At 72.0% G+C, this 113388-nt stretch carries 101 protein-coding genes (1 of these 101 only partly in view); 47 read left to right on the top strand and 54 right to left on the bottom strand.

All coding sequences use genetic code 11. The annotated features are described in order from the left end of the window. Nucleotides 1-3508 carry the 3' portion of a bifunctional RecB family nuclease/DEAD/DEAH box helicase gene (locus tag ASE68_RS15520; protein ID WP_055861726.1) on the top strand. The gene continues 107 nt to the left of window position 1, outside the view, so only the last 3508 of its 3615 coding nucleotides appear in the window; the start codon falls outside the window, past its left edge; it ends in the stop codon at nucleotides 3506-3508. 34 nt (nucleotides 3509-3542) lie between these two features. Here the strand turns inward: ASE68_RS15520 and ASE68_RS15515 are convergent, their stop codons facing one another. Beyond that, nucleotides 3543-3971, bottom strand: a complete 429-nt coding sequence (locus tag ASE68_RS15515; protein WP_055861723.1) for a YdeI/OmpD-associated family protein — start codon at nucleotides 3969-3971, stop codon at nucleotides 3543-3545. Nucleotides 3972-4088: 117 nt separating this feature from the next. On the opposite strand from ASE68_RS15515, the gene ASE68_RS15510 reads away from it, so the two are divergent. Then, the gene (locus tag ASE68_RS15510) at nucleotides 4089-4364 is read left to right on the top strand and encodes a glutaredoxin domain-containing protein (protein WP_055861719.1); all 276 of its coding nucleotides are present in this window, start codon (nucleotides 4089-4091) and stop codon (nucleotides 4362-4364) included. A 36-nt stretch (nucleotides 4365-4400) separates the two neighbouring features. Here the strand turns inward: ASE68_RS15510 and ASE68_RS15505 are convergent, their stop codons facing one another. After that, entirely contained in the window at nucleotides 4401-5309 is a 909-nt protein-coding gene (locus tag ASE68_RS15505; RefSeq protein ID WP_055861716.1) for a hypothetical protein, read from the bottom strand. A 212-nt stretch (nucleotides 5310-5521) separates the two neighbouring features. Further along, nucleotides 5522-6523 carry an LLM class F420-dependent oxidoreductase gene (locus tag ASE68_RS15500; protein WP_055861713.1) on the bottom strand — a complete coding sequence of 334 codons (1002 nt, stop codon included), beginning with the start codon at nucleotides 6521-6523 and terminating at the stop codon, nucleotides 5522-5524. Nucleotides 6524-6676: 153 nt separating this feature from the next. Between ASE68_RS15500 and ASE68_RS15495 the strand changes: the two genes are divergently transcribed. Further along, nucleotides 6677-7069 (top strand): hypothetical protein, encoded by a 393-nt coding sequence (locus ASE68_RS15495; protein ID WP_055861710.1) that lies wholly within the window; start codon nucleotides 6677-6679, stop codon nucleotides 7067-7069. Between the two features lie 63 nt (nucleotides 7070-7132). On the opposite strand, the gene ASE68_RS15490 is transcribed toward ASE68_RS15495, so the two are convergent. The 3 genes from ASE68_RS15490 to ASE68_RS15480 form a co-directional block, all read right to left on the bottom strand. Then, complete coding sequence (locus ASE68_RS15490; RefSeq protein WP_055861707.1) at nucleotides 7133-8311, bottom strand: hypothetical protein; 1179 nt, start codon at nucleotides 8309-8311, stop codon at nucleotides 7133-7135. A gap of 185 nt (nucleotides 8312-8496) precedes the next feature. Further along, on the bottom strand, nucleotides 8497-9849 hold the full coding sequence (locus ASE68_RS15485) for a DUF4407 domain-containing protein (protein WP_055861704.1): 1353 nt from the start codon (nucleotides 9847-9849) through the stop codon (nucleotides 8497-8499). 227 nt (nucleotides 9850-10076) lie between these two features. Continuing rightward, a complete protein-coding gene (locus ASE68_RS15480; protein WP_055861701.1) occupies nucleotides 10077-11645 on the bottom strand; it encodes an FAD-binding oxidoreductase in 1569 nt (522 codons plus the stop codon). Nucleotides 11646-11869: 224 nt separating this feature from the next. Between ASE68_RS15480 and ASE68_RS15475 the strand changes: the two genes are divergently transcribed. Continuing rightward, nucleotides 11870-12928, top strand: a complete 1059-nt coding sequence (locus ASE68_RS15475; protein WP_055861698.1) for an LLM class flavin-dependent oxidoreductase — start codon at nucleotides 11870-11872, stop codon at nucleotides 12926-12928. Nucleotides 12929-13045: 117 nt separating this feature from the next. On the opposite strand, the gene ASE68_RS15470 is transcribed toward ASE68_RS15475, so the two are convergent. Further along, on the bottom strand, nucleotides 13046-13462 hold the full coding sequence (locus ASE68_RS15470; RefSeq protein WP_055861696.1) for a hypothetical protein: 417 nt from the start codon (nucleotides 13460-13462) through the stop codon (nucleotides 13046-13048). A 195-nt stretch (nucleotides 13463-13657) separates the two neighbouring features. Here ASE68_RS15470 and ASE68_RS15465 point away from each other — a divergent pair, with 195 nt between their 5' ends. The 5 genes from ASE68_RS15465 (at nucleotide 13658) to ASE68_RS15445 (ending at nucleotide 19646) form a co-directional block, all read left to right on the top strand. Next, complete coding sequence (locus ASE68_RS15465; RefSeq protein WP_157421717.1) at nucleotides 13658-15055, top strand: glycosyltransferase; 1398 nt, start codon at nucleotides 13658-13660, stop codon at nucleotides 15053-15055. 221 nt (nucleotides 15056-15276) lie between these two features. Beyond that, nucleotides 15277-17100 carry an ABC transporter ATP-binding protein gene (locus ASE68_RS15460; RefSeq protein WP_157421716.1) on the top strand — a complete coding sequence of 608 codons (1824 nt, stop codon included), beginning with the start codon at nucleotides 15277-15279 and terminating at the stop codon, nucleotides 17098-17100. Continuing rightward, entirely contained in the window at nucleotides 17097-18089 is a 993-nt protein-coding gene (locus ASE68_RS15455) for an energy-coupling factor transporter transmembrane protein EcfT (RefSeq protein ID WP_082462407.1), read from the top strand. The genes ASE68_RS15460 and ASE68_RS15455 overlap by 4 nt, the downstream gene beginning before the upstream one ends. 69 nt (nucleotides 18090-18158) lie before the next feature. Further along, complete coding sequence (locus ASE68_RS15450) at nucleotides 18159-19028, top strand: siderophore-interacting protein (RefSeq protein ID WP_055861688.1); 870 nt, start codon at nucleotides 18159-18161, stop codon at nucleotides 19026-19028. A gap of 9 nt (nucleotides 19029-19037) precedes the next feature. Then, nucleotides 19038-19646 carry an ECF transporter S component gene (locus ASE68_RS15445; protein WP_055861685.1) on the top strand — a complete coding sequence of 203 codons (609 nt, stop codon included), beginning with the start codon at nucleotides 19038-19040 and terminating at the stop codon, nucleotides 19644-19646. Between the two features lie 214 nt (nucleotides 19647-19860). Here ASE68_RS15445 and ASE68_RS15440 read toward each other — a convergent pair whose 3' ends face one another. Then, nucleotides 19861-20811, bottom strand: a complete 951-nt coding sequence (locus ASE68_RS15440; RefSeq protein WP_055861682.1) for an FKBP-type peptidyl-prolyl cis-trans isomerase — start codon at nucleotides 20809-20811, stop codon at nucleotides 19861-19863. Nucleotides 20812-20924: 113 nt separating this feature from the next. On the opposite strand from ASE68_RS15440, the gene ASE68_RS15435 reads away from it, so the two are divergent. After that, nucleotides 20925-21761: a class I SAM-dependent methyltransferase gene (locus ASE68_RS15435; RefSeq protein WP_082462406.1), complete on the top strand. Its 837-nt coding sequence runs from the start codon at nucleotides 20925-20927 to the stop codon at nucleotides 21759-21761. Between the two features lie 153 nt (nucleotides 21762-21914). Here the strand turns inward: ASE68_RS15435 and ASE68_RS15430 are convergent, their stop codons facing one another. After that, nucleotides 21915-22784, bottom strand: coding sequence for a sulfurtransferase (locus ASE68_RS15430; RefSeq protein ID WP_055861676.1), 870 nt, complete (start codon nucleotides 22782-22784; stop codon nucleotides 21915-21917). Nucleotides 22785-22922: 138 nt separating this feature from the next. Here ASE68_RS15430 and ASE68_RS15425 point away from each other — a divergent pair, with 138 nt between their 5' ends. From ASE68_RS15425 to mnhG, 6 genes are read left to right on the top strand one after another with little or no spacing between them, the layout of a single operon-like run. Continuing rightward, nucleotides 22923-25898, top strand: a complete 2976-nt coding sequence (locus ASE68_RS15425) for a Na+/H+ antiporter subunit A (RefSeq protein WP_055861674.1) — start codon at nucleotides 22923-22925, stop codon at nucleotides 25896-25898. Then, nucleotides 25895-26437 (top strand): sodium:proton antiporter, encoded by a 543-nt coding sequence (locus ASE68_RS15420; protein WP_055861672.1) that lies wholly within the window; start codon nucleotides 25895-25897, stop codon nucleotides 26435-26437. Before ASE68_RS15425 ends, ASE68_RS15420 begins: the two co-directional genes overlap by 4 nt. Then, a complete protein-coding gene (locus ASE68_RS15415) occupies nucleotides 26434-28014 on the top strand; it encodes a Na+/H+ antiporter subunit D (protein ID WP_055861670.1) in 1581 nt (526 codons plus the stop codon). Before ASE68_RS15420 ends, ASE68_RS15415 begins: the two co-directional genes overlap by 4 nt. Beyond that, nucleotides 28011-28646 (top strand): Na+/H+ antiporter subunit E, encoded by a 636-nt coding sequence (locus ASE68_RS15410; protein ID WP_055861665.1) that lies wholly within the window; start codon nucleotides 28011-28013, stop codon nucleotides 28644-28646. Before ASE68_RS15415 ends, ASE68_RS15410 begins: the two co-directional genes overlap by 4 nt. Then, nucleotides 28643-28915: a monovalent cation/H+ antiporter complex subunit F gene (locus tag ASE68_RS15405; RefSeq protein ID WP_055861662.1), complete on the top strand. Its 273-nt coding sequence runs from the start codon at nucleotides 28643-28645 to the stop codon at nucleotides 28913-28915. The genes ASE68_RS15410 and ASE68_RS15405 overlap by 4 nt, the downstream gene beginning before the upstream one ends. Continuing rightward, nucleotides 28912-29268 (top strand): monovalent cation/H(+) antiporter subunit G, encoded by a 357-nt coding sequence (gene mnhG / locus ASE68_RS15400; RefSeq protein WP_055861659.1) that lies wholly within the window; start codon nucleotides 28912-28914, stop codon nucleotides 29266-29268. The genes ASE68_RS15405 and mnhG overlap by 4 nt, the downstream gene beginning before the upstream one ends. 26 nt (nucleotides 29269-29294) lie before the next feature. Here mnhG and ASE68_RS15395 read toward each other — a convergent pair whose 3' ends face one another. The 5 genes from ASE68_RS15395 to ASE68_RS15375 all read right to left on the bottom strand — a co-directional run bounded on the left by ASE68_RS15395 (nucleotide 29295) and on the right by ASE68_RS15375 (nucleotide 32779). Beyond that, the gene (locus ASE68_RS15395; protein WP_055861656.1) at nucleotides 29295-30032 is read right to left on the bottom strand and encodes a YdeI family protein; all 738 of its coding nucleotides are present in this window, start codon (nucleotides 30030-30032) and stop codon (nucleotides 29295-29297) included. Nucleotides 30033-30044: 12 nt separating this feature from the next. Continuing rightward, nucleotides 30045-30794 carry a hypothetical protein gene (locus ASE68_RS15390; RefSeq protein WP_055861653.1) on the bottom strand — a complete coding sequence of 250 codons (750 nt, stop codon included), beginning with the start codon at nucleotides 30792-30794 and terminating at the stop codon, nucleotides 30045-30047. A gap of 2 nt (nucleotides 30795-30796) precedes the next feature. Beyond that, nucleotides 30797-31177 (bottom strand): hypothetical protein, encoded by a 381-nt coding sequence (locus ASE68_RS20305; RefSeq protein WP_157421715.1) that lies wholly within the window; start codon nucleotides 31175-31177, stop codon nucleotides 30797-30799. A gap of 104 nt (nucleotides 31178-31281) precedes the next feature. Further along, entirely contained in the window at nucleotides 31282-31515 is a 234-nt protein-coding gene (locus ASE68_RS15380; RefSeq protein WP_055861650.1) for a hypothetical protein, read from the bottom strand. Nucleotides 31516-31660: 145 nt separating this feature from the next. Further along, complete coding sequence (locus ASE68_RS15375) at nucleotides 31661-32779, bottom strand: acyltransferase (protein WP_082462405.1); 1119 nt, start codon at nucleotides 32777-32779, stop codon at nucleotides 31661-31663. Nucleotides 32780-32923: 144 nt separating this feature from the next. Here ASE68_RS15375 and ASE68_RS15370 point away from each other — a divergent pair, with 144 nt between their 5' ends. After that, nucleotides 32924-33718: an SGNH/GDSL hydrolase family protein gene (locus tag ASE68_RS15370; protein WP_055861644.1), complete on the top strand. Its 795-nt coding sequence runs from the start codon at nucleotides 32924-32926 to the stop codon at nucleotides 33716-33718. 108 nt (nucleotides 33719-33826) lie between these two features. On the opposite strand, the gene ASE68_RS15365 is transcribed toward ASE68_RS15370, so the two are convergent. The 7 genes from ASE68_RS15365 to paaA all read right to left on the bottom strand — a co-directional run bounded on the left by ASE68_RS15365 (nucleotide 33827) and on the right by paaA (nucleotide 39670). Continuing rightward, complete coding sequence (locus ASE68_RS15365) at nucleotides 33827-34669, bottom strand: GDSL-type esterase/lipase family protein (RefSeq protein ID WP_055861641.1); 843 nt, start codon at nucleotides 34667-34669, stop codon at nucleotides 33827-33829. Between the two features lie 165 nt (nucleotides 34670-34834). After that, on the bottom strand, nucleotides 34835-35620 hold the full coding sequence (locus ASE68_RS15360) for an enoyl-CoA hydratase/isomerase family protein (RefSeq protein ID WP_055861638.1): 786 nt from the start codon (nucleotides 35618-35620) through the stop codon (nucleotides 34835-34837). Between the two features lie 79 nt (nucleotides 35621-35699). After that, nucleotides 35700-36899 (bottom strand): 1,2-phenylacetyl-CoA epoxidase subunit PaaE, encoded by a 1200-nt coding sequence (gene paaE, locus ASE68_RS15355; protein ID WP_082462403.1) that lies wholly within the window; start codon nucleotides 36897-36899, stop codon nucleotides 35700-35702. Continuing rightward, a complete protein-coding gene (gene paaD, locus ASE68_RS15350; protein WP_055861633.1) occupies nucleotides 36899-37402 on the bottom strand; it encodes a 1,2-phenylacetyl-CoA epoxidase subunit PaaD in 504 nt (167 codons plus the stop codon). Before paaD ends, paaE begins: the two co-directional genes overlap by 1 nt. Before the next feature lie 80 nt (nucleotides 37403-37482). Then, entirely contained in the window at nucleotides 37483-38379 is an 897-nt protein-coding gene (gene paaC, locus ASE68_RS15345) for a 1,2-phenylacetyl-CoA epoxidase subunit PaaC (RefSeq protein WP_082462401.1), read from the bottom strand. Next, a complete protein-coding gene (gene paaB, locus ASE68_RS15340) occupies nucleotides 38376-38681 on the bottom strand; it encodes a 1,2-phenylacetyl-CoA epoxidase subunit PaaB (RefSeq protein WP_055861630.1) in 306 nt (101 codons plus the stop codon). The genes paaC and paaB overlap by 4 nt, the downstream gene beginning before the upstream one ends. Then, nucleotides 38681-39670 (bottom strand): 1,2-phenylacetyl-CoA epoxidase subunit PaaA, encoded by a 990-nt coding sequence (paaA, locus tag ASE68_RS15335; RefSeq protein WP_055862549.1) that lies wholly within the window; start codon nucleotides 39668-39670, stop codon nucleotides 38681-38683. The genes paaB and paaA overlap by 1 nt, the downstream gene beginning before the upstream one ends. Nucleotides 39671-39811: 141 nt before the next feature. Here paaA and paaI point away from each other — a divergent pair, with 141 nt between their 5' ends. From paaI to ASE68_RS15315, 4 genes are all read left to right on the top strand, one after another. Further along, nucleotides 39812-40228: a hydroxyphenylacetyl-CoA thioesterase PaaI gene (gene paaI / locus ASE68_RS15330; protein ID WP_055861627.1), complete on the top strand. Its 417-nt coding sequence runs from the start codon at nucleotides 39812-39814 to the stop codon at nucleotides 40226-40228. A gap of 130 nt (nucleotides 40229-40358) precedes the next feature. Continuing rightward, nucleotides 40359-41618: a phenylacetate--CoA ligase PaaK gene (gene paaK / locus ASE68_RS15325; RefSeq protein WP_082462453.1), complete on the top strand. Its 1260-nt coding sequence runs from the start codon at nucleotides 40359-40361 to the stop codon at nucleotides 41616-41618. A 61-nt stretch (nucleotides 41619-41679) separates the two neighbouring features. Further along, on the top strand, nucleotides 41680-42309 hold the full coding sequence (locus ASE68_RS15320; RefSeq protein ID WP_055861625.1) for a TetR/AcrR family transcriptional regulator: 630 nt from the start codon (nucleotides 41680-41682) through the stop codon (nucleotides 42307-42309). A gap of 70 nt (nucleotides 42310-42379) precedes the next feature. Continuing rightward, nucleotides 42380-44506 (top strand): RecQ family ATP-dependent DNA helicase, encoded by a 2127-nt coding sequence (locus ASE68_RS15315; RefSeq protein ID WP_055861622.1) that lies wholly within the window; start codon nucleotides 42380-42382, stop codon nucleotides 44504-44506. A 443-nt stretch (nucleotides 44507-44949) separates the two neighbouring features. Here ASE68_RS15315 and paaZ read toward each other — a convergent pair whose 3' ends face one another. The 4 genes from paaZ to ASE68_RS15295 all read right to left on the bottom strand — a co-directional run bounded on the left by paaZ (nucleotide 44950) and on the right by ASE68_RS15295 (nucleotide 50006). Then, entirely contained in the window at nucleotides 44950-47049 is a 2100-nt protein-coding gene (gene paaZ / locus ASE68_RS15310; protein WP_055861619.1) for a phenylacetic acid degradation bifunctional protein PaaZ, read from the bottom strand. 106 nt (nucleotides 47050-47155) lie between these two features. Further along, nucleotides 47156-48031 (bottom strand): 3-hydroxyacyl-CoA dehydrogenase family protein, encoded by an 876-nt coding sequence (locus ASE68_RS15305; protein WP_255353519.1) that lies wholly within the window; start codon nucleotides 48029-48031, stop codon nucleotides 47156-47158. Further along, on the bottom strand, nucleotides 48028-48810 hold the full coding sequence (locus ASE68_RS15300; RefSeq protein WP_055861616.1) for an enoyl-CoA hydratase/isomerase family protein: 783 nt from the start codon (nucleotides 48808-48810) through the stop codon (nucleotides 48028-48030). The genes ASE68_RS15305 and ASE68_RS15300 overlap by 4 nt, the downstream gene beginning before the upstream one ends. After that, complete coding sequence (locus ASE68_RS15295; RefSeq protein WP_055861613.1) at nucleotides 48807-50006, bottom strand: acetyl-CoA C-acyltransferase; 1200 nt, start codon at nucleotides 50004-50006, stop codon at nucleotides 48807-48809. Before ASE68_RS15295 ends, ASE68_RS15300 begins: the two co-directional genes overlap by 4 nt. Before the next feature lie 176 nt (nucleotides 50007-50182). Between ASE68_RS15295 and ASE68_RS15290 the strand changes: the two genes are divergently transcribed. Beyond that, nucleotides 50183-50596: a nitroreductase/quinone reductase family protein gene (locus ASE68_RS15290; protein ID WP_055861610.1), complete on the top strand. Its 414-nt coding sequence runs from the start codon at nucleotides 50183-50185 to the stop codon at nucleotides 50594-50596. 36 nt (nucleotides 50597-50632) lie between these two features. Here ASE68_RS15290 and arfB read toward each other — a convergent pair whose 3' ends face one another. The 8 genes from arfB to ASE68_RS15250 all read right to left on the bottom strand — a co-directional run bounded on the left by arfB (nucleotide 50633) and on the right by ASE68_RS15250 (nucleotide 63310). Continuing rightward, nucleotides 50633-51070, bottom strand: coding sequence for an alternative ribosome rescue aminoacyl-tRNA hydrolase ArfB (gene arfB / locus ASE68_RS15285; RefSeq protein WP_055861607.1), 438 nt, complete (start codon nucleotides 51068-51070; stop codon nucleotides 50633-50635). A gap of 83 nt (nucleotides 51071-51153) precedes the next feature. Beyond that, nucleotides 51154-51573: a DUF5684 domain-containing protein gene (locus ASE68_RS15280; RefSeq protein WP_055861604.1), complete on the bottom strand. Its 420-nt coding sequence runs from the start codon at nucleotides 51571-51573 to the stop codon at nucleotides 51154-51156. Nucleotides 51574-51722: 149 nt separating this feature from the next. Continuing rightward, entirely contained in the window at nucleotides 51723-53042 is a 1320-nt protein-coding gene (locus tag ASE68_RS15275) for an MFS transporter (RefSeq protein WP_055861601.1), read from the bottom strand. Nucleotides 53043-53202: 160 nt separating this feature from the next. Continuing rightward, nucleotides 53203-54252 (bottom strand): WxL protein peptidoglycan domain-containing protein, encoded by a 1050-nt coding sequence (locus ASE68_RS15270; RefSeq protein ID WP_200921764.1) that lies wholly within the window; start codon nucleotides 54250-54252, stop codon nucleotides 53203-53205. 35 nt (nucleotides 54253-54287) lie between these two features. Beyond that, nucleotides 54288-54914 carry a hypothetical protein gene (locus ASE68_RS15265; protein WP_055861595.1) on the bottom strand — a complete coding sequence of 209 codons (627 nt, stop codon included), beginning with the start codon at nucleotides 54912-54914 and terminating at the stop codon, nucleotides 54288-54290. A gap of 423 nt (nucleotides 54915-55337) precedes the next feature. Next, nucleotides 55338-59615 (bottom strand): family 43 glycosylhydrolase, encoded by a 4278-nt coding sequence (locus tag ASE68_RS15260; RefSeq protein WP_157421714.1) that lies wholly within the window; start codon nucleotides 59613-59615, stop codon nucleotides 55338-55340. Between the two features lie 251 nt (nucleotides 59616-59866). After that, entirely contained in the window at nucleotides 59867-60673 is an 807-nt protein-coding gene (locus ASE68_RS20580; RefSeq protein ID WP_055861589.1) for a collagen-like protein, read from the bottom strand. Nucleotides 60674-60823: 150 nt separating this feature from the next. Beyond that, nucleotides 60824-63310 (bottom strand): DEAD/DEAH box helicase, encoded by a 2487-nt coding sequence (locus tag ASE68_RS15250; protein WP_082462398.1) that lies wholly within the window; start codon nucleotides 63308-63310, stop codon nucleotides 60824-60826. A 341-nt stretch (nucleotides 63311-63651) separates the two neighbouring features. Here ASE68_RS15250 and ASE68_RS15245 point away from each other — a divergent pair, with 341 nt between their 5' ends. Both ASE68_RS15245 and ASE68_RS15240 read left to right on the top strand, forming a co-directional pair. After that, nucleotides 63652-64686, top strand: coding sequence for an alpha/beta hydrolase (locus ASE68_RS15245; protein WP_055861586.1), 1035 nt, complete (start codon nucleotides 63652-63654; stop codon nucleotides 64684-64686). Nucleotides 64687-64789: 103 nt separating this feature from the next. After that, nucleotides 64790-65797, top strand: coding sequence for a YihY/virulence factor BrkB family protein (locus ASE68_RS15240; RefSeq protein ID WP_055861584.1), 1008 nt, complete (start codon nucleotides 64790-64792; stop codon nucleotides 65795-65797). A gap of 88 nt (nucleotides 65798-65885) precedes the next feature. Here the strand turns inward: ASE68_RS15240 and ASE68_RS20295 are convergent, their stop codons facing one another. The 3 genes from ASE68_RS20295 to ASE68_RS15225 form a co-directional block, all read right to left on the bottom strand. Then, nucleotides 65886-66449, bottom strand: coding sequence for a hypothetical protein (locus ASE68_RS20295; RefSeq protein WP_055861581.1), 564 nt, complete (start codon nucleotides 66447-66449; stop codon nucleotides 65886-65888). Between the two features lie 10 nt (nucleotides 66450-66459). After that, a complete protein-coding gene (locus tag ASE68_RS15230) occupies nucleotides 66460-66879 on the bottom strand; it encodes a DUF4383 domain-containing protein (RefSeq protein ID WP_055861577.1) in 420 nt (139 codons plus the stop codon). A 97-nt stretch (nucleotides 66880-66976) separates the two neighbouring features. Next, a complete protein-coding gene (locus tag ASE68_RS15225) occupies nucleotides 66977-67639 on the bottom strand; it encodes a fasciclin domain-containing protein (RefSeq protein ID WP_082462393.1) in 663 nt (220 codons plus the stop codon). A gap of 322 nt (nucleotides 67640-67961) precedes the next feature. Here ASE68_RS15225 and sigK point away from each other — a divergent pair, with 322 nt between their 5' ends. Both sigK and ASE68_RS15215 read left to right on the top strand, forming a co-directional pair. Next, entirely contained in the window at nucleotides 67962-68552 is a 591-nt protein-coding gene (gene sigK, locus ASE68_RS15220) for an ECF RNA polymerase sigma factor SigK (RefSeq protein WP_055861573.1), read from the top strand. Beyond that, the gene (locus tag ASE68_RS15215) at nucleotides 68549-69415 is read left to right on the top strand and encodes an anti-sigma factor domain-containing protein (protein WP_055861570.1); all 867 of its coding nucleotides are present in this window, start codon (nucleotides 68549-68551) and stop codon (nucleotides 69413-69415) included. The genes sigK and ASE68_RS15215 overlap by 4 nt, the downstream gene beginning before the upstream one ends. 7 nt (nucleotides 69416-69422) lie before the next feature. Here ASE68_RS15215 and ASE68_RS15210 read toward each other — a convergent pair whose 3' ends face one another. Continuing rightward, entirely contained in the window at nucleotides 69423-69851 is a 429-nt protein-coding gene (locus tag ASE68_RS15210) for a cupin domain-containing protein (RefSeq protein WP_055861566.1), read from the bottom strand. Between the two features lie 151 nt (nucleotides 69852-70002). Here ASE68_RS15210 and ASE68_RS15205 point away from each other — a divergent pair, with 151 nt between their 5' ends. Continuing rightward, a complete protein-coding gene (locus tag ASE68_RS15205) occupies nucleotides 70003-70602 on the top strand; it encodes an antibiotic biosynthesis monooxygenase (protein WP_055861564.1) in 600 nt (199 codons plus the stop codon). Nucleotides 70603-70678: 76 nt separating this feature from the next. Here ASE68_RS15205 and ASE68_RS15200 read toward each other — a convergent pair whose 3' ends face one another. Together ASE68_RS15200 and ASE68_RS15195 are read right to left on the bottom strand one after the other, a co-directional pair. Next, entirely contained in the window at nucleotides 70679-71902 is a 1224-nt protein-coding gene (locus ASE68_RS15200; RefSeq protein WP_055861561.1) for a hypothetical protein, read from the bottom strand. 139 nt (nucleotides 71903-72041) lie between these two features. After that, on the bottom strand, nucleotides 72042-72749 hold the full coding sequence (locus ASE68_RS15195) for a DedA family protein (RefSeq protein ID WP_082462392.1): 708 nt from the start codon (nucleotides 72747-72749) through the stop codon (nucleotides 72042-72044). A gap of 125 nt (nucleotides 72750-72874) precedes the next feature. Between ASE68_RS15195 and ASE68_RS15190 the strand changes: the two genes are divergently transcribed. Then, complete coding sequence (locus ASE68_RS15190; protein WP_055861558.1) at nucleotides 72875-73102, top strand: RNA-binding S4 domain-containing protein; 228 nt, start codon at nucleotides 72875-72877, stop codon at nucleotides 73100-73102. A gap of 61 nt (nucleotides 73103-73163) precedes the next feature. Here the strand turns inward: ASE68_RS15190 and ASE68_RS15185 are convergent, their stop codons facing one another. The 3 genes from ASE68_RS15185 to ASE68_RS15175 all read right to left on the bottom strand — a co-directional run bounded on the left by ASE68_RS15185 (nucleotide 73164) and on the right by ASE68_RS15175 (nucleotide 75366). After that, nucleotides 73164-73820, bottom strand: coding sequence for a DUF305 domain-containing protein (locus ASE68_RS15185; RefSeq protein WP_055861555.1), 657 nt, complete (start codon nucleotides 73818-73820; stop codon nucleotides 73164-73166). After that, nucleotides 73817-74500 (bottom strand): DUF3105 domain-containing protein, encoded by a 684-nt coding sequence (locus ASE68_RS15180; protein ID WP_082462391.1) that lies wholly within the window; start codon nucleotides 74498-74500, stop codon nucleotides 73817-73819. The genes ASE68_RS15185 and ASE68_RS15180 overlap by 4 nt, the downstream gene beginning before the upstream one ends. An 83-nt stretch (nucleotides 74501-74583) precedes the next feature. After that, nucleotides 74584-75366 (bottom strand): IclR family transcriptional regulator, encoded by a 783-nt coding sequence (locus ASE68_RS15175; protein WP_055861553.1) that lies wholly within the window; start codon nucleotides 75364-75366, stop codon nucleotides 74584-74586. A gap of 82 nt (nucleotides 75367-75448) precedes the next feature. On the opposite strand from ASE68_RS15175, the gene hutH reads away from it, so the two are divergent. From hutH to hutI, 4 genes are all read left to right on the top strand, one after another. Next, nucleotides 75449-77047: a histidine ammonia-lyase gene (hutH, locus tag ASE68_RS15170; RefSeq protein ID WP_055861550.1), complete on the top strand. Its 1599-nt coding sequence runs from the start codon at nucleotides 75449-75451 to the stop codon at nucleotides 77045-77047. A 302-nt stretch (nucleotides 77048-77349) separates the two neighbouring features. Further along, on the top strand, nucleotides 77350-78753 hold the full coding sequence (locus ASE68_RS15160; RefSeq protein WP_082462390.1) for a M23 family metallopeptidase: 1404 nt from the start codon (nucleotides 77350-77352) through the stop codon (nucleotides 78751-78753). Nucleotides 78754-78938: 185 nt separating this feature from the next. Further along, nucleotides 78939-80636 (top strand): urocanate hydratase, encoded by a 1698-nt coding sequence (gene hutU / locus ASE68_RS15155; RefSeq protein ID WP_055861544.1) that lies wholly within the window; start codon nucleotides 78939-78941, stop codon nucleotides 80634-80636. 4 nt (nucleotides 80637-80640) lie between these two features. Continuing rightward, nucleotides 80641-81927 (top strand): imidazolonepropionase, encoded by a 1287-nt coding sequence (gene hutI / locus ASE68_RS15150; RefSeq protein WP_055861541.1) that lies wholly within the window; start codon nucleotides 80641-80643, stop codon nucleotides 81925-81927. A 62-nt stretch (nucleotides 81928-81989) separates the two neighbouring features. On the opposite strand, the gene ASE68_RS15145 is transcribed toward hutI, so the two are convergent. Genes ASE68_RS15145 through ASE68_RS15135 form a run of 3 tightly spaced genes read right to left on the bottom strand, consistent with a single transcriptional unit; the run spans nucleotide 81990 to nucleotide 83655 of the window. After that, nucleotides 81990-82247 carry a DUF6510 family protein gene (locus ASE68_RS15145; protein WP_055861538.1) on the bottom strand — a complete coding sequence of 86 codons (258 nt, stop codon included), beginning with the start codon at nucleotides 82245-82247 and terminating at the stop codon, nucleotides 81990-81992. Further along, complete coding sequence (locus ASE68_RS15140) at nucleotides 82247-83068, bottom strand: FAD-binding oxidoreductase (protein WP_235481027.1); 822 nt, start codon at nucleotides 83066-83068, stop codon at nucleotides 82247-82249. The genes ASE68_RS15145 and ASE68_RS15140 overlap by 1 nt, the downstream gene beginning before the upstream one ends. Continuing rightward, the gene (locus ASE68_RS15135; RefSeq protein WP_055861535.1) at nucleotides 83065-83655 is read right to left on the bottom strand and encodes a molybdopterin-dependent oxidoreductase; all 591 of its coding nucleotides are present in this window, start codon (nucleotides 83653-83655) and stop codon (nucleotides 83065-83067) included. The genes ASE68_RS15140 and ASE68_RS15135 overlap by 4 nt, the downstream gene beginning before the upstream one ends. A gap of 121 nt (nucleotides 83656-83776) precedes the next feature. On the opposite strand from ASE68_RS15135, the gene glp (ASE68_RS15130) reads away from it, so the two are divergent. Genes glp (ASE68_RS15130) through ASE68_RS15120 form a run of 3 tightly spaced genes read left to right on the top strand, consistent with a single transcriptional unit; the run spans nucleotide 83777 to nucleotide 86087 of the window. Then, complete coding sequence (gene glp, locus ASE68_RS15130; RefSeq protein WP_082462389.1) at nucleotides 83777-85084, top strand: gephyrin-like molybdotransferase Glp; 1308 nt, start codon at nucleotides 83777-83779, stop codon at nucleotides 85082-85084. Further along, nucleotides 85081-85812 carry a molybdenum cofactor guanylyltransferase gene (locus ASE68_RS15125; protein WP_055861532.1) on the top strand — a complete coding sequence of 244 codons (732 nt, stop codon included), beginning with the start codon at nucleotides 85081-85083 and terminating at the stop codon, nucleotides 85810-85812. Before glp (ASE68_RS15130) ends, ASE68_RS15125 begins: the two co-directional genes overlap by 4 nt. Further along, nucleotides 85809-86087: a DUF6457 domain-containing protein gene (locus tag ASE68_RS15120; RefSeq protein ID WP_055861530.1), complete on the top strand. Its 279-nt coding sequence runs from the start codon at nucleotides 85809-85811 to the stop codon at nucleotides 86085-86087. The genes ASE68_RS15125 and ASE68_RS15120 overlap by 4 nt, the downstream gene beginning before the upstream one ends. A gap of 59 nt (nucleotides 86088-86146) precedes the next feature. Here ASE68_RS15120 and ASE68_RS15115 read toward each other — a convergent pair whose 3' ends face one another. After that, nucleotides 86147-87388 (bottom strand): NarK/NasA family nitrate transporter, encoded by a 1242-nt coding sequence (locus ASE68_RS15115; RefSeq protein ID WP_082462388.1) that lies wholly within the window; start codon nucleotides 87386-87388, stop codon nucleotides 86147-86149. A 267-nt stretch (nucleotides 87389-87655) separates the two neighbouring features. Here ASE68_RS15115 and ASE68_RS15110 point away from each other — a divergent pair, with 267 nt between their 5' ends. The 5 genes from ASE68_RS15110 (at nucleotide 87656) to ASE68_RS15090 (ending at nucleotide 95225) form a co-directional block, all read left to right on the top strand. Further along, nucleotides 87656-91402 carry a nitrate reductase subunit alpha gene (locus ASE68_RS15110; RefSeq protein WP_055861527.1) on the top strand — a complete coding sequence of 1249 codons (3747 nt, stop codon included), beginning with the start codon at nucleotides 87656-87658 and terminating at the stop codon, nucleotides 91400-91402. Continuing rightward, nucleotides 91402-93042: a nitrate reductase subunit beta gene (narH, locus tag ASE68_RS15105; protein ID WP_055861524.1), complete on the top strand. Its 1641-nt coding sequence runs from the start codon at nucleotides 91402-91404 to the stop codon at nucleotides 93040-93042. The genes ASE68_RS15110 and narH overlap by 1 nt, the downstream gene beginning before the upstream one ends. Continuing rightward, nucleotides 93039-93749: a nitrate reductase molybdenum cofactor assembly chaperone gene (gene narJ, locus ASE68_RS15100; RefSeq protein ID WP_055861522.1), complete on the top strand. Its 711-nt coding sequence runs from the start codon at nucleotides 93039-93041 to the stop codon at nucleotides 93747-93749. The genes narH and narJ overlap by 4 nt, the downstream gene beginning before the upstream one ends. Next, nucleotides 93749-94516, top strand: a complete 768-nt coding sequence (narI, locus tag ASE68_RS15095; protein WP_055861517.1) for a respiratory nitrate reductase subunit gamma — start codon at nucleotides 93749-93751, stop codon at nucleotides 94514-94516. The genes narJ and narI overlap by 1 nt, the downstream gene beginning before the upstream one ends. A 268-nt stretch (nucleotides 94517-94784) precedes the next feature. After that, nucleotides 94785-95225 carry a hypothetical protein gene (locus ASE68_RS15090; RefSeq protein WP_157421713.1) on the top strand — a complete coding sequence of 147 codons (441 nt, stop codon included), beginning with the start codon at nucleotides 94785-94787 and terminating at the stop codon, nucleotides 95223-95225. Nucleotides 95226-95419: 194 nt separating this feature from the next. On the opposite strand, the gene ASE68_RS15085 is transcribed toward ASE68_RS15090, so the two are convergent. The 4 genes from ASE68_RS15085 to ASE68_RS15070 all read right to left on the bottom strand — a co-directional run bounded on the left by ASE68_RS15085 (nucleotide 95420) and on the right by ASE68_RS15070 (nucleotide 102008). Further along, entirely contained in the window at nucleotides 95420-95908 is a 489-nt protein-coding gene (locus tag ASE68_RS15085; RefSeq protein ID WP_082462387.1) for a molybdenum cofactor biosynthesis protein MoaE, read from the bottom strand. Then, a complete protein-coding gene (moaCB, locus tag ASE68_RS15080; protein WP_082462386.1) occupies nucleotides 95901-97031 on the bottom strand; it encodes a bifunctional molybdenum cofactor biosynthesis protein MoaC/MoaB in 1131 nt (376 codons plus the stop codon). The genes ASE68_RS15085 and moaCB overlap by 8 nt, the downstream gene beginning before the upstream one ends. Nucleotides 97032-97143: 112 nt before the next feature. Further along, on the bottom strand, nucleotides 97144-99096 hold the full coding sequence (locus tag ASE68_RS15075) for a YhgE/Pip family protein (protein WP_055861513.1): 1953 nt from the start codon (nucleotides 99094-99096) through the stop codon (nucleotides 97144-97146). After that, a complete protein-coding gene (locus ASE68_RS15070) occupies nucleotides 99093-102008 on the bottom strand; it encodes an MMPL family transporter (RefSeq protein WP_055861510.1) in 2916 nt (971 codons plus the stop codon). The genes ASE68_RS15075 and ASE68_RS15070 overlap by 4 nt, the downstream gene beginning before the upstream one ends. Nucleotides 102009-102138: 130 nt before the next feature. Here ASE68_RS15070 and ASE68_RS15065 point away from each other — a divergent pair, with 130 nt between their 5' ends. Then, nucleotides 102139-102810, top strand: coding sequence for a TetR/AcrR family transcriptional regulator (locus ASE68_RS15065; protein WP_235481020.1), 672 nt, complete (start codon nucleotides 102139-102141; stop codon nucleotides 102808-102810). A gap of 69 nt (nucleotides 102811-102879) precedes the next feature. On the opposite strand, the gene glp (ASE68_RS15060) is transcribed toward ASE68_RS15065, so the two are convergent. Further along, nucleotides 102880-104100, bottom strand: a complete 1221-nt coding sequence (glp, locus tag ASE68_RS15060; protein WP_055861504.1) for a gephyrin-like molybdotransferase Glp — start codon at nucleotides 104098-104100, stop codon at nucleotides 102880-102882. Between the two features lie 148 nt (nucleotides 104101-104248). Between glp (ASE68_RS15060) and ASE68_RS15055 the strand changes: the two genes are divergently transcribed. The 4 genes from ASE68_RS15055 to ASE68_RS15040 are packed head-to-tail and all read left to right on the top strand — an operon-like array spanning nucleotide 104249 to nucleotide 107143. Continuing rightward, complete coding sequence (locus tag ASE68_RS15055; RefSeq protein ID WP_055861501.1) at nucleotides 104249-104665, top strand: molybdopterin-binding protein; 417 nt, start codon at nucleotides 104249-104251, stop codon at nucleotides 104663-104665. Beyond that, complete coding sequence (modA, locus tag ASE68_RS15050; protein ID WP_055861498.1) at nucleotides 104662-105528, top strand: molybdate ABC transporter substrate-binding protein; 867 nt, start codon at nucleotides 104662-104664, stop codon at nucleotides 105526-105528. Before ASE68_RS15055 ends, modA begins: the two co-directional genes overlap by 4 nt. Beyond that, on the top strand, nucleotides 105528-106346 hold the full coding sequence (modB, locus tag ASE68_RS15045; protein WP_055861496.1) for a molybdate ABC transporter permease subunit: 819 nt from the start codon (nucleotides 105528-105530) through the stop codon (nucleotides 106344-106346). Before modA ends, modB begins: the two co-directional genes overlap by 1 nt. After that, entirely contained in the window at nucleotides 106343-107143 is an 801-nt protein-coding gene (locus ASE68_RS15040; RefSeq protein WP_055861492.1) for an ABC transporter ATP-binding protein, read from the top strand. Before modB ends, ASE68_RS15040 begins: the two co-directional genes overlap by 4 nt. An 11-nt stretch (nucleotides 107144-107154) precedes the next feature. Here ASE68_RS15040 and ASE68_RS15035 read toward each other — a convergent pair whose 3' ends face one another. The 3 genes from ASE68_RS15035 to ASE68_RS15025 all read right to left on the bottom strand — a co-directional run bounded on the left by ASE68_RS15035 (nucleotide 107155) and on the right by ASE68_RS15025 (nucleotide 109859). After that, entirely contained in the window at nucleotides 107155-107637 is a 483-nt protein-coding gene (locus tag ASE68_RS15035) for a histidine phosphatase family protein (protein WP_055861489.1), read from the bottom strand. 88 nt (nucleotides 107638-107725) lie between these two features. Further along, the gene (locus tag ASE68_RS15030) at nucleotides 107726-108700 is read right to left on the bottom strand and encodes an arginase family protein (protein WP_055861486.1); all 975 of its coding nucleotides are present in this window, start codon (nucleotides 108698-108700) and stop codon (nucleotides 107726-107728) included. A gap of 163 nt (nucleotides 108701-108863) precedes the next feature. Then, on the bottom strand, nucleotides 108864-109859 hold the full coding sequence (locus tag ASE68_RS15025; protein ID WP_055861484.1) for an NAD-dependent epimerase/dehydratase family protein: 996 nt from the start codon (nucleotides 109857-109859) through the stop codon (nucleotides 108864-108866). 146 nt (nucleotides 109860-110005) lie between these two features. Here ASE68_RS15025 and fdhD point away from each other — a divergent pair, with 146 nt between their 5' ends. Together fdhD and ASE68_RS15015 are read left to right on the top strand one after the other, a co-directional pair. Beyond that, nucleotides 110006-110896, top strand: coding sequence for a formate dehydrogenase accessory sulfurtransferase FdhD (gene fdhD / locus ASE68_RS15020; protein WP_055861481.1), 891 nt, complete (start codon nucleotides 110006-110008; stop codon nucleotides 110894-110896). Nucleotide 110897: 1 nt separating this feature from the next. Beyond that, nucleotides 110898-113201, top strand: coding sequence for an FdhF/YdeP family oxidoreductase (locus ASE68_RS15015; protein WP_055861478.1), 2304 nt, complete (start codon nucleotides 110898-110900; stop codon nucleotides 113199-113201). Nucleotides 113202-113388 lie beyond the last annotated feature (187 nt).

Below are 113388 nucleotides of genomic sequence, written 5' to 3'. Positions count from 1 at the left end.
CGAGGCCGTGCCCGATCCCGAAGACGCCATGCTCGAGCGATCGGGGCGCATGGGCGACGCGCACGAACTGCGCGTGCTCGAGCGCTACCGCGAACAGTTCGGCACCGGCGTCGTCGAGATCGAGCGGTCGTCGGTGCGCGACGCCGCCGCCGTCGCCGCGGCGGTCGAGGCGACGAACGCCGCGTTCGCCGCGGGCGCACGGGTCGTGTTCCAGGCGACGTTCGCCGACGACGGCTTCATCGGGTTCGCCGACTTCATCGTCCGGCAGCCCGACGGCCGCTACCTCGTGCAGGACAGCAAGCTCGCCCGCCGCGCGAAGGTCACGGCGCTGCTGCAGCTCGCCGCCTACGCCGAGCAGCTCGACCGCATCGGCGTGCCACGGGCCGACACCGTCGAGCTGCTGCTCGGCGACGGCACCACGAGCACGCACCGCCTCGACGACATCGCGCCCGTCTACCGGCTGCGCCGCGACCGGCTCGAGCGCGTCATCGCCGAGCGCCTCGCCGACACCGCCCCGGTGGCGTGGGGCGATCCCCGCTACGGCCTCGACGGCCGCTGCGCCACCTGCGACCTCGAGGTGCAGGCGCACCGCGACGTGCTGCTGGTCGCCGGGCTCCGCGTGACGCAGCGCGGCGCCCTCGCCGAGGCCGGCATCACGACGATCGACGCGCTCGCGGCATCCGACGCCCCCGTTGCCGGCGTGCTCGACGCGACCCTCGCGAACCTGCGGGTGCAGGCGCGGCTGCAGCTCGAGGCCGAGGCGGCGCTCAGCGCAGCAGACGCCGCGGGCACCCGCTCCCCCGACGACCCGCCGCTGCCGCCCCCGGTCGACGTGCGCGACCCGTCGGCGCTCGCGGCGATCCCCGAGCCCGACGCGGGCGACCTCTTCTTCGACTTCGAGGGCGACCCGCTCTACACCGAGGGTCCGGCGCGCGACTGGGGCATCGACTACCTGTTCGGCATGGTCGACGTCGACGAGGCGTTCACCCCGCTCTGGGCGCACAGCTTCGCAGAGGAGAAGGTCGCGCTCGAGCGGTTCCTCGACCTCGTGGCCGCCCGCCGCGCCGCGCATCCGAACCTGCACATCTACCACTACGCCAACTACGAGAAAGCGCACCTGCTCTCGATCGCCGCACGCCACGGCGTGCGCGAGGTCGAGGTCGACCGGCTGCTGCGCGACGGGGTGTTCGTCGACCTCTACCCCATCGTGAAGCGGGCGGTGCGCGTCGGCAGCCGCTCGTACTCGATCAAGAAGCTCGAGCCGCTCTACATGGGCGACGAGCTGCGCGAGGCCGAGGTGAAGTCCGGCGGCGACTCGATCCTCGAGTACGTGCGGGCTCGCGACCTGCTCGCGAACGGCGGCCTCGACCCGGTCACCGGGCTGTCGGGCGAGGAGGCCGCGCAGCACGTGCTCGACGACCTCGCCGACTACAACCGCTACGACTGCGTGTCCACGCTGCGGCTCCGCGACTGGCTGCTCGCGCTCGCCCGCGAGGCCGGCGTGCCGTCGGTGCCCGAGTCCGAGCTGATCGAGGCGTTGAAGGCCGAGGGCAAGGTCGCCGAGCCGTCGCCGATCGCCCTGCACCTGCAGCAGCTCGCCGGTCCGCGCGACGACCCCTCGCGCGACGCCGACCACACGGCGCTCGCGCTCGCGGCCGCCGCGATCGACTACCACGACCGCGAGGCCAAGAGCTTCTGGTGGGCGCACTACTTCCGTCTCGAGCAGCCGCTCGAGGCATGGGAGGAGCACCGCGACGTACTCGTCGTCGACCCCGCGGCATCCGCCGTGGTCGAGCCCTGGTTCGTCGAAGAGGGCAAGCGGGCCGAGCGACGCCATGTGCGGCTGCTCGGGCGCATCGCCCCCGGTTCGCGGTTCTCGGTGGGCGGCGAGGTCAACGTGCTCTACGCCTCGCCCGCGCCGTTCAGCGGAGGGCGGCCCCAGCGGCCCGGCGCCCGCACGGCACGTGGGGTGAGGGTCGTCGAGGTGCTCGACGACGGCGTGGTCGTCGAGGAGTTCGCCGTCGACGGCGAGACCTGGTCGGGGCTGCCGATGGCCGTCGTGCCCGGGCCGCCGCCCGCCGCCGGCCGCCAGAAGGGCGCCATCGCCGGCTGGGCCGAGCAGCTCCTCCGCACCTGGCCGCGCTGGCCGAAGAGCCCCGCCGTCGATCTCCTTCGGCGAACAGCTCCCCGCACGCGCGACGGCCTCGGCCTCGCCGCGAGCGCGAGCCTCGCGGCCCACCACGACTACGTCGCCGCCGTCACCGCGGGCCTGCAGCAGCTCGACGACTCCTACCTCGCCGTGCAGGGCCCTCCCGGCACGGGCAAGACCTACGTCGCCTCGCACGTCATCGCCGCGCTCGTCGCCCGGCACGGGTGGAAGGTCGGCGTCGTCGCCCAGTCGCACGCCGTAGTCGAGAACGTGCTCGACGCCACGATCCGCGCCGGGCTCGCGCCCGACCTCGTGGGCAAGGCCCCGAAAGACGGCGACACCGCCGATCACGCCTACACACGGCTCGACAAGAAGCGCAACGGGCTCGCCCAGTTCGCCGAGGCGCACGCCCGCACCGGGTTCGTGATCGGCGGCACCGCCTGGGACTTCGCCAACGACGAGCGCGTGCCCCGCGCGTCGCTCGACCTGCTCGTCATCGACGAGGCAGGCCAGTTCTCGCTCGCCTCGACGATCGCCGCGGCGGTCTCCGCCCGGAACCTGCTGCTGCTCGGCGACCCCCAGCAGCTGCCGCAGGTGAGCCAGGGCATCCACCTCGAGCCGGTCGACACCTCGGCCCTCGGCTGGATCGCCGACGGCCACGACGTGCTGCCGGCCGAGTTCGGCTTCTTCCTCGCCGAGAGCCGTCGCATGCACCCCGCGGTCGCCGCCCCCGTATCGCGCCTCTCGTACGAGGGCGAGCTGCACTCGCACGAGGTCGCGTCGACCCGCTCGCTCGACGGCGTGCACCCCGGGCTCACCCCCGTGCCGGTCGCGCACGAGGGCAACACCGTCGCCTCCGCCGAAGAGGCCGACGCCGTCGTCGCGCACGTCGAAGCGCTGCTCGGGCGCACCTGGGTCGATCCGACCGATCCCGATGCCGCGCGCGGCCGCCCGCTCGAACAGCGCGACCTCATCGTGGTCACCCCCTACAACGCCCAGCTCACCCTCGTGCGGCAGGCCATCGACGACGCCGGGTTCCCCGACGTTCCCGTCGGCACGGTCGACAAGTTCCAGGGTCAGGAGGCCGCGGTCGCGATCGTCTCGCTCGCCGCGTCGAGCGCGACCTCCGCGCCGCGCGGCGTGGAGTTCCTGCTGCTGAAGAACCGGCTCAACGTGGCCATCTCACGCGCGAAGTGGGCGGCGTACCTGCTCTACTCCCCCGGCCTGCTCGACGCGCTGCCGTACACGCCCGCGGGCGTCGCGCAGCTCAGCGCGTTCGTGCGGCTCGTAGGCGCCGACCGGACGGGCGTCGAACGTCGCACCGCAGCGACCGGCGGCGAGCTGAGGCCGGTGGCCTGAGTGGCGGGCCGGCCCGTCAGCCGCGCGAACCGCGTCAGCCGAGCTTGGCGATGACGGCATCGACGCGGCGCTGCCGGGTCTCGGGGGCCTTGGCCGATTCGACGCTCGTCACGTGCGCCTTGCGCGCGCTCGGCGACAGCGCATCGAACGCGTCGCGAAGACCGGCCGTCGCGAGCGCCGCGCCCAGGTCCGACGGCACCTCGACCGTGCGCGGAGCCGTGTCGACCTCGAGGTCGACCACGATCGCGTCGCCGCCCTCGATGCCGGTCGCCGCACGCTTGTCGGCGCTGAACGCGATCAGGTAGCGCCCGCCCATCACGGCGACCGTGCTGCGGTACTCGTAGCCGTTGACCGTGACGACGACGGGGGGCTTGCGTCCGGCGCCGAGCTCCTCGATCACGTGCTCGGGCACCTCGATGCCGGTGTTGTTTCCGGTCTGGAACATCGTCGACTCGAATCGCATGCGGCGAGTCTGTCACCGCCCGCGTGTCCGCCGCACCCCCGTTGCGGCATCCGTCGTTCCATGCTGGGGCCATTCATGCTGGGAATACCACTCAGCCGCGGAACGTAGGTTCTCTGTATGACCTCCCCCTCTTCTGACCTGAACCCTGCCCGCATCACGATGTACGGCGCCGAGTGGTGCATCGACTGCCGTCGCTCGAAGGCGCTGCTCGACGGCCGCGGCGTCGACTACGACTACGTCGACCTCGAGGTCGAGCTCGACGGCGCCGACCGCGCGAAGGCGATCTCGGGCCGCACGCGGATCCCCGTGGTCGTGTTCCCCGACGGCACGCACTTCACCGAGCCGACCGACGCCGAGCTGGCCGAGAAGCTCGACGAGGCCATCGCCGCGTAGCCCGCACGTGGCTCGCGCGGCGGCGCGGGCGCAGGCCTACCCGCCGCGCGGGCCGTTCAGCGCGTCGCCCGTCGAGCTGAGGTCGGCGCCCTCGGGGATCTCCTCGACCTCGAGCCCAGGCGTGTCGAGCAGCTGGGCCACGAGCTCGGCGTTGCCCGCGACGATCGTCGAGTCGTAGTCGACCTCGCCGACGAGCACCCACGCGCGGTCGTCGGGCCAGACGAGGCTCGGCGTGACCGACCACGGCCCCGCATCACGCGTCCATGGCGCGCGCTCCGGCCACGAGTCGTCGGTCAGCTCGCCGACTCCGGCGTCGAACAGCACATGCGACCGCGCCGGAAGCTCCAGGCGCGGCCCGGCGTCGACCTCGGGCCCGAGGGGCGGCGCCGCGGAGGGCTCGGCGTCGGAGTCGCGCTCGGACTCCACCTCGTCGTCGGCGAACCACCTGAGCACCGAGACGCCGTCGTTCGAGAAGAGGCCTCCGTGCCCCTCCCAGACGGCCGCCTGTCCGGCATCCGGGGTCGCGGTATGGCGTTCGAGCACGCGTGCGATCGTCGCGAACGCCGGCGTTCCGGGCGACCCCGTCATCGGATCGCCGTAGCGCCAGCCGTCGAGCCCGGGAACGCCGTTCCATCTGCCGTCCTCGCCGCTCGCGCGCACGATCGACTCCCACTGCACGAGCGGATGCCACGTCACGCCGAGTTCGCGGGCGAGCGACCGCCAGGTCGTCGACCGCTGCTCCCACCCGCGCGGCCAGTGCTCGGGGTCGCGGCGCAGCTCCTGCCACGTCATCCCGATGGGCCGCTGCCCCTCGAGCGGATGGAAGATGCGCGCGTAGGCGGCGAACCCTCGCGGCACGACGGAGTGCATCGACGCCGTGAGGGCGCCGGCGTCGAGCCGCTCCGCGATCCACGCGCCGCGCGCGACATCCGGCTGCCATCGCATCGGAAGCTCCCTCCCCAGAGCTCCAGTGCATCATGCAGGGGAGGCGGGGCGCCAGCCTCGGCCGCTGCCGACGGCCGGCGCACAACTCCGCACTCGACCCCGCACTCGACCCCGCACTCGACCCGCGGGAGGAGAACGCACGCTGCGGAGGACGCCGAACGCCGTACCTTCCGCCCGTGCGCGCGAGCTCCTCCCGCCCCGCGGGCCGAACCCTAGTCGGCCAGCGCCGGGATGACCTCGGCCTCGAACAGCTCGAGCCCGCTGCGGTCGTACGCGAGCTCGGGCATGTAGTGGATCGCGTAGCCCAGACCCAGGTCGCGGCGCTGCTCGAGCTTGGCGACGACCTCGCTCACGGTGCCGACGAGCGACTCGTCGGAGTGCATGCCCTGCAGGTACCGTTCGGTGCCGGCCTGGCCGAGGTACGGCGCGACGCGAGCCTCGATGACGGCGAGGCGGCGCTCGACGTCCGCGGCATCGGTGCCGACGACCGTGTTGAAGTTCGAGCTGCGCACGATCGAGTCGAAATCGCGGCCGAGCGTCTCGGCGTGGCCGCGCAGGATCTCGCTCTTCTGGCTGAAGACCTCGGCGCCGCCGTTGAAGTTCGTGTAGCTCGCGTACTTCGCCGCGATCTTCAGCGTGACCTTCTCGCCGCCGCCGGCGATCCACATCGGGATGCCGCCCTGCTGCAGGGGCTTGGGCTGCACGATGGCGTCGTCGATCTGCCAGAACTCGCCGTCGAGGGTCGCCCGGCCGGTGGTCCAGGCCTGGTGCATGACCTCGACGCCCTCGCGGAGCGCTCGCAGCCGGGCGGGTGCGTCGGGGAACCCGTAGCCGTACGCGAGCCACTCGTGCTCGTACCAGCCGGCGCCGATGCCCATCTCGGTTCGTCCGCCCGAGATGAGGTCGACGGTCGCGGCGATCTTCGCGAGGTAGGCGGGGTTGCGGTACGCGACGCAGGTGCACATCTGCCCGAGGCGCACGCGCGAGGTCGACGCGGCGAACGCCGCCATGAGGGTCCACGCCTCGTGGGTCGCCTCGGTCTCGCTCGGCACCGGCACCGTGTGGAAGTGGTCGTAGACCCAGATCGACTCCCAGCCGGAGTCGGGCGCATCGGCGTGCGCGGCGAGGTCGTGCATGGTCTGCCAGTGCTCGGCCGGGTCGATGTCGACGAGGTCGTGGCGCCAGCCCTGGGGGATGAACATTCCGAAACGCATGCGAGCCAGCCTATGCCGCCGCGATGGCCGAGCGGATGCCGGTGGCGGCGCTCGGGCGTCGGATGTCGCGTGCGGCGTTCGGGCGTCCGACGCCCGCCCGTCTCAGCGCTGTCCCTGATGTCGCGCGCCCGCGTCGTGCGTAGCGTTCAGCGGATGAGCGATCTTCACTGCGACTTCTCCCCACACGACTTCAGCGCCACCGCCTTCACGAGTTCGAGCGGACGCGTCGTCCGCGTCTCGGGCTTCGGCCTCTGCCCGTCGGCGGGCTGGGAGCTCGCCCTCGTCTCGACGAACCAGGGCGTCGTCCCGCACCCCGAGAGCCTGTGGCTCGAGCTTCGCGAGCAGGCGCCGCACGGCAGCGCCCGCGTGCTCGTCGACACGAGCGTCGAGGCGATCATCGAGGACGAGCGCGCGACCGAGGTCGTCGTGCGCTTCTCGTGGCGCGAGCCGTTCTCGATCCCGGTGGTCGAGTTCGACGGGCTGAACGCACGGAACGGGGCGGGTGCCGCACGGCGGTCCGCCGCGGCATCCGTCACCGCGTCGTAGGCCGGCCCCGTACAGAACCGGCCGCCGGCCGGGCGGGCCGCCCGAGGCAGCCCGCCGTCGCGCTCAGGCGAGCGCGAACCGCAGCTCGGCCACGACCGGGCCGGTCCACCCCTCGCCGAGGTCCTCACCGCGCACGGTGACGACGCGGCCGCCCTTGGCGATCACCAGCAGCGCCAGTTGCGGCAGCAGGTCGCCGGCCGGGGTGCCGTCGACGAGTGCGTCGCCGTCGCCGTTCGCGACCGCGAACTCCACGGCGCCCGTCTCGCGGTCGAGCGTGCCGTTGACCGAGGTGGTGAAGTCGAACCAGAGGATCTCGACCGCGCCGTCGGCCGCGAGCCTCGCGATCGCGGCGAGGTCGCGTTCGACACGCCCCGCGGCGCCCTCGGCGAGGGTTCCGAGTGCCTGCGAGGCCTCGTCGATGTTGAGCCGGGCCAGCTGCTCGCGCAGGGCCGCGTCGATCTCGGCGGCGGTGATGCGGTCGGGCGAGCCGGGGACGCCGACGATGCGGCGGCCGTTGCGCGACCGGTCGAGGAACGCACTCAGCAGCGGCTCCGCGGCGAAGACGAAGAGCGGGACACGCCCATCGGGGTCGAGGGCGGCCAGCTCGTGCTTGGTGGCGTCGGCGATGCGCTTGGCGTAGATGTCGAGCAGCTTCTTGCCGCGCTCGTCGCCGACCTCGCCGCGGTCACCGTGCTGTCCGCCGCGCGGGCTGTTCTCTCCGGGTTCGCGGTTGGTCGCCGCGTCGAGGTTGGCCGGATGCGACGGGTCGGTCTCGAGGTGCGTCGCACGTGCCGTGGGCGTCGCATGCCAGAGGGCCCACTCGTTCGACGAGAGGGTGAGCGCGTACGCCTCCTGGTCCTGGCTGGGTGCGCGCAGCAACTGGCCGAGCGTGAAGTGCGACCCGACATGCCAGGCGTCGTCGAGGCGGTTCGGCAGCACGAAGACCTCGGTGAAGCCCGGTGCGACGAAGATGGCGAGCGAGCGCGACAGGGCACCCCAGAGGCCGAAGTCGCCCAGCACGCCGTCGCGCTCGCGGCGGAGGGCGTCGAGGTCGGCCGTCGAGGCCCCGCCCTGCTTGACCTGGTCGATCGCGTGATCGAACGCGCTCTTGACCGAGACTTCGGCGCGTTCGCGCTCGTTCACCACCGGTGAGGTCGCAGCGTAGATCGTGATGGCCGGATGATGCGGACCTGCCAGCGTCGCGAAATCGGCGCCGGTGGGCAGCTCGTGATGAACCGTCATTCGTTTCCTCCCCCGTGGAATCGTGCGACGACGACGTCGCAGACCCCCAGCCTATGAAGCGGGGCTGCCATGCGACACCCCCAAGCGAGGAACGCTCCGCACCTTTTCAGGACCACAGCGGTCATGGCTGCATATTGCACGTCTGACCGCTGTGGTCCTGAAAAGGTGCACGGGAGGCGGGGAGTTCAGCCCCGGTTCGGTGCCGTGACGGCGGGAGCGCCGTCGGCATCCTGCTCCCACTCGCGCACTGCGCGCGCCGCGATGAACGGCGCCCGCTGCTCGGCCCACTCGTCGACGGCGGCGAGTTCGGCCTCCTCCTGCTTTGCGACGAAGGCATCGGCGACCCGACGGCCCGATTCGCGGCGGAGTCCGGCACGGTACTCGGCGACGTCGAGTCTCGGCGCCGACTCGTCGCGCGCGCTGCGGAGCCGCTCGGCGGCCCGTTCGCGCTCGGCTGCCACGATCGTCTCGTCGGTGATCTGCGCGACCTCGTCGTAGGCCGTGGGCGCCATGAGGTTCTGCAGCGTCTTCGTGAGCACGGGCATGAGCTCGATGCAGACGAACAGCAGGGCGATCATGAGGTGGGCGAACCCGAGCATACCGTTGCGCTCGCCGATGCGCCACAGCGCGTCGAGCCTGGCGAGCATGCCGGTGCTCTGGTCGGCCGCCGCGTCGTAGCGGGCGGCCTCGAGGTCGCGGGCCGCCGTGAGCCGCTCGAGTTCGGCGCTGTCGGCGGCGAGCGTCTGCTCGGCCTGGGCGACGGCCTCGACCGAGCCCGCCTCGATGCGCGCCTCGGCCTGGGCCTTCGCCTCGGCCTCCGCGGCCTTCGCGGCGTCGAGGGCCGCGAGCTTGCCGTCGCGGTCGAGCTTCTTCGACTGCGTGATGGGGCCGTCGCCGACGATGCCCGTGCCCTCGGTGCCGTCGAGCTCGGAGAGCCAGACGCGATTCGCCTCGTCGTAGGCCGCCTGCGCGGCGGCGGTCGCGGCCTGAGCGGCGACGTAGTCGGCGTCGGCCGCGAGCTCGGCCCGCCCGCCGTCGGCGATGAGCGCCCGCTGCGCGGCGACGCTCTCGGTGAGGGCCGGGATCTCGTCGTAACGGGGGTCCGCGGCCAGCTCCTCCTCGAACGCCTGCTTGGCCTCGAGCACCATGACCTCAGTCTCGGCGGCGATCTCGCGCTCGAACACCTGCAGCGTGAGCGGGGTGGCGACGACGACGCCGATCACGAGGGCGAGCGCCACGCGGGGGATCGCGAGCAGCAGGTTCGCCGGTGCACGGGGCTGCCTCGGCATGCCGACGACGAGCATCCGGTCGATGGCGAGGATCACGAGTCCCCAGCAGATGCCGACGACGACGGCGACCCACGTCGGCGTCTTCAGCGCCATCGCGAGCGCGAACGAGGCCGCGGCGGCCGAGACCGCCGCGGTGGCGATGAGCACGAGCCCCATCGCGAGGTACCTCTGGCGTTGCCCGGGCGCGAGCTCGAGCGCGTCGGGCCTCGCCCCGCCGAAGGTCGCAAGTCTGTCGCCGAGCCGGCTCATCGGTCCCCCCGATCCGTTCGGGATCGGTCCACCCCGGCCCGCATCCGGCTCGACACGTTACTCCGAGGTGCGATCGACGTCACTGGGGGAATCCCCCGAATCGACCCTGAGCGCGGTGCCCCCGGAACCAATTCAGGACCACACCGGTCATGGCTGCATATCGCAGGGATGGCCGACGTGGTCCTGAAAAGGTGAAGGAGGGTGACGAGCCGGAGGCGTCGCCGGGGTCAGCGCCGAACCGGGTGGTTCGAGCGGATGACCCCCTCGGCGTCGACGGCGAGCTTGACCGCGCGCAGGCGGTGCACCCGCTCGCCGAAGAGCTGCTCGGCCGATCGGGCGTGCTCGGCGAAGTTCAGGTACTCGACCGGGGCGCGCCACGGCTCGATGCGCGAGAACAGGCGCCCGAGCGAGGCCACGAGCGCGTCGCCGATGCCGGGCATCGGGATGCCGCCGGCGAACACGAGGTACTGCGCCTCGAAGCCCGCGATGGCGCCGGGGGCCGGCACGCCGCGATCGTCCGCGAGTGCCAGGGCCGCGTCGGGGTCGAGCGCGCCGCCGAGGTGACGGAGCTCGGCCACGAGCAGGGCGGTGTCGGCACCGGGGCCGACGGCCTCGAGGAACGCGCGCACGGTCGCGGGCGAGAGCTCCGAGAGCATCATGCCGTCGCCGAATCCGGGCGAGGGCTCCGGCGGGTCCATGTGCAGCTGCAGCAGTTCCGCGACGGGCTGCGGGTGCACGGTGTCCATCTCGGGCGAGAGGGCGCGCAGCGGGGCGAGCAGCTCGTCGGCGCGCTCGGGCGTCTCCTGGCAGACGGCCTCGACGAGGAGCAGCGACCGACCCGACAGGAACGGCGGCAGCTCCGGAAGGGCGGGCAGGCGCATGACGCGAGCCGTCGAGGTGACGCTGTCGGGCAGCCCGCCGGTCCATGCGGCCCAGGCCTGCAGCGCGTCGGGTGCGGCATCCAGTGGCCAGAGCATCATGCCCGCCACGACCTCGGCGATCGGGAAGAGGCGGAACTCGAGCGCGGTGACGACGCCGAAGTCGCCGCCGCCGCCGCGGATCGCCCAGAACAGGTCGGCGTCGTGCTCGGGGTCGATGCGGCGCAGGCGGCCGTCGGCGGTCACGATCTCGGCCGCGAGCACCTGGTTGGCCGCGAGGCCGTGCGAGCGGGCGAGCCAGCTGACGCCGCCGCCGAGCGTGTAGCCCATGACGCCGACGTCGTGCGACGATCCGGCGAGCGCGGCGAGGCCGTGCGGCGCAGCGGCAGCGACCACGTCGCCCCACTGGGCGCCGGGCTCGATGCGGGCGACGAGCGCCTCGGCGTCGATCTCGACCCCGCGCAGTTCGTGCATGCGCAGCAGCACGACCCGGTCGAAGTCGGCCTGCGCGGCGAGCGGGCTCGCGTTGTGGCCGGTGGACTGGGCGGCGACCCCGAGGCCGGCGGCCGCGGCGGCGCGAACGGTCTCGACCGCATCCGCGGTGCTGGCGGCCACGACGACCGCGGCGGGGCGCTGGTCGACCGCGAGGTTCCAGGCGGCGCGGTCGGCGTCCCAACCAGGGTCGCCCGGGACGCTCAGGCGCCCGTCGAGGCGCGAGGCGAGCACGCCGAGCTCGTGGCGGACGCGTGCCGACGCGAGGTCGACGACCGGTGCGACCGGTGCGACCGGCGCGACCGGCGCGACCGGCGCGGCAGGTGCAGCAGGTGCGGTTGACGCGATCGGGGAGTCGACAATGGACGATACGGACTCCGCGGGGACGGCGGCGCTCGAGGCGGCGCCGGACAGAGGGGTGTTCACTGGTGGTTCCTTTCGATGGGATGCGCCGCGGGCCCTGGCCCCACTCGGTGAGGCGGACGGCCGCGGGACTTCCCATCGGCACGCACGAACGCAGGAACCAGTGAACGATCTGCCGCGGCGCCGCGCGCCAGTGGCACCCCTGCGAGCTCCTCAGGGTTATCCCGCGAAGATCGGATGCCGCGGCATCCGGAATACCCGACGCGTCCCGGCGGTTGGCCTTGTCGATGTCCGAAACACTGCGCCTGTCCGTGCTCGATCTCGTTCCCGTCCGCAGCGGCCAGACCAGCGCGGGGGCCGTCGCGGCATCCGTCGGCCTGGCGAAGCTCGCCGACCGGCTCGGGTACACCCGCTACTGGTTCGCCGAGCACCACAACATGCGCTCGGTCGCCTCGACCACGCCGCCGGTGCTCATCGCGGCGACGGTCGCGCAGACCGAGCGCATCCGCGTCGGCTCGGGCGGCGTCATGCTGCCGAACCACGCGCCGTTCGTCGTGGCCGAGCAGTTCGCGGCCCTCGAGGCCATCGCGCCGGGCCGCATCGACCTCGGGCTCGGCCGCGCGCCGGGCAGCGACCCCGTCATCACGCAGCTGCTGCGCATCTCGGGGCCGACGGCCGACGTCGACCGGTTCCCCGACCACGTCACCGACATCCTGGGCCTCGTCTCGCCCGACGGAGCGACGCTGCGCCTCACGAGCGGGCGCGAGTACGCGATCACGGCGACGCCGGCGGCGGCGGGCGTGCCGCTCGTGTGGCTGCTCGGCTCGAGCGACTACTCGGCCAAGCTGGCCGCCGAGCTCGGCCTGCCCTACGTGTTCGCGAACCACTTCTCGGGCGAGGGCCTCGAGCGCGCGCTCGAGCTGTACCGCACCGAGTACCAGCCGAGCGAGGCGCATCCGACCCCGCAGACGTTCCTCACGGCGAACGCGTCGGTCGCCCCCACGTACGACGAGGCCCGCGCCCGCGCCCTGCCGCAGCTGCGCGCCATGGCCCGTCTGCGCACGAACCGTCCGATGCGCGAGCTCGAGACGGTCGAGGAGGCGCAGTCGGCTCCCGTCGACAGCATGGTCGAGGAGCTCATCGCCGGCATGGAACGACGCTGGATCATCGGCGACGCGGCGGCCGCGGCATCCGAGCTGCGCACCCTCGCGACCCGCCACGGCATCGACGAGATCATGGTCTCGCCCATCGCCGGCTCGTACGCGACCGAGGCGACGGATGCCGCACCCGGCCGTGAGCAGACCCTCTCGCTGCTGGCCGGCGAACTGCTGCCGCCGGTCGAGTAAGCACGCTCAGGCGGCGCGACTGCGCCGCCGGCACGCGAAAGGACGGGTTCCGGCGGTCATGGGCGCGTGCCCACCACTGGAACCCGTCCTCCGGTTCGTTCTGGCCCTGGCCTAGGCCTAGGCCGCGAGGCCGAGGCGCCGCAGGTCGTCGCCCGAGGCGGTGTACTCGGCGCCGGCATCGACCACGTACTCGCGCGGAACGCGGGCGGCGTTCTGCACGCGCGCCTCCTTGCCGACCTGGGCGAAGGGGCCGACGACGGCACTGCGGCCGACGACGGCGCGCTGGCCGATGCGGGCGTTCACGCCCACGACCGCGCGCTCGGCGACGATCGCCCCTGCTTCGACCCACCCACCGTGCTCGATGCGCGCTCCGCGCTGCACCTCGGCTCCGGGGTCGACGTACGCCGTCGGGTCGACGAAGGCGCTCTGGTCGACCTTCGCCGTCGTCGAGACGAGGCCCCGGCCGTTCACGTGCTTGCGGTAGCGACGCAGGACCCCGGCTTCGTCTTCGAACTCGACGTAACTGATTCCCACGTTGTCCTCCCTCCGGCGCGGGGTCTTCCGCACCCGGACATTGATACAACACCGCCGGTGAACCCGGCATTCCCGGGGATCGACGCCCGGGAAGCCGGTTCTCTCGGTGCCCGCCCTGATTCGGCGCGGTGCCAGCACCGAGATCGGCCCGAATCGCTGGTGGGGGCGGTCGTCGCCTCGCTAGCGTCGCCCCTCGTGCCGGGTGTTCACCGGCATGCGCCGGGCGCATCCGCTCGGCTCGCCGCATCCGTCGAAGAGAACCACATGTCGAACTACCTGCTCTGCTCCAATCCCATCCAGGGCCATGTCGCCCCGATCATCGCCATCGCCCGCGACCTCGTGGAGCGCGGCCACACCGTGACCGTGCTGACCGGCTCGCGGTTCCGCGACGCCGTCGAGGCCACCGGCGCCGCCCACCGCTCGCTCGGCGGCATCGCCGACTACGACGATCGCGAGATGCAGGACCACCTGCCGGACCGCGACCGGTACCGCGGCATCGCCAAGCTGCAGTACGACGTGCAGACCATCTTCATCAGGACCGTGCCCGACCAGTTCGCGGCCGTCGAGTCGGCGATCGAGGAGTGCGCCCCCGACGCGATCCTCGTGGAGGCCGCGTTCGCGGGAGTGCTGCCGCTGCTGCTCGACGGGCGTCGGGGCGTCGTGACGCATCCGCCGGTGCTCGCCGTCGGCGTGCTCCCCTTCAGCCAGTCCAGCGCGGATGTCGCGCCGTACGGCCTCGGGCTCCTGCCCAGGCCGGGCGTGCTCGGCCGCGTGCGCAACCGCCTGCTGAACGTGCTCGTGCAGCGCATCGCGTTCCGGGCGACGCAACGCCTCGCGAACGAGCTGATGCACTCGCTCGGACGCCCGAGCCTGCCGTCGTTCGTGCTCGACCTGTCGCGGGTGCACGAGCGGTTCCTGCAGCTCGGCCCGTCGGGCTTCGAGCCGCCGCGGCGCGACCTGACGCCGACCGTGCGCTTCGTGGGCACGGTGCTGCCGCCCGCCCCAGCCACCGGACCGCTGCCGGAGTGGTGGGCGGAGCTCGACGGCTCCCGCGCGGTAGTGCACGTCACCCAGGGCACGATCGACAACAAGGACCTCGACCGCCTGATCGGGCCGACCCTCGCAGGGCTCGCCGACCGCGACGTGCTCGTGGTCGTCTCGACGGGCGGACGCCCCGTCGCCGAGCTCGGCGAGCTGCCCGCCAACGCGCGGGCCGCGGAGTTCCTGCCCTACGACCTGCTCATGACGAAGACCGACGTCTTCATCACGAATGCCGGCTACGGCGGAACCCAGTTCGCCCTGAGCCACGGCGTGCCGATCGTCGCCGCGGGCGACACCGAGGACAAGCCGGAGGTCTCGATGCGCGTCGAGTGGTCGGGCGTCGGCGTGAACCTGCGCACCGGCACCCCGACCGCCGAGGCGGTGCGCGACGGGGTCGATCGAGTGCTCGCCGACGCCTCGTTCACCGATCGTGCTCAGGAGCTCGCCGACGCGATCGCGGGGTACGACACCTTCGGCCTCATCGAGGGCGAGCTCGAGGCGGCCGTGCTCGCACACGAGTCGCGGATGCCGGCGGCTGCGCCGGCCGAGTAGTCTCGCGGGTCGAGCAGCCTCCGCCGGTCGAGTAGGCGCCTGCGCCGTATCGAGACCAGCGCCCACGTCCGAACGCGCTGGTCTCGAGACGCTGCGCTCCTCGACCGGCGGTTGTCGCGGCATCCGCCACCAAAGGTTAGGCTGTCCTAAGCCGATCGCTCGGCGAGCCCACCCACCGCCGCACCGGACCCCCGCCGCTCCGGCCGATCCCCGGGACCCACGTGACCGCCGCTCCCCTCATCAGCCTCGACGCCGTGAGCATCCGCCACGACGGGTCCGAGCGGGCGACGCCCGGCGAGGTCTCGTTCGAGGTGCGTGCCGGCGAGGTCGTGCTGCTGCTCGGACCGTCGGGGTGCGGCAAGTCGACGCTCGCCCTCGCACTCGACGGGCTCATCCCGCACGCCGTGCCGGCCACGCTCGCGGGCACGGTGCGCGTCGCCGGGCTCGACAGCGCCGAGCACACCGTGGCCGAGCTCAGCGAGCACGTCGCGATGGTGTTCCAGGACCCCGACGCGCAGGTGGTCACCGGCACCCTGCTCGACGAGGTCTGCTTCGGCCCCGAGAACCAGCTCGTGCCGGCCGCCGAGGTGCTCGAACGCGCCGAGCGTGCGCTGAAGCTCGTCGGCCTCTGGGAGCGCCGAGCCGACAATCCCGACGTGCTCTCCGGCGGCGGGCGCCAGCGCCTCGCGGTCGCGTGCGCCCTCGCGCTCGCCGCACCGGTGCTCGTGCTCGACGAGCCGACCGCGAACCTCGACCCCGCCGGCATCGACGAGGTCTACGCCGTGCTCCGCGACCTCGCGAGCGAGCGCGACCACGCCATCGTGCTCGTCGAGCACAACCTCGACGCCGCCGTCGACATCGTCGACCGGGTGATCGTGCTCGACGCCGCCGGCCGGCTCGTGATCGACGGGCCCGCGCGCGAGGTGCTGCAGAACCGGGCCGAGCAACTGCTCGAGCTCGGCGTCTGGCTGCCGGTGTCGACGCTCGCGGCGATGCGCCTGCGCGACGCGGGCGTCGTGCTCGATCCGCTGCCGTTGAGCCCGTCCGAGCTCGCCGCGGCGCTCGACGCCGTCGACGTGCTGCCCACCCCGCTCCTCGCGAGCGCCGACGTGCACGCGAAACCCCGCGCAGCGGCGGTTCCCTCCGTCGCGGGGACGCCCGTGGCGACCTCCGTCGACGCGAGGCAGCACCACGCGTCCCCGCGAGCGGAGCCAGTGGCGGCGAGGCGGCCTGCCATCCGCGTGCGCGACTGCTCGGTGCGGCGCGGCGGCCGCCGCGGGCCCGTCGTCGTCGACGGGGTCGACCTCGACGTGGCATCCGGCGACTTCCTCGCGATCGTCGGCACGAACGGCGCGGGCAAGACCACGCTGCTGCAGGCGATCGCGGGCGTGATCCCCTCGCCGAAGGGCAGCGTCGACGTGCTCGGCCTCGACCCCTCGCGGGCCGACGCCCGCGCCCGCGCTCGGCAGATCGGCTTCGTGTTCCAGAACCCGGAGCACCAGTTCGTCGCGCACACGGTCGCCGAGGAACTCGAGCTCGGACTGCGGCTGCAGGGCGTCGACGACGAGGCCCGGCGCGTCGAGGTCGACCGCATGCTCACCCGCTTCGACCTGACCGAGCACCGCGACCGGCATCCGTTCCTCCTCTCGGGTGGGCAGAAGCGCCGCCTCTCGGTCGGCACGGCACTCGTCGCCGGCGCCCCTGTGCTCGCACTCGACGAGCCGACGTTCGGGCAGGACCGCGCCCGCGCCTCCGAGCTGCTCGACATCCTCAGCGGCCTGAACGCCGAGGGCACCACCGTGCTCGTCGTCACCCACGACCTGCAGCTCGTCGCCGACCACGCCACCCACGTCGCCGTCATGCGCGACGGACGCCTGCTCGGCGTCGGCACGACGGCCGAGGTGCTCGCCGGCCCGCTGATCGAGGCGGCCGGACTGCGGCATCCGCCCCTCGCCCGCGCGACCCGCGGCCTCGCGTCGCACCCCGAATGGCATGCGGTGACTCGGATGTCGCAGCTGCCCGTCGCCAGGCAGGCCGCCGCATGAGCGCCGTCACGCCCGACCTGACGCCCGACGCCGCGCCGTCCGCGCCGTCCGTGGCGCCCACCGCCTCCGCGACCGCTGGGGCCACCCGACCCGCAGCCGACGCCGCGGCGACGGCCGCCCACGCGAGCACGCGCCCGCACGACCCCTACGCGGAGCAGGCGCCCGCGCCCGGCATCCGCTTCCTGCACCACCTCAACCCGCTCGCGAAGTTCGCCGCGCCGCTGCCCGTGATGCTCGCGCTGATCTTCACGCGCGGCCTCGCCATTCCGACCGCGTTCATCGTGCTCGCGCTCGCGCTGCTCGTGGTCGGCGCACGGCTCTCGGGCCGCGCGCTGGCGGTGCTGCTGCTCGGCGTCCCCGTCGCGATCGCGGTGCTCGGGCTCAGCTTCGGGCTCTGGGTCGACCCCGAGCGCATCTCGGGCGGCGGCGCGGCGGCATCCGTCGTCATCTTCGAGATCGGCGACTGGCAGTTCACGCTCGCCGCCTACCTCACGGGGCTCGCCACCGCCCTGCGCATCGCCGCGCTGCTCATGCTCTCGCTCATCGCGGGCCTCACGACGAGCGGCCCCGAGCTCGTGCGCGCGCTCGTGCAGAACCTGCGCGTGCCCTACCGCATCGGCTACACCGCCCTCGCCGCGCTGCGGTTCGTGCCGCGCTTCGGGCACGAGCTCGAGGTGATCCGGGCCGCGCATCGCGTGCGCGGAACGGATGCCGGTCGCGGGCCGATCGCGGCCGTCCGCCGCACGATCGGCACGGCCATCCCGCTGCTCGCGAGCGCGATCCGCCATGCCGAGCGCGTCGCCCTCGCGATGGACGCGCGGGCCTTCGGCGCCCACCCGACCCGCACCGAGCGCACGATCAGCCGGTGGCGCGTGCGCGACACCGTGTTCGTCATCGCGTTCTGGGCGGTCTCGGTCGCCATCTACTGGTGGGCACTGCAGGCCGGGCTCGGCGGCGTCACCTCCGACCGCACCGAGGTCGGGCTGTGACCGGCACCGAGTGGCGGGCCGCCCGCGCGACCCCAGGCACCCAGACTCCCCCATCCGGAAGGATCCCCGATGTCCAAGACGCATAGCCGCCAGGTGAAGACCGAGCGCACCGCCCCGATCGAGCTCGAGGTGCTCGCCACCAGGCGCGTGAGCCCGTCGTTCACGCGCATCACCGTCGGCGGGGCCGAGATCGACCGCTTCACGCCGCGCGGCTACGACCAGTGGTTCCGCCTGTTCCTTCCGCCAGAGGGCGCCGACGAGGTGCGCCTGCCCGACCGCGACGGCTACCTCGGCTACGCGCAGCTGCTGCGCACGCCGAAGGCCGTGCGGCCGACCATGCGCAACTACACCGTGCGCGAGTACCGCCCCGCCACCGCCGACCGCGGCGCCGAACTCGACATCGACTTCGTGCTGCACGAGAACCCCGAGACGGGCGGGCTCGAGGGCGTCGCGGCCTCGTGGGCGAGCACCTGCCGGGTCGGCGACCGGGTGGGCATCCTCGACGAGGGCTACGGCTTCGACGCACCCGACACGGCCGCCTGGTTCCTCCTCGTCGCCGACGAGACGGGCGTCCCGGCGATCGCGGGCATCTGCGCCTCGCTCCCGGCCGACGCACGCGGCGTCGCGATCGTCGAGGTGCCGCACGCCGAAGACGCGCAGAAGTTCCCGACCCCGGCCGACGTCGCCGTGCACTGGATCGTGCGCGACCACGACGAGCGGCCCGGCGCAGCGGCGTACTCGGCCGTCGCCGGCCTCGAACTGCCCGGCGACGTCGTCACCCATGCCTACGCGGTCGGCGAATCGGGGCTGGCCACCGGCATCCGTCGTCTGCTCGTGAACGAGCGCGGCTGGGCCAAGGGCGACGTGAGCTTCTGCGGATACTGGCGGCTGCCGAAGGGCGCACCCGCGGTCGAGACCTCCCAGCTGATCGGAGCCTGAGCCGTGCGTATGAAGACCCCCACCCGCCTGCTGCTCACCTGCGCCGCGATCGGCGCCGCCGCGGGCCTCGTGCTCATCCCCGCGTTCGTGCTCTCGACGACGCTCGCACCCGCCGTGCCGCTGCTCTACGCCGCGTTCGCCGGCGTCTGGAGCATCCCGTTCGTGATCGCCCTCGCGCTGCTGCGCCAGCCCGGCGTCGGCCTGCTCACCTCGCTCATCGCGGGCCTCATCAACGCGGTGCTCACGCCGCAGGGTCCGTCGGCGATCCTCACCTGCCTCATGATCGGCGCGATGGTCGAGATCCCCCTCGCGATCGGGCTCTACCGCTCGTTCCGCCCGTGGATCTTCTACGTCGGCGCCGCCGCGTTCGCGCTCCCGTACGCGCTCTACTCGATGCCGTTCCTCGGCGTCGACCGGTTCCCGCTGTGGGCGCAGATCGCGTACCCCGTGCTCTCGGTGCTCTCGAACCTCGCGGGCGTCTGGCTCGGCCTGCTCATCGCCGGCCGCCTCGAGCGCACGGGCGTCGCGCGCGGCCTGCAGCGCCCGGTGCGGCGCATCAGGGCGACGGATGCCGGTGCGCCGGCGGATGCCGCGACGACGCCGGCCTCTGCGGCCTGACGCCCGAGACATCCGCCCGCCGGTCCCGCTCGCGGCCTCGGCCGGCGCCGCGGGGCATCGCACGCGGATCAGGACGTCGCGCGCAGATCAGGACAGGTGCACGGATTCCAGCCTGACCAGCGCGCGTTCGCCTGCGTCCGCATGGAGCCGGCCGGAGACGCGGAACGGGCCGCAGCGATCACTCGCTGCGGCCCGTTCGTCGTTCGTGCGTCGGCTATGCGGCCGGCGTCGTGTCGAGGATCTCGACGAGGAACACGAGGGTCTGGCCGCCGAGCTCCGCGGCCTCCTTGTCGGTGCCGTAGGCGTACTCCGGCGGGATCGAGACGATGAGCTTGGTGCCGACCTTCTGGCCGACGAGCGCGGCGCCGAAGCCCTGGATCACCTGGTCGGTCGAGAACTGGGCGGGGTCGCCGCCGTAGCTCTGGTCGAAGACCTCGCCGGTGTCCCAGCTGGTGCCCTGGTAGTTGAGCGTGACGGTGTCGCCGGTCGCGACCTCGGCCCCGTCGCCCTCTTCGAGCACCTTGATCTGGTAGTCGGCGGGCGGTGCGGTGTCGGGGAGCGTGACGGTGGGGGCCTCGCCCTCGGCGCCGAACTTCACCTCTGGCACGTCTTCGGTCCACTCCTTCGCCTTCAGCGGCTCCTTGACGTCGACCACGATGACGACGCTCTCGCCCTTGGCGAGGCCGACCTGCTCGTTGCCCTCGCCGTCGTAGAGCGCGGAGGCGGGGGCGACGGTGACCGTGCGGGTGCCGGTGGGCACGCAGTCGATGCCCGCGAGGAAGGCCTCGTAGACGCCTTCGCCGCCCGCGGTGATCGTGGCGGGCTGGGAGAAGAGCTGGGTGCCGGAGGACCCGGCGAACGCGCTGACGACGGCGTTGACGCTGTCACCGGTCGCGGTGACCTCGCCGTCGCCCTCGGTGACGATGGTGCGCTGGAGCTCCTCGGCTTCGAGGGGCGTGTCGAAGGTGACCTTCGGCACGCCGCCGAAGTCGCCCTCGACCTTGACGCCGTCGCTCAGCTCGCCTGCGGAGAGGTCCATGCAGTCGGCGGCGGCGGGCGTCTTCGTGGCTTCGGATTCACCGCCGCCCGCGCAGCCGGCGAGGAGCAGGGCGGCAGCCGCAGTGGCGAGCGCGACGGGCGCGATGCGGCGCAGGGCACGATTCATGAGGGGGTCTTCTCGATTCGATCGAAACGTCAGGAAGGTTCCAGTCTGCACGTTCGGGCTTTCGATTGCCTGAATTCCGGATATCCGGGCGCGATCCCCGCCAGAATGGGGCCATGGGGGAACAGTCTGACGTTCGGGGTACCGTCCGGCATTTCGTCGAGCATGCCTCGGCGTTCGCGGATCTGGATTCGGTGGTGTGGGATCCGGTCTCGATGGCGACCGTGCTGCGCTCGGCGCCGCAGTTCGGCGAGCTCGTGCTCGACGCCTGCTGCGGAGACGGCGCATCGGCCCTGCCGACCGCCGAGCTCGTCGGGCCGTCGGGCGTGGTCGATGCGGTCGACCTGTCGGAGACGATGATCGAACTCGCCCGCGAACGCGCGGAGCGCGAGTCCGCCCCGCTGCCGCAGCTGCGGCTGCACGCGGCCGACGTGCTCGAGTGGGAGCCGACGGGGTACGACCTCGTGCAGTGCGTGCTCGGCGTGTTCTTCCTCGGCGACGTCGACGCCGGTGCCGAGCGCCTGATCGAGCGCGCGAAGCCCGGCGGTCGGTTCGCCGTGACGTTGTGGGCGCCGCCCGCGTTCCGCGAGTTCACGAAGGCGCTCTGCGATGCGGTCGAGGCCGAGGGCGGCGAGGCCGGGGCCGAGGCGGTCGCCGCGTACCGTGACCGGTCACGGCCCGATCTGCCCGAGACGCCGGGCGCACTGGCCCAGTGGCTGGGGCGCCTGGGACTCGAGCACACGCGCGCCGAGCTCGTGCCGCGGCACCTCGATCTCGACCACGACCTCTCGTGGCGGCTCGTGGTCGGCATGTCGCGGGCCAGGTTGATCGCCGACCTCGACGACGAGACGCGCGAGGCCGTGGCGACGAGGTTCCACGAGCTGCTCGCCGAGCGCGACATCACGCGCGTCGACGTCTCGACCCTGATCGGCGTCGGGCACCGCCCGGCCTGATCGCGCAGCGGGCCGGCCGGGCACCAGCCCCGGCTCGTCCCCCCGGCTCGTCCCCCCGGCTCGTCCACTCTGGCCCGTCCACTCTGGCCCGTCCACTCTGGCCCGGCTCGCCGAGCCCGGCTCGCCGAGCCCGGCTCGCCGAGCCCGGCTCGCCTAGCCCGGCTCGCCGCCGGTCGCGGCGGGCCGGGAGGCGTCGTTCGACCACTGGCTCCACGATCCGGGGAACAGCGACGCGTCGATGCCCGCGATCGCGAGCGCGGCGACGGCGTGCGCACCCGTGACGCCCGATCCGCAGTACGTCGCCACCTCGACGCCGGGCTCGACGCCGAGGTCGGCGAAGCGCGCACGCAGAACCTCGGCCGGGAGGAACCGCCCGTCGGCGTCGAGCGTGGTCGCGGTGGGGGCCGAACGCGCGCCCGGGATGTGGCCGGCGCGCGGGTCGACGGGCTCGATCTCGCCGCGATAGCGCTCGGCTGCGCGCACGTCGATCAGCACCCCGTGCCCGGGCAGCGCCGCGGCGGCGTCGATGTCGAGCACGGGCATGCCGCCGTATCGCGCGGTCGCGTCACCGGGCTCAGGCACGACGTCGCCGGTCTCGAGCGGATGCCCCGCGGCCCGCCACGCGGCGAGCGCGCCGTCGAGCAGGCGCACGTCACCGAACCCGGCGTACCGCAGCAACCACCAGGCCCTGGCGGCGGACTGGTTGCCGAGGTCGTCGACGACGACCACCGTGTCGCCGTCGCGCAGGCCCCATCGCCGCATCGCCGCGGTGAGCGCCGCCTCGGAGGGCAGCGGATGCCGGCCGGCGCCGACGACGTCGTGGTCGGCGAGTTCGGCGTCGAGGTCGACGTACACGGCACCGGGGATATGCCCGGCCAGGTATGCCTCCGTGCCGTCGGGCGTCGCGAGCGTCCACCGCACGTCGAGCACCACCGTTCGGCCGTCGGCGGCGGCGGACGGGGCGACGGCACGACCGACGGCCAGGCGTGAGGCGAGTTCGTCGGCGGTGATGAGGATCGGCATCCGTCCATCCTGCGCCATCCGGCCGCCCGCGGCATCCCTCGCGGGCCATGTCTTTCGACGCGGCGGACCGGCGGCGCCGGAGCCCCCGGTAAACTGTCCGAACGGACTGTGACTGAAACTGAAGCGTGAGGAGGGTGGATGATCACCAGCCTCGCGATCTTCGCCGCCGTCTCGGTGCTCACGCCGTGGCTCACGAGACGCCTCGGTCGCCGGGTCTTCGCCGTCATCGCCCTGGTGCCCGCCGCGACCTTCGTCGTGCTGCTGACGTGGCTGCCCGGCGTGATCGCCGGCACGCCCGTCGTCGAGTCGGTCCCGTGGATCCCCGAGCTCGACATCGCCCTGAGCTTCCGCATGGACGCGCTCGCGCTGATCCTCTCGCTCGTCGTCACCGGCATCGGCGCGCTGGTGCTGCTCTACTGCACGTGGTACTTCGCCGACGACGAGCCGGCGCTCGGCCGCTTCGCCTCGCTGCTGCTCGCGTTCGCCGGCGTGATGCTCGGCCTCGTCACCTCAGACGACGTGTTCGTGCTCTTCACGTTCTGGGAGGCCACGAGCGTGCTCTCGTACCTCCTCATCGGCCACTACACGGGCCGCAAGGAGAGCCGCGGTGCCGCACTGCAGGCGCTCACGGTCACGACGTTCGGCGGGCTCGCGATGCTCGTCGGCCTCGTGCTGCTCGCCGTCGCCGGAGGCACGACCTCGCTCTCCGAGCTCATCGCGAACCCCGTCACGGGCGCCGCGGCCGAGTGGGGCATCGCCCTCGTGCTCGTCGGCGCGATCTCCAAGAGCGCACTCGTGCCGTTCCACTTCTGGCTCCCGGCCGCGATGGCCGCCCCGACCCCGGTGAGCGCGTACCTGCACGCGGCGGCGATGGTCAAGGCCGGCGTCTACCTGGTCGCGCGCCTCGCCCCCGGGTACGCCGACCTCTCGGTGTGGCATCCGATCGTCATCGCACTCGGCGTCTTCACCATGCTCGTCGGCGGATGGCGCGCCCTCCGCCAGTACGACCTGAAGCTGCTGCTCGCCTACGGCACCGTGAGCCAGCTCGGGTTCCTCGTGCTCGTCACCGGGTTCGGCACGCGCGACGCGGCGCTCGCGGGCATCGCGCTGCTCCTCGCGCACGCCATGTTCAAGGCGACCCTGTTCCTCACGGTCGGCATCGTCGACCATGCCGCCGGCACCCGCGACTGGCGCAAGCTCTCGGGGCTCGGGCGACGCATGCCCGTGATCACCGTGATCGCGGGCCTCGCAGCCGCGTCGATGGCGGGCATCCCGCCCCTGCTCGGGTTCGTGGCGAAGGAGGGCGTGCTGACGGCGTTCCTCGACGCCACCGCCGAGGGCGGGGCGATCGCGATCTGGGCGTGGATCGCCCTGATCGGCTCGGTCGCCGGATCGGTGCTCACGTTCGCGTACACCTCGCGCTTCCTCTGGGGGGCCTTCTCGACGAAGCCCGACGTCGCGCCGACGCCGTTGCACGCACCGGGTGCGGCGATCGCGATCGCCCCGGCGACGCTGGCCGTCGCGAGCCTCGTCGCGGCGTTCGCGATCTCGTTCATCGAACCGCTGCTCGCGGCCTACGCCGATGAGCTGCCGGGTCCCCACGACATGCATCTCGCGCTCTGGCACGGGTTCGAGCCCGCCCTGTTCATCTCACTCGGCATCTTCGCCGTCGGCGCGCTGCTGGTGTGGGCCAGGCGCGAGGTCGCGCGCCTGCAGGCGGCCGTCGTGCCGATGGTCGACTCGAGCCGCGGGTACCTCGGCATCGTGTCGGCCGTCGACCGCACGGCGGCAGCCGTCACGACCGCCATCCAGGCCCGCGGCCTGCCCGGCTACCTCACGATCATCGTCGCGGTGTTCATCGGCGGGCTCGGCACGGCGACGATCCTCAACTCGGCGTGGCCCGCCGACATCCGCCTCTGGGACTTCACGTCGCAGCCGTTCATCGCGTTCGTGATGTGCGTGGCGGCGATCGCGGCCGTCATCGTGCGACAGCGCATGGCCGCGGTGCTGCTCGTGAGCGTCACCGGCTACGGACTCGTACTCCTGTTCGGCATGTCGGGCGCACCCGACCTCGCCCTCACGCAGGCGCTCGTCGAGACCATCGTGATCGTCGTCTTCGTGCTCGTGCTGCGGCGGCTGCCCAAGCAGATCGCCCAGCGCAATCCTCCGGTGCACAAGCTCGCCCGCGGCATCATCGGCGGCCTGGCGGGTCTCGTCATGGGCGTGATCGGGCTCGTCGCCCTCGGCGCCCGCATCGAGCCGACCATCGCCGGCGGCCTTCCGGCGCTCGCCCTCGAGGCGCACGGCAAGAACATCGTGAACGTGATGCTCGTCGACATCCGCGCCTGGGACACGCTCGGCGAGATCTCGGTGCTCGTCGCCGTCGCCACGGGCGTCGCGAGCCTCATCTTCGTCTCGGGCCGCACGGGCGGCGCGCCCCGCCTCGACGACGTCGACCTCGGCCTCGACCGCCGCGACCGCATGCGTCCGCTGCCCGAGCCGGCGTCGAGCATCCGGGCGCCCCGCACGAGCCTGGCGAACACCTCGGGCGAGACGGATGCCGCGGGCGAGGCCGCGTCGACGCGCCAGACGTGGCTGCTCGCGGGCCGCACGATCTCGCCGCGCAACCGCTCGATCCTCATCGAGGTGCTCGTGCGCCTGCTCTTCCACCCGGCGATCGTCGTCTCGGTGTTCCTGCTCTTCGTCGGGCACAACGCCCCGGGCGGCGGGTTCGCGGGCGGATTGCTCGCCGGGCTCGCGCTCGTGGCGCGCTACCTCGCCGGCGGCCGCTACGAGCTCGGCGAGGCCGCGCCCGTCGACGCCGGGCGCCTGCTCGGCACGGGCCTGCTGCTCGCCGCCGGAACGGCCACGGCGTCGCTGTTCTTCAGCGGCATCCCGCTCGAGTCGGCCTGGTTCGAGACCGAGGTGCCGGTGCTCGGCACGATCTCGATCGGCACGTCGACGCTGTTCGACATCGGCGTGTACCTCGTGGTCGTCGGCCTCGTGCTCGACATCCTCCGCTCGCTCGGCGGCGAGGTCGACCGGCAGCAGGAGCACGCCGACGACGACGTCGACGACCCCGAGCCCGCTCCGACCGAGGGGGCGCGCGCATGACCGGCTCCCTGACCCTCGTGGTGCTCATGGCCGTCATGTTCGGCGCGGGCATCTCGATCATGCTCGAGCGCAGCCTGACGCGGGTGCTCATCGGGTTCCTGCTCGTCGGCAACGCCGTCAACGTGCTCATCTACCTGATGAGCGGGGCGCCCGGGCTCGCGCCGATCCTCGGCGAGGGCGTCGATGCCGGCGAGATCTCCGACCCGCTGCCGCAGGCGTTCGTGCTCACCGCGATCGTCATCAACCTCGGCATCACGGCGTTCATGCTCGCCCTCATCTACCGCTCCTGGTGGCTCGCTCAGCTCGGCGCCAAGGGCGATCTCATCGACGACGAGGAGGAAGACCTGCACGACGCCGAAGAGGCGGCCGACCTCATCCGCATCTCCGCCGCAGACGACGCCGCGATCCAGGAGCTCATCGAGGCGAGCGACGAGGAGCCAGACGAGGACCTCGAGTTCGAGGCCGCCGCCCGCGACCGGGCCGAGCAGGCCCCCGCAGACCGTGACCGCGACCGCACCGAAGGGGAGGGCGACCGATGACCGCCGCGCTCGTGCCCCTCGTGGTGCTGCTGCCCCTCCTCGGCGCGGCATCCGCCCTGATCCTCGGACGCCACCGGCGTGCGCAGATGCTCGTCAGCACCGCGGTGCTCGCGGGCGTCGTCGTGATCGCGTCGGTGCTGCTCGCGGTCGTCGATGCCGGCGAGCCGATCGCCGTGACCGTCGGAGGCTGGCCGGCGCCGTTCGGCATCGTGCTCGTCGTCGACCGGCTCTCGGCGATCATGCTGCTCGTGTCGGCCATCGTGCTGCTCGTGGTGCTCGTGTACGCCGTCGGGCAGGGCGTCGCCGACCGGCACCGGGAGACGCCGGTGTCGATCTTCCACCCGAGCTACCTGATCCTGTCGGCCGGCGTGTTCAACGCGTTCATCGCCGGCGACCTGTTCAACCTCTACGTCGGGTTCGAGATCCTGCTGTCGGCGAGCTACGTGCTGCTGACGCTCGGCGGCACGGGCGAGCGCATCCGCGCCGGCGTCACGTACATCATCGTGAGCCTCGTCTCGTCGCTCTTCTTCCTCAGCGCGATCGCGCTCATCTACGGTGCGACCGGCACCGCGAACATCGCGCAGCTGTCGGTGCGCATCGGCGCGCTGCCAGACCAGGTGCAGCTGATCCTGCACCTGCTGCTGCTCATCGCGTTCGGCATCAAGGCCGCCGTATTCCCGCTCTCGTTCTGGCTGCCCGACTCGTACCCGACGGCGCCTGCGCCGGTCACGGCCGTGTTCGCCGGCCTGCTCACGAAGGTCGGCGTCTACGCGATCATCCGCACCGAGACCGTGATCTTCTCCGAGCAGGACCTCTCGTTGCTGCTCATGGTCGTGGGCGGGCTGACGATGGTCATCGGCATCCTCGGTGCGCTCACCCAGGCCGACATCAAACGACTGCTCTCGTTCACGCTCGTCAGCCACATCGGCTACATGATCTTCGGCATCGCGCTCGGCACCCAGCTCGGCATGGCCGCGACGATCTACTACGTCGTGCACCACATCACGGTGCAGACGACGCTGTTCCTGACGACCGGGCTCATCGAGCGGTTCGGCGGGGCGACCTCGATCAACCGGCTCGCCGGGCTGCTGAAGGCCTCGCCGTTCCTCGCGATCCTGTTCTTCATCCCCGCGCTGAACCTCGGCGGCATCCCGCCGTTCTCGGGCTTCCTCGGCAAGACCGGGCTCTTCCTCGCCGGCGGCGAGCAGGCCGCGGCCGACCCGGCGACGGCCTGGCTCGTCTGGACCGTCGTCGCGGCGGGCGCGATCACCTCGCTCATCACGCTCTACGCCCTCACGAGGTTCTGGAACATGGCGTTCTGGCGCCGGCGCGAGGAGCTCGACGGCTACGAGTCGGTGCTGCTCGGATCCGTGCAGGAGGCTCCCGAGGGCGCCACGGTCACCGAGACGAAGACCACGCCCAAGCTCATGGTCGCGGCGACGACCGTGCTCGTGGTCGTCACGGTGCTGCTCACCGTGTTCGCCGGCCCGCTGTTCGGATTCGCCGACCGTGCGGCAGAGAACCTCATCGACCCGTCGGTCTACGTCTCGCTCGTCTTCCCCGGGGGTGTGCGATGACGACCGGCCCGTCGACCGACTCGGTGCCCACCGTCAACCGGTGGTGGAGCGTCTGGCGGCAGCTGCCGCTGCTCGTCGCGCTCGTGGCCCTCTGGTGCTTTCTCTGGGATCACATCGACCTGCTCACGGTCGTCTCGGGCATCCTGCTCGCCGTCCTGGTGACGCGCACCCTCTACCTGCCGCCCGTGCTGCTCAGCGGCCGCTTCAACCCGTGGCGGGGCCTGCTGCTCGGCCTCCGCATGATGTTCGACGTCGTCGTCGCCTCGCTGCAGGTCGCGTGGTTCTCGATCAACCCGTGGTGGAAGCCGATGAACTCGATCATCGCCGTGCAACTGCTCACGCGGTCCGACCTCGTGACGACCCTCACGGCCGAGGCGATCTCGGTCGTGCCCGGCACGGTCGTGGTCGACATCGACCGTGAGCGCGGGCTGCTCTACCTGCACGCCCTCGGCACGCGCACCGAAGCCGACCTCGAACGCACCCACCGCGACGTGCTCGGCACCGAGGAGCGCATCGTGCTCGCCATCGGCACGCACGCCCAGGCCGCGTCGGTGCGAGAGGCCAGGCGCGAACGGCGCCGGCAGCGCCGCGAGGGGCTGCCCCGCGACATCCGTTCGAAGGAGGAGAGATGAGCTTCCTCACGCTCGCGAGCATCGCCGCGGGCATCATGTTCGGCATCGGCGCGATCGCCGCCGTCATCCGCATCATCCGCGGCCCGTCGATCCTCGATCGAGCGCTCGCGACCGACGTGCTGCTCGCGATCGCGATCTGCGCGCTCGGCGCCGAGATGGCCGTGAACCGGCACACCGACACGCTCGTCGTCCTGCTCGTGCTGGCGATGTTCGCAGTGGTCGGGTCGATCTCGATCGCGCGCTACATGGGAAAGCAGGATGCCTCGTGAGCGCCGCCGAGATCGCCGTCGGCCTGCTCATCGTGGTGAGCGGGTTCCTGTCGATGGCCGCCGGCATCGGCATCGTGCGGTTCCCCGACGTGCTCACCCGCCTGCACGCGGCGACCAAGCCGCAGGTGCTCGGGCTCGCCGCGGTGCTCGTCGCGATCGTCGTGCAGGTGCCCACCTGGGGCGTGCTGACGACCGTCGTGCTCATCATGACGTTCCAGCTGCTGACGCAGCCGATGACGGCGCACATGCTCGGGCGCGCGGCCTACCGCAGCGACCACGTGCGCCGCGACCTGCTCATCGAGGACGAGCTCGACCGCGACATCGCCGCGCACGACCAGGAGGGTTCGCGCTGAGGCTCAGCGCTCGTCTGCGCTGAGGGTCAGCGCTCGTCGCCGCTGTCGGAACCGCCGCCGCTGTCGGAACCATCGCCCGCTGCACCGCCGCCCGCCGCACCATCGGCGGCTCTGCGCGCCGCCTCGGCCGCACGCTCGACCCACTTCGGCGTGGTGCCGAAGCGCTGCGGGGGCACGAGACGCCCGGCGGCGCAGTCGTCGATGAGCTGCACGAGACGGCGCTCGCGCGTGGCCTCCTGCTTCGCGGTGAGCACCCAGTGAATCGCCATACGCCGATACGAGCCGGTCGCCAGGGCCCAGAAGGCGGATGCCGCGGCGTCGGCCTCGAGCCTGGCCTCGGCTTCGGGCGGCAACTGCACGTCGCCCGCCTCGTGCGAGTAGACGGCCGTTCGCTCTGCCCGCCGCCGCTCGTAGGCGGCCTGCCCGGCCGGGCGCATGCGGCCCTCGGCGGTGAGCCGCTCGACGTGGGCGAGGTTCACCGCCGACCAGATGCTCGTGGGCTTGCGCGGACTCCAGCGCTGGCGCCGGGCGTCGTCGTCGATGCGCTGCGAAACCGAGTCGATCCACCCGAAGCAGAGCGCCTCCGGCACGGCCTCGGCCCAGGTGAGCCCGGCTTCGTCGACGTGCTTCTTGTAGAGGCCCATCCACAGCTCGGGCGCGGTCTCGTGGTTCGCCTCGAGCCATGCGCGGAACTCGGCGGCATCGGCGAAGAAGATCGCCGGGCGCTCGGGCGTGCCGCCGGGGGTGCCGATCGGGGAGGCCATACGCCCAGTCTGTCAGCGACCGCCGACACCCGGCCGGCGCGGGCCGGAGCCCCGGTTCGGAGCGGCGCTGCCACGTGCGGCGCCACCAGCAGCACCACCGGTACGGCCATCATCCCCACCGCTCCCGCCGCCGGCAGCGGCGACCTCGGGGTGCTCCGGCGGGAGTCCGTGCCGCTTGCCGTCGCGCAGCAGCGCGAGGTTGCGGGCCTCCCAGTCGCGCATCTCCTGGCGCACGCCCTCGAGCACTCGGCTCTCGGGGCATGTCGGCAGCGGCTTGCCGCAGGTGCAGGCGCCTGGCTTGCGCGGGTCGGGGTGGTGGTACGCCTGCAGGCGCCACAGCGCGAGCATGCCGCGGTCGAGCCGCCGATTCGTCAGCTCGGTCGCACGTTCGGCGCGGCGCACGAGCTCGCCCTCGAGGTCGCGGCGCAGCGCGGCTCCGGTCTCGCCGGTTGCGTCGATCGCGCCCGCACGCAGCTGGTCGCGTTCGGCGGTCAGCCCGGCGATCGTTCGCGCGGCTTCACCCGCCGCGGTCTCGGCGGTCGTGGCCGCGTCGGCGGCCGCGACATCCCGAGCCGCGACGATGCCCCGCCACAGTGCGACATGCTCGCGGTCGCGCCGCTCGGCCTTCTCGTCGCCGAGGTGCCGACGGCAGTGCTCGCAGACGACGTGGTCGGTGGGCGAGGCGAACACGAAGTGCTGCATGCTCTCGCAGCAGAGGCAGCGGGCTTCGACGTCGGTGTGCAGCGCGTACTGGTGCGGCATGGTCAGTCGCGGTCGCGCGTGCGGTCGCTCCGCGCGAGGAAGGTGGCGGCGACGATCGTGGCGAGGCAGAGCACGACGGGCCCGATGGTCTTGCCGACGTCACCCTGCAGGGCCCCGATGAAGGCGTCGATGCCCTGCACGATGGTCATGGCCACGGCGACCGCGAGCAGCGCGGCATCCGACCGGAACAGCGGTGCGACCAGGGCGAGCACGACGAGGGCGATGCTGCGGGATGCCGCGTAGAGGGCGTCGGTCGCATCGAGCCCGGCGTCGACCACGGCGATGATCGCGAACGTGACGCTCGTGAGGGCGCTGATCAGCGTGATCGCGTAACAGATCCAGAAGGCCGCCCCGCGCACGGAGCCACGCGTCGTTTCGCTCATGCCCTCAGCGTGTCCGACCGGCGGGCGCCGGTCAAGCGCAGCGGCGGCGCGGCCGGAAGGCCACCGGCCGGCGCCACCCTGCCGCCCGCCGGTCGAACCTTCCGTCAGGCGGCGTGGGCGTGGCCGTGCGCGGCGGCGCCGTCGTGCCGAGCGCGCGGGTGCAGGAGGCCGGCCCACCAGGAGTGGCCGGCCGAACGCCCGCCGTCGCGCACGGGCTCCGCCGCCGCTGCGTCCTCGAGCGAGCGTTCGAACTGCTCACGTCGACGCTCGAGCTCCCGCGTGATCCGCTCTTCCTCGGCGCGCAGGAGGTGGAGGTGGCTGTGTTCCGAGATCATCATGTCGACTCCTTGTTCGTCTGGAGTCGACATTCGTCGCTGAGGTGCCCACGGGGTATCGGGCATCCGCCCTATTCGTGCGAGGCGGCCTAAGGCACGTGCGAGGCGGCCTAAGGCACCCTCGCGATCGGGCGTGTACCGGCGCCGGTCAGGCCGCGAGCACGACCTCGCGAGCGGCGTGATCGCGCACGCGCTTCGCCAGGATGTGCGCCGGACGTTCGACCACCCGATAGAACACCACGGCGACGACGAGCGACACCGGAACCGCGATGAGCACCGTCAGGAACGGGCGCGGAACGAGGTGGCCGATCGCGATCACGAGCGGCTCGTGCACGAGGTACAGGCTGAACGAGATCGTGCCGAGGAACAGCAGCGGTCGCGACGACAGGATGCGGTTCGGGAGCCCCGCGTGCACCGCGGCGACGATCAGGATCGCGACGCCCGCGAGGATGAGCGGCATGGTCACCGCACGCGCGATGCCGGCGCTCGTGAACGGCAGGAGCATCCAGTAGGAGTTCGTGAGCAGGAGCGCGCCCGTCACCGTGACGGTCCACACCGGGATCGCGACCCGACGTGGCATGCGACCCAGGATCTCGGCGATGCGCTCCCACCCGGAGGCGAGGGCGACACCCAGCGCGAACATCGGGAGGTACATGAGCGCCGGGAGGCTCACGAGCGCACCCAGCGTGGAGAGCGCGATCGCCGCGACGGCCTGCAGCCACGCGGGCATGCGCCGACCGGCGTAGAGGTAGACGGGGAGCAGGAGCGAGAACAGCACCTCCCACTCCAGCGACCACAGCGGGCTGACGATGCCGCTCGGGCCGCCGATGAGCAGCATGTCGGCGAACATCGAGCGAAGCGGGTACGCGTCGCCTCGCCCGGCGAGCCAGATGCTCTCGGTCGGCCCGCTGCGGGGGAGCAACGCGATCACGACGGCCGCCAGGACGACCGCGGCGACGACCGGCACGTAGAGGCGCACGATGCGCGACGGGAAGTACGAGCCCCACGAGAACGACGACGACCGCGCGGCCAGCGACAGCACGAGGCCCGACAGGATGAAGAAGAGGTACACGGCCTCGGTGCCGCCCCACAGCAGGTGCAGCGGGGTGTGCACGAGGAGCCAGGTCACGCCGGGCTCGGCGGGCTGGCCGAAGTACGGGGCGGCGAGGCCGGGGACGACCAGCAGCGAGTGGTGCACGAGCACGATCAGCGCTGCGAGTCCGCGCAAGCCGTCGAGCGACCGCAGACGGCTCCGGGCAGCAGGCATGAGTCACCTTCTCGGGGGTACCAGGTGGATGGTGGGCGCCCGTGGGGGTCAGCGAACGCAACCTGCATGCTATCCGAAGGAATGCGCGGTTATGCTCACTGCATGGTCCGAGGGGGGTCAGCGCGGTTACGAGCGCGAACGACCGTGCTCGTCCTCATCGGCGCGGCCGGTTGCGCGGCGATCGTCGCGGCACCCATCGCGCTCGGCGCGACGCTGCCCCTGTCGGGCGCACCGGGCGGAACGCACTCGGCGTCGCCGTCGAGCGGGTCGCCCTCCCCCATGCCCTCCCCCACGCCGACCCCGATCCCGACGCCTGCCGTGACCGCCCCCTCCGTGGCCGACCTGCCGGCGAACGCCCGTGCGCTCATCGTCGGCGACTCGTTCACGGAGGGCTACGGAGCCACCTCCGCATCGGCGAACTGGGCGACCATCGCCGCGAGCTCCCTCGGGTGGCGCGCCACGATCGACGGTGTCGGAGGCACCGGCTTCACGAAGACGACGGCGACCGACGGATCCACGGACGTCGGATTCCGGCAACGGCTGCTGGCCGAGGCGCGCACCGGGTCGGACTACGACCTGATCGTGCTGCAGGGCGGGCTCAACGACCTGGAGGCCACTGCCGAAGCGGAGTACACGGCGGTGCAGCAGGCCGTGCGGGCGGCCCGCACGCAATGGCCCGACGCCGTCGTCGTCGTGTTCGGACCGGCCGAGCCGATCGCCCAGGGCACGGCCCGTCTCGTGCACCTCGCCACCATCCGCACGGCGAGCGAGTCGGCCGGTGCCGTGTTCATCGATCCCTCGAGCCCGCGGGCCTGGATCACGGAGCGCAACAGCGACCTGCTCGACCTCGGCGACGGCCTGCACCTGAACGACTCCGGGTACGCGTACCTCGCAGCGCGGTTCGTCGCGGCGTTCCTCGCGGTATCCGACCTCGACTGACGGAGCGCGACCGACGCGCTCGACCCAGCGCACGATCGGGTGGTCGGCCCGGGCGTTCGCGAGACACCCGGGCCCTTCGCCGGTGAGGGGCACCGGCGGCTCAGGCGATCAGGGGGCGCCGTACGGGGTGAGCGGCCACGTGATCTCGGCGAGCTTGGCCTGGCCCGCGATGCTCGGATGGAAGTAGTCGAGCGTCGATACCTGGCTCGCCGTGAACACGTAGTTCGCGACCGCATTGCCGTCGAACGAGCAGTTCCTCGCGGGCGTGCAGACCCGGGCGAGGGCGGCATTGAACTCGTTCGCCCTCGCCTGCACCTGGTCGCGGCGCGCCACGTCGGCCGCGGCCGTGCTCGTCGGCTTGACGAGCATCGACTGGCAGATGCGACCGGCGGCCCAGATCAGCCGCGCGCCCGCCTTGCCCTTGCTGAGCTCCCACATGCGCTTCAGGTTCGGGATGCTCGCGACGAACACCTTGGTGTTCGGCGAGCCCTGGTTGATCGTCGTCAGCGCGGCGAGCACCGACGCCTCGAACGCGGCGACCGGGGTCATGGTCGCGACCGTCGGGGTGCAGGCGTCGTTCGCGCCGATCTGCACCGTGACGTACTGCGCCTGCTTGGTCACCGCGAGCTGCGCCTGCGCCTGCAGGCCCGCCGCCTTCACCGCGACGACCGAGTTGTTGCTGACGACGAGCGCGGGCACGCCGGCGGCGCGGATGCGCGACGCGTGCGAGTTGACCGAGGCGACGCTGCCCGTGGACCAGCTGTAGGTCGGGCACGCACGGTATCCGCACGCGTCGTACGCCTGCGAGATCGAGTCGCCCAGTGCCGCGATCGACGGTGGCGGCGGCGCCGCGGCCTGCGCTCCGGCGGCCCCGAAGAACGTCGTGGCGACGAGTGCGAACGCCGCGGCGGTCGCACCCAGTGCGTATCGGATCCTACGACGAGCGGGCACGAGACGTCCTTCCGCTGAACCGCACGGTGTCGGGTCGCGCCGTACGGAGCCGAGTACTCATCGCAGGGAATGCGCGCGTAATCTACGCGCACCCGGCCCGACCGGCAACCCTTCGGGCACAAGTCGCGGATGCCGCGGGCCGCCGAGCGGCCGACGCAGGCCAGGTCAGACGCGACCGGTGAAGACCGGCCGACGCTTCTGCTGGAACGCGGCGAAGCCCTCGCGGTAGTCGTCGGTGTCGCAGAGCGCCGCCTGGGCGCGGTTCTCGTCGGCCATCGACGCCCAGAGTCCGAGCCGGTCGTCGCGGAGCGACGCGACGAGCGCCTTCGAGGCGATGAACGCCTGCGTGGCCCCGGAGGCCGCGGCGCGGGCCGCGGAGCGGGTGGCATCCGTCACCTCGTCGGCGGGGAACGCCTGCGAGAACAGCCCGGCCGCGACCGCCTCGGCGCCCGTCATGAGGCGGCCGGTGACGATGAGGTCCATGGTGCGGTGCGCGCCGAGCCGCTCGACGAAGAGCGCGTGCCCGCCGGAGTCGAGGGTCGCGCCGAGGTTCGCGAACGGCGAGCCGATCTTCGCGGTGTCGGCGACGTAGACGATGTCGCTCGCCACGAGCAGTCCGAGCCCGACGCCGAGGCACGCGCCGTGCGCGATCGCGAAGGTGGGCGCCGGGAACGCGGCCATGCGCTCGAGCAGCGGCTGCACTCGGCCGCCGAGGTAGCCGAGCACGTCGTCGTCGCGCGGGTCGACGCCCGAGATGTCGCGGCCGGCGCAGAACGCCCGGCCCTCGCCGCGCAGCACGAGGGCGCGCACGTCGCCGGCCTCGGCGAGGCGCTCGGCCTCGGCGTAGGCGGCGGTGAGCTCGTCGAGCCCCCGCTCGTCGAGTGCGTTGAGCTTCTCGGGGGCGTTCAGCACGATCTCGGCGACGCCGTCGGCCACGGTGATCTCGATCATGCTCGTTCCGTTCCTGTAGAAGATGGTCCGTTCGATGGTCGGCTCACGGCCGATCGGATGGGTCGGTCGATTCCGGTGCTCACACGTCGTAGTCGACCGTGACGCGGTCGGAGGTCGGATGCGACTGGCACGTGAGCACGTACCCTCGTTCGAGCTCGTCGGGCTCGAGCGCGTAGTTCTCGGTCATCGTCACGTCGCCGTCGACGAGCCGGGCGCGGCAGGTGCCGCACACGCCGCCGGCGCAGGCGAACGGCACGTCGGGCCGAACCCGGAGCGCCGCGTTCAGGATCGACTCGTGCGCCGAGACCGGGCTCTCGACGGTCGAGGACTGCCCGTCGAGCGTGAACTCGATCGCGAACGTGCGCTCGCCCTGCAGCACCTCGACGGGCCGGCCGCGCTGCGGCTCGACGCGGTCGGCGTCGGTCGTGAACAGTTCGTACCGCACATGCTCGGTGGGCACGCCGCGCTCGGCGAGGGTGTCGCGGGCGAGCTGCACGAGCTCGAACGGCCCGCAGAGGAACCACTCGTCGACCGTCTCGGGGCGGATGAGCACGTCGAGCATCGTGCCGAGCTTCTCGGCGTCGATGCGGCCCGAGAGCAGCGGCGCGGTGCGCTGCTCCCGCGAGAGCACGTGGTGCAGCGCGATCCTCGAGGGGTAGCGGTCCTTCAGTTCGGCGAGCTCCTCGAGGAACATCACGTCGAGCGTCGACCGGTTCGTGTAGATGAGCTCGAACTCGGATGTCGCGGAGCGGGCCAGCACCGTGTGCGCGAGCGCCATCAGCGGCGTGATGCCCGATCCTGCGGCGATCGCGACGACGTGCTTGCCGTCGAGTGCGTCGAGGGTCGACGTGAAGGTGCCCTGGGGACTCATCACGTCGAGGGCGTCACCGGCCTTCAGCTCGGCGTTCGCCCACGTCGAGAAGATGCCGCCGAGGTCGCGCTTGATGCCGACCGAGATCGTGGCGCTCCCGTCGGCGGACCGCTCGGGCGGGCGGCAGATGGAGTAGCTGCGGCGGCGCTCGTGGCCCTCGAGGTCGGTGCGGAGGGCCACGTACTGCCCCGGCAGGTAGGCGTACTCGTCGGCGAGCTCGGGCGGCACCGCGAACGTGACCTCGACGGCGTCGGCCGTGAGTGGACGCACCTCGGCGACCTCGAGCCGGTGGAACCTCGCACGGCGGCGGGTCGGCAGGTGGCCGCCGCCCACGGTGGAGGCGAGGAACGCCTCGGCCGCGGCATCCGTCGGTCGGGTCGTCGTCGACCCGAGGTTGCGCGCGGCCATCAGAGCACCTTGAAGTAGTCGAAGGGCTCGAGGCAGTCGCGGCACTCGTAGAGCGCCTTGCACGAGGTCGAGCCGAAGCGGGCGAGTTCGCGGGTGTTCAGGGAGTCGCAGCGCGGGCACTTGACCGCGAGCTGCACGCGCACCGGTCCGGCGTCGCGCGCGGCGGCCCGGCCGGTGGGCGCTTGGATGCCGTAGCGGCGCAGCTTCGCCTTGCCCGTCTCGCTCATCCAGTCGGTGGTCCAGGCGGGCGCGAGCACGAGGTCGACGTGCACGTCGTCGTAGCCGGCGTGGGTGAGCGCCAGCACGACGTCGTCGCGCATGGCGTCGAGGGCGGGGCATCCGCTGTACGTGGGCGTGAGCTGCACGCGCACGACGCCGTCGTCGTCGACGACCGCCGAGCGCAGCACCCCGAGGTCCTCGATCGTCAGCACCGGGATCTCGGGGTCGGTCACGGTCGCCGCGACGTCCCATACGCGTGCGTCGGCCGGGCGCGTCGGGCGCACGGCGACGGTCTCCGCCGGTCGAGTAGGGCGCACAGCGCCCGTATCGAGACCAGCGGATGCCGCGGGCCGGGCGAGCGCGGTCACCACGATGCACCCGGGTGCCGGCGTGCGAGCACCTGCATCTCGGCCAGGAGCGGCCCGAGGTGCTCGGTGTGCCGGCCCTCGCGTCCGCCGCCGGAGGCGATGAACGCCGTGCGGCCGGTCGGGCGTTCGAGCTCCGCCTCGGCGAACACGGCGTCGACGGCCGCCTCGAACGCGGGGCGCAGGGTCGACGGCAGCACGGCGACGCCGTCGGCGGCGAGCCGCTCGACGAGCGCGTCGTCGGCGAAGAGCTCGTCGACGTACGGCCAGGTATCGGTCACGGCCATGATCATGCGGCGGCGCGACTCGTCGGTGCCGCCCGCGAGGCGCAGCACCCATTGCACGGCGTGGTCGCGGTGGTAGTCGACCTCCTTGACCGACTTCGCCGCGATGGCCGCGATCGTCTCGTCGGTCGAGCCCTCGAGCGCGCCGTAGAGCTCGTAGAGGTACAGCGACGCGACGAGCTGGCGCGCGATCGTGTGCGCGAAGTCGCCGTTCGGCTGCTCGAAGAGCCACGCGTTGCGGAACTCGGGCTCGCCGCGCCAGTACGCGAGATCGTCCTCGCTGCGGCCGGTCGCCGTGCCCGCGTAGTGCAGCAGCGAGCGGGCGTGGCCGATGAGGTCGAGGCCGATGTTGCCGAGGGCGACATCCTCCTCGAGTTCGGGGGCGCGCGTGATCCACATGCCGAGCTGCTGGGCGAGCACAAGGGCGTCGTCGCCGAGGCGCATGGCGTACTCCGCGGCATCCGCCGATGCCACGCGACCGGCGCCGAGGATGCCGGCGCCGGCGAGCTCCTCGGCGAGCGCGAGCTCGTCGACGGTGACGGAGCCGTGGGCGTCGTGGCCGGCATCGTGGCCCGTGTCGTGCCCGGCATCGTGCAGGGAGGGCGTGCTCACAGGTGCTTCACCCCTTCGCTCTTCGTGTAGTAGACGGCGTGCCGGTAGTTCTTGCCGGCGGGGCTCTCGAAGAAGGCGCCCTTCGCGTCGGGGTCGCTCGTGGTGATCGCATCGGCGGGCACCACCCAGATCGACACGCCCTCGTTGCGGCGCGTGTAGAGGTCGCGCGCGTTGCGCACGGCCATGTCGGAGTCGGGCGCGTGCAGCGAGCCGACGTGCACGTGGCTCAGGCCGCGGTTGGCGCGCACGAAGACCTCCCACAGGGGCCAGGGCTCGGTTCCCATCTCGCCGGGGGTGCTCATCACGCCACCGCCCCGGATGCCGCGAGCTGCCGCTCGGACTGCTTGCGGGCGTACTCGGCAGCGGCCTCGCGCACCCAGGCGCCCTCGTCGTGGGCCTCGCGGCGTCGGCGGATGCGCTCGGCGTTGGCCGGTCCGCGGCCGGCGAGCACCTCCTCGAACTCGGTCCAGTCGATCTCGCTCATGTCGTACTCGCCGGTCTCCTCGTTGAAGCGCAGGTTCGGGTCGGGCAGCGTGACGCCCATGACCTCGGCCTGCGGCACGAGCATGCCGACGAAGCGCTGGCGCAGGTCGTCGTTCGAGAAGCGCTTGATGTTCCACGCCATCGACTGCGCCGAGTTCGGCGACTGGTCGTCGGGCGGGCCGAACATCTGCAGCGCGGGCCAGTACCAGCGGTCCACGGCGTCCTGCGCCATCTGCTTCTGGGCGTCGGTGCCCTGCATGAGCTCGAGCAGGATCTCGAAGCCCTGGCGCTGGTGGAACGACTCCTCCTTGCAGATGCGCACCATCGCCCGACCGTAGGGGCCGTACGACGCGCGGCACAGCGGAACCTGGTTGCAGATCGCGGCGCCGTCGACGAGCCATCCGATCGCGCCCATGTCGGCCCACGTCGGGGTGGGGTAGTTGAAGATCGACGAGTAGCGCGCGCGGCCCTCGATGAGCTGGTTCATCATCTCGTCGCGCGTGATGCCGAGCGTCTGCGCGGCGGAGTAGAGGTAGAGCCCGTGACCGGCTTCGTCCTGCACCTTGGCCATGAGGATCGCCTTGCGCTTCAGGCTCGGCGCGCGCGTGATCCAGTTGGACTCGGGCTGCATGCCGATGATCTCGGAGTGCGCGTGCTGGCTGATCTGGCGGATGAGCGTCTTGCGGTACGCGTCGGGCATCCAGTCGCGGGGCTCGATGCGCGAGTCCGCGGCGATGAGGTCGTCGAACTGCGCCTGCTCGGGCGAGCGCTCGGGTTCGACCACGCTGAGGTCAGCGGGTGAGGTCATCGTCGACTCCTGTGTGTTCGCGGTTGCGGGTGCCGGCGGCATCCGTTCGTCTCCGAACATAATACTAACCGATCGTTCAGTTAGTATATAGTCGGAGATGCGCCGCAGCAATGGCGCCCGGAACTCGACGAGGAGCTTCACATGACGGATGCCGCGACCGCCGCCCCGATCAACCGCGAGATGATGCAGCGCGACCGTGCTGCGGCATCCCTCGGCCTCGTCGTCGAACGCGACGACCCCGGCCACGCCGTCGTATCCATGCTCGTGCGCGAGGACATGACGAACGGGTTCGCCATCACCCACGGCGGCTTCGTGTTCGCCCTCGCCGACACCGCGTTCGCGATCGCCTGCAACGAGGACGAGACCGTCACGGTCGCCGCCGGAGCCGACATCACGTTCCTGAAGTCCACCGCCGCCGGCCAGACCCTGACCGCCACGGCGGTGCGTCGCACCCGGTCGGGCCGCACGGGCATCTACGACGTCACGGTCGTCGACGAGCACGGTGAGCCCGTCGCCGAGTTCCGGGGCCGCTCCGTCTCCACCAACCGAACCTTCTGACCTGTCCGCGAACCAGGAGCACCACGTGTCGACGACGACCCTCTCCCCCAGCACGACCACCACGACCGCGCGTGCGAGCGTCTCCGGACTCGTGCCCGCGGCATCCGACGCCCTCGATGCCGAAGAGCGGATGACGCGCACCGAGCTCGAGGCGCTGCAGCTCGAGCGGCTGCAGCAGACCGTGCGCCACGCCCACGCGAACGTGCCGCTCTACACGCGCAAGTTCGACGAGGCGGGCGTGCACCCCGACGACATCAGGACGCTGGCGGATGTCGCGAAGCTGCCGTTCACGACCAAGGCCGACCTGCGCGACACCTACCCGTTCGGCATGTTCGCCGTGCCGATGGAGCAGGTCGCGCGCATCCATGCGTCGAGCGGCACCACCGGGCGGCCGACGGTCGTGGGCTACACGAAGGGCGACCTCGAGCGCTGGGCGCAGCTCATCGCCCGCTCGCTGCGCGCGAGCGGCATCCGCCCGGGCATGAAGGTGCACAACGCCTACGGCTACGGCCTCTTCACCGGCGGGCTCGGCGCGCATGCCGGCATCGAGGCGCTCGGCGCCACCGTCATCCCGATGTCGGGCGGGCAGACCGCGCGCCAGGTGCAGCTCATCACCGACTTCGAGCCCGACGCGATCCTCTGCACGCCGAGCTACCTGCTGACCATCGCCGATGCCATGGTCGAGGCCGGCATCGACCCGCGCTCGACCTCGCTCAAGGTGGCCGTGCTCGGGGCTGAACCGTGGACGAACGAGATGCGCCACGAGCTCGAGGAGCGCCTCGGCATCGACGCGCTCGACATCTACGGCCTCAGCGAGGTCATGGGCCCCGGCGTCGGCAACGAGTGCCTCGAGACGAAGGACGGCCCCCACATCTGGGAGGACCACTTCCTGCCAGAGGTCATCGACGGCGACAGCGGCGAGGTGGTCGCCGACGGCGAGATGGGCGAGCTCGTGTTCACCTCGCTCACGAAGGAGGCCTTCCCGGTCATCCGCTACCGCACGCGCGACCTCACGCGCCTGCTGCCGGGCACCGCGCGCCCTGCGATGCGCCGCATCGAGAAGATCACCGGTCGCAACGACGACATGATCATCCTCCGCGGCGTGAACCTGTTCCCGACGCAGATCGAGGAGATCGTGCTCGGCATCGAGCACCTCACGCCGCACTTCATCCTCGAGCTCACGCGCAACGGCCGCATGGACGCCATGACCGTGCGCATCGAGCGGCACCCCGACCTCTCCCGCGAGACGTGCGAGGCGGCATCCGTGGTGCTCGCGAAGAAGATCAAGGTGCTCATCGGCTCGACCGTCGAGGTCCGGCTCGAGGAGCCCGGCGCACTGCCCCGGAGCGAGGGCAAGTACAAGCGGGTCTACGACCTGCGCAACGCCTGAGCCGCTGGTTCGCCGAGCGGCCTGCGCGCTGACCGACCGTTCGGATGGGAGACTGGGGGCGATGTCAGAGAACACCTCACTTCGCCGTGGACGCCCCGGCTACGACCAGCAGGGCATCCTCGACGTCGCCGTCGCGGCCTTCAACGAGTTCGGCTACGACGCGACCTCGATGGGCGTGCTCGCCGAACGGCTCGGGCTCTCGAAGTCGGCGATCTATCACCACTTCACCTCGAAGGACGAGATCCTCGACCGGGCGCTCGACTCCGCGCTGGCCGCGCTCGAGGGCGTGCTCGAGGACGCGGATGCCGCGGGCGGGCGCGCTGCCGATCGCCTCGACCTCGTGCTGCGCGGCGCCGTGCACGTGCTCGTCGACCGCCTGCCCTCGGTCACCCTGCTGCTGCGCGTACGCGGCAACACGGAGGTGGAGCGGCGGGCGCTCGAACGCCGGCGCGCGTTCGACAAGCGGGTCACCGCCCTCGTCTCCGAAGCGCAGGGCGAGGGGTCCCTCCGCAGCGACCTCGACGCGAGCGTCGTCTCGCGCCTCACGTTCGGCATGATCAACTCGATCGTCGAGTGGTACCGCCCCGGCGGCACCGAGACCGCCGACCGGCTGGCCGACGACGTCGTCGCGGTCGCCCTCGACGGCCTGCGCATGCCGACGTCGAACCGCGTCGCCGACCTGCTGGCCTGATCGGTCGCCCGGCCGCGCAGCGCTTGCCGCCGCACAGGCGGTTGTCGGCGGCATCCGACAGAGTGGGCGCATGACCCCTGCCGACTCCGTGTTCTTAGACCTGCACGCGGCGGCGCTCGGCGCGCTGCGCGAACTCGTGGGGCGCGACGATGCGACGTTCCACGACGGCCAGTTCGAGGCGATCCGGGCGCTCGTCGAGGGGCGCAGGCGGGCACTCGTCGTGCAGCGCACCGGGTGGGGCAAGTCGGCGGTGTACTTCGTCGCGACGCTGCTGCTGCGCCGCGAGGGCGCCGGGCCCACCGTGCTCGTCTCGCCGCTGCTCGCCCTCATGCGCGACCAGATCGCGGCCGCCGAGCGCGCGGGAGTGCGTGCGGTGGCCATCAACTCCACGAACGCGCACGAGTGGGCCGACGTGCTGGCGAAACTCGACGCCGACGAGGTCGACGTGCTGCTCGTCTCCCCCGAGCGGCTCAACAACCCGTCGTTCCGCGAGCAGCAGCTGCCCGCGCTCGTGCGACGCATGGGCATGCTCGTCGTCGACGAGGCGCACTGCATCAGCGACTGGGGGCACGACTTCCGACCCGACTACCGTCGCCTGCGCGACCTCATCGCGCAGATGCCGGCCTCGGTGCCGGTGCTCGCGACCACGGCCACCGCCAACAGCCGCGTCGTGGCGGATGTCGCCGAGCAACTGGGGTCGACCGCGGCCGGCGGCGACGCGGGCGAGGGCGTGCTCACGATCCGCGGGCCGCTCGCCCGCACGTCGCTGCGCCTCGGCGTGCTGCGGCTGCCCGACTCGGCGAGCCGCCTCGCGTGGCTGCTCAGCCACCTCGACGACCTGCCGGGCTCCGGCATCATCTACACGCTCACCGTCTCGGCCGCGACCGACATCGCCAGGGTGCTCCGCGAACGCGGACACGAGGTGCGCGCCTATACCGGGCAGACCGACACCGACGAGCGCGAGGAGTCCGAGGGCATGCTCAAGCGCAACGAGGTCAAGGCGCTCGTCGCCACGAGCGCGCTCGGCATGGGCTTCGACAAGCCCGACCTCGGGTTCGTGCTGCACCTCGGCGCCCCGTCGTCGCCCGTCGCGTACTACCAGCAGGTCGGCCGCGCGGGCCGCGCGAGCGAGAGCGCCGACGTGCTGCTCATGCCCGGCACCGAAGACCGCGCGATCTGGCACTACTTCGCCACCGCGTCGATGCCCGACGAAGAACGTGCGCACCGGGTCATCGGCGAGCTCTCCGACGTGCCGCTCTCGACCCCCGCCCTCGAGGCCAGGGTCGACATCCGCCGCACGCCGCTCGAACTCCTGCTCAAGGTGCTCGACGTCGACGGCGCGGTGCGCCGCGTGTCGGGCGGTTGGGTCGCCACGGGTCAGCCGTGGACGTATGACGCCGAGCGGTACTCGCGCATCGCGGCCGAGCGCGAGGCCGAGCAGCAGCACATGATCGACTACGAGCAGACCGACGCCTGCCGCATGGAGTTCCTGCAGCGTTCCCTCGACGACGAGACGGCCGCGCCGTGCGGCCGCTGCGACAACTGCGCCGGCGTCTGGTACCCGGGCGACCTCGCCGAGGGCGCCGCCGAGGCGGCATCCGGAGCCCTCGATCGCGTCGGCGTGCCCGTCGAGCCTCGCAAGGCGTGGCCGACGGGCGCCGACCGGCTCGGCGTGCCCGTCAAGGGGCGCATCGCCCCCGGCGAGCAGGCCGGCGAGGGCCGGGCGCTCGCCCGCCTGACCGATCTCGGCTGGGGCGGCACGCTCCGCGAGGTCTTCGCTGCCGGTGCACCAGACGCACCCGTGACCCCGCAGATGCTCGACGCGTGCGTGCGCGTGCTCGCCGACTGGGGCTGGGCAGAGCGTCCCGTCGCCGTCGTCTCGATGCCCTCGCGCTCGCACCCCGAGTTGGTGCGCTCGCTCGCCGAGGGCATCGCCCGCATCGGCCGACTGCCCTACCTCGGCGCGCTCGAACCCGCGAACGGCGGACCGAGCGGGCAGCCGGGCGGCAACAGCGCGTTCCGCCTGGCGGGAGTCTGGCAGCGGTTCTCCGCCTCGGGGATCGACGTGCCGAGCGGCGGCGTACTGCTCGTCGACGACCTCGCCGACAGCAAGTGGTCGCTCACCGTCGCCGCGCGCGAGCTGCGACTGGCCGGTGCCACGTCGGTGCTGCCGTTCGTGCTCGCACTCCGCGGCTGACACCCGCCCGCGAGGCTGAGAGTCGCACTGCGCGGCTGGCACCCGCCCGTGAGCCTGAGAGTCGCACTGCGCGGCTGGCACCCGCCCGTGAGGCTGAGCGTCTGAGGGTCGCCACGCACGACTCGGCTCGGGCTCCGGCCCTCTGCTCGCGTCCCTGACTCACGTCTGCCTGGGTCGGATCCACGCCTCGGCTCGATGTTCCGCTCTCGCGCTCACCACACGAACGGGCCCGTGTTCGCGTGCGCGCCGCCACTCGACCACTGGGTTTCCCATTTGAGGGGGAACTGGCATACCGATTCTGAACAACGTGCGGCCAGGCCGCGCCCGGGATCGTGGAGTTCCGAACGAGCACCGCAGTCCGGTGGGCGGCGAGCGCAGTGCAACGGGCGCCGCACGCAGGCCCCCCACGACTGGCACGGGCAGGACACAGGCACGGCGCGACGCTAGGCCGCCGGCTCGAGCTCCTTCGCCACGAGGGTCAGCACGTCGTAGCTGGCCACGAGCTCGTCGCGCTGGTTGCGCAGCACGGCGTCCCAGCGCACCTCGCCGTACTCGTCGGTCTCGCGCGGCGTGATCTGCTTCGCCGTGAGCTCGACGCGAATCGAGTCGCCCGGCGAGACCGGCGTCACGAAGCGCAGGTTCTCGAGTCCGGAGTTCGCGAGCACCGGGCCGGGCGCGGCGTCGACGAAGAGGCCGGCCGCCCACGACACGAGCAGGTACCCGTGCGCGACCCGGCCAGGGAAGAACGGGTTGGCCGCGGCCGAGGCCTCGTCCATGTGGGCGTAGAACGTGTCGCCGGTGAAGTGCGCGAACGTCTCGATGTCCTCGAGCGTCACGGTGCGCGAACCCGACACGACCTGGTCGCCGATGCGCAGCTCGGCGAGCGACTTGCGGAACGGGTGCGGTTCGCCGGCGTCGGCATACGGGGTCGACGTCGCGCCGGCATGCCACACGCCCGTGAGGGCCGTGAGCATCTCGGGCGAACCCTGCACCGCGGTGCGCTGCATGTGATGCAGCACCGCGCGGATGCCGCCGAGCTCCTCGCCGCCGCCCGCACGACCCGGACCACCGTGCACGAGGTTCGGCAGCGGCGAGCCGTGGCCGGTCGAGGTGCGCGCGTCGTCGCGGTCGAGCAGCAGCAGTCGGCCGTTGTAGGCCGCGATGCCCGAGGCGAGCGCCACGGCGACCGCGGGGTCGTGCGTCGCGACGCTCGTGACGAGCGATCCACCGCCGAGTGCCACGAGCCGCACCGCCTCGTCGACGGTCTCGTAGCCGACGATCGAGGTCACCGGCCCGAACGCCTCGACCTCGTGCAGGGCGGGGCTCGCGGCATCCGCGAACCGCAGCATGACGGGTTCGACGAACGCGCCGTCGGAGGCTTCACCCGTCGAGCCGTCGGCGAGCCGCACGCTCGGCGCTTCGGTGGAGCCGATCACGACCTCGCCGCCCTCACCGGCGAGCCGTCGCACCTGGCGCAGCACCTCGTCGCGCTGCTCGAGCGACGCGAGCGGGCCCATGGTCACGCCGTCGACCCGCGGGTCGCCGATCACGACGCGTTCGGCGATGCGCGCCCGCACCGCCTCGATCACCCCATCGACGGATGCCGCGGGCACAACGGCCCGGCGGATCGCGGTGCACTTCTGCCCCGCCTTCGTGGTCATCTCGGCGACGAGCTGCTTCACGTACGCGTCGAACTCCGGCGTGCCGGCGACGGCATCCGGACCGAGCACGGAGGCGTTGATCGAGTCGGTCTCGCTCGTGAACCGCACGCCGCCGGTCTGCACCGAGTCGTTCGCGCGCAGCCGCTCGGCCGTCGAGGCCGAGCCGGTGAAGGCGACGAGGTCGCCGAGCCGCAGGTGGTCGAAGAGGTCGGGCACGCTGCCCGAGACGAGTTGCAGCGACCCCTCGGGCAGCAGCCCGGACTCCACGAGGATGCGCACGAACGCCTCGGCGAGGTATCCGGTCGGCGTCGCGGGCTTGACGAGGCTGGGCACCCCCGCGAGGAACGCGGGCGCGAACTTCTCGAGCGAGCCCCACACCGGGAAGTTGAAGGCGTTGATCTGCACGGCCACGCCCGGCAGGCGCGTGTAGATGTGCCGCCCGAGGAACGAGCCGTCCTTCGAGAGCGGCTCGACACCGCCGTCGACGTACACCTGCGAATTCGGCAGCTCGCGGCGACCCTTCGACGAGTAGGCGAAGAGCACGCCGATGCCGCCGTCGATGTCGACCCACGAGTCCTGCTTCGTGGCGCCCGTGCGGCTCGACAGCTCGTAGAGCTCCTGCTTGCGCTCGGTGAGCGCGAGGGCCATCTGCTTCAGCACCACGGCCCGCTGGTGGAAGGTCAGGGCGCCGAGCGATCGCTGCCCGACGGTGCGCGCGTACTCGAGCGCGGCGCCGTGGTCGAGGCCGGCGGTCGAGACCCGCGCCACGACCTCGCCGGTCGACGCGTCGCGCACCTCGGTCGCGGGTGCCGCATCGGGCGACCCCGCGGCATCCGGAGTCCACCACGCGCCCTCGATGTAGCTCGGCAGGATCGTGATCATTCGGGGTGCCTTTCTTCGAACGGACGTCGAGACGTCGCAGATGGCGATGTCAGGGTGGCGGAGGTCGCCATTCGCGACTTCTCGAGGAGGAGTTGGTCGCGAGCACTCACGGGGTGTCCCACACGTAGAAGCCCTCGCCCGTCTTGCGGCCGAGCTTGCCCTCGGCGACCATGCGGCGCATGAGGGTCGGCGGCTCGAAGCGTTCGCCGAGGGTCGAGGCGAGGTACTCGGCGATGCCGAGTCGCACGTCGAGGCCCACGAGGTCGGTCAGGCGAAGCGGTCCGACCGGATGCTTGTAGCCGAGCGTCATCGCCTGGTCGATGTCTTCAGCCGAGGCGACGCCCGACTCGAGCATGCGGATCGCCTCGAGGCCGAGCACGACGCCGAGGCGCGACGACGCGAAGCCCGGGGCGTCGGCGACCACGATCGGCGTCTTGCCGATGGCGCGCACCCAGTCGCGCGACGCGTCGACGAGCGTCGGCTCGGTGGCGCGCCCGCGCACGATCTCGACGAGCGCCGACGCGGGCACGGGATTGAAGAAGTGCATGCCGAGGAACCGCGAGGGGCGTTCGAGCAGCGTCGCGAGCTCGTCGATCGAGATCGACGACGTGTTCGAGGCGAGCGCCGCGTCGTCGGCGAGCACCGCCTCGACCCGGGTCAGGGCGTCGATCTTCAGCTCGAGCTGCTCGGGCACGGCCTCGACCACGAGGCCGCAGGTCGCGAACGCGCCGACCTCGGTGCTCACGGCGAATCGCGCACCGATCGCCTCGGCGCCCTCGTCGGCGGTGCCGCGGGCGACGGATGCCGCGACGGACTCGAGCACGCGCGCCCTCGCCGCGGCCGCGGCATCCGCATCGCGTTCGACGACGGTGACGCGCGACCCGGCGAGGAGGAACGCGTGCGCGATGCCCGCGCCCATGCGGCCACCGCCGAGCACGCCGACGTCGCGCGGGGCTCCGGCGTTGGTCAGGCGGTCGCTCACTTCTGCTTCCTCTCGAGGAACTCGGTCATGCGGCGGAACTTCTCGGGGCTCTCGAAGAGCACGGCCTGGGCCTCGAGGTCGGCCACGGGATGCTCCGCGCGCGGCGCTCGGAACACGCGCTTCGTCGCGATGGTCGCATCGCGGTCGTTGCGGGCGATACGGTCGGCGATCGCATGCGCCGCGTCGAGGAGGGACGCCTGCGGATGCAGCGAGCTGACGAGCCCGATCGCGAGGGCCTCGTCGGCCTCGACGGTGCGCCCGGTGAGCAGCAGCTCGGCCGCGCGCGCGTCGCCGACGATCTCCTTGAGCCGCCAGCTCGCGCCCGCCGCGGCGAGGATGCCGAGCCCGGTCTCGGGGTTGCCGATCTTCAGCGACGACGTGGCGATGCGGATGTCGGCCGCATACGCGAGCTCGGCCCCGCCGCCGAGGGCGTAGCCGTCGAGCGCGGCGATGACGGGCATGGGCAGCTCGGCGACGCGGATGAACGCGTTCGCGTTGATGCCCCGGCGCGCGTCGTCGGCGCGACGCTCGCGCAGCTCGGCGATGTCGGCGCCCGACGCGAACACCCCGCCCGTGCCGGTGAGGATCAGGATGCGCGGGATCGCCTCGAGCTCGGCGCACAGCACGTGCAGGGCGTCGATGGTGCGCTGGTCGATCGCGTTGCGCACGCCTGGCCGGTTGAGCGTCGCGACCACCCGGTCGGCACGCCGCTCGATGCGCAGCGGGGAGTCGTCGGGAACGTCGGCGGGCGTCGGGCTGCCGGCTGCGGCATCCGTCATGAGAGCCGCTCCACGATGAGGGCCGAGCCCTGGCCGACGCCGACGCACATGGTCGCGAGGCCGTAGCGCGAGCCCTCGCGCTCCATGCGGCCGAGCAGGGTGACGATCAGTCGCGAGCCCGACGAGCCGAGCGGATGCCCCAGGGCGATCGCCCCGCCGTCGGCATTGACGCGTTCGGGGTCGAGTCCGAGGCGACGGATGCAGGCGAGGGACTGCGTCGCGAAGGCCTCGTTGAGTTCGATCGACCCGATCTCGTCGAGGTCGATGCCCGCGCGCTCGAGCGCCTTCTCGGTCGCCGGAACGGGTCCGAGGCCCATGATCTCGGGCGCGAGGCCGGCGGAGGCGCCGACGACGACCCGGGCACGGGGCGTGAGTCCGAGCCGCTCGACCGCCTCGGCGCTCGCGACGAGGATCGCGGAGGCGCCGTCGTTCAACGCGCTGGAGTTGCCCGCCGTGACGACCGAGCCGCCGGCGACGACCGGACGCAGGCGGGCGAGCGCCTCGAGCGTCGTCTCGGGGCGTGGGCCCTCGTCGACGAGCACCTCGCCGCGGTGGGTGGGCACGCCGACGATCTCCGCCTCGAACCGGCCCGCGGCGATCGCGGCGGCGGCGCGCTGCTGGCTGCGCAGCGCGAAGGCGTCGGCCTCCTCGCGTGTGATGCCGTCGATCCTGGCGACCTCTTCAGCGGTCTCGGGCATCGCGTAGGTGGCCTTGTCGCGGGCGAGCAGCTCGGGATTCGGGAACCGCCAGCCGATCGAGGTGTCGTAGGCGGCACCCGGACGCGCCCACGCCTTCTCGGGCTTGGCCTGCACCCATGGCGCCCGTGTCATCGACTCGACGCCGCCCGCGATGATGAGGTCGGCGTCGCCGGCGCGGATCGCCTGGGCCGCCATCGTGATCGCCGACATGCCCGAGGCGCAGAGGCGGTTGACCGTGATGCCGGACACCTCATCGGGGAGCCCCGCGAGCAGCACCGCCATGCGGGCGACGTTGCGGTTGTCTTCGCCCGCCTGGTTGGCGGCGCCGAGGATGACCTCGTCGATCGCGCCGAGCTCCCCGGCGGCGTCGAGGCCGACGCGGCGCACGAGTTCACCGACCACGAGCGCGGCGAGGTCGTCGGGCCGCACGCTCGCGAGCGCGCCCCCGTATCGACCGACGGGCGTGCGCACGCCTCCGACGAGGTAGGCCTCGGCCATCTGCTCTCCTGACGTCATCGTCCGTTTCGAAGTTCGTGTCCGATCGAATTAGTGACCGACCGTTCAGGAAGTAATTATGGCACGCTCACGGGCGAGGCCGCCACCGCGATCATGTCCCGGCTCCGATCACGGCGCCCTCGGGAAGATTCCGGGATGCGCCTGCGTTGCCCCACTGCATGGGTTGGAATGAAGACGTCATAGAGAAGTTCCGCAACAGCAACGGCACCGAGAACTACTGGGGTCCGAAGCTGGTCATCCTGCACTCGATCGGGGCGAAGTCGGGTGAGACGCACCTGAATCCCGTCGTCGGCTTCCGCAACGAGCACGGGTGGCGCGTCGTGGCGTCGAAGGGCGGCTCGCCCGAGAACCCCGCCTGGTACCACAACCTGCGCGCGAACCCGACGTTCGAGCTCGAGGCGCTCGTCGACGGCGAGGTCGTGACGCAGACGGTGACGGCGACGCAGATCTCTGACGACGAATGGCAGCAGGCATACGCGGCGATCGTGGCCGAGGAGCCGCAGTTCGGCGACTACCTCGAGAAGACCGATCGCCGGATCCCGGTGTTGCAGCTCACTCCGCTCGCGGCCTGAGCTTCCGACTTCCCGGGCCGGCGCCCGTCTCGCTCATCAGTCGTGAGGCGGGCGCCGCAGTCGCTTGACGTCGGTGCGCCGCTTCTTCGCATCGAGGCGACGCTCCTTCGAGCCACGACTCGGCTTCGTCGCCCGTCGCTTCGGCGACGGCGGCCGCAGGGCTTCGGCCACGAGCGCGGCGAGCCGCTCCCGCGCGGCATCCCGGTTGCGCAGTTGCGCGCGATGCTCGGATGCCGCGATCGTCAGCACGCCGTCGACCAGGCGACTGCCCAGGCGCTCGAGGAGCCGCTCGCGCTGCAGCGGCGAGAGCACGGCGGAGCCCGCGACATCCCAGACCAGCTCCGCTCGGGAGTCGGCCGTGTTCACGCCCTGCCCGCCGGGGCCCGACGACCGCGAGAACCGCCACGACAGCTCCGACTCGGGAATCGTGAGTGCGGAGTCGACCCGAAGACCGGGACGGTGGGCGGCAGGCATGGATCCATCATCCCGCGGCATCCGGCCACCGAATGCGACGCGCCCCGGGCTGCGCGTGCAGACCGGGCGCGAACGGGAGAGGCTCAGGCCGTGACGAGGCCGGAGCGACCGCCGGGGCCGAGGTACTTCGATGAGCCGAGGCCGACGATGAGGTATCCGATGAGCGAGAACCAGAACAGCAGGAAGAAGCTGAAGACGCCGCCCTTGCCGAATGCCCGCCCGACGCCGAAGGCGACGATGATCGCGGCGACGATGTTCACGATCGGAATGAAGTAGAGCAGCACGAACGCGCCGTGGTAGCCCGCGATCTTCACCAGCACGTAGATGTTGTAGATCGGCACGATCGCGGCCCAGCCCGGGTAGTCGGTCTTCGCGAAGACCAGCCACAGCGTGATCGCCCAGATGATGTAGCCGATGATCGAGCCGAAGACGTATCCGCCGTTCAACCCGGGATCCTGCGTGACCAGGTCACCGGTGTCGGCCAAGACGGAGAACGCATCCATGGTTCACTCCAACCCTGCAGTGCTGCAGTCTCGTGGGCGGGCGGCGCCGGGGTGGTCCACCCGCGCCGAGCCTATTGACCTCCCGATCCATGACGAAGGAGGCGCGCCCGCCATGCGGGCACGCCTCCTGGCGTCGCGGCATCCGCAGCTCACTCGAGCAGGTCGCGCCCCTTGGTCTCCTTGACGAGCGAGACGCCGACCAGCGAGATGACGCTCGCGATCGCGATGTAGACGCCGATCGTCCACGACTGCCCGGTGGTCGTGATGAGTGCCTCGGCGATCATCGGTGCGAAGGCCCCGCCGAGGATGGCGCCGAACGCGTAGCCGATCGAGACGCCCGAGTAGCGCACGTTCGCGGGGAACATCTCGGCGTACAGCGCGGCCTGCGGACCATACGAGAGGCCGAGGCCGATGGTCATGACGAACAGCGCGACGAAGTACCAGACCACGTCGCCGGTGTCGATGAGGAACCACATCGGCACGGCCCAGAGGGCGAGGATCACGTAGCCGATCTGGAAGGTGCGCACTCGGCCGAGCCGGTCGGAGACGCGGCCGCCCCAGAGCGTGAAGATCAGCCAGCCGAACGACGCGAAGGTGGTGGCGAGGAGCACGGTCGGGCGATCCATGCCGAGTGCCGTGACCGCGTAGGTCGCGAAGTAGGCGATGAGCAGGTAGCCAGCGGCGTTGTTCGCGATGAAGATAACCGCGGTGAGCACGACCTGCTTGGTGTTGTGGCGGAAGAGCTGGCGCAGCGGGGTCGAGGACTCCTTGCGGCGACGCAGGAGCTCCTCGAACACGGGGCTCTCCTCGACGGCCCGGCGGATGACGTAGCCGACGGCGATGAGCACGATCGAGAGCAGGAACGGGATGCGCCAGCCCCACGCCATGAACGCCTCGGGGGACATCGAACTCGTGAGCACCCACAGGGTGAACGTCGCGAGGATCATGCCGATCGGCACGCCGATCTGCGGGAACGCGCCGAAGAAGCCGCGGCGGCCGTTCGGGGCGTGCTCGACGGCCATGAGCGCCGCGCCGCCCCACTCGCCACCGGCCGAGAAGCCCTGCAGGATGCGGAGCAGGATCAGCAGGATGGGCGCCGCGATGCCGATCGCCGCGTAGGTCGGCAGGAAGCCGATGAGCGAGGTCGACAGGCCCATCATGATGAGCGTGAAGACGAGCATCCGCTTGCGGCCGAGCTTGTCGCCGAGGTATCCGGCGACGATCGCGCCGAGCGGGCGGAACAGGAACGAGATGCCGATCGTGGCGAACGAGAGCACCTGGGCGAGCCCCGGGTTCGACTCGGCGACGGGCGCGAGGAAGAGCGGCGCGAGCACGAGACCGGCCGCCTGGGCGTAGATGAAGAAGTCGTACCACTCGATCGAGGTGCCGACGAGGGTGCCGGCGAGCACCCTCCGCTCCTCGGCGGGCATGCGCCCGGTCTGCGTGCGCTCTCTGGCTTCGGTGGACATGCGAACTCCGTTGTTCTGGCGTGCTCGGGGGAAGGGACCCGGAAGCCGTCTGCGTCGCCCGACTTCCTGACCGATTGTTCGGTTGGGAATTCAGGGTACGCACTCAGCGGTCCGCCGCGCAACCCGAACGGGTGACACGGATGCTCCTGGACGCCAGGGCTCAGACCTTGTCGAGGACCTCTCGGCGTCCGGCCTCGCGAGCGTCCTCGACGAGCCGGTCGACCTTCGAGGTGCGCCGACGACGGCCGAGGGCGAGCCCGAGCACGATGAGGCCCAGCGCGAGCAGGAGCACGAGTTGCGGCAGCGGCAGGGCCCAGACGATCACCGTCTCGGTGGCGGGGTGCACCGCCAGCTGAGTTCCGTCGGGTCCGACGGCGGTGGCGTCGGCGACGACTGGAACAGTCACGGGGCCGATGGGCCACACGGCGGGGATCGTGAAGGTCAGGGTGCGCTGCTCGCCCGGCAGGAGGTCGGCGCTCGTCGGGCCGGCCGCGCCGGATGCGTCGGCCTCGAACCCGGTCGCGGGGATCCGGTCGCCACCGGACTCGACTGCGCCCTCGACCGCGAGGGCGACGTTGCCCGCATTCTCGACCACGCCGGTCACCTCGAGGCGGCCGGGTTGGAAGGGGTTCCACGAGATGACGTACCGGCCGTCCGCGGCGAGGGCGACGGCCGGCGCGAGTTCGCCGGTCACGCGCGTCATGACCCGGAATCCGACGCGACTCTCGACGCCCACCCGGGCCCCGTCGCCGGTCGAGGTCGACAGGATGGATGCCGCGACGCCGGCCGCGTGGTCTCCGGGTGTGGCGTCAGCGGGCACGGCGACGGTGAACGGCACGATCGAGGTCGCGCCCGGCGCCACGGTGACGGAGTCGGCCACCGAGATCCACGCTCCGGCGTCGACGGACTCCTGGTCGGAGGGCAGCATGTTGAACCGGCCCGTCGACGTGAGATAACCGTCGGCAGCCGTGATCGCGAACGTCACCTCCTCGTCTCCGAGGTTGTGCACCGCGAGGTGCTCCGTGGCGGACGCCCCCGGGTCGAGTTCGAGCTCGACCCGGGAACGCCCGTCGGGCCCGGTGGCATCCGCCGGAGCGACCGACCAGGTCACCGCGGGCGCCGACTCCTCCGCCGACACGGAGGCCGACGCGGGCGAGGCCGCCGACGTCGCGAGCGCCCCCACGACGATGAGCGCAGCCGCGGCCGACACGGCCGTACGCGAAAGGAGGAGACGGCGCATGGTTCCTACTCGAACAGGGACAGGGTCAGGGTCGCAGCATAGTTGCCCGGCGCGACCGTTGCCGGCGTGCGCAGGAACAGGTCCGCGTTCGCCGTCCACTGCCCCTCGGTCGCGATCTCGCCGGAATCGAAGGCCATCGCGAGCAGTTCCTGGTCGACGAGGCCGTACGGGTTCGGCGCGGCCTCGTCCATGACCGTGTCGACCTGGTCGCCCTCGGAGACGAGTCCGGACTCACCGCCGTCGATGAGCTGCGGCGCCCATCCGAGATGCTCGGCCCCGATCGACGGCTGCCCGGCGTCGCCGACGAAGTCGCTCGACGTGCCGAGCACGTACCAGTACGCGTCATCCGGGATCTCCTCGGCGGACCTGGTGTCGGTGATCGTCACCGTCGGCAGCTCACCGGTGAACTGCCGAACGGTGTCGGTCGACCCCTCCTCGACGAGGGCGGTCGAGGAGCTCGCCACCGTCATCGCGAGCACGCCGGGCTCGACGATCTCGGGGATGGCGACCTGCACGTCGACCTCGCCGTTGCCGTGGTTCTCCTCGGCGGCCGCGATGCCGGCGACGCCCACGAGCATCAGGGCTCCGAGGCCGATCGCGCAGCCTCGCGCCGCGTTTCTGATCTTCTTCATGTCCTGCTCTTCCTGTCTGGTTTCTTCGGTGGGTCAGCGACCGGCGGATGCCCCGCCACGACGTCGGGCGCAGTCGGATGCCGTATCGGCGGCATCCGTCGTCCACATGACGGGCTGCGCCGACGAAGCGGTGACCGCCACGGGATCGACGGCATCGATCCCGGTTTCGAGCTCATGCGCCTGCACTCGAGTGCTTCATTGAACGGTGCCGGCACGGATTCAATCTCTTCTGCGCCGCCGGCTTTGTCAAGTCAAAGATCCGATGTCTAAGGATCTTTTTGGCTATGCCAACGATCTAGACCATGATTCCTCGCAGATTGTTCATATCTTTGGACCCCACCAAACCAGATCTCCTTGCTGATGCCGGGGTTCGAGCGCATCCGCCGAGCCGGGTCGACGGCCCGGCGGATGCGCATCGAGGGGTCAGCGGCAGTCGGTCGCCCCGTATAGGGCATCCACCGTCTGCGTGACGGCCACGCCGTCGACGACCGCGGTCACGGTAGTCGAGACCGTGCCGGCGGCGAGCTGGGCGACCCTGGTCGTGAACGCGTGCGTGGCGTTCGCATCGGGCGCGATCCCGCCGATCGTCTTCGCGCCGTACGCCGTCTGCAGCGCCGCGGAGATAGGCACGTCGGCCGTGTTGTGCACCCTCGCGGTGACGACGGCCTTCTTGGCGACGCATCGCGTGCTCGCCGTGACCTCGACGTCGAGCGCCGGCGCCGCCAGTTCGTCCGCCGTGACGATCAGCCAGCTCAGTTGCACGTCGGGGCCCCGAGTCGGGCTCAGTGCGAAGTCGATCCGACCGTCCGCACCGACCGAGACCCCCGCGTACGCGGCCGTCTGGTCGGTGGCGTCGAAGTCGTGGTCGGCCTCGACCACCGTGCCGTTGACGGTGACCTTCGCACCCCGGTCGTCCCATTGCGCCCACGGGTCCGAGTAGCCCGCGAAGACCGTGTAGGTCCCCGGAGCCAGGCCGTCGAAGCGATAGGCGAGGTCGGCGCCGCCGGTCGCATAGCGGAGCGTCGAGAACATCGATCCGCTCTCGTCGCCTGCAACGGCGTTCGCATCGCCGAGGTACCCCCACGACGCGTGCGTTCCGGGATCGACGCCGTACTTCTGGTCGGGGCTGCTGTTCAGCACGGATGCCTCGGCCGACGCCGCTTCGATGAGCGCCGTCCAGTCGGCGGTCCGCTGGCCACCGGCGTTGACGGCGTACCGCACATGCTCGGGCACGACCGCGACCGAGCGGGTGAATGTGCGTCCGCCGAACCCGGGCAGGGTGCCGGTCACGGTCACGGTTCCGGGCAGGTCGAGCGAGCCGTCGACCGACCACTCGACTGCCTGCGAGGTCGTCTCGCCGTTCTGCTCGACCGTCACCGTCGGCACGTCGAACGGTCCGCCGATCGGGATGCTCGTGGGCACGCCCGTGACCTCCCACGCCGCCCACTGGTCGAGTTCGTCGAGCGTCCACTCGTCCCAGACCTCGACGGCGAGCGTGTCACCGCCCTCGCCCATGTTCAGCGGCAGCCAGACCAGGGGCGCGTTCTGCAGCGCGGAGTCGGAGCCGCCGTTCCAGCGATCGCCCATGTAGATGTACTTGCCGTGCTCGCGGTCGACGGGGATCACCGACGTCGGTTGCGTGTTCCACGAGTTCGACTGGGCCCACCACGGGAACGGGTCGCCGATCTCGGTCCAGTCGCCCATGAGGTCCGCCGCCGACGCGTACTTCGTCGGGTTCGGCGACCAGCCGCTGGTGCCCGAGGTGAGCAGGAAGTAGCGCTCGTCGTGCTTGAACATCGCCGGCGCCTCACGCGACCAGCCGACGAAGATGCGGTTGTAGTCCACGCCTTCGACTGCCTCGTCGGCCGGCGTGGCGAGGCCGGTGTACTCCTCGTCGAGCTTCGAGATGTACATCGTCCCGTTGTCCTCGCTCGAGTAGATGATGTATCCCGTGCCGTCGTCGTCGACGAAGAGGTTCATGTCTCGCGCCATGCCCGGATCGCCCCAGCCGTCGGGCGAGGAGTTCAGGGCTTGGTTCTCGATGTAGCGGAACGGGCCGAACGGTGAGTCCGCGATCGCCACGCCCGCCCTGGCCTTCGCGTACTGCGCGGTCGAGGTCTCGCTCGGTCCGTCCATGTGCGCCCACATGACCCACTTGCCGGTGCGTTCGTTGAAGATCACCTTCGGCCGCTCGATGATGGGCGGCGTCTGACCGGCCACGGGCGTCGTGCCGAGGTCGCGGTAGACGGCGTCCTTCTGCGCCTGGGTGTAGCTGCCGTACAGCGCGTCGAAGTACGGCTCGTCGAACTGCACCTTCGACGAGAGGGCGCGCAGCGCGAGGCCCTCATCGGTCCAGTTGTACAGGTCGGTCGAGCTGTAGACGTGAACGCCCGGTGCGGCGTGGTACCCGTTCGTGCGGTCCTCGCCGTAGAGGTAGTAGATCGTGCGACCCTCCTCGTCGGTCGAGGGCACCACCTGGCCGCCGTGCGCCTGGATCACGTTGCCGTTCGTGTCGAGCCATTCCTGGCCTGGGCGGAAACTCGTGTAGTTGGGGCCGACCGGCCCCTCGGGCTCGACGATCGTGAACCGCTGGTTCCCACCGCCGTTCGAGGTCCAAAGGCCGACGGATGCCCCGACCGACGTCGACTGGCCTGCGACGTCGAGCACGCGCTCGCGCGCCGGGTTCAGCAGGGTGAAGGTGGTGCCGTCGGTGGTGTTCGCGACCCATTGCGCCGAGGCATCCGCTCCGGCCTGCTCGTCGGTCAGGGTTCGCAGTTCGGTGCCGCTCGCATTGGCGGCGAGCGTGCGGCCGTCGGCCAGTCGCAGCGCGAACCGGTCGCTCGTGGTGCCGTCGCCCTCGCTCAGCCGCGTCGCGGTCCAGAGCTGGTTGGCATCGGCATCTGCTGCCGCGGCGTCGCCGAGCACGGTGGCGGGGTTTCCGGATGTCGCGGCGAGCGGCTTGCTGCTCTGCACGCCGACGAGGCGGAAGGTCTCGCCGTCGCGGACGGCCGGTGCGTCGGTGGCGGCACCGGAGGCCCCGGTCACCACGAACGTCGTGATCGACTTGGCGGGCACCGTGAGGTCTGCTGACGCCGTGGAGGCGTCGACCGCGACGGGCGCACCCGCGACGAGCGCGTTGGCCGAGGGGTCGCCGGCCGGCGACTCCGTCGTCACGATCGGCGTGACGGTCGCGCCCGCCGCGAGCTCGCCGAACTGCGAGAGATCGACCCGCACGGTCTGCTCATCGCCGGAGGTGTTCGTGTGCACGAGCACGGCTCCGGAGCCGTCGCCCTTGACCGCCGAGGTCGTCTGGGCGTCGTTCGTCGGCACGATGCGGTCGCCGGGCTCGATGTAGTGGGTGAAGTTGCGGATCGCGTCGAACTTGGAGTTCGTGACGACCTTGCACGACGGGTCGGCGTCGCCGTCGGCGAGCCGCCGCTCGGAGTCCCCGTCGTCGTTGCAGTCGAAGTCGATGAAGACCGAGCCCCAGTTGAGCTTCTCCTGCTCCGCCATGTTGTAGAGGTCCTCGACGGGCTGCCAGAGCACCCAGGCCGACGGGTCGAGCTCACGCAGGTCGCCCGTGATGTGCTGGGCGAGGCCGAGTCCGTTCTCGATGGAGGTCGGGTTCCACGAGTTGCCGCCCCAGTTGCCCTCCACCTCGCTCATCCACAGCGGCTTGTCGGCGGCCTTCGCGATGTCGCGCACCCGCAGGCGGTCACCCGTGCCGTACGTGTGCACGTTGAGCTGGTCGACGGCCTGCTTCGCCTCGGGCGTCCAGCCGTCCCAGTCAGCGACGAACCGTCCGGGGTTGGTCTCGTCGGGGCCGGAGAGGAGCGCCTCGGTCGTCGTGCCCGCGGCGGCGAGTTCCGCGTCGAGCGCGGTCAGCACCTGCGACTGCATCGCCGGTCCGACGTGCGCGCCCTCCTGGCGGCCGCCGGTCGGTTGCCCGTTGCCGCCGAGCGTCGTGCCCCAGTAGTTCGTGTTCGGCTCGTTGAGGGGGTCGATCGTGTCGAACTCGATGCCGTGCGCGTCTTCGACATGCTCGGCGACCGTCGTGAGGTAGGTGGCGAACTTCTCGACGGCCGCCGGCTTGATCTGCTCGGCGTTCGCGTCGAAGCCGCCGCTGACGTAGCCGCTCTCGGTCATGAAGTACGGCGGCGAGTTGCTGAACGCCTCCCACTTCGTGACGCGGTCCTTGATCTGATCGACCCAGGCGAGCTGTGCGGCGTCGGCGTCGAAGTCGTAGTCGGATGCCGCGTCGCCCGTCCATGCGGCCAGGTACCGGTCGCGGTCGGCGTAGCTCGAGGTGATCGCACCCTGGGCGTCGGTGAGCGGCGCATCCGCGTTCCACCAGCCGGGCACGGCACCGCCTGGGCGCAGGTAGTCGGACACGTCGGACGCGTTGCCGCCGCCGATGTTGTAGCGGGCGATGTTGAGGTTCATCCCCTCATCGCCGAACACCGAGTCGATGAGCTCGGTGCGCAGGGCCTCGGGGTAGTCGCCGGTGGCGTTCGCCATCCAGACGAGGCTCGTTCCCCAGCCCTCGAACTCGGGGCCGGTGACGGCGGGATTGGGTGTGAGCACGACGTCGGCCTCGGCTGCGGAGGCGGCGAGCGGCATGAATTGCAACGAACCTGCCACGGCGGCTGCGGCGGCGAGGGCCGCCGCGGCGGCGCGCGGGCGTGATTTCAAAGTGGACACCGTTGTCTCTTCCGATCAGGAATGTTGACGTCAACATTCAGATGTTGACGTCAACATATCGGACGACCGGGCTAGATGTCGAGAGAAATTCGAGAGACGGCAGAAGGTAAACGTTGTATCGCCCGATCCGCCCGGAAATGGACCGATGCCCGTGTCGGCGGGCGACACGGGCATCGGGTCAGGACGGTCGGCGGAGGACGCTCACGGCGACGACCGGATGACCCGAGTCCGAGCCGCCCGGCCCCTCCGAGTCACTCCTCGGCGGCATCCTCCGTGGGCTCGGGAGTCGGCGGGGTGGCGTCCGTCGGCGGGCCGAACAGCGTCCACGATCCCGAGGAGCACTCGTAGAACGCCCCCACCTCGGTGTCGACGTAGACGTCGCCGTCGGTGACGCACGTCTCCGGATCGGGCTCGCCCGTGCCGAGCAGCACCTGCGTGCCGGGCGCACCCGGTGCGCCCGTCTCACCGGTTGCACCGGTCTCGCCCGTGGCACCGGTCTCGCCGGTCGCGCCCGTCTCGCCCTTCGCGCCGGTCTCGCCCGTCGCCCCGGTGAGGTTCTCGGCGGCGGACGTGCGGATGTTGCCCGCGAGCGTCCAGTCGTCGTCCTGGAAGACGTACACGTCGGAGGTCGAGAGATCGATGTAAACGTCTCCCTCATACCCCTTGCCGGCCTCCGGCGCCCCCGTGCCGGCGCGAACCGCCGAACCCGCCGGGAGGATCTCCTCGAGGGCCTCCTCGTACGCGGCGTCATCGACCACCACGGGCGTCGGCGTGGGCGTCGCAGCCGCCTCGGTGCTCGCCGAGCCCGCGAGGAGCGAGCCGAGGAACGCCGCCACGAACGACAGCAGCACCACGGCGACGCCGACCAAGATGAGCGTCGCCGCGGTCACGCCCGCCGGCTTCTTCTCGGCGGGCGGCTCCGGTGGAGTGGCTCCGGTCGTCGTCACGGTCGTCGTCGCCTCCTGGCCGACGGCCCCCGTCGCCGCATCGCTCGCGGCCGGATCAGGCGGCGTCGTCGGTTCGGAAGGCGTCTGCTGCGGGTTGCCGTCGTCGACCATGTCGTGCCCCTCCACGTCTCGCACCAGGACTGGGCCGCGGGAGCGCGGCGATGGTGCGTGTCGCGCTCATGCTAGTGGCGCGCACCGGGCAGGGAACAGGCCCCCGTCCGAATGGACGGGGGCCTGTTCGAGATGCGGTGAGCGGATGCCTCAGACGGCCGGCTTCTCGTCGGCGACGGATGCCTCGACGGCTGCCTGCTCGTCGTCGGACTCGATCGACTCGTCGGCCTCCTCGAGCACGTCGGGGGTGTCGGCCGTGTCGGGCTGCTCCTGGCCGGATGCGGCAGGCGCGCCATCGGCGTCGTCGCTCGCGACATCCTCGACCTCGACGGTCTCGACGACCTCGGCCTGATAGCCGGGTGCGTCCTCGGGGAACGCCTCCTCGCCGAACGCGAGGAACTCGAACGGCGCGTCGATCTCGGCGCGGTCGAGCAGGTCGGTCATGCGACGCTGACGGTTGCGCGGGATCAGGGTGACCACGCGGCCCTCCTTGCCGGCGCGGCCCGTGCGGCCGGCGCGGTGCAGGTACGTCTTGTACTCGTCGGGCGCGTCGGCCTGGATCACGAGGTCGATGTCGTCGACGTGGATGCCGCGTGCCGCGACATCCGTTGCGACGAGCACGTCGACCTTGCCCGAGGTGAGCTGCTGCAGGTTGCGCGTGCGGCGCGACTGGTTCAGGTCGCCGTGCAGCGCCACGGCGCGGATGCCGTAGTCCTCGAGGTGGTCGGTGAGGTCCTCGGCGAACGCACGCGTACGGCTGAAGACGAGGGTCTTGCCCTTGCGGTTCGCGAGCTGGGCGACGATGTCGCGCTTCTCGCGGTTCTCGATGACGAACACGCGGTGCTCGATCGTCGAGGAGGCCTGGTCTTCGCCGGCGACCTCGTGCACGGCCGGGTCGACGAGGAACTCGTCGACGAGCGTCGCGACGCCCTGGTCGAGCGTGGCCGAGAAGAGGAGCCGCTGGCTGCCCTTCGCGGTGCGACGCAGGATGCGCTGCACGGGCTCGAGGAACCCGAGGTCGCACATGTGGTCGGCCTCGTCGAGCACCGTGATGGCGATCTCGCTGAGGTCGAGGCGGCCCTGCTCGATGAGGTCCTCGATGCGACCGGGCGTGCCGATCACGATGTCGACGCCGCGCTGCAGCGCACCGACCTGGCGGCCCTGGGGCACGCCGCCGTAGATCTGCGTGGTGAAGAGGCCGACGCTCTGCGCGATGGGCTGAACGGTGCGGTCGATCTGCAGGGCGAGCTCACGGGTCGGCGCGAGGATGAGCGCGCGGGGCTTGCGGCCCATCTGGCGCTTGCCGCCGGCCTTGCCGCTCTGGGCCCAGAGCGTCATGAGGCGCTCGACGGTCGGGGCACCGAAGGCGATGGTCTTGCCCGAACCGGTCTTGCCGCGGCCGAGCACGTCGCGACCCTCGAGCACGACGGGGATCGTCGCGGCCTGGATCGGGAACGGCGCCGCGGCGCCGAGCTCGGCGAGCACGCGCACGACGTTCTGGCCGAGGCCGAGGTCGCCGAAGCTCACGCCGTCGACGTCGCCGGCCTGGATGGCCTCGGCCTCGAGGCGCTCGAGCACCACGTCGTCGTTCGGGGTGAAGCGGCTGCCGGCGTCCTTCGCCGGGTAGAAGCTCGACGGGCGACGGTCGGAGTCCTGGAACCCGGCGCGCTCGAAGTCGCGGCGCGCGGGGCGCTCGGCACGGTCGTTGCGGTCGAACGAACGTGCGGGGCGATCGCTGCGGTCGAACGAACGCGCGGGACGGTCGTTCCGGTCGAACGAACGAGCCGGACGGTCATTGCGGTCGCTGCGGTCGAACGAACGCGGGGCGCGGTCGTCACGGTCGAACGAGCGGGCCGGACGGTCGCCCTGGTCGCGGCGGGGGGCGCGGTCGTCACGGTCGAACGAGCGGGCCGGACGGTCGTTGCGGTCGTTCCGGTCGAACGAACGAGCCGGACGGTCATTGCGGTCGTTCCGGTCGAACGAACGAGGTGCACGATCGTCACGGTCGTTGGAACGAGCCGGGCGGTCGTTCCGGTCGAACGAACGGGGGGCGCGGTCGTCTCGGTCGAACGAACGTGCGGGACGGGCGTCACGGTCGAACGAACGTGCCGGACGGTCGTTGCGGTCGTTCCGGTCGAACGAACGCGGGGCACGGTCGTCACGGTCGTTCGAACGAGCGGGCCGGTCGTTGCGGTCGTTGCGGTCGTTGCGGTCGTACGAGCGTGCCGGGCGGTCGTTGCGGTCGAACGAACGGGGGGCACGGTCGTCACGGTCGAACGAACGGGCCGGACGGTCGTTGCGGTCGTACGAGCGGGGAGCGCGGTCGTCGCGGTCGTTCGAGCGGGCCGGACGGTCGTTGCGGTCGAACGAACGGGGCGCACGGGCGTCGCCGGCGTCACGGCCGTCGCGGTCGGCGCGGTGCGGGCTGCGGCCGGTGGCGACGCGCTCGTCGCGCGACCAGCGGTCCTTGGCGCGGGGGGCGTCGGCCTCTTCGGGGCGGTAGCCGCGGTGTCCGGCGCTGCGCGAGCCGGGCTTGGTGCCGCCGGCGCGTGCCGGTCGGCCCTTGCCGCCGCTCGCGTACGAGGGGTCGAAGTTCTTGGCGGGTCGTCCGCCTGCGGGCTTCTTGCTCTTGGGCATGGATGTGCTTCCTGGGTTACTTCAAGTACATGGCAGCGCCGCTGAAGGCGCGCGCTGAGAACCCGGAACATCGTCGACCGGGGCCGTTCACATACGGTGACTATTCGAGGGCGACTGCCCCGAAACCGGCCCCTGGACTCACAAACCCATCCGCACGACATGTGCGGTGTCCAGAACCGACCTCTCAAGGGTAGCGGATGCCGCTGGGAAACCGCCGAGCAGGCCGGGTCGCGCATGGCGAGCGGCGCCGATCCGCGCTGATCCTGAGACCCGCTCGGCTTCGAGTTGGTCGCGCACCCATCGCGGAGTAGCATCGCTGCACCCCTGAACCCGGAGCCCTGGTGACCTCGACCCGAAACGCAGGCGGCTCCGGCATCCGCTCGCGGCGGATCCTGGTGACCGCCGCTGCCGCCCTCGTGGCCGTCGTCGGCGTGTCCGCGCTGTCGGGCTTCCACCGCGAACTCCGCGAGATCGACCCGCGTGGGGCGGATACCGCGAGCGAGCTCTCGGGCACCATCGCCCAGGTCGGCATCCGCACGTTCGACGCCCCAGACGGCATCCGCGTCGATGAAGACCTCGAATACGGCGTGCAGGACGACGGCACCGTGCTGACGCTCGACGTCTGCCGGCCGTCGGCCGTGGCCGCGGCGTTCGCCGCCGACGACGACGAGCGGCTTCCGGCGGTGGTCTCGATCCACGGCGGCAGCTGGGCGCGCGGCGACAAGGCCAACGCCGACTGGCGCAACGTCTGCATGTGGCTCGCGAGCGAGGGCTTCGTCGCGGCATCCGTCAACTACCGGCTCGTGCCCGACGTGCGGTTCCCGGCCGCGATCGACGACGTGTCCCTCGCGGTCGAGTGGTTGCGCGAGCCCGAGCAGCTCGAGCGGTTCGACCTCGACCCGGCGCGCATCGGCGCGTTCGGCGGCTCGGCGGGCGGCAACCTCGCGGCCCTGCTCGGCACGCGCGGCGAGGGCCCGCTCGACACCGGCTCCCGGGTGGCGGCGGTCGCGGAGATCTCCGGACCGGTCGGCCTGACCACGGCCGAGCTCGAGGGCGACGGCGCGTCGACCTGGTTGCAGGGCATCGTCGCCGAGTACCTCGGTTGCGAGGCGGGCGCGGGCGACGACGCCTGCCCCCAGGCGACGGATGCCTCGCCCGCGACGTTCGCCGACCCGAGCGACCCGCCGTTCTTCGTCGGCCACGCCGACGCCGAGGTCATCCCACTCCAGCAGTCGCGACGGTTCGTCGCGAACCTCGCCGATGCCGGCGTTCCGGCCGAGCTCGCGGTGAGCACGGGAGCCGAGCACTCCATCGGCATCCTCGACGAGAGCATGCGCATCCGCGTCGCGGCGTTCCTGCACGCGCAGCTCGGCTGACGCGGCATCCGCGACCCGACCGAGTGAAGACGCGAATCGCGAGGCGCGCCGAACGATGCGATCATCGGCGGAGGCCGAGCGAGGCCGAGCGAGAAAGGCGCCGATGACCCACGAGGACTCCCCCATCCGGATCTCGCGGCACGAATGGCGACTCATCGGTGTGCGCGCCTGGCACGAGTTCCGCATCAACCAGTCGTACGACGTGGCTGCGGCGCTCACCTACTACGCGGTGCTCACGGTGTTCCCGGCGGCGCTCGCATCGCTCGCGATCCTCGGCACGTTCGGCACCGCCGAGGAGGTCACGCGCGCGGTGCTCAGCGTGCTCGCCGACCTCGGCGGCGACTCGATCGCGGCGGCGCTGTCCGAACCCGTCGCTCAGCTCCTGAACGCGTCGCACCAGTGGTTCGCGATCCTCGTCGGGTCGGCCGGCGCGCTGTGGTCGGTCTCCGGCTACCTCGGGGTCTTCGGGCGCGGCATGAACCGCATCCTGAACGTCGAGGAGGGCCGGCCCTTCTGGAAGTCGCGGCCGCTCATGGTGCTCACCGCGATCATCGTGCTCGTGCTCGTCGCCGCGCTCGCCCTGATCCTGCTGCTGAGCGGGCCCATCGCGGATGCCGCGGCCCGCACCCTCGGCCTCGACGAGGGCGTCGTGTTCTGGTGGGACCTCGTGAAGATCCCGATCGCCGTCGCGCTGATGGCCGCGACGGTCGCGCTGCTCTACTGGGCCGCGCCGAACGTGCGGCGGCGCGACTTCCGCTGGATGAGCGTCGGCGCGGCGGCCGCCGTGCTGACCTGGGTGGTCGTGACCCTGCTGTTCGGCTGGTACGCCGTCGGCCTCGGCACCTACGAACGCAACTACGGGGTGCTCGGCAGCGCGGTCGCCTTCCTGCTCTGGGTCTGGCTGTCGAACCTCGCGATCCTGCTCGGGGCGGCGCTCGACACCGAGGTCGAGCGCGTGCGCCAACTCCGGTCCGGCATGCCGGCCGAGGAGCGGCTGCAGCTGCCCATCCGCGACGACCGCATGATCCGCAAGAACCACGCGCAGCGCGCGGCCGACGTGCGGGCGGCCGAGCGGCTGAAGCCGCCCGGCAACGTCGAGGACTTCGTCTAGGTCGAGGCCGGCGGCCCCGGGTTCGGGCCCGGGACCGCCTCAGGTCCGCCCCCTCCGCGCGCGTCGCCGGCGCGAGGAGGGGACGGAGTCAGTGGTGGTGGCCGATCTCCCCGTGCAGCTCGCCGTGCGGCACCGCCTGCTCGCCGGCACGGGTGCCGGCGAGGGCGGGCGTCGCGAGGGCTGCGACGAGGGTGGCACCCACGAGCATGCCCATGACCGCGACGGCGGGCCGGCGGGCCGAACGAGCGGCCTCCGCTCGATCGCGGCGCCAGACCGCGGCATCCGCTCGCCTGGAACGAAGCGTCGCGGCCGCGCCGATGGCCACCACGAGTGCGAACACGTCGGACGCGAGCAGCGGCAGCGCCGAGATGCCGGCGGCCGACGCGGCGCCCGAGGCGAGAACGACCCCGGACGCCGCGACCAGCCCCAGCGCCGCGGAGAGTGCGACGCCGGGAACGGGCATCCGACCGGTGCGCAGCGCCGCGACGGCCCAGACGAGGGCGGCGAGGCCGCCCCCGACGAGCGCCGCAGCGGCCGCGATCCCCCAGATCGGAGCGCCCATGGCACCGGCGCCCACCGCGATGAGCACGATCCCCGCGCCGAGCGCGGCGAACACGGGCCAGCTTCGCGTGAGGTGCGCCAGTGCCGACACGGCCGGCTCCCTAGGCCGTCGCCGTGCGGCTGGTGGAATGGCTGACGCTTTCCGCCCCGAGACCGACGCCCAGCAGCACGAGCGCGCTGGCGAGGTGCAGGAAGTGGTCTGCGGTGTTCAACGCGAGGATGTTCGCGGCCGTGCCCGCCAGGAAGAACCCGACGATGCCGAGCAGCAGGTATGCGGCGCCGACGACCGTGTTGACGCCCTTCGCCGCGCGGGTGCTGACGATGCCGGCGACCAGCAGCGCGGCGCCGATGAGCAGGTGGGCGATGTTGTGCAGCGGGTTCACCGCGAAGACGCCGAGCAGCAGGCCGCCCTCGGTGGCGATGAATCCGACGCCGCCGGTGACGGCGAAGCCGAGCAGTCCAACGACGAGGTAGACCGCGCCGAAGACGACGCCGACGATGCGGTTGACGGAGCTTCCCATGATGATTCCTCCTTGAGATCCGCGACGGAGGTCGCGACGGTGAGTGGCTTCGGTGCGGGGCGCCCCACCGGTCGGAGGGGCGCCCCGCGATCGCCGACTACATCGACGGCATCAGCACCGTGTCGATGAGGTACACGGTGGCGTTGGCCGTGTGCACGCCGCCGCAGATGACCTTGGCGTCGTTGACCATGAGGTCGTCACCGGAGCCGGTGACCTCGACGGTGCCGCCCTGCACGGTCGTCTGCATTCCGACGACCTCGTCAGGCGAGAGCTGGCCGGGCACCACGTGGTACGTCAGGATCGACGTCAGCGTGTCGGCATCGGTCTTCAGCGACTCGATCGTGGCGGGGTCGATCTTCGCGAACGCGTCGTCGACCGGCGCGAAGACGGTGAACTCGTCGCCGTTCAGCGTGTCGACGAGGTTGACGTCGGGGTTCAGCTCACCCGAGACGGCCGCGGTGAGCGTCGTCAGCATCGGGTTGTTGGACGCCGCGACGGCGACCGGGTCCTCGGACATGCCGGCGACCGAGCCCGCGCCGTCCGGAACGGCCTCGGCGTACGCGGCGCATCCGGGGCCGACGAGGTCTGCGGCCGGGTCCATGGCCTCTTCGGTGGGAGCCATGGACTCCTCCGACGTCGTGGGTTCGTCGGACTCCGACGAGCTTCCGGTGTCGGAGCTGCAGCCTGCCAGGCCGAGCATGGCGACGGCCGTGATCGAGAACACGGCGAGTGCGGTACGGGTGCTGCGGATCGATCGCATCGGATCTCCTCCTTCGTAGTGGTCGGCCCTGAGCGGGTCGACACGGGGGGTTCGGAGGTGGTCGTCGATCGGATTGGACGGAATTCGGATCGGATGTCCCGGCGCGGTCTCGACACCGTCCCGGCACGGTCTCGACGCGGTCCCGGCACGGTCTCGGCACGGTCCCGACACGGCATCCAATCGGATCGGCCGTCGGCTCCGAACACTCCATGACGCACGAAACGAGGTGCCCGATGCACGCCACTCCCGACGGATGACCCATGCGCTACTCTCACGAACCGCGCCGCCGCGCAACCGGCGGCTCGCACGACCCGGCTCTGGCATGCTGGGTTCCGTGGTCGACGTCGCTGAGCAGCTCGGGGAATCCCCTCGCGCCCTCGAAGCTCTCCTCGTGGCCACCGCCGACGGCGACCGCGAGGCGTTCGCCGCCCTCTACGACGCGACGTCGGCCCGGGTCTTCGGCCTGGTCCGACGACTGCTCGTCGACGCCGCGCAGGCCGAGGAGGTGACGCAGGACGTGTTCCTCGAGGCATGGCAGACCGCCGCTCGGTTCGATCCCGAACGCGGCTCCGCGATCCCATGGTTGCTCACGCTCGCGCATCGCCGCGCGGTCGACCGCGTGCGGGCGTCGCAGTCGTCGCGCGAACGCGACCTGAAGGCCGGCATCCGCGATCTCGAGATTCCGGTCGACGAGGTCGCCGAGGCGGCCGAGATCGCGATCGAGCACGAGAAGGTGGCCGAGGCGCTGACCGCGCTCAGCCCCGCACATCGCGAGTGCATCTCGCTCGCCTACTACGGGGGCTGCACGCAGTCCGAGATCGCGACGAGACTCGAGATACCGCTGGGCACGGTGAAGACCCGGCTGCGAGATGGCATGATCCGATTGCGAGACCTCCTGGGGGTGACGACATGAATCCAGCGGATGACGCGGGCGACGACCTGCGCGACCTCGCGCCGGCGTACGCGCTCGACGCGCTCGACGAGTTCGACCGCGTCAGGTTCGAGCGCGCCCTCGCCGTCTCCCCCGAGCTCCAGGCCGAGGTCGCCGCGTTCCGCGAGGTCGCGTCGGGCCTCGGCGACGCCGTCGAACCCGTCGCGCCGCCGGCCTCGCTCAAGGCGAGCCTGTTCGACCGGCTCGACTCGGCACCCCAAGAGCGGCGAGCGGATGCCGCGGCATCCGTCGCGCCCGTGCAGCAGGCGCCCGCCGAACCCGCGCCCGTCGCGCCCGCGACATCCGCTGCTCCCGAAGCCCAGCCCGCCCCGGATGCCCAGCCCGCGCCGGATGCCCAGCCCGCGCCCGTCGCCGACCTCGCCGCCCGCCGCGCCCGTCGGCGGCTCGCGATCGCGTGGTCGTCGGCCGCCGCCGTCGTGCTGCTCGTCGCGGGCGCGTTCATCGGCACGAACTGGTTCGGCCCGAACGGGTGGGGCGCGCAGCGCGAGATGGCGGCGCTGACGTCGGCGTCCGACGCGCAGCAGACCACGACCGAGGTCGCCGGCGGCGGCGAGATCACCCTCGTCTCGTCGGTCGAGCAGGGCCGAAGCGCGATCCTCGCCGCGGGCCTCTCCGAGCTCGGCGACGAGCACACCTACGAGCTCTGGTACATCGACGAGGCGGGTGCGAGCTCGGCCGGCACGTTCGACGTGGCCGGCAGCGACGAGGCGTGGCGCATCCTCGAGGGCGAGTTCGCCCCGGGCGTCGCCGTGGGCATCACGGTCGAACCCGCAGGGGGTTCACCGCAGCCGACGACCGACCCGGTCGCGGTCATCCAGACCTAGGCCGCCGTCACCAGGGCATCGGCCGGTCGCCGCCGCGCTCCGAGTCGTCGGGAAGATGCGGCAGCTCGGTGCCGCCGGCCCTGATGCACAGCCAGCGCAGTTCGCCCTCGCCGCCGGGAGTGGCGCGCCAGGTGCGCCAGACGCCCTGCCCGACGCGCACGACCGTGCCGGGGCCGACATCGACGACCTCGTCGTCGAGCCCCATCTGACCCTGCCCTTCGAGGAACACGTAGAGCTCCTCGACCTTCGCGTGCCGGTGCCAGTAGCCGGCCTCCTCACCCGGCTGCAGCGCGTTCGCCGTCATGCCGAGGTACTGCATCGTCAGCTCGTGGTCGACGACGCGGCGGCCGTCGCGGGAGCTGTCGGGGCGGAATCCGCCGAAATGCGATCGCCATGCGTCGAGTCCACCGATGTCCAGAACCTGAAAGTCGCTCACCCGCGCAGCCTATCGACCTGAAACACTCGGGTAACGCGGGATGCCTACACTGGTGCAGGCCGAGGGGGCCCACGGAACACCGAGGGCCCTCGCGGCGTTTCTTCGCTCCGATCCCCGCACCACCCCCGCGGGCAACGAGAGGCCACGACCCATGACCGCGAACGACCCCGTCACCGTCTCGATCCGTCGAGAGGTCGACCCCGAACGCATCCCCGAGGTGACCGCCTGGGTGCAGGCCGGCATCAACCGGGCGAATCGCTACCCCGGCTTCCTCGGCTCCGGCTGGGTGCGCGCCGGTGAAGACGCGAACGTCTGGCACATGCTCTACCGGTTCTCGAGCGAGGCGACGCTCGACGCCTGGGAGCACTCGGCCGACCGGGCGAGCTGGCTCGCCTCCGGCGAGGGCCTCGTGCGGTCCGAACGCTCCCGCCGCCGCACCGGCATCGAGGGCTGGTTCGACGAGCCGCCGACCGGGTCGATCCCGGTCGTCGACCCGTCCGCGACCTCCGACCTCGACGACCTGCCGCCTGCGCCGCCGCGCTGGAAGCAGGCGGTGACGATCTGGCTCGGGTTCTTCCCGGTGAACCTCGTGTTCAGCTACCTCATCGCGCCCGTTCCCGGCTGGGGCGACCTGGCGCTCTGGCTTCGCGTGCTCGCCACGACGCTCGTGCTCACGCCGATCATGACGTACTGGGTGCTGCCGTTCGTGACGCGTTCGCTGCACCGGTGGCTCGCGCCGCGCACGACCTGAGCGGATGCCGCGGGCGGGCCGCGCCCGTCGCCGCACCCTCCCCCGTGCCGGCGCGGTCAGCCGAGGGCGGTGCGCCTCAGAGGCACTTCCCGGCCTCGGCGATCTGCGCGTCGCTCGGACGCCCGTAGGCCTGGATGCCGGAGCCCTCGACGTCGTAGCCCGCCGCGATCGCCCACGCGGTCGCCCACATCTCGTCGTCGCCGCCGAAGACCGGGCCCGTGAACAGCGGCTTGCACTCGGCACGCACGACCTGGGCGTGGCCGACCTCGTGCACGACGACGGCCTTCGCGTCGATGTCGTCGCCGAAGTACCGGCCGATGCTGTGGCTGAGTTCGATCGTCGCCCAACCGCCGTCGCCGTAGCGGTAGAGCGCCGTGCCCGCGTACCAGCCGTCGTCGCTCGACTTGCCGGCCACGACGTTCGCCCAGCGGAAGTCGAGGTTCACGCCGTGGGCGATCGAGCGGGCGAAGTCCTCGATCGGGCCGCGCGCGGCGTAGTCGGCCTCGGCACGACGGGCCGACTCGGCCGCCGCGGAGGCGTGGAGCGCATCGACGGCCGTCGCGAGTCGGCGGTAGGCGCCCGCACTGTCCGGTTCCTCGAACCAGTCGTCGCCCGCCTGATCGATCCCGTGCTGCACGGCGATGCGCGTCTCGTAGGTCGCGACCGGATTCGCCTCGAGCACGGCTGCGGCGCTCTCGGCGGCCGACGCGTAGAACGCGACGCGAGCGGCGTCGGCCGTCGCCGCTGCGCCGTCGATCTCGACGGCCGCCGTCGTCATGGCGTCGAGATCGTCGAGCAGCTCGTGACCACGCGCGCGCGTCTCGAGCACTTCGACGACGCTGACCCAGGGCGGGCGAACGGCACCCTCGTCGTACCCGATGGGCTCGGGCAGCCGGGTGACCTCCGACACGGCGAGCTCGCGCGCCGCATCCGATGCGGCCGACAGCGTTGCTGCGGCGTCGGCGGATCCGAGCCCGTCGGTCGCGGCCGTCGTGACCTCGGCACCGTGCGCGGCCGCGCTGCCGGCTCGCGTGATCGCGGCACGCAGGTCGCCGTTCGCGTCTTCGGCCCGCTCCTCGATCTCGGCGGCGGCGGCGATGTGGTCCTCGCGAACCGTGTGCGCGACGTACCCGGCCCCGAGGTAGGTGCCGGTCGCGCCGATCAGCGCGACGCCGACGGCGAGCACGGGCACCCACCACCGAGTGCGGCGCGCGGGGTCGGCGGGTTCGCGGGGTTCGTCGGCCGGGTCGGCGGGCGCGTCCGGCATCGGCGCGTCCGGCGTCGTGGGGGTGTCGGGCATCGGGGGCAGCTTCCGGGTCGTGCCGCGGTGGGCGGGTTCGACGAACCTACCTGCCGCCGCACCCGCTTCGCCACGCGACCGCGTCACGCTTGGATAACGCCGGCGAGCGGATGCCGCTGGCGGCCGCCGCGGCATCCGTTCACGACTCGGCGGGCTCGCCGCCCTCGCGCTGCACGGCCCGCTGCTCGCGGATGCGCCGCACCACGAGCACGACGAGGCCGACGGCGATCGCCCCGTAGACGAGGTAGTCGAGGTCCGCCAGCCAGTGGTCGATGGCCTGGTGCTGGGTGCCGAGGGCCGCGCCGACGCCGATCAGCAGCGAGTTCCACGCGGCCGAGCCGAGCGTGGTGAAGAGCACGAACGTGGGCAGGGACATGCGATCGGCACCGGCCGGCAACGAGATGAGGCTGCGCACGCCAGGGATCATGCGGCCGAACAGCACCGACCAGCGCCCGTGCCGGTGGAACCACTCGGCGCCGCGATCGAGGTCGGTGCGGCTGACGAGCCTGGTCCACGCGATCCACGAGATGGCGCGTTCGAGGCCGATCACGGCGCCGAGCCCGTAGAGCAGCAGGGCGCCGAGCACCGAGGCGAGCGTCGACCACACGATGAGCCAGCCGAGGTGCAGGTCGCCCGACTGGCTGAGGTAGCCCGCGAACGGCAGGATCACCTCGCTCGGGATCGGCGGGATGAGCACCTCGAGGAACACGAGCACCCCGACGCCCGCGTCGCCCATGGCGTTCAGGATGTCGGCGGCGAACCCGGTCAGCCCGGTGAAGCCGTGGTCGGCGGTCGCGGCGGCGGCGATCGCCGAAGGCGCGGTCGCGAGGGAGGTCAGGGGAGTCATGCGGCTCCGATGGTCGGCGGTCGGTGGTCGGTGCCCGTCGGCCCGCCCACGCTATCGGGCCGGGGTGAACGGCGCCTGAGCATCTCGACCGGGCCCCGAGTGCCGAGCTCGACTACGATTCGGGGATGACGAATCCGAGCCAGGTCGACGACATCTCGATCGGCGGCGAGGTCATCCGCCTCGGGCAGTTCCTGAAGTTCGCCGGCCTCCTCGACTCGGGCGGAGACGTGAAGGCGGCCATCGTCGACGGCGACGTGACCGTGAACGGCGAGGTCGATCGGCGACGGGGGCGGCAGCTCCACTCCGGCGACCTCGTCGGCTTCGACGGACGCACGGTTCGCGTTCGCCCCTGAGTGCAGACGGTCCTGAGGGCAGCACGGGCCTGAGCGCAGCACCGTCCTGAGCGCAGGCGATTCAGCCGCGCTCGGCGAGCAGGTCCTCCATGAGGGCGATCTCCGCGTTCTGGCTCGTCACGACCGACGTGGCGAAGGGCGTGACGAGCGGGTTCGTCGATCGCTCGAGCACCGCGTCGGCCATCTCGATCGCGCCGCGGTGATGCGCGATCATCAACTCGAGGAAGATCCGTTCGGCGTCGACCCCGCTGGCGGCCTGCAGTTCGGCGATCTGCTCGGGGGTCGCGAGGCCCGGCATGGGCTGGCCGGGCTCATGCGTCCCGCCGTCGTGCGCGTCGTGGTCCGCGGTGCCGACCGGCGCTGCGGCCATCCAGGTCATCGACGGCTCTGAGGCCGCCTGCGGCAGCCCCCACGATCGCAGCCATCCGTACAGCTGGCCCGCCTGCTGCGACTGCGTTCGAGCGATGTCGTACGCGAGCAGACGGATGTCGGGGTCGTCGGTCTCGTCGCGCACGATCATCGCGAGTTCGGCGCCCTGGAGGTGGTGCACCTGCATGTCGCGGGAGAAACCGGCCTCGGCGCTGGCATCGGTCGGCGTGGGTTCCGCGAGCGTGCTGAGCCGCCCGATCGAGAAGGCGACGACGGCGACCACCACCAGGGCGACGGATGCCGCGATGAGCACCGACATCCGTCCGACGGAGCCGTTCCGAGGGGTCATGAGACCTTGCCGGGGGCGTCCAGCGCGCCGGTGCACGGCGCGCCAGGCTCGGGCACGTCGTCACTCTGCCAGTACTCCTCGATGAACGACTCGATGCGCGGATCGTCGACGCCGTCGACGGACAGCTGCGTGTTCCATCCGCTCAGGACGACCTCGCCGGGCAGGCCCTCGAACGGCGAGAGGATCACGTAGGTCGACGGGAGCTTGGCCCGAAGCTCGTCGAGTGCCGACTCGGACAGCGACGGGTCGTAGGTGATCCAGAGGGCGCCGTGCTCGAGCGAGTGCACCGCGTTCTCGTTCGGGACGGGCTCGGAGTAGACGCCGCAGTTCAGCCAGGCCGGGTTGTGCGGGCCGCCGACCGGCGGGGTCTGCTCGTACTCGACCCTGCCGTCGACGTGCGCGGATTCGTTGTCGAACGTCGCGACGCCCTCGATGTCGACGCCGTCCCCGCCGGCCGCGTACGTTCGCGGTTGCGGGGTCAGCACGATGGCCGTGACGACGATGGCGACGATGGCCGCGCCGCCGACGGCCGCCGACCAGATGCCGATCCGACGGTTGCGCTTCGCGCGGGCTTCGCGCCGCCGGTGCTCCTCCAGCTTCCTGGCGCGTTCCTCCGCCCGCTCCTGCTTGAGGCGCGCAGCCTGCTTGATCTTCGGGGGAACGGGCGGGGTCGCGCTCACGCGGAGGCCTCTCTCGTGGGGTCGGGGGATTCCATCCGATCGCAGATCGCTGGGAGAACGCCTGCCGGACGACCGAGGGGTCGTCAGCGGCCGCCGCCGATGCGCCTCGCCAGCGTCGCGGCGGCCTCGAGCACCTCGGCGACGACCCGGTCGCGCAGCTCGGCATCGGCGTCGTCGGGGTACGTGACGGCGATCGCCGCGGCCGGCCAGCCGAGGTGGTCGACGACGGGCGCGCCGGCCGATGCCAGCCCGGGCGTGACCTCGCCGTCCTCGCCGGCCCAGCCGCGCGTGCGCACCTCGGCGAGCACGCGTTTCAGGCGCCCGTACGACCAATCCGCGGCATCCGCCTCCGATGACGGATGCCGCGACGCGAACGCCGCGCGATCGGGGTAGAGCGCGCGCAGCTGGGCCGGCGGCAGTTCGGCGAGCATGGCCCTACCGGTCGCGGTGAGGTGCGCCGGAAGGCGCACGCCGACGTCGGTCACGAGCGACGGGCGGCGCGGCGCGCGCTCCTCGACGAGGTAGAGCACGTCGCGCCCGTGCAGTACCGCGAGGTGCCCGCTCTCGCCGAGGCGGTCGACGAGCGCCGCGACGAGTGGGCGGCCGAGCCGGGTGAGCGGCTGTTGACGGCTGAACCCGCTCGAGAGCTCGAACGCCGAGATGCCGAGCCCGTACCGGCGCTCCTCGGGCAGGTGCACGACGAAGCCGCGCTCGGCCATGACGGCGAGCAGGTGGTAGACGGTCGAGCGGGGGATGCCGAGCGCCTGCGCGATGGTCGCGGCCGGCACCGGTCCGCGCTGCGCCGCGAGGTGGCTGAGGATCGCGAGCGTCTGGTCGGCGGCGGGCACCTTCGACGGCGTCTCCATGCGACCTCCCTGTCTGGAATCCCGGACGTCAGCGTACGCCACGGCGTTCCCGCGCGCGCGGGCGCACGGTGGAATGGAACCCATGAGCACCATCGCGCCCGCCGACCCGACCACCTCCGCCGCGGCATCCGTCACCGTCGGCATCGGCCCGCTGAGCATCGAGGAGGTCGTCGCGGTCGCCCGCCACGGGGCATCCGTCGCGCTCGACCCCGCCGCGCTCGACGAGGTGGCGCGCAGCCGCGCCATCATCGAGGCCCTCGCGGCCGACCCCGAGCCGCACTACGGCATCTCGACGGGCTTCGGCGCGCTCGCGACCACGTTCATCGCCGAGGACCGCCGCGCCCAGCTGCAGGCGAGCCTCGTGCGCTCGCACGCCGCCGGCTCCGGCGCCGAGGTCGAGCGTGAGGTCGTGCGCGCACTCATGCTGCTGCGCCTCTCGACGCTGATGACCGGCCGCACCGGCGTGCGCCGCGTCACCGTCGAGACGTACGCGGCGATCCTCAACGCCGGCATCACCCCGGTCGTGCGCGAGTACGGCTCGCTCGGCTGCTCGGGCGACCTCGCGCCGCTCTCGCACTGCGCACTGGTGGCGATGGGCGAGGGCGAGGTGCGCGTCTCGACGAGCTCGACCGACGAGGCGGGCGAGGCGACGGATGCCGCGACCGCCCTCGCCGCCGCCGGCATCACGCCGCTGCGCCTCGGCGAGAAGGAGGGCCTCGCGCTCATCAACGGCACCGACGGCATGCTCGGCATGCTCGCCCTCGCCATCGACGACCTGCGGATGCTGCTCGCCACCGCCGACGTCGCCGCGGCCATGAGCGTCGAGGGCCTCATGGGCACCGACGCCGTGTTCGCCGAGGACCTGCACCGCCTGCGCCCGCAGCGCGGCCAGGCCGTCTCGGCGGCGAACCTGCGGCACCTGCTCGCCGGCTCCCCCATCGTCGCGAGCCACAAGGGCCCAGAGTGCACCCGCGTGCAGGACGCCTACTCGCTGCGCTGCGCCCCGCAGGTGCACGGCGCCGCCCGCGACACGCTCGACCACGCGGCATCCGTCGCCGATGCCGAGCTCGCGAGCGCGATCGACAACCCCGTGCTCACGCCCGACGGGCGCGTCGAGTCGAACGGCAACTTCCACGGCGCCCCGGTCGCGTACGTGCTCGACTTCCTCGCGATCGCGGTGGCGGATGTCGCGTCGATGAGCGAGCGGCGCACCGACCGGTTCCTCGACCGGGCGCGCAACCAGGGCCTGCCGCCGTTCCTCGCCCACGAGGTCGGCGTGGACTCCGGCCTCATGATCGCGCAGTACACCGCCGCGGGCATCGTGTCGGAGCTGAAGCGGCTCGCCGTGCCGGCATCCGTCGACTCGATCCCGTCGTCGGCCATGCAGGAGGACCACGTCTCGATGGGCTGGGCCGCGGCCCGCAAGCTGCGCCGCTCGATCGACGGCCTCACCCGCGTGCTCGCGATCGAGGTCATGACGGCCTCGCGCGGACTCGCCCTGCGCGCGCCGCTCGAGCCCGGCGCCGCGACCGGAGCCGTCGTCTCGCTCGTCGCCGAGGTGGGCGCCGTGCCGGGCCCCGACCGATTCCTCTCGCCCGAGATCGAGGCGATCACCGCCCTCGTGGCCGACGGCCTGGTGCGCGACCGTGCGGAGGCCGCAGCCGGGGCCCCGCTCGCCTGAGCGCGGCCGGCCGGAGGGGCGTCGCCCGCGGGCCCGGAGCACCCGGGCACGGCGGCGGATGACGCCTCGAGCATCCCCTGTTGCACCATCCGCGCGCGGCCCGTGCCCGTTCGAGCACAGGTCGTTCCGGGGACCCCCTTAACAGGTCACAGGCGACGTTTCAACGGTTGTGCGGGTCCGACCTCGGTGCCAGACTGAACGGAGTCGGCGAGCGGCCGACTGCTCGAATGGACCCAATGACGCCACATCGTTCTCAGCCGGATTCGCCCCGCACGCCAGCCGTGCGAGGCGGTCGTCGTGCAGTGGCCGCCGTCTCCGCGATCGCCCTGACGATCCTCGTCGGCGTGGTCGGATCGAGCCCGTCGTACGCCGAGGAGACTCCGGAGCCGACCGCGGCGGCGGCGACCGAGTCCACACCGACGCCGGAGGCCACGCCGAGCCCGGCGCCCTCCGAGACCCCGGCTCCGAGCCCGACGCCCGAGCCGACCACGACGCCGGAGCCCACTCCCGAACCCACGCCGACGCCCGAACCGACTCCGACGCCGACGACCCCTCCGCCCACGACGACGCCCAAGCCCACCGAGACCCCGAAGCCGACCGAGACGCCGAAGCCCACGCCGACGCCGACGCCGACCGAGACGCCCGCTCCGCCCGTGACCGCGCCGGCGCCGCCGGTGCTGAGCGGCCCGGTGGTCTTCAGCGGCGAGGGTCCGGTGCTGCGGGTCTCGAGCGGCGCGAACCGCGACGTCACCTCGCTGCTGGCGGCGCGCACGTCGATCGATCGGGCCACGACGACGCTCCGCAAGGCGGAGTCCTCGCTCGCCGACGCCAAGTCGACCCGCGAGGTCGCCCGCTCGCTCGCCCGACAGGCCGATGACGACGCGGCCGAGCTCCGAGCCGAAGCGGATGCCGCGGGGCGCGCCTACTTCGCCGCAGCCAACGGCGACGGCAGCTCGGTCTCCTCGCTCGACGCCGTCTTCGGCTCCGGCAAAGACCTCCTCGCCGGCCTCGCCGGCATGGCCAGGGTCTCGAAGATCGCTGGCGACGCCGCCGCACTCGAGAAGATCGCCGCCGCACGTGATGAAGACGCCGACGCCGCCGAGGTGAAGGCCGAAGAGGCCTGGGCCGCGGCCGAGGGCGTCGCCGTCGACGACCGCGAAGCCGAGGTGAGCGACGCCGAGATCGTGCTCGCCTCCGCGCGCACCTCGCTCGACGGACTGCAGGCGAAGGCCGCCGCCGAGAGCGTCGCCCTCATCGACACGCTCCCGGCCGATTCCGGTCAGCTCAGTGAGCAGGGCTGGTCGCAGCCGGTCAGCGGTCGCCTCACCGACGGCTTCGGCCCGCGCCCGGTCAAGCCGGTCGCCGGCGTCAACGAGTTCCACCGCGGCACGGATGTCGCGGCATCCTGCACGACCCCGGTCTTCGCCGCGACGGGCGGCGTCGTGGTCGAGGCTCGCACGAACGGCAGCTACGGCAACTGGATCCTCATCGACCACGGATCCGGCGTCTCCACCGGATACGCGCACCTCGTCGACGGCGGCATCCTCGTGAGCGCCGGCGACTCGGTGACCGCGGGCCAGCTCATCGGCATGGTGGGCAGCACCGGCGCATCGACGGGCTGTCACCTGCACTTCGAGGTGCGCCTCGACGGCGTCGCCGTCGACGCCCGGCCGTTCATGGCGGCGCGCGGCATCCTCGTCGGCTGACGCCGGTCCGCGCACACACGCCCGCACGCCCGCACCAAGTGCAGGAGATCAGGCGCCATCTCCGCTGTCAGCGAGGATGAGGCCGAATCTCCTGCACATCGGCCCGCCGGGCTCGTCTGGGATCCCGGACGCGTGCCTCGCGGCATCCGTTGTCGCCCTCGACCGCGTGCGCGAGCATCGATGACATGACCGACGCACCGACCACCGAGCAGCCCGCCAGCACCGCCGCGCACGCCCCGCGCACCGTCCGCGCCGCCCGCGGCACCACGCTGTCGGCGAAGAGCTGGCAGACCGAGGCGCCGTTGCGCATGCTCATGAACAACCTCGACCCCGAGGTCGCCGAGCGCCCCGAGGACCTCGTCGTCTACGGCGGCACGGGCAAGGCCGCCCGCAACTGGGAGTCGTTCGACGCGATCGTGCGCACCCTCGAGGGCCTCGAGGCCGATGAGACGCTGCTCGTGCAGTCGGGCAAGCCGGTCGGCGTGTTCCGCACCCACGAGTGGGCGCCGCGCGTGCTCATCGCCAACTCGAACCTCGTGGGCGACTGGGCGACGTGGCCCGAGTTCCGCAGGCTCGAGCAGCAGGGCCTCACGATGTACGGCCAGATGACGGCCGGCTCGTGGATCTACATCGGCACGCAGGGCATCCTGCAGGGCACGTACGAGACCTTCGGCGCGATCGCCCGGGCCAGGTTCGACGGGTCGCTCGCCGGCACCCTGACCCTCACGGGCGGTTGCGGCGGCATGGGCGGCGCGCAGCCGCTCGCCGTGACGATGAACGGCGGTGCCGTGCTGATCGTCGACGTCGACGAGTCCCGTCTTCGCCGACGTGTCGAACACGGCTACCTCGACGAGATGACCGACGACCTCGACGACGCTGTCGCCCGCGTGCTCGCCGCGAAGGAGGCGCGCACCCCTCTGAGCGTCGGCCTCGTCGGCAACGCCGCGACCGTGTTCCCCGAACTCCTGGCGCGTGGCGTCGCGATCGACATCGTCACCGACCAGACGAGCGCGCACGACCCGCTGAGCTACCTCCCCGAGGGCGTGAGCGTGGCCGAGTGGCACGAGCTCGCGGCATCCGACCCCGAGGCCTTCACCGATCGCGCGCGGGCGAGCATGGCGAAGCAGGTGCAGGCCATGGTCGAGTTCCAGGATGCCGGTGCCGAGGTCTTCGACTACGGCAACTCGATCCGCCGCGAGGCAGAGCTCGGCGGCTACGACCGCGCGTTCGCGTTCCCGGGCTTCGTGCCCGCCTACATCCGCCCGCTCTTCGCCGAGGGCAAGGGCCCGTTCCGCTGGGCTGCGCTCTCGGGCGACCCGGCAGACATCGCCGCGACGGACAAGGCGATCCTCGAGCTGTTCCCCGAGGACGAGCACCTGCACCGCTGGATCACGCAGGCCGGCGAGAAGGTGCACTTCGAGGGCCTGCCGGCGCGCATCTGCTGGCTCGGCTACCAGGAGCGCCACCTCGCCGGGCTGAAGTTCAACGAGATGGTCGCCTCGGGCGAGCTCAGCGCGCCCGTCGTCATCGGGCGCGACCATCTCGACTCGGGCTCGGTCGCGAGCCCCTACCGCGAGACGGAGGCCATGGCCGACGGCTCCGACGCGATCGCCGACTGGCCGCTGCTGAACGCGCTGCTGAACACGGCGTCGGGCGCCACCTGGGTCTCGATCCACCACGGCGGCGGCGTCGGCATCGGCCGCTCGATCCACGCCGGCCAGGTGATCGTCGCCGACGGCACCGAGCTCGCGGCCGAGAAGATCGCGCGCGTGCTCGTGAACGACCCGGGCACCGGCGTCATGCGCCACGTCGACGCGGGCTACGAGCGCGCACGCGAGGTCGCCGCCGAGCGCGGCCTGCGCGTGCCCATGCAGGAGGGCTGAGCGGATGTCGCGCCGCACCCTCGTCACGAACATCGGCGAGCTCGTGACGAACGAGCCGGCGCCGGGCCGCGAGGGCGGGCCGCTCGGCATCGTGCGCGACGCCGCGGTGCTCGTCGGCGACGGGATCGTGACGTGGGTCGGCCCCGCTTCGCGAGTGGGCGATTCCGGCGAGTTCGAGGCGTCGGCCGCAGCCGGAATCGCCCACTCGCGAGCGGACGCAGCGGGGGCGCGCATCGTCGACGCGGGCGGCCGAGCCGTCATCCCGGGGTTCGTCGACAGCCACACGCACCTCGTGTTCGGCGGGGACCGTTCCGATGAGTTCGCCGCTCGCATGGCCGGCCGGGCGTACGAGGCCGGCGGTATCCGCTCGACCGTCGCGGCCACCCGCGCCGCGACCGACGACGAGCTGCGCGCCCGCCTCGCGGGCTTCGTCGCCGAGCTGCACGCGCAGGGCACGACGACGTTCGAGGTCAAGTCGGGCTACGGCCTCGGCGTCGCCGACGAGGAGCGCCTCGTGCGCCTGGCCCGAGAGGTCACCGACGAGGTGACGTTCCTCGGTGCGCACGTGGTGCCGTTCGAGTTCCGCGAGGATCCGAGGTTCGGCGAGCCCGGAAGCGCAGCGGCATCCGCCCGCGCCGCCGACGCCTACGTCGACCTCGTCGTCGGCGAGATGCTCGACGCCTGCGCACCGCACGCCCGGTGGGTCGACGCCTTCTGCGAGCGCGGCGCCTTCACGCCGGAGCAGTCGCGGCGCGTGCTCGAGGCGGGCAAGGCCGCCGGCCTCGGCATCCGCGTGCACGGCAACCAGCTGGGCCACGGCGGCGGGGTCCGTCTCGCGGTCGAGCTCGGCGCGGCATCCGTCGACCACTGCACCTACCTCGACGATGCGGATGTCGCGGCGCTCGCGGCATCCGGAACCGTGGCGACGCTGCTGCCCGGCGTCGAGTTCTCGACCCGGCAGCCGTATCCCGACGCGCGCCGCCTCATCGACGCGGGCGTCACGGTCGCGCTCGCGAGCGACTGCAACCCCGGATCGAGCTTCACGAGCTCGCTGCCGTTCTGCATCGCGATGGCCGTGCGCGAGATGGGCATGACGCCGGCCGAGGCCCTCTGGGCGTCGACCGCGGGCGGCGCGCTGGCGCTGCGGCGAACGGACGTCGGGGCGATCCGCCCTGGCGCCCGCGCCGACCTCGTCGAGCTCGACGCGCCGAGCCACGTGCACCTGTCGTACCGGCCCGGCGTGCCGCTCGTGCGTCGGGTCTGGGCCGCCGGCGAGCTCGTCGCCGGCTGACGCCCGGACGCGTCGAGCCGCCCGAGCGCGCGGCCGACGCTGACGCCGCGGAGCCGCCGGCGTCAGCCCCGCCGCACCTCGATCGCGCTCACGCCGCTGAACCCGAGCCAGGCGCGATCGCCCGACTCGACGAGGGTCGCGAGCACGTGGTCGCACGACGGGCAGCGCACGACCGTGCCGGCCGGACTCGTGAACACGATGGCCCGGGCGAACTCGTCGGTCGCGCCGCATCCGTTGCATCTGGCGATCGCGGTGGTCACGTCGAACGAGAGGAATTCGGCGAGCGCTCCAGCGAGCGCGTTGCCGTCGAGATGCTGCATCAGGTGCCTCCGAAGCGTTCGGTGCGAATGGCCCGGGCGTCGTGCCCGAGTTCGATGAGCCACGAGGCGACGCGTTCGACGAATCCGGTCGACCCGCACACGTAGACGAGCGGGGCATCGGATGCCGGCAGCACCGCCTCGGCGAGGGCCTCCCTCGTGATGCGGGCGGGCGCCATCGGCCAGCCCGCGGGCGCCTCGCGCGTGTAGACGAGGTCGAGCCTGAACGGGGCGGATGCCGAGACCAGGCGTTCGAACTCGGGCGCGAAGAACACGTCGGCCGGCGTGCGCACGGAGTACAGCAGGCGGAAGGGCGTGGCGTCGTCGGCGTCGGCGTGGGCCTGCGCCATGGCGACGAACGGCACGACGCCCGAGCCGCCGGCGATGAGCTGCACGGGCCTCGGCGCTGAGGGGACCGGCCCGCCCGCGGCATCCGATTCGCCCGAGCCCGCAGCCGCGGCCGAGGCCGCAGCCGGCTGCCACACGAAGAAGGCGCCCAGCGGCCCGTGCACCTCCACGCGGTCGCCGGCGCGCGCGACGTCGACGAGGAACGGCGACACCTCGCCGTCGGGCACCCGGTCGACCGCGAGCACGACGCGCGTCACGTCACCCGTGGCCGGGCCCGACGACGCGATCGAGTACGACCGGGTCGCCGTGTACCCATCGGGCGCGGTGAGCCGCACGTCGAGGTGCTGCCCCGCGGCATTGCCGGGCCAACCCTCGACCTCGAGCTCGAGTCGCGCGGCCGACGTGGTCTCGGGCGTGTTCGCGACGACCGTCGCCGGGTGCCAGCCCGACCGCGGAACGCTGGGGCGCCCGATCACCAGTACCGCTCCTCCTGCCACGGGTCGCCGTGGATGTGGTAACCGTTCTGCTCCCAGAACCCGGGGTCGTCGCGCGGCATCATGACGAGCGAGCGCACCCACTTCGCGCTCTTCCAGAAGTACAGGTGCGGCACGATGAGGCGGGCCGGGCCGCCGTGCTCGGGGTCGAGCGGTTCGCCGTCGAACTCGGTCACGACCCAGGCCTGCCCGTTGAGCAGCTCGTCGAGCGGCACGTTGGTCGTGTACCCGCCGTAGCTGTGCGCCATGACGAAGTCGAACTGCGACTCGACGTTCTCGAAGAGCGTGTCGAGCGAGACGCCGCGCCAGCTCGTGCCGAGCTTGGTCCAGTGCGTCACGCAGTGGATGTCGGTGTTCACGTCTTCGGCCGGCAGCGCGTTGAACTCGTCCCACGACCACCGATGGGTCGCGCCCTCGGTCACGATCCGCAGTTCCCACTCGGCGGTGTCGACCTCGGGGGTCGGCCCCGCCGAGAGCACCGGGAAGTCGTGCACGAGCGTCTGGCCTGGCGGCAGCCGGTCGTCGCGCTCGCGCTCCCTGCCGCCGAATCCTCGTGTGATGAACGACATCCGCACTTCCTCCCGCTCGACTGCGACTGGTGCTGCTCGGCTCCCCCGCCCGACGATACCCACGTGACGCGCGCCTGTCACCGGTCATCGCACGACCCGGGGTCGGCGATACCGTAGACCCATGGCGAGCACGCGGGCCGCGTTCCACGAGACGGCCACCCTGATCCCGGTCGCGCAGCACCTCGAGCGGGTGCTGGCCGAGGTCCGAGCCGACGCCGGCGTGCGGGTCGACCGGGTCGAGACCGTGCGACTCGCGGATGCCGCGGGGCGGGTGCTCGCGACCTCCGTCGCGGCCGTGGTCGCCTCGCCGCCCTTCGACAACTCGGCCATGGACGGCTTCGCCGTGCGGTGCGCGGATGCCGCGTCCGCGACGCCCGAGACTCCGGTCGCGCTGCGCGTGGTCGCCGACCATGCGGCCGGTTCGCCCGATGCGCACCACGCGCCGCCGCTCGGCCCCGGCGAGGCCGCGCGCATCATGACCGGAGCGCCGGTGCCCGCCGGCGCCGACACCGTGGTGCCGGTCGAGCGCACCGACGGCGGTCAGCCGACGAGCGCGACTCCCGCCGTGCAGGTGTTCAGCATGCCCGACCTCGGCCGCCACATCCGGCGCGCGGGGGACGACCTGCGAGTCGGCGACCCGCTCCTCGCGGCGGGAACGCTCCTCGGCCCGCGCCAGGTCGCGGCCGCCGCCACCGCCGGCCACGGCACGCTCGAGGTCGTGCGCCGGCCCCGCGTCGCGGTCGTCGCCACGGGCAGCGAGCTCACCGAACCCGGCGAGCCGCTGCATCCGGGTCGCATCCCCGACTCGAACTCGCTCCTGCTCGCGGGGCTCGTGCGCGAGACCGGCTGCGAGGTCGTCGAGGTCGTGCGCATGCCCGACGACGAGGCGCTGCTGCTCGCCTGGCTCGACGAACGCGAGCCGGCCGATGCCGTCGTGTTCACCGGGGGCGTGAGCGTCGGCGCCTACGACGTCGTGCGGCGCGTGCTCGCGGACCCGGGCACGGTCGATTTCGTGCGCGTGGCCATGCAGCCCGGGTCTCCGCAGGCCTTCGGGCGTCTCGCCGGCGGCACGCCCGTGTTCGGGCTGCCCGGCAACCCGGTCGCGGTCGCCGTCTCGTTCGAGGTGTTCGTGCGCCCCGCACTGCTCGCGCTGCAGGGTCGGAACGACGTGCAGCGACGCCGGGTGCGCGCGACCGCCGAGACCGGCTGGGACTCGCCGGCCGGGCGCCTCCAGATGATGCCCGTCGCGTTCGTCGAGCCGGGCGAGGGCGCCGGCGTGGACGGCGACGCCGTGCGGCCCGCGACGCGCGGCGGCACGGGCTCGCACCTCTCCGGGGGCCTCGCCGCGGCATCCGGATTCGCGATCGTGCCCGAGCATGTCTCGCGCGTCGAAACGGGCGACGTCGTCGAGGTCCTGGTGACCCCGTGATCGACCACGGGGCCGAGCGCGACGATCGGGCGATGACGGATGCCGCGACCCGCCCCCTCGACGCCGTGCTCCTCGCCGGCGGGCGGGCGACCAGGCTCGACGGCACGAGCAAGCCAGAGCAGACCGTCGGCGAGCGCACGCTCCTCGATCTCGCGATCGACGCCGCTCGTCGCGCCGGAGCCCGGAGCATCGTCGTGGTCGGCCCCTCGTCGCTGCATGCCCCCGGATGCCTGGTCGTGCGCGAGGATCCCCCCTTCGGCGGTCCCGTCGCCGCGATCGCCGCCGGACTCGCCGCCCTCCGCCGGTCGAGGAGCGAAGCGTCTCGAGACCAGCACGCTTCGCCCGACCCCGACCCCGACGCCGACGCCGACGTGCTCGTGCTCGCCTGCGACCTCCCGCAGGCCACCGCCGCGGTCGAGCGCCTGCTCGACGGACGCGGCCAGCACGACACCGCCGACGGCGTCTGCCTCGTCGATGCCGACGGCCGCACCCAGTGGCTCACGGCGATCTACGCCCGTGCCGCCCTCGACCGGGCCTTCGCCGTGCTCGACCGCGGCCCCGACGGAGCCGCCATGCGCCATCTGGTCGACGGGCTCGACCTCACCGAGATCGCCGACGACGGCACCGCCGAAGACGTCGACACGTGGGCGGACCTCACCCGCGCTCGTGAGCGCGCCGACATCCGCTCGTCCGAATCCCTTCGACCCGACCCGAGGAGCACCCCATGACGCCCGACGCGCCCAACCCGAACCCCAATCCGAACCCGCCCGCCCCCGCCGACCTCGATGCGTGGGTGGCCGAGATCGCCGCCGAACTCGGACTCGACCCGGCAGATGTGCCCGTCGGCGACATCCTCGACCTCACGCGCAGGGTCGCCCACGGCGTGGCCCGCCCCGCGGGCCCCGTGACGGCGTTCATGATCGGTCTCGCGGTCGGTCGCGGCACGGCGACCGGCACCGCGAGCGAGGTCGCCGATCGCATCGGAACGCGCGCCGACGGCTGAGCCCGACCCCCGACCTCCGCGACCGAGCACAAGGGCCGAGCCCTCGCGCTCGGTCGGGCTCAGCCCTTCCCGCCCGGTCGCGCGTCCTTCAGCATGCCGGCCACGACCAGCGCGGCCGCACCGACGATCACGAGCAGCCAGAGGCCCAGCGCGTAGGAGTTCGTCTCGGCGTTGTAGGTCGCGCCCATGACGAGCGGCGGGAAGTAGCCGCCGAGGCCGCCCGCCGCCGCCACGACGCCGGTGACCGCGCCGACCTTGTCCTTCGGGGTCGACGGGCCGATCCAGGCGAACACGGCGCCCATGCCGAGGCCCATCGCGGCCGCCATGAGGATGAACGTGACGCCCGTGAGGATGCCCTCGGGCGGTTGCTGCCCCACGATGTACGCGAGCGAGACGATGCCCGCGAGCGAGATCAGCGAGATGACCTTCGGCCCCACGCGGTCCGAGAGCGCGCCGCCGATCGGCCTGGCGACCACCGCGGCGACCGCGAACAGCGCCGTGCGGGTGCCGGCGCCCACGGGGTCGACGTCGTCGGGGTAGATCGTCGTGAGGTACTTCGGCAGGAACGTCGAGAACGCGACGAACCCGCCGAACACGATGCCGTAGAGGAACGCCATCTCCCACGTGATCCGGAGCTTCAGCGCCCCCTTGACCTTCGGGATGAGCGGCTGCCGGCTCGACTCCCACGCGGGCGAGTCGCGCAGGAAGAGCCAGACGATGCCCGCCATGACGACCAGGACCCCCGCAACCAGCAGGTGGGTCGGAAAGAATCCGATCGACTCGGCGAGGCGGGGCGTGAGGAAGGCCGACACAGCCGTGCCGATCATGCCCATGCCGAACACGCCGTTCGCGAACCCGCGGCGCTTCGGTTCGTACCAGGCGCTGGCGAACGGCACGCCGACCGCGAAGATCGTGCCCGCGACACCGAGGTAGAAGCCCGCCACGAGCAGGAGCGGGAAGCTCTTGATCTCGCCGGCGAGCGCGACCAGCAGCACGGCCGGCGCCGAGATCAGCAGCACCGCGGTGAACATCTTGCGCCCGCCGAAGCGGTCGGTGAGCGCACCCGTGACGATGCGGCCGAGCGCACCCACGAGCACCGGCGTCGCGAGCATGAGCGAGATCTGCCCCTCGTCGAGCCCGAGTTCGTCGGCGTAGGTCTTCTGCAACGGCGCGATGAGCATCCAGGCCCAGAATCCGGCCGTCGACGCGATGGTCGCCAGCAGCACCTGTCCGAGCTGCCCCCGCAACTCCGGCCCGGCGGCGCCCCCGGCGCCGGCCGTCTGCGTCGACGATGCGGTCATGCTGCCCCCCAGCGAGTCATGCTGCCCCCCAGCGAGTCATGCTGCCCCCCAGCGAATGGAAATCGTGACACTTCCTGAGGCAGACAGTACCGGCCGGTCGGCCGCGGCGCACGCATCGTTCTCACGATTCCCGCAGTCGCGACGCGCGCGGGCGAAGATGTTCCTTCCCAATCGAGCGAAGATTCAGCAGAATGATGGCAGGACGTGTGGGGGCGCGGACGAACTCGTCACCACCTGACCCGAGAGACTCTTCGAGGGAAGGCTGAGATGACCGACACCGCCCGCCGCACGGAGCCCGCGACCGACGGCCCGCTCGCCTCCACCCTCCTCTCGATGGGACGTTTCCTGCGGCCGGGCACCTTCTCGGCCGACCAGCGCACGGTCACGCTGGAGGGCGGCCGTCAGGGCGACGTGTTCTACCGCGACCGCTGGTCGCACGACAAGGTGGTGCGCTCGACGCACGGCGTGAACTGCACGGGCTCGTGCTCCTGGAAGGTGTACGTCAAGGACGGCATCATCACGTGGGAGACGCAGCAGACCGACTATCCGAGCGTCGGCCCCGACTCCCCCGAGTACGAGCCCCGCGGATGCCCCAGGGGCGCCGCCTTCAGCTGGTACACGTACTCGCCGACCCGGGTCCGATACCCGTACATCCGGGACGTGCTGGCCGCGGCCTACCGGGAGGCCAAGGCGCGCGTCGGCGACCCCGTGCTGGCGTGGGCGGAGGTCGTGGACGACCCCGAGACATCCGTCGCCTACAAACGCTCGCGCGGCAAGGGCGGACTCGTGCGCACCACCTGGGACGAGGCGGCCGAGATCGTCGCCGCCGCCCACGTGCACACGATCAAGACGTACGGCCCCGACCGCATCGCGGGCTTCTCGCCGATCCCGGCGATGTCGATGGTCTCGCACGGCGCCGGTGCTCGGTTCATGAACCTCATCGGCGGCACGATGCTCTCGTTCTACGACTGGTACGCCGACCTGCCGGTCGCGAGCCCCCAGGTGTTCGGCGACCAGACCGACGTGCCCGAGTCGGCCGACTGGTGGAACTCGACCTACCTCATGATGTGGGGCTCGAACGTGCCGGTCACGCGAACGCCCGACGCGCACTTCATGACCGAGGCGCGCTATCGGGGCCAGAAGGTCATCACGGTCTCGCCCGACTACGCCGACAACACGAAGTTCGCCGACGAGTGGCTCGCACCGCACCCCGGCACCGACGCGGCCCTGGCGATGGCGATGGGGCACGTGATCCTCAAGGAGTTCCTCGTCGACCGGCGCACCGAGCGCTTCGCCGACTACCTCAAGCGCTATGCGGATGCCCCGTACCTCGTGACGCTCGAACCTCACGCCGACGGGCTCGTGCCCGGCAAGTTCCTCACCGCCTCAGACCTCGGCGGGACGGATGCCGCGGCCGAGCACGCGAACTTCAAGACCGTCCTGCTCGACGCCGACGGCACCCCCGTCGTGCCGAACGGGTCGATCGGACACCGGTACGCGGCATCCGACGAGGGCTCGTGGAACCTCGACCTCGGAGACGTCGACCCGGCGCTCTCGATCGCCGACCTGCCGACCTGGGCGGGCGCCGCGGCCGAGGTCTCACTGCCGCGCTTCGACCTCGCGCCCGAACCCGGTGCCGAGCACCAGGGCGGTGCGGGCGGCATCCGTCGGGGCGTGCCCGTGACGACCGTCGCCGGCCGCACGGTCACGACCGTGTTCGACCTGCTGCTCGCGCAGTACGGCGTGGGCCGCGAGGGCCTGCCCGGCGAGTGGCCGACCGGCTACGACGACGCCTCGTCGCCCGGAACGCCCGCGTGGCAGGAGGAGATCACCTCGGTGCCCGCCGCGCAGGCCGCGCGCATCGGTCGCGAGTTCGCCGACAACGCCGAGCAGAGCGGCGGCCGGTCGATGATCCTCATGGGGGCCGGCACGAACCACTGGTTCCACTCCGACACGATCTACCGCACGTTCCTCGCGCTCACCACGATGACGGGCTGCCAGGGCGTCAACGGCGGCGGCTGGGCGCACTACGTCGGCCAGGAGAAGGTGCGCCCGATCACGGGCTACAACCAGTACGCCGGCGCCGCGGACTGGAACCGCCCGCCGCGCGCGATGATCGGCACGGCCTTCTGGTACCTCGCGACCGACCAGTGGCGCTACGACGGCATGCCCGCCGATGCCCTCTCGACGCCGCTCGGGTCCGGCCTGTTCGCGGGCCGCACGACGGCCGACTGCCTGGTCGAGTCCGCCAAGCGCGGCTGGATGCCGAGCTACCCGACCTTCGACCGCAACCCGCTCGACCTCGTCGACGAGGCGCGGGCCGCGGGCAAGGAGCCCGCGCAGCACGTCATCGACTCGCTCGAGGACGGGTCGCTGAAGTTCGCGTGCGAGGACCCCGACGACCCGGCGAACTTCCCGCGGATCGTCACGGTCTGGCGTGCGAACATCCTCGGCTCGTCGGGCAAGGGCAACGAGTACTTTCTCAAGCACCTGCTCGGCACCGACTCCGCGGTGCGCGCGAGCGAGTCCGAGCCGGGCCGCCGCCCGACGTCGATCGCCTGGCGCGACGAGGCCCCGCGCGGCAAGGTCGACCTGCTCGTGACCGCCGACTTCCGCATGACGAGCACGACGCTCTTCTCCGACATCGTGCTGCCTGCGGCGACCTGGTACGAGAAGCACGACCTCTCCTCGACCGACATGCACCCGTTCGTGCACTCGTTCAGCCCGGCGATCGACCCGCCGTGGCAGACGAAGACCGACTTCGACCTGTTCCACGTGATCGCGAAGCGCTTCAGCGAGTTCGCCGCCGTGCACCTCGGGGTGCGCCGCGACCTCGTCGCCGCGCCGCTGCAGCACGACACCCCCGACGCGATGGCCACGCCGAACGGCACGGTCGTCGACGGGGCGCCGCTCGTGCCGGGCGTCACGATGCCGAAGCTCATCGTCGTCGAACGCGATTACCCGGCGACCGCGGCCAGGCTCGCCGCCCTCGGGCCGCTCACGGCCAAGGCCGGCATGACCACCAAGGGCATCACCTACGACCCCACGCCCGAACTCGCGGACCTCGCACGGCGCAACGGCACCGTGGCCGACGGGCCGACCGCCGGCATGACCCGCCTCGACACCGACGTCAAGGTCTGCGAGATGATCCTCGCGCTCTCGGGCACCACGAACGGCCGACTCGCGGTGCAGGGCTTCCGCAAGCTCGAGAAGCACACGGGTCAGCGCATCGCGCAGCTCGCCGAAGACCACGAGGGCTCGCACATCGTGTTCGCCGACGTGCAGGCCAGGCCCGTGTCGGTCATCACGAGCCCCGAGTGGTCGGGCTCCGAGCACGGCGGGCGCCGCTACACGGCCTTCTCGATCAACGTCGAGCACCTGAAGCCGTGGCACACCCTCACCGGCCGCATGCACTTCTTCCTCGACCACGACTGGATGACCGAGCTCGGCGAGCAACTGCCCGTGTACCGCCCGCCACTCGACCTGCACCGGCTCTTCGCCGACCCCGTGCCCGGCTCGACGGCGCCGACCGGCGACCCCGCGGCATCCGGTCATGCCGAGGTCGCCGTGCGCTACCTGACCCCGCACTCGAAGTGGTCGATCCACTCCGAGTACCAGGACAACCTCTTCATGCTCTCGCTCTCGCGAGGCGGCCCGACGATCTGGATGAGTCCGCAGGACGCCGACAAGATCGGGGTCCGCGACAACGAGTGGATCGAGTCGTACAACCGAAACGGCGTCGTCGTCGCCCGAGCGATCGTGTCGCACCGCATGCCGGAGGGCACGGTGTACATGTACCACGCGAAGGATCGCACGGTCGACGTGCCCCGCACCGAGACGAGCGGGCAGCGCGGCGGCATCCATAACTCGCTGACTCGCATCCTGCTGAAGCCGAGCCACCTGATCGGCGGGTACGCGCAGCTCGCGTTCGCGTTCAACTACCTCGGCCCGACGGGCAACCAGCGAGACGAAGTGACGGTCATCCGTCGACGCAGCCAGAAGGTGGAGTACTGATGAAGGTCATGGCTCAGATGTCGATGGTCATGAACCTCGACAAGTGCATCGGATGTCACACCTGCAGCGTCACCTGCAAGCAGGCGTGGACCAACCGCACCGGGGTCGAGTACGTGTGGTTCAACAACGTCGAGACCCGGCCCGGCATCGGGTATCCGCGCGGCTACGAGGACCAGGAGAAGTGGAAGGGCGGCTGGGAGCGCACGAAGCGCGGCCGCCTGAAGCTCAGGGCCGGCGGCCGGTTCTCGAAGATCGCGCACATCTTCTCGAACCCGAAGCTGCCCGAGATCCAGGACTATTACGAGCCCTGGACCTACGAGTACGACATGCTCCTGAACTCGCCGGCGAGCGCGAACACGCCCGTCGCGAAGCCCAAGAGCCTGTTGACCGGCGACGACATGGCGATCAAGTGGTCGGCCAACTGGGACGACAACCTCGGCGGCTCGCAGGAGACGGCGAAGGACGACCCGATCCTGCAGCACATGAGCGAGCACGTGGCCATGGAGTTCGAGCAGACCTTCATGTTCTACCTGCCCCGCATCTGCGAGCACTGCCTGAACCCGTCGTGCGTGGCGTCCTGCCCGTCGGGCGCGATGTACAAGCGCGTCGAGGACGGCATCGTGCTCGTCGATCAGGACGCGTGCCGCGGCTGGCGCATGTGCGTCTCGGGCTGCCCGTACAAGAAGGTCTACTTCAACCACAAGACCGGCAAGGCCGAGAAGTGCACGCTCTGCTACCCGCGCCTCGAGGTCGGCCTGCCGACGGTGTGCTCCGAGACCTGCGTGGGGCGCCTGCGCTACCTCGGCCTCGTGCTCTACGACGCCGACCGGGTGGCTGCGGCCGCCTCGGTCGAGAACGAGCACGACCTGCTCGAGGCGCAGCGCGACGTGTTCCTCGACCCGCACGACCCGGCGGTCATCGCCGCGGCGCGCGCCGAGGGCATCCCCGAGGACTGGATCGACGCGGCCCAGCGCAGCCCGATCCACAAGCTCATCCAGGAGTACCGGGTCGCGCTGCCGCTGCACCCCGAGTACCGCACGATGCCGATGGTCTGGTACATCCCGCCGCTCTCGCCGGTGGTCGACGTGGTCGCCGACTCGGGCGCCGACGGCGAGGACGTGCGCAACCTGTTCGCCGCGATCGACAAGCTCCGCATCCCCATGGAGTACCTCGCCGGACTCTTCACGGCCGGGGACGTCGACCCGGTCGCGCGCTCGCTCAAGCGACTCGCGGCGATGCGCTCGTACATGCGCGACGTGAACCTCTCCGATACGCGCAACGAGCACATCGCCGAGGCCGTCGGCATGACGGGCACGAAGATCGAGGAGATGTACCGACTGCTCGCGATCGCGAAGTACGACGACCGGTACGTGATCCCGACGGCGCACGTCGAGCAGGCGCGCGAGCTCGAGGAGATCGCGTGCTCGCTCGACTACGACGGTGGCCCCGGCATGGGCGGAGCGGGCCCGTTCGGCTCGTCGAGCGGCCAGCCGGTGCCGGTCGCGGTCGAGAACTTCCACGTGCTGAAGAATCGCCAGACGGCCGATCGCCCGTCCACTCCCGGTAGGGTCAACCTGCTCAACTGGGACGGCAACGGCACCCCGCCGACCGGCATGTTCCCGCCGAAGAGCTCCGAATGAGCAGCATCCTCGCCCCGCAGATCCGGGTGCGCAACGCTCCAGAGCCCGCGAAGGCGGTGCGGATGTCGCGCGCCGACCGCGCACGCACGCAGATGATCGTGTCGCTGCTGCTCGACTACCCCGATGCCGGCCTCGACCCGAAGTTGCCGGTGCTGCGGGCCGAGGCGCTGACCCTGCCGGCGCCCGTGCGCGACGCCCTCGTGACCTACATCGACGAGACGGCGCTCACCGAACCCGCCGAGCGCGAACGCCGCTACGTGGCGACGTTCGACCTCAAGCGCAAGTGCTGCATGTACCTCACGTACTACCAGGCCGGCGACACGCGCAAGCGCGGAGGCGCGCTGGTGGCGTTCATCGAGGCGTACCGCGAGGCCGGGTGGGAGTTCGACGCCGACGAGCTGCCCGACTACCTGCCGGCCGTGCTCGAGTTCGCCGCGCGGAGCGACTCGCCGATCGCGGACCGCCTGCTGTCGGCGCACCGCGAGGGCATCGAGGTGCTGCGCGCCGCCCTCCTCTCCGTCGGCAGCCCGTATGCACGGCTCATGGAGGTGGTGGGCATGTCCCTCGCCGAGATCGACGAGGCGACGCGCGAACGTGTGCTGCGCCTCATCAACGAGGGGCCGCCCGCCGAGACCGTCGGCATCGGGGGGCCGGTGGAGCTGCCGCCGTTCATCCCGGTCGGCCGTCCAAGTGGGGAGGTGCGCTGATGAGTCCGCTCGATGTGCTGCTGTGGGTCGCGTTCCCGTACGCCGCGTTCGCGGTGTTCGTGGTCGGCCACATCTGGAGGTACCGCTACGACAAGTTCGGGTGGACGACCAGGTCGAGCCAGACCTATGAGAACCGCCTGCTGCGGTGGGGGTCGCCGATGTTCCACCTCGGCATCCTGTTCGTGCTCGCCGGCCACGTCGTGGGCCTGTTGATCCCGGCGGAGTGGCTGGACGCCATCGGCATCGACGAACACATATACCACATCGGTGCGACCGTGCTCGGGTCGGCGGCTGCCCTCCTGACCATCGCCGGCCTCATCATCCTGATACACCGTCGCCGCAGCATCGGCCCGGTGTTCCTCGCGACGACCCGCATGGACAAGACGATGTACGTCTTCCTCGGTGCGACCATCCTCTTCGGCACCGCGGCGACCGTGATGTTCCAGGTGCTCGGCCCCGGCTACGAGTACCGCGGCACGGTCTCGCCGTGGCTGCGGAGCCTCATCTTCCTGCAGCCCCAGCCGGAGCTCATGGCGGGGGTGCCGCTCGCGTTCCAACTGCACGTACTCTGCGCCACGGCCTTGTTCGCACTGTGGCCGTTCACCCGGCTCGTGCACGTCTTCTCGGCGCCGGTCGGCTACTTCTTCCGGCCGTACATCGTCTACCGTTCGCGCGACGACAACCGGTCGAACCGCCCGCCGCGCCGCGGCTGGGAGCCCGTCGCCACCCCTCAAGACGCCAAGAAGGCCGCCAAGGCTCGTCGCTGACCGACCCGCCGGTCGAGGAGGCGCGCCCGCGCCGTATCGAGACCAGCCCCGCACCCAGCACCCCGTCGCCTCCTCCACAGGGCGAGCTTTCGCCCGCCACCCTCAGCCGCGTTCGGCACGCGAGTCGCGTGCATGGCCGGCGCGGCAGTATGCACTCGAGAACACCCGGCACTCCGGCACTCCGGCACTCCGGCACTCCGGCACCGTGTTCCAGAGCGAAACCCCGCCTGCACGAGAGGAGCCGAACCCGGCGATGAACGACCATTCCATGAAGGCAGACGCGGAGACCGGCCGATTGGTGAGCGACCTCGCCTACCTGCTGGGCACGACCAAGAAGCGGGTCCTCGCCGAGGCGGTCGCAGCGTACGCGGCACCTCGAATGCCGACCACTCACGAGCGGCGGCCGTTCCTGGATCTGCCCGTGCGTCAGCGGCTCGCGCTGCGGCGCGACGAGCTGCTTCGGGCGTACGAAGGTCAGGGTGCATCCGATGTGCGCCTCATCGGGCCGTTCGCGGCCGGTGAAGACGTCGACCTCGTCGAGATCCTCGTCGAGACCGACATCATGATGGGCGGCGATGCGGTCGACGTGCTCTCGAGGATCGCGCAGGAACTGCTCGCAACCAGGGTCGAGGTCACGTCGGCGACCGCGCTCGCGTTCTCAGGTCCGGAGCGCCTCACCCGCCTCAAGGCCGAATCGGTGCCCCTCTGACTCGCGCCTGCTCCTCGCCGGTCGAGTAGGCGCGCCAGCGCCGTATCGAGACCAGCGCGCCCGCTGCCCGCCGCTTCTCGCCGGTCGAGTAGGCGCGCCAGCGCCGTATCGAGACCAGCGCCCGAGCGCGCCGCCACGCCGGTCGAGGAGCGAAGCGTCTCGAGACCAGCGCACCCCGCCAAGGCCCTCTCAGTTCAGAGGTTCACCCACTCGGTCGTGCCGCCGTCGAGGTGCTGGCGCTTCCAGATGGGCGTGTGCTCCTTGATGCGGTCCACGAGCAGCGCGCACACGGCGAAGGCCTCGGCGCGGTGCGGCGCGGCGACGGACGCCACGAGCGCGACGTCGCCGATCGCGAGCGAGCCGATGCGGTGGGCGGCGGCGACGCGCAGTCCAGTGTCGCGCGCGACCTGCGCGAGCGTCTCGCGCAGGAACTGCTCGGCCTGCGGGTGCGCCTCGTAGTCGAGGGCCGTGACGGACTCCCCGTGATCGTGGTCGCGGATCACGCCCTCGAACGTGACGAGCGCGCCGTTCTCCGGCGAGCGCACGAAGGCCTCGATCGAGTCGCGGTCGAGCACGTCGGTCGTGACGCGGGCGAGCACGTCGGGCGCGACGCGGGCGAGCACGTCGGGCGCGGTCGTCTGCGGCTCGGACTGCTCCAGCTCGGACTGCTCGGGCTCAGACATCGCGTGCTCCTTCGGCGTGGACGGTGGCCGCGGGCGGCACGATCGAGTGCGGCGCCGGGTGCGGCGTGGGGTGCGGAACGGGCCGCGGAGCGGCCTCGGCGCGCGGCGCGTGGTCTCCGCCGGCGATCTGGTCGACGAGGTGCGGCAGCAGGTCGTCGAGCACGGCGAGTCCGTCGGCGACGCCGCCCCGCGATCCGGGGAGGTTCACGACGATCGTGCGCCCGGCGATGCCTGCGCGAGCGCGGCTGAGCGCGGCCATCGGGGTCGCGGCTCGGCCCGCCGCGCGGATCGCCTCGGCGACGCCGGGCAACTCCTGGTCGAGCACGGCGAGCGTGGCCTCTGGCGTGCGGTCGCCCGGGTTCACGCCCGTGCCTCCGGTCGTGATGAGCACGGCGGGCGAGCCGGCGACGGCGCCGCGCACGGCATCGGCGATGTCGGCGTCGGCGACCACGACGGGTGCGGGCGCGTCGAATCCACGCGCCAGGAGCCATTGCACGATCGCCGGACCGGTCGTGTCGGACGCCTCCCCCGCGGCGGCCCGGGTCGACGCGACGAGCACGATCGCCCGGCGGCCGCCCGCGGCATCCGCCCGACCGGTCTCCGAGCGCGCCGAGCCGTCGGGTGCATGGTCGGGCGCAGCGCTCTCAGCCGCGGCATCCGCTCGCCAGATGCCGCGCTTGCCGCCCCGCTTCTCGACGAGCCTGATGCCGCCGGTCTGCGCGGCCGGGTCGACGGCTTTGACCATGTCGTGCAGCGTCAGTGCGGCGACCGCGACGGCGGTGAGCGCCTCCATCTCGATGCCGGTGCGCGCCGTGGTCGACACGGTCGCCCGGATGGTCACAGCGGCGGCCTCGAACCCGAAGTCGATCGACACGGCGTCGAGCGGCACGATGTGGGCGAGCGGGATCAGCTCGCTCGTGCGCTTTGCGGCCTGGATTCCGGCGACGCGCGCGGTGGGCAGCACGTCGGCCTTCTTCAGCGCATCGCCCTGCACGAGCGCGACCACCTCGGCAGTCGTGTCGAGCCGGCCCTCGGCGATCGCGACCCGACGCGTGATGGGCTTGCCGCCGACGTCGACCATGCGCGCTCGGCCGTCGTCATCGAGATGCGTGAGCGGGTTCATACCCTCACGCTAGCGACCATCGGCCGAGTCGTTAACCCGGCGACGGGTCGCGAGCGCCGTCGCGGCGTTCGCGAGCCGTCGGCCGATGTGCGGATCCAGAGGGCCGTGCGGGTCAGGCCGTGACCGGAGCCGCTCGCAGGAGCGCCCGCACCGAGGTCGTGCGCCGCCGTGCGACCACGAGCGTCGTGACGCCGAACGAGAGCACGGCCCAGACCGCGAGTCCGACGAAGGCCGCGCCCACGCCGGCCGTGGAGGTGAGGGCCGAGACCATGCCGTTGTAGGCCGGGGCGGTCGGCAGCAGTCCGGCGATGTCGGCGAGCACGCCGGGCACCGTCGAGACGATGCCGGTCGCGACGGTGAGCACGCCGATCAGGGCCGAGACCCAGCGGCCTGCCCCGCCGAACGCGGCGATGAGGCCCTGGTTGACGGCGGCGAAGGCGACGCCCGCGGCGACGCACAGCGAGGCGAACACGAGCCACTCGCCGAGGTCGTACGTCGCGGCGAGCTGCACGACCCCGGCGACGAGCACGCCCTGCAGGGCGCCGAGGGCCGCCGCCGGCGCGAACCCGCGCAACGCGAGCATCGCCGAGGGCGACCGCGAGGTGAGCGCGCGACGCGACACGGCCTGCAGCACCACGAAGGTCGCGAGTCCGCCGAACCAGAGCGCGAGCGTCGCGAGCAGGGGAACCGCGGATGCCCCGAACAGCGAGCTGCCGGCGCCGTCGGCCTTCACGGGGTCGGCGACCACCGAGGCGAGGCTCTGCGCCTCGGCGTCGGTGTACGATGGCACGGCTTCGGACGCGGTGCGCAGGCCCGTGGCCAGTTCGCCCGTGCCGTCGGCGAGCGACTGCACGCCGGTCGCGAGCGTGCCGGCTCCGGTCGCGAGCTGGTCGGCACCCGAGCTCAGCTGCGTCGCGCCGTCGCCGAGCGCGCGAGCCCCGTCGGCCGACTGCGTGGTGCCGTCGGCGAGCTGCGTCAGTCCCGCGGCGAGCTCGTCGGTCTTCGCCGCGGCCTCGGTGAGGCCGGCGCTGGTTCCGGTGGTGAGCGCGGCGATGCCCTCAGAGGTCGGCGTGGCGTAGCCGCTGGCGGTGCCGGCGCTCGTGGCGAGCGCCACGGCATCGGTCATCGCGTCATCGACCTGAGCGCAGAACGTCGTCGACGCTCCAGACGTGGCGCACTGCGCCTGCAGTCCCCCGAGCGTCTTCGTCAGCGCGACGGCCTGGGCCGCGGCATCCGACGCGTTCGAGGCGGATGCCGCCGCCGCCCCGATGAGCCGCTGGTCGTTCACGCCCGCTGCCGCATCGCGCAACCCGCCGGCGAGCGCACTCGCGCCCGCCGCCGACGCGGCCGTGCCGTCGGCGATCGTGTCGAGCCCGCTGCCCAGTTCTCCAGCACCGGTCGCAATGCCGGTGGCGCCGGTCGCGAGCTGCGTCGCGCCATCGGGCAGGGCTGCCGCCCCGGTCGCGGCACTCTGCGCCCCGTCGGCGAGCTTCGCGGCGCCGTCGGCGGCCGTGCCGAGCTGGGTGCCGAGGTCGGTGAAGCCGACGAACACGTTCTCGAGGTACGTGGTCGAGAGCTGCTCGCCGAGCACCGTGGTCGCGGTCTGCGCGACCTGCGCGGTGATGGCGTCGTCGACGACGAGGCTGTCGGGCGGGGTGGAGACCTTGATGGTCGCGCGCTCGGGCGTGCCGCCCGGGGCGGTCGAGGTCGCGGCCGCCGAGAAGTTCTCGGGGATCGTGATGACCGCGGCGTAGGTGCCGTCGGCGAGCCCGGCCTTCGCGTCCTCGGTGTTCGAGAGGGTCCACGTCAGGTTGGCGTCGTCCTCCCCCGTGCCCTCGACGAGGCCCGCGGTCAGCTGTCGACCGAGCGGCACGACCTGGTCGTTGATCGTGACCGGTTCGTCGTTGTTCACGATGGCCGCGTTGAGCTCGCCGAGGCGCTCGGTCGGGTTGTAGAGCGCGGCGACGAGGATGCCGCCGATCACGACGGGCAGCATCAGCACGCCGATGATCGTGAGCCAGGTGACGGGGCGCTTCGAGCGGGCGCGTTCGATGGGGAGGGTCATGCGTTCACCTCGGTGGTCGAGTGTGCGGTGGCGGGCGCGAGGGGCGCCGCGAGTTCGATGGAGGGCGCGTCGGGGTGACCGGCCGCCGCGAGCAGCGGCAGGGCGTTCGCCGCGTCGCCGGTCGAGACCACGACGGTGACGGATGCCTCGAGCGAGGCGTCCCAGAGCACGGAGGCGAGCCGGTCGCGGGTCGCCGGGTCGGTGATGTGATCGACGCCGTCGATGACGACGATGCCGGCGCGGCCGCGGACGGCCCTGCGCAGCTCGGCGACGGGATCTTCGGCCTCGGCGAGCAGCGCGACGCCGACGTGGGCGCGCACCCAGGCCGAACGCCCGGGCAGGAGGTGCCCGGCGACGCGCAGACGCCCACCGGTCGAGTCGATGCGACCCGCGAGGGTCAGCAGCATGGCGCGCGTGGCGATCTCGTCGGCGCCGGCGACGACGAGGGCGCCACCCGGCTCGACCCGCAGGCTCACGCCCTCGAAGACGACGACGTCGCGTTCGACGAGCGAGAGGTCGGAGGCCACGATGGCCGCGGTGGTCTCGGGTTCGGGCCAGTCGGCGAGCGCGCGCTCGCGTTCGACGGCCTCCCCCTCGATGTCGAAGTGCGGCAGCAGGCGGTCGAGCCACTTGGGCAGCCACCAGGCCTTGTCGCCGAGCAGGGCCATGACGGCGGGAACGAGCGTCATGCGCACGATGAACGCGTCGATCGCGATGCCCACCGAGAGCCCGAGCGCGATGGGCTTGAGCGACGAGTCGCCCTCTGGCACGAACGCGGCGAACACCGCGAACATGATGACGGCCGCGGCCGTGACGACGCGGGCCGAGGCGGTGAAGCCCGAGCGCACCGCGCCGAGGGCGATGTCGCGCGGCTGGCGGCTGGAGTGGCCGTCGAGCGCACGGCGTGCGTGCACGTAGTCCTCGCGCATGCGGCTGACGAGGAACACCTGGTAGTCCATCGCGAGTCCGAACAGCACGCCCATGGCGACGATCGGCATGAAGCTGATGATCGGCCCGACCTTGGTGACGTGCAGCAGGTCGGCGCCCCAGCCCCATTCGAAGACCGCAGCGACGACGCCGAAGGCGGCGACGACCGAGAGCAGGTAACCGGCGGCCGCCGTGATCGGCACCCAGATCGACCGGAACACGATCGCGAGCAGGATGAGCGACAGCCCGACCACGAAGACCCCGAAGGGCACGAGCGCCTCGCCGAGGCGGTCGGAGATGTCGATCGCGACGGCCGTGAATCCGGTGACCTTGAGGTCGATGCCGTACTCGTCGAGGAAGTGGTCGTGCAGTCCGCGCAGTTCGCGCACGAGCTCGGCGGTGGCGGGGTCGTCGGGCGCGGTCGTCGGGATGACCTGCACGATGCCGGTGTCGGCCGTCTCGTTGGGCACCGCGAGCGCGACGGTCTCGACGCCCGGCAGGGTGGCGATCTCGTCGCCCAGGTCCTGCATCAGGCCGAGCGGGTCGGTCGAGGTGACGATCGTGCCGGTGAGCACGAGCGGTCCGTTGAAGCCGGGCCCGAAGTTCTCGGCGACGAGGTCGTACGAGACGCGGGCGGGGTCGTCCTTCGGCAGCATGCCGGCGTTCGGCAGGGCGAGCGCGAGGCTGGCCGCGGGGATCGCGATGATGCCGAGGCCGAGCACGACCGCGACGGTCGTGACGATCGGATGCCGCGTCACGAGTCCGACCCACCGCGTGGCGAATCCTCGACGTGCGGTCGAGTCGGAGGCGGTGTGCGCGTGCGCGTCCGCCGGCGACCCGGCGGGGGCGGCGGGGGCCGCATCCGCACCGACGTGCGACGGGCGCCCGTCTGCGACATCCGCCCCCTGCTGCATCGCACGCTGTTGCGCTGCACGCCGGCGTCCGCGCGACTCGCGGCGCTTCCACCCGACGACGCGGCCCTTGACGAACCCGAGGAATGCAGGCGTGAGGGTGATGGCGACGAGCACGGCGATGGCGACCGAGACGGCCGCGGCGATGCCCATGACGGTGAGGAACGGGATGTTCGCGAAGCCGAGGCCGATGAGCGCGATGAGCACCGTGATGCCGGCGAACACGACGGCCGAACCGGCGGTGCCGGTGGCGCGCGCGGCGGACTCCTCTGGGTCTTCTCCGGCTCTCACCTGGTCCTGATGTCGGGCCATGATGAACAGCGCGTAGTCGATGCCGACGGCGAGTCCGAGCATGAGCGCGAGCAGCGGGGTCGTCGACGAGATGGTCGCGAACGCCGTCGAGAGCATGATGAGCGAGAGCGAGAGGGCGACGCCGATGATCGCCGAGGCGAGCGGAAGCCCGGCCATCGCGATCGAGCGGAACGTGACGATGAGCACGAAGAGCGCGATGAGCAGTCCGACGCCCTCGGTCAGGGTGATGCCCGGCACCGAGACGGCGAAGAGGTCGCCGCCGAGCACGACCTGCGAGCCCTCGGGCAGGGTCGCGCCGAGGTCGTCGGTCATCTCGTGGAGTTCGACCTTGGTCGACTCGGGCACGTCGGTCGCCTGGCCGTCGAACTGCAGGCGCACGAGTGCCGCGGTCTCGTCGTCGGAGATGAGCCCGGTGACCATCTCGTCGTACGGGTCGGTCACGGCGAGCACGCCGTCGAGGCCCTCGATGTCGGAGATCGTCTGCTCGATCTCGGTGGTGAACGGGGCGTCTTCGACGCTCTGCCCGTCGGGCGCGACGACGATGAACTGCGCGCTCGTGCCGCTCGCCGCGGGGAACGATCGGTTCAGCTGTTCGAGGCCCGCCTGCGCCTCGGTGCCCGGGATCGAGAAGCTGTTGCTCGTGCCCTTGCCGAAGAGGGCGAACGCGCCACCGGCGATGACCAGCAGGAGCAGCCACGAGACGAGCACGCGCCACGGGTGGCGGAACGACCAGCGGCCGAGCGAGTAGAGCAGAGTGGACAAGGCAGCGCCTCCGAGCCGGATGTCAGGACAGTTCGATACAGCGCTGTATCCGATACGTAGTTGTATCGTAGAACGGCGAGGGCTCGCAAACCTGTGGCCTACATGTGAATACGGGGGTTGAATGGCAGTCATGGTCGAATCCGCCACCACGGCGACGCGCAGTCGCGAGAACACGCGACGCAAGCTCCTCGATGCCGCCGCCCAGGTCTTCGCCGAGGTCGGGCTCGCCGCGGCATCCGTCGAGGCCGTCTGCGACCGCGCCGGCTTCACGCGCGGCGCGTTCTACTCGAACTTCGAATCGAAGGACGAACTGTTCCTCGAGCTCGCGGGTCGCGTCACCCGCGGTCGGGTCGACGCGGTCACCGCGCGCGTCGCCGAGCTCGAATGCGAGGGCGCGTTCGCCGCGAACCACACCGACGTCTTCGAGATCCTCGACCAGGTGCTCGACGTCTCGGCCGACGACCGGCTCGGCGTGCTGCTCATGAGCGAGATCCGCATCCACGCGCTCCGGAACCCCGCGATGGCCACGGCCTACCTCGAGCAGGAGGCCGAGATGCAGCGCAGCGTCGCCCAGATCGTCACGGACATCGGGCGCGCGAAGGGCATCACGTTCCGCGTCTCGGCACTCGAGGCGGCCCGCGTCATGCTGCTCGTGTGGGAGGGCAGCGCCGTTCGCGCGGCCATCGCCGGCGAGAACGCCGACCTCATCCACCGCTCGACGAGCACCGAACTCGCCCTCGTCGCACAACTCGTCATCGACGACGGCGAGCCGGGGACTGCTTCCGAAGACGAAGAGGAGTAGCGCCGGCGGTCACCGCTGTCACGGATGTCGGCGGGGTTCCGACCCGCTTTCGGCCCCCGTCCGGCGCGCTCAGAGCGCGATGGTCTCCACGACCTCGCCCGCCGCGAGTGCCGTGACGTCCTCAGGCACGACGATCAGCAGGTCGGATGCCGCGAGCCCCGCCACGAGATGCGACCCCGGCCCGCCGACGAGCACCGCCCGACCCTCGTCGTCGCGACGTCCGCGCAGGAACTGGCGCCGTCCGGCGACCGACACGACCGGCTCCGCCAGCGGCAGTGATGCGACGGATGCCGCCGGCAGCCCCGCGATCGCCCGCAGCGTCGGCGCGACGAAGAGCTCGAACGAGAGCTGCGCGCTCACCGGGTTGCCCGGGAACCCGATCACGGGCATGCCGCGGTACGCGGCCGCCGCCTGCGGACCGCCCGGCTGCATGGCGACCGCGCCGACCCAGGCGCCGAGCGGCTCGAGCAACTCGCGCACGACCTCGTAGGCGCCCTTCGAGATGCCGCCGCTCGTGATCACGAGCTCGGCGCCCGCGTCGCGCGCCGCGTCGAGCTCGGCGCGCAGGCGTTCGACGTCATCGCGCACGCGCGCCTCACGCACGACGAGCGCGCCGGCCGCGCGAACGGCCGCGGCGAGCGCGATGCCGTTCGCGTCGGGGATCTCGCCGGGGCCGAGTTCGGCGCCGGGCGCGACGAGTTCGCTGCCGGTGCTGACGACGGCGACCCGCACCCGCTCGCGCACGAGCAACTCGGTGAGGCCGGATGCCGCGGCGGCGGCGAGGTGGCGCGAGCCGAGCTTCAGCCCCGGTGGCAGCACGTCGTCGCCGGCCGCCAGGTCGGACCCGGCCTCGCGCACGTAGTCGCCGGATGCGCGAGCGACGAGGATGTGCACCGCGCCCGCGTCGGCATCGCCTCCGCTCACCGGCTCGGTCTCCTCGACCGGCACGACGGCGTCCGCTCCCTCCGGCACCTGCGCTCCGGTCATGATGCGCACGGCGGTTCCGGGCGCGAGCGGCTCGGGTCGCCCGGGGGCGGCGGCGACCTCGCCCACGACCGGCAGGGTCACCGGGGCGTCCGTCGCGCCCGCGACATCCGATGACCGCACGGCGAAGCCGTCCATCTGCGCGTTGCGGAACGGCGGCAGCGCGATGGGCGACTCCGCGGGCGACGCGGTGATGCGGCCGAGCGCGTCGGCGACGGCGACCCGTTCGGTCGGGCGCGCCCCGAGCCCGGAGAGCAGCGAGCGCACGAACGAGGCGTGCTCCTCGACGGTCGAGCGCGCGCTCATCGGCGCGCTCCAGACGATCGGCCTTCGATGCGGGCGGCAGGCGAGCTGGTCATCCCCCGATTCTCGCAGGCATGCGACCGCTGGCAGGCGATGCTCGGCCCATCTGCGGATGGACTAGCGTGGAAGTTCCGCGAATACGGGAGAAACCATGACGCAGTTCCGCATCAGCGAAGCGGCAGCCCTACTGGGGGTCAGCGACGACACCGTGCGGCGCTGGGCCGAGCAGGGGCGCCTCGCGCTCTCACGGGGTGCCAACGGCATGCAGGTCGTCGAGGGCGCCGAGCTCGTCGGGCTCATGACCGAGCACGCCGGGGGCAACGCCCTGGCCGACGCCTTCCCCCTCGCGCGCACGTCGGCGCGCAACCACTTCATCGGCCTCGTCACCGCCGTGCACCGCGACGGCGTCATGGCACAGGTCGAACTGCAGGCCGGGCCGTTCCGCGTCGTCTCACTCATGAGCCGCGAGGCCGCCGACGAGCTCGGCCTCGAACCCGGCGTGCTCGCCGCGGCGAGCGCGAAGGCCACCGTCGTCTCGATCGAACTTCCCCGAGGAGCCACGCCATGACCCGAAACTCGCACACAGCCGCGAGGCTCGGGGCCGCCGCGCTCATCGCCTTCACGCTCACCGCATCACTCGCGGCCTGCGCCTCGAGCGGCGACGGCACCGGAGACGAGGACCCGAACGCCCCGGTGGCCGGCGGCCCGGCGACGCCGAACCTCGAAGCTGCCGAGGTCACCGTGCTCGCGGCGGCCTCGCTCACCGAGGCGTTCGACGACCTCGCAACGCAGTTCGAGCAGGCCAACCCCAGCGTCGAGATCACCGTGAGCTACGGCGGCAGCGGCGCGCTCGCGACCCAGATCATCGAGGGCGCCCCGGCCGACGTGTTCGCCTCGGCCGCCGAGCCGCCAATGCAGCAGGTGGTCGATGCAGGCCTCGCGACCGATCCGCAGGTCTTCGCGACGAACACGCTCGAGCTCGTGGTTCCGGCCGGCAACCCCGCCGGCGTCACCGGGCTCGACGATCTCGCGAACGCCGACCTGCGCATCGCGCTCTGCGACGAGTCGGTGCCCTGCGGCGCGGCATCCGCGAAGCTCCTCGCGAACGAGGGCATCACCGCGGCGCCCGACACGCTCGAATCCGACGTGAAGGCCGTGCTCACCAAGGTCTCGCTCGGCGAGGTCGACGCCGCCCTCGTCTACCGCACCGACGTGCAGTCGGCCGGCGACGACGTCGAGGGCATCGAGGTGCCGGCCGCCGACGACGTGGTCAACCGCTACCCGATCGCGGCGATCACCGGCGACGGCAGTGCCGACGACAGTGGCGATGCCTCAGGCGCGCAGGCCGTGGCCGCGGCGGCGTTCGTCGCCTTCATCACCGGCGACGCCGGTCGCGCCACGCTCGACGAGTACGGCTTCGGCACCCCGTAGTGGCACGCGCGGCAGCACGCAGCACCGGGCGCCTCGCCTGGCCGATCACCGCGATCGCCGTGGTGGCGCTCGCGGTGCTCGTGCTGCCGCTCGTCGCGCTCGTGGTGCGCGCGCCGTGGGCCGACCTGCCCGAGCTGCTCGCGAGCAGTGCCGTGCTCGAGGCGCTCGTGCTCTCGTTCGGCACGGCCGTGCTCGCGACGGCGATCTGCCTCGTGCTCGGCATCCCCCTCGCCGCGCTCGTCGCCCACGCGGAGTCGTGGCCCACGGTGCCCCGAAGGCTGCTGCGTGCCGCGGTCACGGTGCCGCTCGTGCTGCCCCCCGTCGTCGGCGGCATCGCCCTGCTCATGCTCCTCGGCCGCCGCGGGCTGATCGGGCGGTGGCTCGACGAGGTGTTCGGGGTGACGATCCCGTTCACGACGGGCGCGGTGGTCATCGCGCAGGTCTTCGTGGCGCTGCCGTTCCTGGTGTTCGCGGTCGAGGGCGCGCTGCGCTCCTCAGACCGGCGCACCGAGCTCGCCGCGGCGACGCTCGGGGCATCCCGCTGGCAGGTGTTCCGCCATGTGACCCTGCCGCTCGTGGCGCCGGGCGTCGCCGCGGGCGGGGTGCTCTGCTTCACGCGCGCGCTCGGCGAGTTCGGTGCGACCATCACCTTCGCCGGGAGCCTGCCCGGCACGACCCGCACGCTCCCGATCGCGAGCTACCTCGCGATGCAGACCGACCCCGACGAGGCGGTGGCGCTCGCACTCCTGCTCCTCGCGGTCTCGGTGCTCGTGCTGCTGACCCTGCGCGACCGCTGGCTCCCGGGGGCGACCGCATGAGCCCCGAGCCCCGAGCGACGGATGCCGCGGGCGGCCGCTCCGACGACGGCATCCGCTCCGGCGGGGCCGGCCACGCCGGCAGCCACGCCCGCCCGGGCCTGCGCGTCGACCTCTCGCTCAGCTTCGGCACGACGCGCATCGCCGCCGCGTTCGACGTGCAGCCTGGGCATCCGCTCGCGATCATCGGACCGAACGGTGCCGGCAAGTCGAGCCTGCTCGCCGCGATCGCCGGACTCGTGCCGCTCGACGCCGGCGAGGTCTCGATCGGTCCGCGACGCGTCGACTCGCTGCCGCCGGAGCATCGCCGCGTCGGCATGGTGTTCCAGGACTACGTGCTGTTCCCCCACCTGAACGTGCGCGACAACGTCGCGTTCGCGGCGCGCATGCGCGGCTCGCGCACCGCCGCCCGGGCCGCCGCCCGGCCTTGGCTCGAACGCTACGACCTCGTGTCGCTCGCCGACCGCCTGCCTTCAGAGCTCTCGGGCGGACAGCGCCAACGCGCTGCGCTCGCGCGGGCCCTCGCCGCCGAGCCCGACGTGCTCCTGCTCGACGAGCCGATGTCGGCCCTCGACGTCGAGGTGCGCGCCGAGATGCGCGACGAGCTCGCGACGCATGTGCGCGACTTCGGCGGCGCCACCGTGCTCGTCACGCACAGTCCCGCCGACGCGGCACGACTCGCCGACTCGGTGCTCGTGCTCGAGGGCGGGCGCGTCACCCAGCGCGGAACGCTCGATGCGATTCGCGCCGACCCGGCGACGCCGTACGTGCGGCGCATGCTCGCGGCATCCGACGACTGAGGGCGCTGCGCCTATCGCGGCGTGTCGAACCGTGCCGCGACCGGCGCCTGGAACTCGACCTCGGCCCACTCGTCGATGTCGAAGTCGAGCTCGAGCACCGCGCACGTCGGCATCTCACCGATCGACTCGGTGAGGTCGTACGCGAGGTCGGCCATGCCGGGGTTGTGCGCGACGATCATCGCGCGCCCGACCTCGGCATCGAGTTCGCCGACGACGCGCAGGATCGTCTGCGGCGAGGAGCCGTAGAGCCGGTCGTCGAGCTCGACGGATGCCTCGTCGAGGCCGAGCTCGCGCGCGATGAGCTTCGCCGTGGTCTGCGCCCGCAGGGCCGTGCTCGACCGGATCGCGTCGGGAACCGAGCCCCGCTCGCGCAGCCGCGCGCCCATCGCCGGGGCGTCGCGCAGCCCCCGATCGTTCAACGGCCGATCGTGGTCGGCGAGACCGGGCTGACCCCAGTCCGACTTCGCGTGGCGCACGAGTATCAGCGTCCTCATGCGCCGAGTCTGCCACCGGCGGGCGACGAACGCACGGGCCCGCTCGTTCGACCGCCTGACGGCCGGCGGACTCGGCCGGTCGTCGCGCTCAGTCGGCCGACGGCGCGCGCATCGCGAGCCCCGCCGCGAACTCGAGCACGCACAGTGCCGCCAACCGCACGGTGCGCTGGTCCGCGGCATCCGTCGTCGCGTCGATCTCGACGAGGTCGGCGCTGCGCACTCGGGCATCGGATGCCGCGGCGCGAACGAGTGCGCGCAGCTCCCACGCCGCGAGGCCGCCCGGAACCGACGCCGGGCAGGCCGGAGCGACCGATCGGTCGCACACGTCCACGTCGACGTCGAGGTGCACGGGGCCGCCCGCCGCACCGGCGATCGCCAGCGCCTCGACCATCACGTCGGCCGGGGCGCGTCGGTGCAGCTCGTCGCGGTGGATCACGGTGATGCCGAGGTCGGCCGCGCGTCGCGCGTACGCCGCCGAGTTCGCGAAGTCGGCGATGCCGATCTGCACGATGCGCGCCGGGTCGAGGCCGGCCTCCACGAGTCGACGCACCGGTGACCCGTTCGAGATGCCGTCGCGCAGGTCGTAGTGCGCGTCGATCGTGACGAGGCCGGCGCTGCCGAGATCCGCGCCCCACGCCCCGAGCGCCGTCGCCACCGTCACGGAGTTGTCGCCGCCGAGCGCCAGGAGCGTGCGAGCCCGACCGAGGGCGGCGGCGACCGCCGTGATCGTCCGTGCCTCGCCCTCTGGGCCGTCGGGCTCGTCGAGGTCACCGGCGTCGGCGATGGCGAGACCGCCACCGTCGCCCTCGCCGAGGTCGGCGCTGCCACCGAGGTCGAGCACGAGACCGCCGCGCTCGCGATCGGGCATGAGCGCTGGGCTGTATCGTCGCAGCGCCTCGCGGATCGCGGCCGGCGTCGCGTGCGCGTTCGTCGGCGACAGCGACGTGCGCCAGGCGGGAACCCCCAGGATCGCCAGATCCACGGATGCCGCGGCATCCGCCACGTCGAGCGCGGGCCAGGCGCCGGCGCGCGGCCAGCTGGGGTCGTGCGAAAGCGTGGACATGCCAGCACGCTACCGATCGTGCGGGCCCGCGGGCGCGGCATCCGACCCGGTTCTCGTCTGTGATTCCAGACGCGACTCGGAGGGCCGGTGGGCCGCCGAACCTCTACAGCCCAGCGCCGAGCACTCAGCACTCAGCACCCAGCAGAGCCCAGCCGTAACCCCCTCAGCCCCGCAGCAGCTCGATGAGCTCCCGCTCGCGCGCAGCCGTCAGCCCGGCGCCGCGCTCCCGGTCGAGGCCCTGTTCGCGCTCCCACGCGAGGGTCTCCTCGAGCAACTGCTCGAGCGGCCGAACCACCAGCCCGGCCTGCTTCGCAGCCGCGTTCGATCGGTCGAGGAACCCTCCCCACTCCGGGTCGCGGATCCAGAGCGGCAGGGACTCGGGCCCCGACCACTCCGCGACGCCCTGCTCCGCGAGCCACTGGGGCTGCGCGGCGACGACCTCGCCCTGGTACCCCGCGACCTCGTTCGCGGTCTCCAGCCACCCGCCGAACGTTCCGCGGTCGCCGACCGCGTTGAAGGCACCCGTCGTGCCGCGCTCGACCGAGTCGAGCGTGAAGCGCACGAGGTCGTCGACGTGGATCGCCTGCGCGGCGTCGTCGAGCACGTCGGGCACGAGCACCGGACCCCCGTCGCGCGCCGCACGGGCCGCCCGGGCGACCCAGTAGCCGCTCCGCCCGGATGCGTCGCCCGGTCCGGCGATCAGTCCGGGCCTGATGGTCAGCGATCGATCGCCGAAGGCCGACCGGTAGACCTGCTCGATCGCGGACTTCGCCTCGCCATAGGTCTCCGGCGTGGACTCGTCGGCGGTGAGCGGCGGCAGCAGCGCCGCCCGCTCGTCGGCGCCGGCCTCGTTCTGCGCGGCGTACACGTTGCACGACGAGATGAACGCCATCGTCCCGACCGCATCGGCGAGGGCCGCGGCCGCGCGGCGCGCGTAACCGGGCTGGCGGGTTACATCGATCGCGGCATCCCAGGCGCGCCCCTCGACCGCCGCGTAGGCGTCGGCTGCTGTGCGGTCGGCGCGAACGAACTCGACCCCCTCGGCGACGCCGCCCGCCTCGCCTCTGGCGAGGCAGGCGACCAGATGTCCTCGCGCGACCGCCTCCGCCGCGATCGTGCGTCCGAGCCATTGCGTGCCGCCGAGGATGAGCAGGTCCATGCCGTCATCCCACCACACCGCCGGTGCCGCGAACAGCCGTGTTCACGTTCCGCGAACCCCGAGACCGGAGTCCGGTGCACCCGGACAGGCGAACGATCCCGCGCCGGTCGCAGACGGTGCACCGAAGACCGTGGTAGGCAGGAGGCATGGGCAGGATCACCGCACGGAAGCGGGTCACTCGAATCACGGTCGGCGGTCGCACGAATCGCCGCGACGACCTCCTGGCGGTCGAGGAACCGCTCGAGATCCGCATCGGGCGTGCCCCGCTCGCGGTCACGATGCGCACGCCCGGACACGACGTCGACCTCGCCGTCGGCTTCCTCGTCTCCGAGGGCGTCATCTCCCGAGGCGACCAGGTCGCTGCGGCCATCCACTGCGCGAGCGACGAGGGCGAGAACACCTACAACGTGCTCGACCTCACGTTGGCGAACGGCGTGCCTCAACCGGATGCCGCGGCCAGGCGCGATCTCTACATCTCGAGCTCGTGCGGGGTCTGCGGCAAGGCGAGCATCGATGCCGTGCACACCCGCACCTCGCACCCCGTCGCCGATGCCGACCTGCGCGTGGATCCCGAGCTCCTGATCCGGTTCCCCGACCGCCTGCGCGCCGGGCAGGCGATCTTCGAGAAGACCGGGGGCCTGCACGCGGCCGCCCTCTTCGACGCCCGCACGGGCGAGATGATCGTGCTCCGCGAAGACGTGGGGCGGCACAACGCGGTCGACAAGGTCGTCGGCTGGGCGGCCCGCGAGGGCCTCCTCCCGCTCAGCGGACTGGTGCTGCAGGTCTCGGGCCGGGCGAGCTTCGAACTCACCCAGAAGGCCTCGATGGCCGGCATCCCCGTGCTCGCCGCAGTCTCTGCTCCGTCGTCCCTTGCCGTCGAACACGCTGCGAATGCGGGCATCACCCTGGTCGGCTTCATGCGCGGGGACACGATGGTGGTCTACGCGGGAGCCGAGCGCATCGCCGATGGCACTGCCGGGCAGGCGGTCGAGCGGGGCGCCGATCGCGTCTCCGAGCAGACGACGACGGCGGACTGAGATGACCACCGAACTTCCGATCGGCCCCGACACCACGCCCGACCCGTATCCCCACCTCGAGGTCGGCGCCAACAAGGCATGGGCGGTCGGCGCCCCAGGCATCCTGCACTCCATGGAGCCCGCGCTCAAACACATGGGGCTCTCCCGAACGGCGCGACTCGCTTTGGCGATCAACCAGAAGGACGGGTTCGACTGCATGAGCTGCGCGTGGCCCGACCCCGGTCACCGCAACGTGCTCGAGTTCTGCGAGAACGGCATGAAGGCCACGACCTGGGAAGCGACACCGATCACCGTACCGCGCTCGTTCTGGGCCGAGAACTCCCTGACCTCGCTGCTCGACCGCGACGAGTACTGGCTGGGTCAGCAGGGGCGCCTCACCGAGCCGGTCCACAAGCCGGCCGGTTCCGACCACTACGAGCCGATCTCGTGGGATGCCGCGTTCGACCTCGTCGCCCGGCATCTCAACGGCCTCGACTCGCCCGACCGCGCCGCGTTCTATACGAGCGGCCGGGCTTCGAACGAGGCCGCCTTCCTCTACCAGCTCTTCGTGCGCGCCCTCGGAACCAACAACCTGCCCGACTGCTCGAACATGTGCCACGAATCCACGGGCACCGCGCTCGGCGCGACCATCGGCGTCGGCAAGTCGACCATCGCGTACGACGACTTCGGCCGGGCCGACCTCGTGATCGTCATGGGCCAGAACCCGGGCACGAACCACCCGCGCATGTTGAGCGCGCTCGAGGAGACGAAGCGCAACGGCGGGCGCGTGATCTCAGTGAATGTGCTCCCCGAGGCCGGCCTCGTGCGCTACAAGAACCCGCAGAAGGTGCGCGGACTCATCGGCAAGGGCACGGTCATCGCCGACCGGTTCCTGCAGATCCGGTCCGGCGGTGACATGGCGCTCCTGCAGGCCGTATCCAAGCGCGTGCTCGACGCCGAGGCCGCCGCTCCCGGAACGGTGCTCGACCATGCATTCCTCGCGGAGCATACGATCGGCCTCGACGACCTCAGCGAGCATCTCACGTCGCTCGACGAAGCCGCGGTCGCAGCCGCGACAGGCCTGCCCGTCGAGGAGATCGACGCGCTCACCGCCGAGTACCTGGCCGCAGACCGCGTCATCATCACGTGGGCCATGGGCCTGACCCAGCACAAGAAGGGCGTTGCGACGATCCGGGAGATCGTCAACCTGCTCCTGCTCCGCGGCAACATCGGCAAGCCGGGGGCCGGTGCTTCGCCGATCCGCGGGCACAGCAACGTGCAGGGCGACCGCACGATGGGCATCTGGGAACGAATGCCCGAGAGCTTCCTCTCGGCACTCGAGCGCGAGTTCTCGTTCCCCGTGCCTCGCAGGCACGGCGCGGATGCGGTGCAGACGGTGCGCGGCCTGCGCGACGGCGAGATCGACGTGTTCGTCGCACTCGGCGGCAACTTCGTCGGAGCGATCTCGGACACCGCGGTCGCCGAGGCCGCGATGCGCGGCGCGAAGCTCACCGTGCAGGTCTCGACCAAACTCAACCGCTCGCACGTGGTGACGGGGGAGGAGGCGCTGATCCTGCCGACCCTCGGCCGCACCGAGATCGACCTGCAGGGCGGAGTCCCGCAGTTCGTGTCCGTCGAGGACAGCGTCTGCGCGGTGCACGCGAGCCACGGGGCGATCCCGCCCGTCGCGGATGGACTGCTCTCGGAGATCTCGATCGTGTGCCGGCTGGCGGACGCAACGCTCGGCGCGCGCCACGACATCCCCTGGACGGAGTTCGAAGATGACTACGACCGGATCCGCGACCGCATCGCACGCGTGGTCCCCGGTTTCGCGACCTTCAACGTGGACGTCCGCCGCAAGGGAGGGTTCGTGCTGCCGAACGGACCGCGCGACGAACGGCGCTTCGACACGGCAACCGGCAAGGCCATGATCACCGTGAACGAGCTCGAGCACCTCGCGCGACCGGCGGGCCGCCTGATCCTGCAGACGCTTCGATCGCACGACCAGTTCAACACCACCATCTACGGCCTCAACGACCGATACCGCGGCATCAAGAAGGGACGCGACGTCGTGTTCGTGCATCCCGACGACCTGCGCGAGCTCGGCCTGGCCGACGGCGACCGGGTCGACGTGGTGAGCGAGTGGACAGGACAGCCCGACCGCGTGCTGGCGAACCAGCGGCTCGTGTCGTATCCGACGGCCCGCGGATGCGCGGCGGCGTACTACCCGGAGGCGAACGTGCTGGTACCGCTCGAGAGCGCCGCCGAGGAGTCCAACACGCCCGTCTCGAAGGCCGTGATCGTGCGGCTCGAGCCGCGTCGCTGACACTCACGCGCACGCTCACGCAAGCCCACCAGAACGCACGAAGGGCCGACCCGTTGCCGGGTCGGCCCTTCTTCGCGCTCTTCGGCTGCGGTGTGTTAAATGCGAAGAGCCGCCCACGTGGTGGGCGGCTCTTCGGTAATGGTTGTCCGGCGGTGTCCTACTCTCCCACAGGGTCCCCCCTGCAGTA

The organism is Agromyces sp. Leaf222 (genome assembly GCF_001421565.1).
Classification (GTDB): domain Bacteria; phylum Actinomycetota; class Actinomycetes; order Actinomycetales; family Microbacteriaceae; genus Agromyces.
The sequence above is the reverse complement of the archived record's forward strand: the minus strand, read 5'-3'. Positions and strand labels throughout refer to the sequence as shown.

Bases quoted from the DNA above. Each gene is read 5' to 3' on its own strand.
- ASE68_RS15515 (WP_055861723.1), bottom strand. From the start codon at position 3,971: ATGCGATTCGAGTCGACGATGTTCCAGACCGGAAACAACACCGGCATC.
- ASE68_RS15510 (WP_055861719.1), top strand. From the start codon at position 4,089: ATGACCTCCCCCTCTTCTGACCTGAACCCTGCCCGCATCACGATGTAC.
- ASE68_RS15505 (WP_055861716.1), bottom strand. From the start codon at position 5,309: ATGCGATGGCAGCCGGATGTCGCGCGCGGCGCGTGGATCGCGGAGCGG.
- ASE68_RS15500 (WP_055861713.1), bottom strand. From the start codon at position 6,523: ATGCGTTTCGGAATGTTCATCCCCCAGGGCTGGCGCCACGACCTCGTC.
- ASE68_RS15495 (WP_055861710.1), top strand. From the start codon at position 6,677: ATGAGCGATCTTCACTGCGACTTCTCCCCACACGACTTCAGCGCCACC.
- ASE68_RS15490 (WP_055861707.1), bottom strand. From the start codon at position 8,311: ATGACGGTTCATCACGAGCTGCCCACCGGCGCCGATTTCGCGACGCTG.
- ASE68_RS15485 (WP_055861704.1), bottom strand. From the start codon at position 9,849: ATGAGCCGGCTCGGCGACAGACTTGCGACCTTCGGCGGGGCGAGGCCC.
- ASE68_RS15475 (WP_055861698.1), top strand. From the start codon at position 11,870: ATGTCCGAAACACTGCGCCTGTCCGTGCTCGATCTCGTTCCCGTCCGC.
- ASE68_RS15455 (WP_082462407.1), top strand. From the start codon at position 17,097: ATGAGCGCCGTCACGCCCGACCTGACGCCCGACGCCGCGCCGTCCGCG.
- ASE68_RS15450 (WP_055861688.1), top strand. From the start codon at position 18,159: ATGTCCAAGACGCATAGCCGCCAGGTGAAGACCGAGCGCACCGCCCCG.
- ASE68_RS15445 (WP_055861685.1), top strand. From the start codon at position 19,038: ATGAAGACCCCCACCCGCCTGCTGCTCACCTGCGCCGCGATCGGCGCC.
- ASE68_RS15440 (WP_055861682.1), bottom strand. From the start codon at position 20,811: ATGAATCGTGCCCTGCGCCGCATCGCGCCCGTCGCGCTCGCCACTGCG.
- ASE68_RS15435 (WP_082462406.1), top strand. From the start codon at position 20,925: ATGGGGGAACAGTCTGACGTTCGGGGTACCGTCCGGCATTTCGTCGAG.
- ASE68_RS15430 (WP_055861676.1), bottom strand. From the start codon at position 22,784: ATGCCGATCCTCATCACCGCCGACGAACTCGCCTCACGCCTGGCCGTC.
- ASE68_RS15425 (WP_055861674.1), top strand. From the start codon at position 22,923: ATGATCACCAGCCTCGCGATCTTCGCCGCCGTCTCGGTGCTCACGCCG.
- ASE68_RS15420 (WP_055861672.1), top strand. From the start codon at position 25,895: ATGACCGGCTCCCTGACCCTCGTGGTGCTCATGGCCGTCATGTTCGGC.
- ASE68_RS15415 (WP_055861670.1), top strand. From the start codon at position 26,434: ATGACCGCCGCGCTCGTGCCCCTCGTGGTGCTGCTGCCCCTCCTCGGC.
- ASE68_RS15410 (WP_055861665.1), top strand. From the start codon at position 28,011: ATGACGACCGGCCCGTCGACCGACTCGGTGCCCACCGTCAACCGGTGG.
- ASE68_RS15405 (WP_055861662.1), top strand. From the start codon at position 28,643: ATGAGCTTCCTCACGCTCGCGAGCATCGCCGCGGGCATCATGTTCGGC.
- ASE68_RS15395 (WP_055861656.1), bottom strand. From the start codon at position 30,032: ATGGCCTCCCCGATCGGCACCCCCGGCGGCACGCCCGAGCGCCCGGCG.
- ASE68_RS15390 (WP_055861653.1), bottom strand. From the start codon at position 30,794: ATGCCGCACCAGTACGCGCTGCACACCGACGTCGAAGCCCGCTGCCTC.
- ASE68_RS20305 (WP_157421715.1), bottom strand. From the start codon at position 31,177: ATGAGCGAAACGACGCGTGGCTCCGTGCGCGGGGCGGCCTTCTGGATC.
- ASE68_RS15380 (WP_055861650.1), bottom strand. From the start codon at position 31,515: ATGATGATCTCGGAACACAGCCACCTCCACCTCCTGCGCGCCGAGGAA.
- ASE68_RS15375 (WP_082462405.1), bottom strand. From the start codon at position 32,779: ATGCCTGCTGCCCGGAGCCGTCTGCGGTCGCTCGACGGCTTGCGCGGA.
- ASE68_RS15360 (WP_055861638.1), bottom strand. From the start codon at position 35,620: ATGATCGAGATCACCGTGGCCGACGGCGTCGCCGAGATCGTGCTGAAC.
- paaE (WP_082462403.1), bottom strand. From the start codon at position 36,899: ATGGCCGCGCGCAACCTCGGGTCGACGACGACCCGACCGACGGATGCC.
- paaB (WP_055861630.1), bottom strand. From the start codon at position 38,681: ATGAGCACCCCCGGCGAGATGGGAACCGAGCCCTGGCCCCTGTGGGAG.
- paaA (WP_055862549.1), bottom strand. From the start codon at position 39,670: ATGACCTCACCCGCTGACCTCAGCGTGGTCGAACCCGAGCGCTCGCCC.
- paaI (WP_055861627.1), top strand. From the start codon at position 39,812: ATGACGGATGCCGCGACCGCCGCCCCGATCAACCGCGAGATGATGCAG.
- paaK (WP_082462453.1), top strand. From the start codon at position 40,359: ATGACGCGCACCGAGCTCGAGGCGCTGCAGCTCGAGCGGCTGCAGCAG.
- ASE68_RS15320 (WP_055861625.1), top strand. From the start codon at position 41,680: ATGTCAGAGAACACCTCACTTCGCCGTGGACGCCCCGGCTACGACCAG.
- ASE68_RS15315 (WP_055861622.1), top strand. From the start codon at position 42,380: ATGACCCCTGCCGACTCCGTGTTCTTAGACCTGCACGCGGCGGCGCTC.
- paaZ (WP_055861619.1), bottom strand. From the start codon at position 47,049: ATGATCACGATCCTGCCGAGCTACATCGAGGGCGCGTGGTGGACTCCG.
- ASE68_RS15300 (WP_055861616.1), bottom strand. From the start codon at position 48,810: ATGACGGATGCCGCAGCCGGCAGCCCGACGCCCGCCGACGTTCCCGAC.
- ASE68_RS15295 (WP_055861613.1), bottom strand. From the start codon at position 50,006: ATGGCCGAGGCCTACCTCGTCGGAGGCGTGCGCACGCCCGTCGGTCGA.
- ASE68_RS15290 (WP_055861610.1), top strand. From the start codon at position 50,183: ATGGGTTGGAATGAAGACGTCATAGAGAAGTTCCGCAACAGCAACGGC.
- arfB (WP_055861607.1), bottom strand. From the start codon at position 51,070: ATGCCTGCCGCCCACCGTCCCGGTCTTCGGGTCGACTCCGCACTCACG.
- ASE68_RS15280 (WP_055861604.1), bottom strand. From the start codon at position 51,573: ATGGATGCGTTCTCCGTCTTGGCCGACACCGGTGACCTGGTCACGCAG.
- ASE68_RS15275 (WP_055861601.1), bottom strand. From the start codon at position 53,042: ATGTCCACCGAAGCCAGAGAGCGCACGCAGACCGGGCGCATGCCCGCC.
- ASE68_RS15265 (WP_055861595.1), bottom strand. From the start codon at position 54,914: ATGAAGAAGATCAGAAACGCGGCGCGAGGCTGCGCGATCGGCCTCGGA.
- ASE68_RS20580 (WP_055861589.1), bottom strand. From the start codon at position 60,673: ATGGTCGACGACGGCAACCCGCAGCAGACGCCTTCCGAACCGACGACG.
- ASE68_RS15250 (WP_082462398.1), bottom strand. From the start codon at position 63,310: ATGCCCAAGAGCAAGAAGCCCGCAGGCGGACGACCCGCCAAGAACTTC.
- ASE68_RS15240 (WP_055861584.1), top strand. From the start codon at position 64,790: ATGACCCACGAGGACTCCCCCATCCGGATCTCGCGGCACGAATGGCGA.
- ASE68_RS15230 (WP_055861577.1), bottom strand. From the start codon at position 66,879: ATGGGAAGCTCCGTCAACCGCATCGTCGGCGTCGTCTTCGGCGCGGTC.
- ASE68_RS15225 (WP_082462393.1), bottom strand. From the start codon at position 67,639: ATGCGATCGATCCGCAGCACCCGTACCGCACTCGCCGTGTTCTCGATC.
- sigK (WP_055861573.1), top strand. From the start codon at position 67,962: ATGCTGGGTTCCGTGGTCGACGTCGCTGAGCAGCTCGGGGAATCCCCT.
- ASE68_RS15215 (WP_055861570.1), top strand. From the start codon at position 68,549: ATGAATCCAGCGGATGACGCGGGCGACGACCTGCGCGACCTCGCGCCG.
- ASE68_RS15205 (WP_055861564.1), top strand. From the start codon at position 70,003: ATGACCGCGAACGACCCCGTCACCGTCTCGATCCGTCGAGAGGTCGAC.
- ASE68_RS15200 (WP_055861561.1), bottom strand. From the start codon at position 71,902: ATGCCCGACACCCCCACGACGCCGGACGCGCCGATGCCGGACGCGCCC.
- ASE68_RS15195 (WP_082462392.1), bottom strand. From the start codon at position 72,749: ATGACTCCCCTGACCTCCCTCGCGACCGCGCCTTCGGCGATCGCCGCC.
- ASE68_RS15190 (WP_055861558.1), top strand. From the start codon at position 72,875: ATGACGAATCCGAGCCAGGTCGACGACATCTCGATCGGCGGCGAGGTC.
- ASE68_RS15185 (WP_055861555.1), bottom strand. From the start codon at position 73,820: ATGACCCCTCGGAACGGCTCCGTCGGACGGATGTCGGTGCTCATCGCG.
- ASE68_RS15175 (WP_055861553.1), bottom strand. From the start codon at position 75,366: ATGGAGACGCCGTCGAAGGTGCCCGCCGCCGACCAGACGCTCGCGATC.
- hutH (WP_055861550.1), top strand. From the start codon at position 75,449: ATGAGCACCATCGCGCCCGCCGACCCGACCACCTCCGCCGCGGCATCC.
- hutU (WP_055861544.1), top strand. From the start codon at position 78,939: ATGACCGACGCACCGACCACCGAGCAGCCCGCCAGCACCGCCGCGCAC.
- hutI (WP_055861541.1), top strand. From the start codon at position 80,641: ATGTCGCGCCGCACCCTCGTCACGAACATCGGCGAGCTCGTGACGAAC.
- ASE68_RS15145 (WP_055861538.1), bottom strand. From the start codon at position 82,247: ATGCAGCATCTCGACGGCAACGCGCTCGCTGGAGCGCTCGCCGAATTC.
- ASE68_RS15135 (WP_055861535.1), bottom strand. From the start codon at position 83,655: ATGTCGTTCATCACACGAGGATTCGGCGGCAGGGAGCGCGAGCGCGAC.
- glp (WP_082462389.1), top strand. From the start codon at position 83,777: ATGGCGAGCACGCGGGCCGCGTTCCACGAGACGGCCACCCTGATCCCG.
- ASE68_RS15120 (WP_055861530.1), top strand. From the start codon at position 85,809: ATGACGCCCGACGCGCCCAACCCGAACCCCAATCCGAACCCGCCCGCC.
- ASE68_RS15115 (WP_082462388.1), bottom strand. From the start codon at position 87,388: ATGACCGCATCGTCGACGCAGACGGCCGGCGCCGGGGGCGCCGCCGGG.
- ASE68_RS15110 (WP_055861527.1), top strand. From the start codon at position 87,656: ATGACCGACACCGCCCGCCGCACGGAGCCCGCGACCGACGGCCCGCTC.
- narH (WP_055861524.1), top strand. From the start codon at position 91,402: ATGAAGGTCATGGCTCAGATGTCGATGGTCATGAACCTCGACAAGTGC.
- narJ (WP_055861522.1), top strand. From the start codon at position 93,039: ATGAGCAGCATCCTCGCCCCGCAGATCCGGGTGCGCAACGCTCCAGAG.
- narI (WP_055861517.1), top strand. From the start codon at position 93,749: ATGAGTCCGCTCGATGTGCTGCTGTGGGTCGCGTTCCCGTACGCCGCG.
- ASE68_RS15090 (WP_157421713.1), top strand. From the start codon at position 94,785: ATGAAGGCAGACGCGGAGACCGGCCGATTGGTGAGCGACCTCGCCTAC.
- ASE68_RS15085 (WP_082462387.1), bottom strand. From the start codon at position 95,908: ATGTCTGAGCCCGAGCAGTCCGAGCTGGAGCAGTCCGAGCCGCAGACG.
- moaCB (WP_082462386.1), bottom strand. From the start codon at position 97,031: ATGAACCCGCTCACGCATCTCGATGACGACGGCCGAGCGCGCATGGTC.
- ASE68_RS15075 (WP_055861513.1), bottom strand. From the start codon at position 99,096: ATGACCCTCCCCATCGAACGCGCCCGCTCGAAGCGCCCCGTCACCTGG.
- ASE68_RS15065 (WP_235481020.1), top strand. From the start codon at position 102,139: ATGGTCGAATCCGCCACCACGGCGACGCGCAGTCGCGAGAACACGCGA.
- glp (WP_055861504.1), bottom strand. From the start codon at position 104,100: ATGAGCGCGCGCTCGACCGTCGAGGAGCACGCCTCGTTCGTGCGCTCG.
- ASE68_RS15055 (WP_055861501.1), top strand. From the start codon at position 104,249: ATGACGCAGTTCCGCATCAGCGAAGCGGCAGCCCTACTGGGGGTCAGC.
- modA (WP_055861498.1), top strand. From the start codon at position 104,662: ATGACCCGAAACTCGCACACAGCCGCGAGGCTCGGGGCCGCCGCGCTC.
- ASE68_RS15040 (WP_055861492.1), top strand. From the start codon at position 106,343: ATGAGCCCCGAGCCCCGAGCGACGGATGCCGCGGGCGGCCGCTCCGAC.
- ASE68_RS15035 (WP_055861489.1), bottom strand. From the start codon at position 107,637: ATGAGGACGCTGATACTCGTGCGCCACGCGAAGTCGGACTGGGGTCAG.
- ASE68_RS15030 (WP_055861486.1), bottom strand. From the start codon at position 108,700: ATGTCCACGCTTTCGCACGACCCCAGCTGGCCGCGCGCCGGCGCCTGG.
- ASE68_RS15025 (WP_055861484.1), bottom strand. From the start codon at position 109,859: ATGGACCTGCTCATCCTCGGCGGCACGCAATGGCTCGGACGCACGATC.
- fdhD (WP_055861481.1), top strand. From the start codon at position 110,006: ATGGGCAGGATCACCGCACGGAAGCGGGTCACTCGAATCACGGTCGGC.
- ASE68_RS15015 (WP_055861478.1), top strand. From the start codon at position 110,898: ATGACCACCGAACTTCCGATCGGCCCCGACACCACGCCCGACCCGTAT.